Origin of the sequence: Spectribacter acetivorans (assembly GCF_031846305.1) — a bacterium.
Lineage (GTDB): Bacteria > Pseudomonadota > Gammaproteobacteria > Nevskiales > Salinisphaeraceae > Spectribacter > Spectribacter acetivorans.
In genome coordinates, this window is record NZ_JAVRHY010000007.1 from 1 (window position 1) to 114061 (window position 114061).

Sequence of the window (114061 nt, forward strand, 5' to 3'; positions counted from 1 at the left end):
GCATGACCCTTGCAGACCCCGAAACAATAGGCGGCGGCAAGCTCAAACAGATCCGGTGGAGGCTGGCCATATGCCCATTGGTTGAGCGGGCGCGCAATCGCCGCTTCCAGTAGCGTGTGATCACGGACTCCGCCCGCCAGGCCGCCGAACGCGGACACCAGCTGGTGATTGATGAATTCGACCTCGCGGGTCTCGAGCCAGATCGGCTCGTCGCTCATTTATCCGCCAGTTCCCGGTACGCGTTGCGGTAGCGACGGATCACCTCGTCGGTGCTCTGCATCGTCTGCGCGAACTTCGGATCGGCAGCCGTCACCATGACGCCGCCGGGCGTCTCGGTCAGATAAAGCGACTCGCCTTCACCAACCCGCAAGCGGTTCAGCACTTCGCGCGGCCAGATGGTGCTCAGCGAATTTCCCGTCTTGCGTAGTTTGAGTTCCATATCCTGCTCACACGGCTGACTTAATATTGCCGAATTATAACGAACGTTATTACTTTCGTTAACCCACCTTGGCCGGCAACTCGAACGCGCTGTTGCGGATCTTGTGGATCTGGTCGCGCAGGCGGGCGGCTTCCTCGAATTCGAGATTCTCGGCGGCCTTGAACATCTGCTTTTCCAGCGCCTCGATTTCCTTGGCGAGCTTGCCGGGCGACATGCGGGCGTAGCTGCCGGCCTTTTCCGCCACGCGGCCTTTCTTCTGACCGTCGTCGTACTCCTCATAGCCGTAGCGCATGACGTCGGCCACGGCCTTGCGGATGGTCTGGGGCGTGATGCCGTGTTCCTCGTTGTGCGCCACCTGCTTGGCGCGGCGCCGCCCGGTTTCCTCGATCGCCCGGCTCATCGAGCCGGTGCGCACGTCGGCGTACAGGATGGCCCGGCCGTTGACGTTGCGGGCGGCGCGGCCAATCGTCTGAATCAGCGACCGTTCGGCGCGCAGGAAGCCTTCCTTGTCAGCATCGAGGATGGCAACCAGCGAGACCTCGGGGATATCCAGCCCCTCGCGCAGCAGGTTGATGCCGACCAGCACGTCGAATTCGCCCAGGCGCAGGTCACGGATGATTTCGCTGCGTTCCACGGTATCGATATCGGAATGCAGATAGCGCACCCGCACCCCGTTTTCGTGCAGATACTCCGTGAGGTCCTCGGCCATGCGCTTGGTGAGCGTGGTGACCAGAATCCGTTCGTTACGGGCGACGATGTCGTGCACCTCGCCCAGCAGATCGTCCACCTGGTTTTCCGCCGGCCGGATTTCCACCGCCGGGTCCACCAGGCCGGTGGGCCGCACGACCTGCTCCACCGTGTTGTCGCCGTGTTCCAGCTCATAGGGGCCCGGCGTGGCCGAGACGTAGATGCGCTGCGGCGCGATGCGCTCGAACTCGTCGAAGCGCAGCGGCCGGTTGTCCAGCGCCGACGGCAGGCGGAAGCCGTATTCCACCAGGGTTTCCTTGCGGGCGCGGTCGCCCTTGTACATGCCGCCGATCTGGGGAACGGTGACATGGGATTCGTCGAGCACCAGGATGGCGTCGTCCGGCAGGTAGTCCAGCAGACAGGGCGGCGGCTCCCCCGGCGCCCTTCCGGACAGGTACCGGGAGTAGTTCTCGATGCCCGAGCAGAAGCCGATTTCCTGGATCATCTCCAGATCGAACAGGGTGCGCTGTTCGATGCGCTGGGCCTCGATCAGCTTGCCGGCCTGCTCGAACTCCTTCTTGCGGACCTTGAGCTCTTCCTTGATCTCGCCCATCGCGGAAAGCATGCGCTCGCGCGGCGTGACGTAATGCGTTTTCGGGTAGATCGTCAAACGCGGGACCTTGCGGTTGACGGTGCCGGTGAGCGGGTCGAAATACGACAGACGCTCGACCTCGTCGTCGAACAGCTCCACCCGCACAGCTTCCTCGTCCGCCTCGGCCGGGAAGATGTCGATCACCTCGCCGCGCACCCGATAGGTGCCACGCTCCAGCGCCATGTCATTGCGGGTGTACTGCAGCTCGGCCAGCCGCTTGACGATGTCGCGCTGGCCGATGCGATCGCCCTCGTCCAGGTGCAGGACCATGGAGAAGTAGGCCTTCGGATCGCCCAGGCCGTAGATGGCCGAGACCGACGCCACGATGATGGTGTCGCGCCGCTCCATCAGGGCCTTGGTGGCCGACAGGCGCATCTGCTCGATGTGGTCGTTGATCGACGAATCCTTCTCGATGAAGGTATCCGAAGAAGGCACGTAGGCTTCCGGCTGGTAGTAGTCGTAGTAGGAAACGAAGTATTCCACCGCGTTATCCGGGAAGAACTCGCGGAACTCGCCGTAGAGCTGCGCCGCCAGCGTCTTGTTGGGCGCCATCACCAGCATGGGCCGGCCGGCGCGCATGGCCACATTGGCCATGGTGTAGGTCTTGCCGGAACCGGTGACGCCCAGCAGAACCTGATGGGCCAGACCGTCGGCGAGGCCTTCCACCAGGCCGTCAATGGCGGCCGGCTGATCCCCGGCCGGTGGCCAGTCGGCCTTGAGTGCAAAATCCTGGTGCATGCGCTCATCCTGGGGCCGATCATTGGTAAAGGCAACGGCCATTGCTTATCATTCGACGGCGTTTTCCGGCCCTACTCACAAGGATTTCCCCGTGGCGACCAAGCTTTCCCAGCGCGTCCAGCGCATCAAACCCTCCCCCACCCTCGCGGTGACCGCACGCGCCGCCGCGCTGAAGGCCCAGGGGCAGGACATCATCGGACTTGGCGCCGGCGAGCCGGACTTCGACACGCCCGATCACATCAAGGATGCCGCCAAGGCAGCACTGGACCGCGGGGCCACCAAGTACGCCCCGGTTCCCGGCACGCCCGGCCTGAAGAAGGCCATCGTCGCCAAGTTCGCGCGCGACAACGAGCTGACCTACAGTACCGATCAGATTCTGGTCTCGGTCGGCGGCAAGCAGAGCTTCTACAACCTGTTCCAGGCCACCATCGACGACGGCGACGAAGTGGTTATCCCGGCGCCGTACTGGGTGTCTTACCCGGACATGGTGCAGCTTGCCGGCGGCGAACCGGTGATCGTGAAGACCGATATCGACACCGGTTTCAAGATGACGCCGGATCAGCTCGACGCGGCTATCACCGACCGCACCCGCTGCGTGGTGATCAACAGCCCGTCCAACCCCACCGGCAAGGCCTATACCCGCGCCGAACTGGCCGCACTTGGCGAGGTGCTGGCCCGACACCCGGATGTAATCGTCGCCACGGACGACATGTACGAGCACATCCTCTGGACCGAGGCGCCGTTCGTGAACATCGTCAATGCCACCCCGGCCCTGTTCGATCACGCCATCGTGATGAACGGCGTGTCCAAGGCCTATTCGATGACCGGCTGGCGTATCGGCTATGCCGGCGGCCCCACGGACCTGATCAAGGCCATGAGCAAGATCCAGTCGCAGTCCACTTCCGGGGCCACCACGGTGTCGCAGGAAGCAGCACAGGTGGCGCTCGACGGCGATCAGGGCTGCGTGGCCGACATGGTCAAGGCCTTCAAGGAACGGCACGACTTCGTGGTCGCCGCGCTCAACGACCTGCCCGGCGTGCGCTGCCTCGAGTCGGACGGCACTTTCTACAGCTTCCCGGACTTCTCCGAGGCCATCGCCCGCAACGGCGCGGATGATGATCTGGCGTTCTCCGAAATGCTGATCGAAAAGGCCGGCGTGGCGCTGGTGCCCGGGTCCGCCTTCGGTGCTCCGGGCTATCTGCGGCTGTCGTTCGCCACCAGCATGAAGAATCTGGAGAACGCGCTCAGCCGTATTCGCGACATTCTGAAATAGACCGAAGACGTCGACGGCGGGAACGCCGACCGGTGACGACGGTCTCAAGCAGTCGTCACCATGCGACCGACTTCCCGCCAATTCGCTGCCGCCCTTGCCGGCATTCTTCTGCTGGCGACGGCAACCGTTTCCACGGCCGAACAGGACACCACCGTCCGCGTGGGCGGCGGTGAAATCCGCGTGACGTTCGACGATGGGCGACTGGCCGTCGGCCGAAACGAGGTGTTGTCATGGGTCCGCGGCGCGGCGCACACCGTCAGCGCCTACTACGGCGGATTTCCGGTCTCCCGGCTGGATCTGCGCATTCGACCCATAATCGGCGACGACATCGGCGGTACCGCCTACGGCTGGCGGCGCGGCATCGACATCCGCCTGGGCGGCAACGCCAGCAGCGACGACCTTGCCGACGACTGGGTGCTGGTCCACGAGATGCTGCATATGGGGCATCCCCAGGTAGGCGACCAGCACAAGTGGTTCAAGGAAGGGCTGGCGACCTATGTCGAGCCGATCGCGCGGTCCCGGGTCGGTGACCTCGCCGCCCGCGAAGTCTGGGCGGAACTGGCGCAGCAACTGCCACAGGGCCAACCCCGCCGTGGCGATCGCGGACTGGACCACACCCCGACCTGGGGCCGCGTCTACTGGGGCGGTGCGCTCTACTTCTTCGTCGCCGACGTACGCATCCGCCAGCACACCGACGACCGTTTCGGCCTGCAGGATGCTCTGCGCGCCATTGTCGAGGCCGGCGGCACCCTGGACCGGCGCTGGTCGCTGAGCAAAACGCTCCGGATCGGCGACGAGGCCATCGGCGAATCGATTCTGACCGATCTGTACGATCGCATGGCCGACCGGCCCGTGACCGTGGACCTCGACACGCTGTGGACCCAGCTCGGAATTCAGCGCGGTCTGATTCGCACCGACCTCGACGACGACGCCCCGCTGGCCCATATCCGGCGCGCGATCACCGGTGAACCCGCCGAGAGCACCCCCGGCCATCACGCCGGTCGCGGCTTGCACGCCCCGGGGGGTTAAATTACTATGCGCGCCGTTGCCGGCCAGCCCGGCAACATGTTCCCCGGTAGCTCAGTTGGTAGAGCGGGTGACTGTTAATCACTAGGTCGGCGGTTCGAGCCCGTCCCGGGGAGCCATCCTTATTTCCCGAAGCCGTCCCCCGGCTTCGAGACACTTCCAGATATTCGCTGTTGATCGGCTCTCACCGCCGACTGCGTCGGGGTTGTTCGGTCCATCCTTGGGCCTCACCCTTCGGGCTCGCTTCGTTCGAGTCGTTCTGTTCCAGACAGAACGATGTTCGGCCCATCCTTGGGACGAATCCTGCGGACTCTCTCCCGCTCGCGCGAATTTGTTCCTGACAAATTCGTGGGCGCACCAGACCGTAGGGCGCCATTCATTGCGCCGCACGATCACGTTGCCTGAAGCCTGAACATGGCAGGCCGAATGAATTCGGCCCTACAACCGTTGAAACACCTACTCACAGGAAATGGTATGAAACCCTGTCGGCGCCATGAATGGCGCCCTACGGCGCGGCAAGAGCTTCCGGATTGAGCCCTACGTAGGGCCGCATTCATGCGGCCACCCGCAATATCGCCTGCTCGGTGTCATGGACGCGGGTCGGCTGCCGAGTCTTCCGGAGATCGCTCCTGCTGCAGCCGCCACATCGCGGCGTAACGGCCGTCGGCGCTCAGCAGTCGGGGATGCGTGCCCCGCTCCGCCACCCGGCCCTGGGCCATGACGATGATCTCGTCGGCGTCGATGACCGTGGAAAGCCGGTGCGCGATAACCAGCGTCGTACGGTCGGCGGCAACATCCCGCATGGCGTCCAGGATGGCCCGCTCGGCGTGGCTGTCCAGCGATGACGTGGCTTCGTCGAAGATCAGGATCGCCGGGTCCTTGAGCATGGTCCGGGCAATGGCAATACGCTGCTTCTCGCCCCCCGACAGCTTCAGACCCCGTTCACCCACCATGGTGTCGTAGCCCTCCGGCAGCGCGGCGATGAATGCGTCCAGGTGGGCCAGTCGCGCCACGCGTTCCACCGCGTCCCGACCCGCGTCCGGCCGACCGTAGCGGATGTTGTATTCGATGGTCTCGTTGAACAGAACCGTGTCCTGGGGCACCACGCCGATGGCCTCACGCAGGCTGGCCTGGGCGATGTCGCGGATATCCGAGCCATCGATGGCAATGGCGCCATCATCCACGTCATAGAACCGGAACAACAGGCGTGCAAGCGTCGACTTGCCGGCGCCGCTGGCGCCAACCACGGCAATCTTGCGGCCGGCGGGAATTTCGAACGACACGTTGCGCAGAATGGGCCGGTCCGGTCGATAGCCGAAGCTGACATTATCGAACCGCACCGCTGGCTGTGACACGACCAGCGGCGCCGCATGCGGGGCGTCGGCAATGCCCGGCTCCACGTCCAGCAACTGGAACATGCGGCTGATATCCGCCAGCGCCCGCTTGATTTCCCGATAGACGAAGCCGAGAAAGTTCAGCGGCAGGAACAGCTGGAGCATGTAGGCATTGATCATCACCAGATCACCAACGGTCATCGCGCCATCGACCACCTGCCGGGCGGCCAGAATCATCATGGCGGTGATCGCGGCGCCGATGATCAGCGCCTGCACCACGTTCAGCAGCCCCAGCGATAGCCGGCTGCGGCGCAGGGCCTGTTCCCAGGAGGCCAGAAAGCGGTCGTACTGGCCGGCCTCGAATCCTTCGTTGCCGAAGTACTTCACCGTCTCGTAGTTGAGCAGGCTGTCCATCGCTCGCGTATTGGCCTCGGAATCCAGGCGGTTGGATTCGCGCACATGCCGGGTGCGCCACTCGGTGAGTACGGCGGACGAGACGATGTAGAGCACCACCGACACCAGGACGATGGCGGCGAAGAACCAGTCGTAGTAGAACAGCAGAATGCCCACCACCAGCCCGATTTCCAGCAGCGTGGGCAGGATGTTGAACAGCATGAAGCGCAGCAGGAAGCTGATGCCCGCGGTACCCCGCTCGATATCCCGGGACAACCCGCCGGTACGCCGGGCCAGGTGGAAATCCAGATTCAGCCCGTGCAGATGCTCGAAGGCCCGCAGCGCCAGCCGGCGCATGGCCCGCTCGGTCACCCGTCCGAATATCAGGTCGCGAAGCTCGCCGAGCAGCACCGTGCTCAGTCGCAGCACACCGTAGACCACCAGCATGGCCAGCGGCAGGACAATGACGTCCTGCTGGCTCGCATCCAGGCTATCGACGATGCGCTTGAGCACGATTGGCAGCGTGACCGTGGCCAGCTTGGCCGCGACCAGGAACGCCAGGGCGATGGCCACACGGCCGCGAAACTCCCACAGATAGGGAACCAGCAGGCGCAACCGCCGCCATTCGCGATGGGTGGTATCCGGGGCGCTCAAGTCGGTCCCTCCGCGCGTGGGACTGCGAGAAAGCGCGAACGCTAACAGAAAGCCGACACAGGGGGCCTGATCCCCCAGCGGACGCTGCGTTTCGTGCCCGGGCAGCGATGGCAATGCCCGATTCGCGTTTGCCCGTGGAAAACATTCGCCATCGGTCGAGCGCAGGGAATCTGCGTCGACCCGTGTATCAGTTGATGAACCGGTCATGGACCGGCCTACCCCTGAAACGGAGCACGCTGATGAAATCCATCCCCACTACCCTCGCCGCTGCGGCATTGCTGGCGGCCACCGGCGCGGCCCAGGCCGGTCATGGTCACGGTTTTGGCAAGATCGACGCGGACGGCGACGGCGCTATTTCGCGTTCAGAATCCCTGCAGATGCGCATGTCGATGTTCGAGAAGCTGGACGCGGACGGCGACGGCTACGTGACGGCCGAGGAACGGCAGGCCGCGCACGAGGCCTTCAAGGCCCGCAAAGAAGTCGACCGGAAGCAGCGCGGCCGTGACAGGATGGCGGCCATGGATACTGATGGCGATGGGCGCATTTCCCAGACGGAGATGCAGAACGCCCCGACACCCTGGTTCGACAAGGCGGACGCCGATGGTGACGGCCGCCTCACCCGCGAGGAAATGAAGGCAATGCGGCACGCGCATCACGGCAAGCATCGCGGCGACAAGCCCGAGTAGGCGCCGGACCGCATCTGCATGGGAGAGCGCGAGGATGATGATCGGCTCATGGCAAGAGTGGCGAGCGGCGATGCCGATGCGTTTCGCCAACTCGTGGACCGCCATGCCGACCGCGTTCTCGCGCTCGCCCGGCGCGTGCTGAACCAGCAAGCCGACGCCGAGGACGTGACCCAGGAAGTATTCACGCGACTCTGGACCCGGGCCGACACCTACCGGCCCGGCCAGGCCCGTTTCACCACCTGGATTTACCGGATCGTGATGAATGCCAGCCTGAATACCCGCCGGGGCCTCGCCCCGCCGGCATCGCTGGACGATGAACCGGAACCCGCAACCGACACGCCCGGCCCCGATCAGGCCGCGGCAAACCGACAGACCCGCGATCGGGTCGACTCGGCCATCGGCACGCTGCCGATCTCGCAGCGGGCCGCCATCGCGCTGACGGCCAGCCGCGAATTGAGCAACCGGGAGGCTGCGGCCATCATGCAGCTATCCGTCAAGGCGCTCGAGGCGCTGCTGGTGCGAGCCCGGCGCAGCCTGCGGACACAACTGGGGGACCTGCGATGACACCCGAACGGTTTCAGACGTTGCTGGACCGGCGCGGCATCACGATCACCGTCTGGCCTTGGCACGACCGTCTGGCGGCGCGCCGGCTGCTGGCGAAATCCGCCGATGCCCGCAATCGCCTGGCCAAGGCCCAGGCGATGGACGCCGCACTCGGCGAATGGGCGAGCTGCCCCGTCGAGCCGACGCTACGCGACCGGCTGGCCGCTATCCCCGATCGTCATCCGGTATCCATCCGACCCGCGTCGGCCGGCCATGAACCGATCCGACCACTCTGGTGGGCCGGCGGCGCCCTGGCCACGGCCTCGCTGCTTACCGGGCTGGTACTGGGCTCAACGCTGTTCGCACCCGCCGAGGATGTCGTCGACATCGCGGGGCTGGCCTATGGCGATACTTACCTTACGGAGTTGTCACAATGACCCTGTCTCGTCGGGGACGCGTTGGCGTCGGCTTGCTGCTGACCGTTTCGCTGGCCCTGAATCTGATTACCGCCGGGGTGGTCGTCGGCCGCCTGGTTTCCGATGGGCCTCGGCATCACGGGCCGCATATGCTCCGCGGCGTGCCCGAATCGGCGCGGCCGGCGCTTCGGGATGCGTTCAAGGCCCATCGCGATGAAATGCGCGCGCATATCCGCGGCATCCGGGAGGCTCGCGCCCGTATTGCCGACCGCATCGCCAGCGATCCGCTCGACCAGGCCGCGCTCGAAGCCGCCTTTAACGAACTGGCCCGGCGCACCGACGCCATGCAGGCACTCACGCACCGAATCGTGATCGAGACGGCACAGAATCTGCCGCCGGACGTTCGCGAGGGCTGGCGCGCCGGATGGGGTGAGCGTGGTCGATAGCTGGCCAATGACGAGCGGTCGCTAGTCGAACCCCCGATTGTCGGTGTCGATTCGCACCACACGGCCGTTTTCCAGGATCACCTCGCGCAACAGCCGGCGGCTGCCGAAGTTGTAGATCCAGGTCTCGCGCCGGATCTGTTCGGCCACGCCGTAGCGGAACTGTCGGGAAGAACGCAGTATCACCCGGCTGTCTCGCTGTGCCGGCGAGCCACAGGCAGATAGCAGCCGGTACTTGGTCATGCCGGGGACGATCTCGGTGGGGCCGCAATCCGCATTCGCCCGATCGGCGTCGAAGCCATAGCCGTCGTTGTCGATGCCGATCACGCGGCCGTTACGAAAACGCAGGACGTACAACAGGTTGCTGCGGCCGAAGTTATAGGTCCACTGGGTGACATCGGGCGCGACCACGCCGGCTGGCAGCGAGCCCGCGGCCCAATCATCGCGAAAATCCGGTTCGCCGCAGGCATCAAGAACCTCGATCTGAAGGTCACCACGGTCGACCAAACCGCCATCGCAGCGAAGGCCCGCGGCCTGGGCGGTGCCGGCGCCGGCTATCAATAACACCACGATGGCCAGGCGATGCATCGGAATCTACTGCGGCGCCGGCAGCCGGAACCGCAGGCCAGCGTGATTGAGGATGGCGCCGTCCTCGTCGATGGATTCGACCGCCGGGCCGGCCGCGGTACGCTCACCCTGGTGATAGCGGCGTCCGTTGATGAGCACGAAGCTGCGCCCCGGAATGCTGCTGTAGAGCAGGCCGTTCAGCTCAAGATCCGGCAACCGCTGCTGCTGCGCGGCCGGCAGGGCCCGGCGCGTGGGCACGGTGTCGTCATTCCGATCCGACGACGGTGCCGAGGGTTCGACCGGTGCGGGCGCCGGTTCCGGTGTGGTCCGCGCAACGGGTTCCGTCGGAGGCTCCGGTGGCGGCGTCAGCCGCTCGACCAAGTCGGCCGTCACCGCGAGAGCCGCCGGGGGCGCCGGCATGGCGGCCGTATCGTCGGCCGCCGATGACGATGCGGAATCACGCGGATCCGCCGACCAGGCCCACCACATTGCCGCCATGCCACCCAGATTCACCGCCACCACGACCCCGATCAGCCAGAACACCCATACCGGCAGACCGTTGCGACGCGTCGCGGTTCCATCGGCGGTCTCGGTACCCAGGTCCGGTACCTCGCCCAACCGCCGTTCCCGTTCCGCCTTGCGCAGCGCATCCAGCAAATATGACATCTCAATCCCTGCCTGTGGCCACGCCCAGGCCGGGCGTATTGGGCGCCGGCTCGAGATTGTTCAGCAGGATCATCGTGCGGGCGCCGACGATACCGTCGGGCGTCACCCCCTGGCGCAACTGGAATTCGCGCACCTGCGTTTCGAGTTCCTGATCGAAGATCGGCGACGGCCGGCCGGCGCGGTTGTCGGGGTTCACGCCATCCGCGATGGCCAGTCGCCGGCGCACCCATACCACGCCCGGCCCCACCGACCCGCGGGACACGCGTCGCGTCGGCGCCTCCAGGCGCCAGAGCAACGTGAATTCGCCGGTCCAGAAGCTCAGCAGCGTCTCCCGGGACCAGGTCTGCTGGCCGTCCGCGGTGACGATGCGAACCGTGTCGTCATCCCCGACGCCGCTCAGAATGATGTCCCGAATCTGATCGCCATCACGCAGCGTCAGCAGCGCAGGCAGATTGAATTCGCGGAGTTCATCCAGCGTCGCCTGATCGCTCAGACAGCGCAGACCGTCGGCCGGAAACGCCTCGCAGGGCGGTGCCGAATCCTCGAAGATGCCCCACATGCGCCGCAACTGGGCCAGGTCCGCACCCTGGTCGGGCAACGCATCGACTTCGGCCACATCGGGCGCCGGCGGTGGCGCCGGCGTTTCGCTGTCGGACGATGACTCGGGGACGACAATCGTCACGGGCGCATCTTCCGGCGGCGTGACCACTTGAGGCGTGACGATCTCGGCGCTGGCCGCCGTTTCGGCCGGCTCCTCGGCCGAGCCGGTTTCGGGGGCATCCGACACGATATCGGTCGACTCCGTGGCGGCGGGACGATTAACGCCGAGGTAGATCCCCAGACACAGCGCGCCAATGACCAGCGCGGCCGCCCCGGCCACCCGGTACGCAGGTCGGACCTGCCAGATTCGGGACGGCTCGTCGGCAAGCGATTCACGAGCCGCGCGCTGGACCATGGCGGTGGTGACCTCGTCCCGCCCAAGGCTGTAGGCCCCCATCAGGGCCCGGTCGCAGACGGTATTGACCAGCCGCGGCACGCCCCCGGTCAACCGGTGTACGCGCCGGCAGGCCGTGGTGCCGAAAAGACCGGCATTGCCACCAGCCACCACCAGGCGGTGGCGGATATAGGCCCGGGTCTGGGCCGCATCCAGCGACGGCAGGTGGAACCGCGCGGTAATCCGCTGGGCCAGCTGACGCAGATCCGGCCGGCGCAGCAGCTCTTCCAGTTCCGGCTGGCCCACCAGGATGATGCGCAGGAGCTTGTGCTTGCTGGTTTCCAGGTTGGTCAGCAGGCGCAGTTGCTCGAGCACGTCCCGGTCGAGGTTCTGCGCCTCGTCCACGATCAGCACCGTGCGCCGGCCATCGGCGTGGGTAGCCAGCAGGTGCTCGTTGAGCGCGTCGACCAGTGCCTTCAGCGTTGTACCCGCGCGCTTCGGGCGCTTGGCGCCCAGCTCGTCACAGATCTGCGCAACGAACTCGTTAACCGTCAGTTGCGGGTTCAGACACAGGGCGACATCGAGATTGTCATGTTCCTGTTGCAACAATGCGCGGATCAGCGTGGTCTTACCCGTGCCCACTTCGCCGGTAAGCTGTACGAAGCCGCCGCTTTCCCCGGTGCCGTAAAGCAGGTGGCCCAACGCTTCCCGGTGGTGTTCGCTGAGAAACAGGAAGGTCGGATCCGGCGTCACCGCGAAGGGAAAATCCTTCAGCTGAAAGTAATGCAGATACATGCCGGAGACGTATTAAATGGTAGGGGCGATATCACGCAACATGATACGGCATGGCGGAGAGCAGCCGGCACCCGCTCGGAACAGGCCGACGACTACGTTATGATCCGCGCGGTTCCAGCCCGGCGCAATTGATGTCTGACACCCTGATCCAAATGGTCAAGGGCCGCTACGGCCAAGTCATGTGGTTGATGCGGCTGGTCCTTGCCGTGCTCATCGGTCTTGCCGCTGCGGAGTTCTTCTGGTCGGCCTGGCCGGGGCCGGACTTTACCGAACCGCGCGCGCTCAGTCGGGATTCCGGCGAAACGGCGGAGACCACATCGGTCGACGTGGGTCAGATTGCGTCCTACGAACTATTTGGCGTAAAGCCGCACGACGATAGCGTCGACCCCTCGGTTATCGACGCCCCGGAAACTCGCCTGAACTTGACGCTGACGGGCATCGTTTCCAGTGATCGAAACGGCCGATCCCGGGCGCTGATACGCTCGGACCGGGGTGATCAGAAGCCTTACTCGGTGGGTGACACCATCGCCAACGGCGTCAAACTCCACGACATCTACTACAACCGGGTGATCCTCGATCGTGGCGGCCGTTATGAGACGCTGACCCTCGAACAGGAGAAGGCCGAGGGTGTGGAACGTGTCGCCGCATCCGAAGATGTGAACGACGAGATTGCGGACTCACTGGCCGACGTGCGAAATGAGCTCCTCGAAAATCCATCCAAAATGTCCGACTATGTGCGCTTCCGGCCGCACAAGGTGGGCGGGGATTTGAAGGGATACCGAATCTACCCGGGCAGTAATCGCAGACTATTCCAGCAGGTCGGCCTCCGGCCTGGCGAGCTGGTGACGGCGGTCAACGGTACGCCGCTGACCGAAACACGAGCCGCAATGAACGTGCTCGGCAGTCTGGCCGAAGCCGATAGTTTGACCGTCACGCTTGAACGCGGTGGCGAACAGCGCACAGTGAGTGTCAGCTTTCAATGAAACACACCGTACCCAGCACTTTTCTCACGCTCCTGCTGACACTCGGCATCAGCGTCAGCGTCGTCGCCCAGCAGACGCCAGAGGGGATCGAAGCCGTCAACGGCGAATCCTTTACGCTTAATTTCAAGGAAGCCGACATCACCGCGCTGGTGGCAACGGTCAGTGAGGTCACCGGGCGCAATTTCGTGGTGGATCCCAGGGTCAAGGGGCAGATCACGGTGCTGTCGGCCGAGCCGATGACGCCCGGCGAGCTTTACGAAACGTTTCTCTCGGTGCTTGAAGTGCACGGGTTCTCTGCCATCCCGGCCGGCGAGGTGACCAAGATCGTGCCCCAGGTCAACGCCAAGCAGGATGGTGGCTTCGGCGGTGATACGGCCACTCGGGAGGACATCATCACCCGGGTGATTCAGGTAGACAACGTGCCGGCCGACCAACTGGTGCCCATCCTGCGGCCGCTGGTGCCGCAGTACGGACATCTGGCCGCTTACCCCGCGTCCAATATCCTGATCATTTCCGACCGCCAGACCAACGCTGATCGTCTGGTTCGCCTGGTCGGCCAAATCGACCGCGAGGGCAACCGGGACATCGAGCGGGTGCAGCTGGAAAACGCGACCGCCACCGAAGTAGTGCAGGTCATCACGCAGCTCAAGGGAGAAGCCAGCAAAGAGGCACCCAGCGCCGAAGACTTCAGCGTGGTAGCCGATGAACGCACTAACAGCGTGATCATCGCCGGCGACCCGTCCAGCCGGCTGCGGGTACGAGCAATCATTGCCGACCTTGATACGCCGGTGGATCAGGACGGCGGCACCCAGGTGATCTATCTGGATTACGCGGATGCCGAAACCCTGGCCCCGATCCTCCAGACATTCGCCGAAAACCAGTCACAGCAAGGCAATCGCAGCGGCAACAGTAACAACGCCAGCCAGTCGGCCAGCATCAATGTCATCGCCGAGCCCGGCGCCAACGCCATCGTGGTCAACGCCCCCGCCGACGCGATGCGGGAAATCCGCACGGTGATCGATCAGCTCGACATCCGCCGCGGCCAGGTGCTGGTGGAGGCAATCATCGCCGAAGTCAGCATAGATCGCTCGCGCCAGCTCGGCGTCGATACCGCCGTATTCGACGACAACACCGCAGTCGCCGGCAGCATTCTGGATAACAGCACGCTGGAAGCCATTCCGGCTCTGGCGGGCAACGGCACGCCGCTGGGCCTGATCCAGCAGGGGCTGAATTTCGGCATCGGCGACCTGAACTCGGACGGCACCAGCTTCGCCGTGTTGCTCAAGGCCCTGTCGGGCGACTCCAATACCAACGTACTGTCCACCCCGTCGCTGCTGACGCGCGACAACGAGGAGGCCGAAATCCAGGTCGGCCAGGAAGTCCCGTTCATTACTGGTAACTTCACCAATACCGGCACAGGCGGAGGCGGCACAGGCGGTAACCTCAACCCGTTCCAGACAGTGGAACGCCGCGACGTGGGTCTGACGCTGACGCTGACGCCGCAGATCAACGCGGGCAATACGATCCAGTTGACCCTGGCCCAGGAGATTTCCAGCATCGCCCAGGGCACGTCGGGCGCGGTGGACCTGATCACCAATCAGCGCACGCTCAACACCTCGGTCGAGGTGGAGAACGGCCAGATTCTGGTGCTGGGCGGCTTGATCGACGACAACCTGACCGAATCCGAGCAGAAAGTTCCGATCCTCGGGGACATCCCGCTGCTCGGGGCGCTGTTCCGCTCGCGCGAGGTGGAACGCAGCAAGCGCAACCTGCTGAATTTCATCCGCCCGACGATCCTGCGCGGGGACGGCGCGGCCGGCTACTACACGCGCAAGAAGTACAACTACATGCGCAACCTCCAACAGGAACAGCAAAAGACCGGTATTCCGCTGATGCCGGACGATGCGAGGCCGGAATTGCCACCGATCGAGCGCTACGAGGATATCCCGGTATTCCCGGGCGACGGTGGCGCCGAGGACGCGGAAAGCAGCGTGCCCCAGACAGACAACGATATCCGCTAGACCATGAGCGAACCCGTGCCCCACCTGCCGTTTGCCTTCGCCAAGCGCTACGGCCTGATGTTCGGCCGCGATACCGAGGAGGGTCTGGAACTCAACTGCATCAACGATGCCGACCCGGTCGCCATCGCCGAAGCCCGGCGCGTCGCCGGCCGGCCGCTGCATCTGCTACCGGTGGCGCGGGATCAGTTCGATTCCCTGCTGCAGGCCAGCTACGAGGGCAACGCCAACGAGTCCATGCAGATCGTCGAGGGGCTGGAAGACGATGAAATGGACCTGTCCACGGCGGCCAAGGCGTTGTCCGAACCGCAGGACCTGCTGGAATCGGCCGACGACGCGCCGATCATCCGGCTGATCAACGCCCTGCTGACCGAGGCGATCAAGGAAAACGCCTCGGATATCCACATCGAGCCATTCGAATCACGCCTGACTGTCCGGTTCCGCGTGGACGGGGTGCTGCGCGAGGTGCTGCATCCGCCGCGTCAGCTGGCCCCGGTACTGATTTCGCGCGTTAAGGTGATGGCGCGGCTGGATATCGCCGAAAAGCGCCTACCCCAAGACGGCCGCATTTCCGTGCGCATCGCCGGCCGGCCGGTGGACATTCGCGTATCCACCATTCCTTCCGGCAACGGCGAGCGCGTAGTGATGCGCCTGCTCGACAAGCAGGCCGGGCGGCTGGACCTGCCACAGCTCGGCATGCCCGAGGATACCCTGGCGGACATGGATGCTCTGGTGCATAAGCCCCACGGCATCATTCTGGTCACCGGCCCGACCGGCTCGGGCAAGACCACGACCCTGTACGCGTCGATCACGCGGATCAACGACCGCACACGGAACATCATGACGGTCGAGGATCCGATCGAGTACTACCTCGACGGCATCGGCCAGACCCAGGTCAATACCAAGGTGGAGATGAGCTTCGCCCGCGGCCTGCGCGCCATCCTGAGACAGGACCCGGACGTGGTGATGATCGGCGAGATCCGCGACCTGGAAACCGCCGAGATCGCGGTGCAGTCTTCACTAACCGGCCATCTGGTGCTGTCGACCCTGCATACCAACACCGCGGTTGGCGCCATTGCCCGTCTGCGCGACATGGGGGTTGAGCCCTTCCTGCTGGCCTCCAGCGTGATCGGGATCATGGCTCAGCGCCTGGTCCGGGTGCTCTGCCCGGACTGCCGGGTGCCGTATACCCCCGACCATGCCGAGTGCAATCTGCTGGGCGTGGATCCGGCGGACCCGCCGCAGATCTACCATCCCGGCGGCTGCGATCATTGCAACAACAGCGGCTTTCGCGGACGTACCGGCATCTACGAGCTGGTCATGGTCGGCAACGAGATGCGCACCCTGATCCACGACGAAGCCGCCGAGCATGTACTGGAGAAGGAAGCCCGCAAGCACACCGACAGCATGCGTGCCGACGGCCGGCGTAACGTGCTCAAGGGCGTCACCACCCTCGAAGAAGTCCTCCGGGTGACCCGTGAAGAATAGCCGCGCGATGCCCCGGCATCCCGGCCCGCGGACGACCTGACCATGGCAGCCTTCGAATACACGGCCCTGGACGCACGCGGCCGGGAGAAACGCGGGGTGCTGGAAGGCGATGCCCCGCGGGCGATTCGCGCCCAGCTCCGACAACAGGGCATGACGCCGCTGGACGTGCGTGAGGTTGCCGACCGCGCAGGCAAGCGCCGGCTGTTCCAGTTCGAACGCGGCATGCGGGTTACCGAACTGTCGCTGTTCACCCGGCAATTGGCCACCCTCGCCCATGCCGGCATGCCGATGGAGGAAGCGCTCAAGGCGGTGGCCGAGCAGACCGACAACGCCCGGTCGCAGCGCATCATCATCGGGGTGCGCTCCCAGGTGGTGGAGGGGCAGACCCTGGCGGCCGCGCTGGAGAAATTTCCCGGCAGTTTCGACGAGCTGTTCCGGGCCACCGTGGCCGCGGGCGAGCAGTCCGGCCGTCTGGACGAAGTGCTGGAGGGTCTGGCCGACTACGTGGAAGACCAGCAGGCCATGCGCCAGAAGATCATGGGCGCCCTGCTCTACCCGGCGTTCCTCAGCGTGGTGGCCATCGGCATCGTGATCGCCCTGCTGGCTACCGTGGTACCCGATCTCGTGCAGGTGTTCGAAAGTATCGACGCCGATCTGCCCGCGCTCACGCAGATTCTCATCGCGATGAGTGACTTCGTTCGCGCCTGGGGCTGGCTCATGGGGCTTGGCGCGGGTGCCCTGGCAGTCGCGTTCCTCTGGGCGATGCGCCGACACGGCTTCAAGCGACGATTCCATGCCCAGGTGCTGCGGCTGCCCCTGATCGGCCGCTTCGCCCGTGGCGTCAACACCGCGCGGTTCACCCGCACCCTGTCGATTCTCACCCGCAGCGGCGTGACGGCACTGGATGCCATGACCATCGGCGCCGAAGTGGTCAGCAACATTCCCATGCGCGAGGCCATCAACCGCGCCGCGCGCAAGATTCGCGAGGGCGAGGCCATTCACCGGGCCCTGGGGGCGGAGCGATTCTTTCCGCCCATCACCCTGCACATGATCGCCAATGGCGAGCTATCGGGCGAACTCGAGACCATGCTCGCCCGGGCAGCCGATCATCAGGAGCGCGAGGTGGAAACGCTGCGCCAGGGTGTCATGGGCATTCTGGGGCCGATGGTGATCCTGCTCATGGGCGGACTGGTGCTGATGATCGTGCTGGCGATCCTGCTACCGGTATTCGACCTCAACCAGCTGGTGCAATAGACCGGAACACGCCCGCGCGGGCATGGTCCGTAGGGATGAATCAAGGCAAAACGCGCCGGCCTCCGGCGCCATTCGGAGTCAATGATGCGCAGACAACTTCCCGCCCGCATGGGCCGACAACAGGGTTTCACCCTGATCGAGATCATGGTCGTCGTGGTCATCCTGGGCATTCTCGCGGCAATCGCGGTACCCCGGATCATGGACCGACCGGACGTCGCCCGGGTCACCAAGGCCAAGCAGGACATCCGCGTGATCGAAAGCGCCCTGCAGCTCTATCGGCTGGACAACTTCCAGTACCCCTCTACCGAGCAGGGGCTGGAAGCGCTGGTCGAAAAGCCGACGTCGCAGCCCGAACCTCGCAACTGGAAGTCCGGCGGTTATCTCGACCGCGTGCCCACCGACCCCTGGGGCAATCCCTACCAGTTCCGTAATCCCGGGGAACACGGCGAAATCGATGTGTTTACCCTGGGCCGGGACGGCCGCCCCGGCGGCGAGGATATGGACAGCGACATCGGCAACTGGAACACCGACGAGGCCTGATCGGCACCGGACGCTAGCCCGTCGATGATGCGCCAACGCGGTTTCACCCTGCTGGAAATACTGGTGGTGATGTTCATCATCAGCATCATCGTGGGCTTCGCCGTGCTGTCGATCGACGGCCGCGGCGGCGAGGACCGCCTCCAGCGCGAAGCCGAACGCATGGACGCGCTGCTGTCACTGGCCGCCGATGAGGCCATCCTGTTCGGCGGCCAGATGGGCGTGGACTTCACCCCGGACGGCTACCGCTTCCTGCGTCTCCAGCAGGAAGGCTGGGTGCCACTGGCCGGGGGACAGACGCCGCTGCGTCCGCGCGAGCTGCCCGAGGGCATGCGCCTGCGGCTACTCGAAGCCGAGAGCAACAAGGATCGCTTCGACCCGCTGGCGCCCGGCGGCGCGGAGGACAATCCGGCCGACGAAGACGACGAGGATACCGAGGAACGTCGGCGGCCCGATCTGTTGTTGCTGTCCAGCGGCGAAGTGAGCCCGTTCCAGTTCGAACTGTCGTCGGAAAACGTCGCGGCCCGCTACCTGTTCGAAGGCAAGATCACCGGCGAAATAGAGATGCGGCGGGAAACGCCGGCCGGCACATGAGGCGACGCCAGACCGGTTTCACCCTGGTGGAAGTGCTGGTGGCCACTGCGGTGCTGGGGCTGGCACTGACGGTTTTCATCACCGGCGGCACCCAGTACGCCGGCCATGCCCACTACATCCAGGAAAAGACCCTGGCGCAATGGGTGGCCCGCAATCGCATGGTGGAATACGACACCGATCCCCAATGGCCCGATACCGGCCGCGACGACGGTACGGTGGAGATGGGCGGCCGCGAGTGGGAATGGCAATCGGAAGTCGAGGAAACCCAGGATCCGGTGGTGCGCCGGGTGGACATTCAGGTGTTTCCCATCGATGCCGACACCGGCGATGCCGCGGATTCGCCGCTGACCACCCTCAGCGGTTTTCTCACCCAGCCCGCCGGCGGCACCGGCACCACGACCACCACCCAGTGATGCGCCGGACCCACGGTTTCACCCTGGTCGAACTGCTGGTCGCGCTGGCGGTGTTCGGCATCATGGCGGCCATGGCCTACGGCGGTCTGACCAGCGTGATCGACACCCGCGAGGGCATCGACCGGTCGCTGGCACGCACCCAGGCCCTGCAGACCACCCTGTTCCGCATGCAGAACGATCTGGAACAGACGGTCAGCCGGCCGATACGCGATGCCTACGGCGACCCCCAGCCCGCGATGGTCGGGTCGGCCGACACCGGCATCCTGTTCACCCGCACCGGTTGGTACAACCCGTTGCAGGTGCCGCGTAGCAATATGCAGCGGGTCGGCTACCGCATCGACGAGGACGATAACCTCGTCCGCGTGCACTGGATGGTGCTGGATCAGGCCCAGGACAGTGCCCCGGTCGAGCAGACCATGCTCGAAAACGTGGATACCATCGAATGGCGCTATCTCGACGCCAGCCGTGAATGGGTGGACCGCTGGCCGCCGCAGAGCGCCGGTGGCAGCCTCGGAACCGGGCAGGATCCCGATGCCCCGCTGCCAATCGCGGTGGAGCTGCGGCTGGATACCGATCACTGGCAGGACATCCGTTTCCTGTTCCAGATCCCCGGCGCGGAATCATGAACCGGCAACGCGGCGTGGCTCTGCTGACCGCCCTGATGGTCGTGGCTCTGGTGGCCATGCTCGGCGCCGGCATGCTCACCCGCATGAACATCGCCATGCACCGGGGCGGCAACCTGTGGCTGGATCAGCAGGCCCTCTGGTACGCCGTCGGGGTGGAGAGCTGGGTGGGCGAGATCCTGCGCCGCGACCGCGAGAACAACCAGATTGATACGCTGGAAGAACCCTGGGCCCAGCCGGTGGACTATCTGCCGATCGAGGGCGGCGCCATCTCCGGTCAGGTGATCGACTTACAGGGGCGCCTCAACATCAACAACCTGGCCGGCGGACAGGCCCAGCAGGCACTCGATCAGTTCATCCGCCTGATCCAGCTGGTGGGCGAGACCGATGCCGTCACCGCCCGCGCCGTGGCCCAGAGCACCCGCGACTGGATCGACGCCGACATCCAGCCGACGCTGCCCGACGGGGCCGAGGACGACTACTATCTCGGCCTGTCGCCCGCCTATAGAACTGCTAATCGGCCGATGACCGACGTGTCCGAATTGCGCAGCGTTCGCGGGATGAACGCCGAGCTGTTCCAGCGTCTGGCGCCTTACATAACCGCCCTGCCCACCGCCACTGCGGTTAACGTCAATACCGCGCCGGCGCCGGTACTCGCCTCCATCGCCGAGGGCCTTGATCTGGCCATGGCCACCGACCTGGTCGAGCAGCGCGAGGAAGCAGCCTGGGAGAGTGTGGAGGCCTTCCTGCAGAACGAAACCCTGGCCGGGCGCGAGATCAGTGCCGAGAACCTGAGCGTGGCCAGCAGCTATTTCATGGCCAGCGGCCGGGTATCGGTGGACCGGGTCAGCGTCTCCTTCGCCAGCGTGTTGCAGCGCGGCGACCGCGGCGGCACTCGGGTCATCCGGCATCAACGCAATGCCCTGTAACGGCGAACGCAGGCAGACGGCTGCGACCGGCCATCCGCCCGTGCGTCAACGGCCGCCGGACGGTCGGTTTCGGGTAGAATTCCGCCCGTGAGTGAATCCCAGGCCATTCTCGTAGACGCGCACGGTCAGCTGTACGCGGCGCAGGGCGACGGGCTGGTGCCGGCCGAGCCCGCCGACCTGCCGGCGGACGTCAGCCTGATCCTGGTCGTACCCGGTGAGGACGTGCTGCTCTCGTCCGTGGATATCCCGCCGGTCCGTCAGGCCACCCGCCGCCGGCAGGCGGTACGCTTTGCGCTGGAGGATCGATTGGCCCAGCCGATCGACGAACTCCACATTGCGATCGGTCCACGCACCCCGGGCGGCGAATTCCCCGCCGCCATCGCTGCCCATGACCGCATGGAAGCCTGGCTGGGCGCGATCGGCGAGCGGGCGCCACAGGTGGTGGCCATCGTGCCCGACTACCTGTGCCTGTCACTGCCGCATGACGGCGAAGCCGCGCTTTATCTGGGCGACGACCGCGCGCTAGTCCGGATCGGCCCGTTCCGGGGGTTCGCCTGCGAGCTGTCGCTGGCCCCGGCCCTGCTGCGGCGCGGCGATGAAGACATTCCCCTGCATGTCGCCACCGACGGCAGCGAGGCCGCCGACCAGGTCATCGCCCGGCTGCGCGATCGCGGATTCACCGTGGAGCCAGCGGCGACCACTGCTCCCGCGGCCGGTGCCACCGGCCTTCTGCATGCCGCCTCGATCCGTCCACCGATCAACCTGTTACAGGATATTTACGCGCCTCGCTCGGCCCGCGACGAGTGGCTGCGTCCCCTGCGGCCGGGGCTGATCATGCTGGGCCTTTGGGTCATGTTGCTGCTGGCAGGCCAGGCCCTGGAATACCGCGAGCTTGCCCGTGAGCAGGAGCAGATGCGGGCCTTCGCCGAGACCCAGTTCCGCGCCGCATTCCCGGACGTGGACAACCTCAACAATCTTCGCCTGCAGGCCGAAAACGAGATCCGCCAGCTACGGGCGCGCGAGGGCACCGCCGGGCTGTTTCCGTTGCTGCAGGCCGCGGCCGACGCGATCGGGCCGACCTCCGCCCTGACCATCGACTCGTTCCAGTTCCGCAACGGCGAACTGTTCCTGAGCCTGCGCGGCGATGACGTGCAGAGCGTGGAAGCCCTGCGCAGCGGCTTTGCCGACAATCGCGTGGCGCAACTGGAAATCCAGAGCGCCGACGCCGGCAGCGACGGCGTCCAGATACGGGCGCGGGTCAGCCCGGCGGCATCATGAAGCAGTGGCTGGACAGTCTGGCCCCGCGCGAACGCCTGCTGGTTGTGGGTGCCGGGCTGGTGGTGCTCGGCGCGGTATTTTTCCTGGCTGTCTGGGAACCGCTCTACCAGGGATCGGCGGAACTGGAAAACGAAATCCAGCAGGACCGCGAGCTGGCCGGCTGGGTGGCGGGCCTGAAGGACGAGGCCGAGCGACTGCGCCAGCAGGCCAGCCGGCAGTCCATCCAGGGCCGGGACGATTCCCTGCTATCCGTGATCGATCAGACCAGCCGCGCCAGCGATCTGGGCAACAGCATTCAGCGCATTCAGCCGGAAGGCGACGACCAGGCCGCGGTGACCGTTACCAACGCGGACTTCAACAGCGTGCTTCAGTGGCTGCGCGAGTTACAGCAACGCTACGGCGTGACCGTCGCTGCGCTCACGGTCAGCCGCGCGGATGAGGGCAACGGCATCGAAGCCCGCATGACCCTGCAGCGACCCGACGCATGAACTGGAAACACGTGATTCTGGCCGGGGTGCTTGCCCTGGTGGTCGGCCTCATCTGGCGCCTGCCCGCGCCCGTGGCGGCGGGCTGGGTCCAGTCCGCGGTGCCGGGACTGACGTTGTCCGGCACCAGCGGGACGGCGCTGTCCGGTAACGCGGCGCATGTGCTCTACGAGGATATCGCGCTCGAGGACGTATCCTGGCAGTTGCAGCCGTTGCGGTTGCTGCTCGGGCAGATGGCCGTCCAGCTGTCCACCGCCACCGATGTGGGCCGTATCGAGGCCTCGCTGCGCCGCGGGTTCGGCGGCGGTCTCAGCGCCGGCCCGGTCGACGGTCAGGCGTCCCTGGCCTGGCTGGCCCGCCGCGCGGGCTACACCTTCGTGCCGCTCAGCGGCAGCCTGATCCTGTCGGTGGACAACGCCGAAATCGACAACGCCGGCGTGGCGCAGACCCTGTCCGGCCGCGTCCAGGCCCGCGGCCTGCAATGGGACCTGCTCAAGCCGCCGGCGCCGATCGGCAACTTCGTCGGTGTGGTGTCGGGCGAGGCAGGCGACCTGCAGCTGACCGTCGAGGAAGCCGATGGCCCGGTGGATGTCGAGGGTGAGGCCACCCTGGCCGCCAACGGTGTCTACCGGCTGGACCTGCGGCTGCGCGCCCGGGCCGGCGCCGATGACCGGCTGAAAAAGCTCATCGACCAGCTCGGCCGCCCGGATGATCAGGGCTGGTATCCGATCGTGGAGCGCGGTCGCTTGTAAGCTGTAGCCAGATTCCCCGGTCTGGATGGTCATGAAACTGGCTTGGCGGCGGCGGCATGTGGATGGCGGCCGCAAATATCCTCTTACTCGATACCAGCAATACTTGCGTGGTCCGCTGTTTATGGCGGCCCTCCTGGTACTGTCCGGCTGCGGCCAGGGCGAGCCAACGGCAGGCAAGCTGCTGATTGCCGGTTCCTCGACCGTGGCGCCGCTGGTAGCCGAAATCGCCGCCCGTTTCGAGGCCGAGCACCCGGGCACCGAGATCGACGTACAGGCCGGGGGGTCGTCTCGCGGCATCGCCGACGTGCGCCGGGGCCTGATCGATATCGGCGCCGCCTCCCGCGCGCTGGGTCCCGGCGAGGCCGGGTTGACCGAACATGCGATCGCCCGTGACGGCATCGCCCTGATCGTGCATCGATCCAACCCCGTCACCACACTGGAGGCGGCGCAGGTACGCGCGATCTACACCGGTCGTACCGATGACTGGGGGACGCTGGGTCTGCCCGCCGGTCCCATCACCGTGGTCAACAAGGCCGATGGCCGCGCCACCCTCACCCTGTTCCTGGCCCATTTCGATCTGGACGCGCCGGACGTGGTCCCGGATGTCGTCGTGGGCCACAACATGCAGGGCATCCAGTCGGTGGCCGGCAATCCCGGGGCCATCGGCTATGTGTCGATCGGTGCCGGGGAGCAGGAGGCCGCGCGCGGCCAGCCGATCCGGTTGCTGCCGATGAACGGCATCAGCGCCGACAGCGACTCGCTTCGCGACGGGCGCTATCCGTTGTCCCGGCCACTCAACCTGATTACCCCCGGCGAGCCCACCGGTCTCGCCCGGCGGTTCATCGACTACGCCCAGTCACCGGCGGTCCATGACCTGGTCCGGCAGCTGCATTTCGTGCCGGCCGAACGCCCATGAACGCGGACCGGATACTGGCCATGGGCCTGCGTGCCGGCGCCGCGCTGGCGGGGCTGCTGATGGCCCTGATCTTCGTGTTCATGCTCAAGGAATCCGCCCTCAGCCTGCGGGAGATCGGTGTCTGGCGATTCGCCAGCGACGCCGGCTGGCATCCGACCGCGGACGCCGGTGCGGGCCGCTTCAATCTGCTGCCGATGCTGATCGGCACCCTGCTGACCACGGTCGGTGCCATTGTCATCGCCGCCCCGCTGGGCCTGCTTTCCGCTCTGTTCTGCCGTTTCTACGCCCCGCCGGTTCTCGGCTCGCTCTACCGCCGTCTGATCGAGCTTCTGGCCGGGGTTCCTTCGGTGATCTACGGCTTCTGGGGCCTGGTGGTCCTGGTGCCCCTGATCGGGGCCTGGCAACCACCGGGGGCGAGTCTGCTGGCGGGCATGCTGATTCTCGCGGTAATGATCCTGCCCACGGTTGCCCTGTTCGCCGATGCGGCGCTGGGTGCGGTGCCCGCCGATCACCTGCGGGCCGCCGCCGCGCTGGGCCTGACCCGGGGCGCCATCATTACCGGGGTACTTCTGCCCGCAGCCCGGCCGGGCATCGGCACCGGCCTGCTGCTGGCGGTTGGCCGGGCAGCCGGCGAAACCATGGCCGTGCTGATGGTCTGCGGCAACGTGGTCCAGATTCCGGCACAGCTGACCGAGCCGGTCCGAACGCTGACGGCGAACATCGCCCTGGAAATGGCCTATGCGCTGGGCGACCACCGCGGGGCGCTGTACGTCACCGGGCTGTTGCTGTTGCTACTGGTGACATTACTGGTGGGCGCGTCGGCGCGTCTGCAACGGGCTCATGGCTGAGGCGGCTATCCGAATCGGCCGGACCGCCGGCGCCGCGGGGCGCGACCGCTGGCTGGCCTGCGGTGCCTGGATCAGCGCGACGATGGTCGCAGCGGTCTTCGTCTGGCTGCTGAGCGACCTGCTTCGCCAGGGGCTGGGCGAGCTGTCGTGGTCGTTTCTCAGCGGCCCGGTGCTCGATGCCGGCCGCGACGGCGGCATCGGTCCGGTCATCGTTTCCAGCCTGCTGATTCTGGGCGTGTGCCTGGCGGCGGTGATTCCGCTGGGGCTGGCCGCGGCGATCTGGCTGGCGGAGTACACCCGCCGGGAGGACCACGCTGGCGCCACGGTCCGTCGCAGTCTGGACGTGCTGGCCGGCGTGCCCTCGATCGTCTTCGGCCTGTTCGGCAACGCCTTTTTTTGCGTCTTTCTGGGCATGGGCTACTCGATTGCCGCCGGCGGCCTGACCTTGGCCTGCATGGTGCTGCCGTTGTTCATCCGCGCCACCGAACAGGGGTTGGCGGCGGTGCCGGACAGTTATCGCGCGGCCGGTGCCGCCGCCGGCCTGCGGCGCCACACCCTGCTGCGGGTCATACTGCTGCCGGCAGCGATGCCGGGCATGGTGGTCGGACTGGTGCTGGGCATCGGGCGGGCGCTGGCGGAAACCGCGGCCCTGCTGTTCACCAGCGGCTACGTCACCCGCCTGCCGGATTCACTCGGCGACTCCGGCCGCGCGCTGTCGATTCACATCTATGATCTGTCCATGAACGTTTCCGGCGGCCTGGATCAGGCCTTCGGCACCGCCCTGGTGCTGATCGGCCTGCTGTTGGTCATCAACCTGGCCGCGGGTCTGGCGGGCCGTCGCATGCAGCAACGCGCCCTGGCCGTGCAATGAACCGCACCGCCGCCATCGACACCGCCCGGGAATGGTCGACGCGGGACGCCACCGGCAACCCGGCCGCCGCCATCATCGAAACCCGACAACTGGGCGTTCGCTACGGCACGCAGACGGCGCTGACCGGTGTCGACATGCAGCTGCGCCGGGGGCGAATCACCGCCGTCATCGGGCCCTCGGGCTGTGGCAAGAGTTCCTTCCTGACCTGCCTGAACCGCCTTACCGACCTGATTCCCGGCTGTCGGGTGGATGGCGAAATCCGTCTCGACGGCGAATCCATCAGCGGCGATGCGGTGGATCTGGTGGCCCTGCGCCGCCAGGTCGGCATGATCTTCCAGAAGCCGAACCCATTCCCGCTATCCATCGCCCGGAATCTGGATCTGCCGCTGAAGGAACTGGGCCTGCGCAAAACCGCAGATCGCCGCGACCGGGCGGTCTGGGCGCTGGAGCAGGCGGGGCTGTGGTCGGAGGTGGCCGATCGACTGGACGCCCCCGCGCTGAGTCTGTCCGGCGGCCAGCAGCAGCGCCTGTGCATCGCGCGAGCCATTGCCCTGGCGCCAGCGGTGCTACTGATGGATGAACCCTGCAGCGCACTCGACCCCATTGCCAGCGAACGCATCGAGGCCCTGATTCAGGAACTGAGCGGCCGCTACACAGTAGTGGTAGTCACCCACAACCTGGCCCAGGCCCGGCGCATCGCCGACGACACCGCCCTGTTCTGGCTGCAGGACGGGGCCGGCCGACTGATCGAGATGGGTGCCACGGCGCAGATGTTCGAGCAGCCCCGTCACGAGTTGACGCAGGCCTACGTCAACGGGCGGTGTTGCTAGGCGCTGACCGAGAACCGCGACTCCGGCAGATCGGACTGGTAGAGGTAGTCGCGGGCCAGAGGCACGCTGTCGTTGGCATCCGCCATCTGGCACTGGAACACCACCAGTTCGCCCCAGGTAAACAGCGCCTCGCAGGCCTGCAGATAGAATTCCCAGGTGCGGCAGAACGGTTCGCCCAGCCGCTCGCGGAATTCGTCGCGAACCGCCTGGAACCGCTGGTGCCAGGCCCGCAGCGTCAGCGCGTAGTGACGCCGCCAGACCTCGAGATCGGACAGCACCAACCCGCTTCGCTCCAGCGGCCCGGCGACTTCGGACAGCGCCGGAATGTAACCGCCCGGAAAGACATGCCGGGAAATCCAGCTGTCACTGTCCACCGGCGGTCCGGAGCGCCCGATGGTGTGCAGCAGCACCCGGCCGCTGTCGGCGAGCATGCCGGCGACCGCATCGAAGAACACCGGATACTGCGGCCGGCCGACATGCTCGAACATGCCCACGCTGACAATGGCGTCGTAGCAACCACGATGCTCACGATAGTCGCGCAGGAAGAACTGCACCCGCTGTGTCAGGTCGCGCTCCGCCACCCGCCGGCATGACTCCCGATACTGATCATCGGACAGCGTCAGGCCATCGACGTGAACGTGACGGGTTTCGGCCAGGTGGCAGGCCAGGCCACCCCAGCCGCTACCGATATCCAGCACCCGGTCACCCGGCCGGAGACACAGCTTGCGGGCAATATGCTCGCACTTGGCCTGCTGGGCCGCTTCCAGCGTCATGCCCGGGCGCGGGAAGTAGGCGCAGGAGTAGTGCAGTTCGGGGTCGAGAAACCGCCGAAACAGGTCGGCATCCAGGTCGTAGTGTGCCTGCACATTGCGCCGTGCCCGGCGTCGCCCATTGCGTTCGATCATTAGTCGATGCAGACGCCGCAACAGGCGCGTGCCCGGCCCTTCGCTGCCGACGGATCCACCCGGCGCGTTGAGGAAGTAAAGCTGGAAAAGCGGCAGCAGACCCTGCCCTTCCGGCCACCAGTCGCCGTCGACATAGGCGTCGCCGAGGGCGAAGTCGGGGTTGCGTAAAACCCGGGTCAGAACCCCGCGATTACGCATGGTGATGTTGGCCTCGGGCTGACCTTCGCCCAGGCGGATGGTTTGGCCCGACTGCTGCAGATGAATACGCAGGCAGCCCCGCTGAATCAGACTTTGCAACCAGTCCAGACGCATGACGTCGTTTCCGTGCCGCTTCTGATACCTATCCTGACAATCGAAAATACCATGCGTTGCCAGCGACCGCCACCAGTGGGCTTTGCGTAGAATGGGGTCGCACCAACCGGGAGACACACCAGCATGATCGGCCGTCAATCCATCGCTTTATGGCTGGTCGCCGCCGTCGGCTTCGGCCTGATCGGCTACGGCGGCTATCTCTGGATCAGTCACGAACCGCTGGATCAGGGCGGCGTTGATCTGGCCGTGGAATTCGCCTACCAGGCGGACCTGGCCCGCATGCAGAATCAGATCGAGGATTTCGCGGCCAGCGATCAGTGGGAGGAAACCCGCCGTGCCGCCCTGCGGGAAGAGGTGCTCAACTCCGTGAACGAACCCCGGGCACGCGGCCAGTCGTTCATGATCGCCGGTGTCGGCGCGCTGATCTTCAGTCTGGGGCGGCTGTTTCTGGTGCCGCTGGCCCGGCGTCCGGATTCGGGCTGAACGCCCGCCAGCCACCCAGCATGGGGTAGTAAAGTCCCAGCCGGATCGGCCGGTCCTCGACCGCGGCAAACAGCCGGGCATAGTCCTCGAGCTGCCGCCGGTAACGCTGCTGTTCACGGTCGAGAAAGGCTTCGGTGTCGCCGCCCTCGTGAGCGCCGGTCTTGTAGTCGACGATCCAGCGCACGCCGTCGGCGACAAAACAGCGATCGATCACCGCGTGCACGAGGCGCTCGTCGACAAACCCCGACAACGCGTACTCGCAACGGGCCTGATCATGATCGCTCAGTACCCAGCGGCCGCACTCGTCGGTCAGCGTGGCCGCCAGCGCGGCATGCACCCGCTCGGCGAGCTTGCCGACCCGGTCGCGGGCGATGCCGGTTTCCGCCAGCGCCGCCGCCATGGCCGGGCGCTCCGAATCCAGGCGCGAGCGATCCCAGTTGCCGAGCCCGGTCTGTGCGATCCGCTGCAGCCAGCGATGGACGATGGTGCCCACATGACGGGCCTCCTGGCCGGCCCAGTCGAAGGCGACCACCCCGCCGGCGGCGGCCCGATCCGGCACCGGCACCGCCCCCACGGTCAGTCCGGCCGGCGGGTCCGGCACCTGCCAGTCCGCCACCAGCCGGCGCGGCGGTGGCACCGCTCGTTCCCGGTCCGTTGCCACGGCGCCGGGTTCCACAATCGCGGCAACCCGATCCGCCAGGGCCGGCCACAGCCGGGCGAGCAGGCTGCCGCTGGCGGGCTTGCCGGCCTCGCCGTTGACATGGCCCAGCAGATGCAGCCGCTGGCGGGCGCGGGTGGCCGCCACGTAAAGCAGCCGGGTTTCCTCCAGACGGGCCTTTTCCTTGTCCAGGCCCCGCAGAAAATCGGCGATCGGGTCCCGGCGCTGATCCACCCCGGCGATCGGGGCCAGCAGCAGCTCGCTACGCCCCTCACCGTCCAGCGGATCCCCTGGCAGTTCGGTCCAGGCCAGCAATGCCGGATCATCCTGACCGGTGCGGCGACCCAGACCCGGCACCAGCACCAGATCGAACTCCAGGCCCTTGGCCTTGTGCAGCGTCATCACCTGCAGGTTGGGATCGGCTGCCGGGTCCGGCGGTGCGAACAGGCGATCCACGCGGTCGGCCAGCCGGGCGAAATCGGCAATGTCGCCACCTTCGTCGAGGTCGTCGAGCAGATCGAAATAGGCCCCGGCCGCGTCCAGCGCCGCATGATCGGCGGCGGCGGCCGGTCCGCCCAGCGCCAGCCAGGTACCTTCCACCCAGCGCCGCAGGCCGCGCCGGCCCCGCTCGGCCAGCGCATCGGTCAGCACCGCGGCGACCCGATCCGCGCGCATTTGGCTGGCCGGCGGCAGGGTCGCGCGGGCATCGGCATCCAGCAGGCGGGCGGGCACGCTGGCGTCGTCATCGCCCGGCGTCAGCGTGAGCAGATCGGTCAGGGACAGCCCGCACCACGGCGCCCGCAGGACGGACAACCAGCTGAGCCGATCCGCCGGATGCAACAGCGCCCGCGTAAGCGCCTGCAGATCCCGGACCACCGGCCGGTCGGCCAGCGCATCGAGCTCCACCGCCTGGGCGCGCAGGCCCGCCGCCGCCAGGCGCGGCATCAGTCGCGCCACATGCGTGCGCCCACGCACCAGCACCGCAATGCGCAAGGCCGAATCCGCCAGCCGGGCGGCGCGGATGATCTCGGTCATACGCCCGGCCTCGGCATCCGGATCCCGCGCATCGAATACATGCAGCTGTACTGCGTCGTCCAGTAGCGCCGGCTGCTGCGGCTCGGCCGGGGCATAGGCTACCGCCCCGGCCGCGGCATTCTCCTCGTCCGGACCCGGCATCAGGTCGGGAAACACCCGGTTGACCCAGTCGATCACCCCCGCCTGCGATCGGAAATTGGCGGTCAGGCGGCAGAAACCCAGGGACACCCCCCCCAGCCCCTGCGCGGCGGCCTGCAGGAACAACCCGACTTCCGCCTGCCGGAAACGGTAGATCGACTGCATCGGGTCGCCCACCAGGAACAGGGTGCGCCCGTCATCCGGCTCCCAGCCGGCGACCAATTGTTCCAGCAGGCGGAACTGGGTCAGCGAAGTGTCCTGGAATTCGTCCACCAGCAGGTGCCGGATGCGATGATCCAGCGCCAGCGCCAGATCAGTGGGTGCCTCGGGACTACCCAGCGCCCGCTGGGCGCGCAGGGTCATTTCGATGAAATCGACCTCACCGCGTTCGCCGAATACCAGTTGCAGATGCCCGGCCGCCAGCTTCAGCAGCGTCAGCAATGCCTCGATCAGCGACCACTGCGCGTCGGTATAACCCGCCGGCGGCAGGGCGGGCACCGCGGCCAGGGCGTCGCCCAGGCCGGGAACCGCGGTGAGTTCCTCGATCAGGGCCGTCATCCGGGCCTTCATGTCCTTGGCCAGACCCGGGTCCGCCGCGTCCTTGGGCGCGACGAAGCCAGTGTTGCGATCCACACGTTTTCGCCAGACGCCATCCTTGGTCATCAGCAGGCCGCACAGTCCCTGCCACAGCAGCAGGCCCTCCGGATCGGCTTCGGGCAATCCACGCAGGCCGCGCAAGGCCGCCACCGGGTGGTCGCCCTGCCCGCCCGCATCCAGGTTGGTCGCGGCATAGCGGGCCAGTATCGCCAGTTCGGCCACGCAGGCGCCGGGTACCCGATCGACCACGCGGTCGAGTCCCAGGCAGAGTTGCCGCCGCAGCCCCGCCTCCAGCTGCGGCCGGGTCAGGCGCAGGTCGGTCTCGTCGGCCACCAGCCGCAGCCACTGATCGCGGCGACCGAGCATCGCCGCCAACAGGCCTTCCACCCGGTCCAGATCGTTGCCCAGATGGGTCAACAGCCGGGCCACCGCGTGCCGCCATTCGTGGCCGCGTTCAAGCTCGCCCAGCAACCGGCGGGCCGCCTCGTGATAAAGCTCTATCGGGGCGTCGGTAATGCCCGGCTGCGCGCCAAAGGCGGACAACATCGGCATCTGGCGGGTGATGCCCGCGCACAGGGCGTCCAGGGTTTGAATCCGCAACCGCCCGGGATACGCGGCCAGATCCCAGCCGCGTTCATCACTGTGCCGGGCGGCGGCACGGGCCAGGGCCTGCGTCCGGCGATCGTGCTCGGCGGCGGGTTCCGGACCGTCGGCCGACTCCATGGCCCCGATCAGGCGCTGGCGCATTTCTCCAGCGGCCTTGCGGGTGAAGGTCAGCGCCACCACCTCCTCGGGCTCCTCGACCGTGGTCAGCAGCGCGAGAAACCGCTGAATCAGCAGCGCCGTCTTGCCCGACCCGGCTGGGGCCTGAACGATCAGGCTGCGGGTTGGATCAATGGCGCGGGCGCGTTCCGCGGCATCGGCCGTCATGCGCCCGCCTCGGCCGATTCCATGTCATCTTCACCGGTGCCCGCTTCGTGAATCCGGCAAAGCGTGGCGAGATCACAGGTACGGCAGGTGGCGCTACCGTTTTTCGGGTCCACCGCCGCGTCGCCCTCGCGGAATGCCGTGGCCAGGCGGGTCAGCACGACCTGCCAGTCGTGGAGCTGCTCCGCCCAGTCCTCGGCCGATCGGCGCTGGGCACCCGCCGGCCCTTCATCACCGCAGACCATCCCGCAAAAGCCCGGATCGTCCGCCCGGACGCGTGCGGCGAGAACGCCGGTGACCGGGGTATCCGCCACCAGGGCATAGACCGGCAACTGCGGCTGATCGGGACGGTCGCCATCCAGGAACGCATTGCCGGCGATGCGCCCGGTCTTGTAATCGATGACCAGATGGCTGCCATCGGCCAGCCGGTCGACCCGGTCCAGACGCAAGCTGATCGACAGGCCGGCCAGTTCGATGGTGCGGGGCTGTTCGCGCGCCGCCACCGTGAACGGCGGCCGTTGCTGTTCCTGCGCCAGCCAGGTTCGCAGCAGACGCTGCAGGGTATCGGCCTCCACCGCCTTGAGCCGATCGGTGTAGGTGCGCGGCCGGCGCCGGGCCAGCCGTTCCACCGCATCAGCCACGACATCAGCGATCAGCCCTTCCAGTGCCACGCTGTCGCGCGACAGCAGCGTGCGCTGATCCCCCAGCTGACGCCATAACCGTTCCAGTGCCTGGTGAACCAGCTGCCCGCGGTCGCGGGCGTCCGGCCCGGTGCGCGGCTCCTCCAGGGCCCGGGCGCCGAGACGATAGCGCGCCACCGCCTGGAATGGGCAGGCGGACTGCGAGGCCAGCATCCCGGTGCCGCCGTCGGCCGGTCCGGCCGGAAATTCCGGCAGCCGGTCATCGCGGAATGATTCGGTTGCCTGGCAGGCATGCACGAGATCCCGAAAGTCCAGCAGACCCGAGTCATGCGCCGGCGGTTCACGAACGGGCCAGTGCCGGATTAGCGGGCTGGGCCCGATGGCGCGATCCTCGCGCCGCGCCGGATGACTGGCCACCAGATGCGTGGCCGAATCCTGCAGGCGGGCCAGTTGCCGGCGGGCATAATCCAGTTCCCGCGCCGGGGTGGCGTGGGGCATGTCCGCCTGGCGCTGGCGGTGCAGCGGCAACCAAGGATTGGGCCGCGCGGGGGCCGGCCAGCGCTCGTCATCGACCCCCACGACCCAGAGATAATCGAACGTCTGACCGGCGGCTTCCAGTGGGCCCAGCACCTGGATTGGCCGGTCCGGCTGACGCGGCTGGAACGGCAGTTCCGCCGCCATCCGCTGCAGCCGGGCCAGGGCTGGTTTCACCGCGATCGGTTCCGCCACCGGGTCCAGCGATGCAAAGCGGTCCAGCAGCCCGCCCCAGGCCTCGGTGATCTGGAATTCCTCGCTGGTCCGCGGCCGTTCCCCCGGCCAGCCGGCGGCGGTCAGGCATTGCGAGAACCGGGCCGCCCAGGCGCCGGGGTGCTGACTTCCCGCCGATTCCCGATGATGCACGAACAATCGTTGCAGCAGATTCACGAAGTGCGGGGCCACCGCCTGATCGGTGGCGTCGGTCTGGGCCCGCGCCATGCCCAGCAGGTCCGACAGCCAGATTTCCCGTTCCCCGCGCCGGCGCAGGCGCGCGTCGAGCCGGGCCCGGGCGTCCGCCTCGGCCAGGCCGCCTTCCAGATAGGGTGAGCGCAGCAGCGTGCCGAGTTCGTTGCAGTCGATCACGCCGGCCATCAGCCGCAGGATATTGAACGCCCCGCGCACCAGCGGATACCCCGCCAGCGGCGGCCCCAGCGAGACGTTGAAGGCGCGTTCGCGGCGCGGCTGGCCCGGCAGTACCCGGCCGGGATGGAGGATATCGGCGAATACCCGCATGACCCGGCGTCGCTGGGACGCCAGATCTCCGACCACCACGCCGATGCGGGCCGCCGGATGCGCCTGCAGACAGTCCCGCGCCCAGGCGGCGGCGTGCGCCAGTTCTCCCGCTTCGTCGGCAAACGCCAGCCTCTCGACGGACTGGTTTCGCCCGGCCGGTTCATGCCGGCTGACCGTCACACCGGCGCGGGTCATGGCGTTGAGCAGGCGCTGCTGCTGCGGAGTGAGTTCGTCGAAACCGGCCAGAATCACGGTGATCGGCAGCACCAGCTGGTCGCGCTGGATGCGTTCCGCCAGCGCAGTCGGCAGCCGGGCCTCGTCCAGCCAGCCATGCCGACCGCACTGCTGTTCGAAACGCCGCGCCCAGCGGCCGAAGGCCCGCGCATCGTCGCCGACCGGCTCGTCGGGCGCCGGAAACTCGATCTCCCAGTCGCGGGCCAGCTGCCAGGCGTCGGCCACCTGGGCCGCCGTGCTGCCGATGCCGAGCAGGCCCTCACCGATGCCGGATTCCCGGATCACCCGTTCCCAGACCAGCCGCGTCTGGGTGGCATCCAGCAGGATCCGCGGAGACCGCTCGGCGTGGCTGCCCTGCCACAGCGAGATCAGCCAGGCACTCCAGGGCAGGATGGTCGGCGTGGCCCAGGCACCCTGGCCCGCTGCCTGCTGGTGGCGGGCGTGATCATCCTGCAGCGCCCGGGCCAGGCGCCGGTTGCCGGTCACCAGCACCGCGCCGTTGTCCAGGGCTTCGAGCAGTTTCTGATCCATCGCGGGTCCGTCTGGTAACGGCTCGAGTCTATCAGCCGGGCGGTCGCCGGCCGATGCGTTATCCTCCCGAGTTCAGCCGTTTTGCCCAACCGCCGTCATGTCTCGCTCCCAGCTTCGGTTCTCCTTGTCGTGCGTGTCGATCCGGCGGAATCGCCCGGCATCCCGAGTCGGACGATTGACCGCCAACCCGCCGCATGCCTGAAAGACAGGCCAGCGTGTTGCCCCGGCAACCGGGCCTGTTGGCCTGGCTGTTTCTGCTGCCCCCGGATCAGCGGCGTCCCTGGCCATGGCGACTGGACGCGCTGGCGCGACGCGGCGGCGACTCGCTACTCCGTCGTCTGGATATCGAACCCGCGGCATCGCCCGGCCGCATTGTCTGGCGCCTGTTCCTGCGGTCCCCGGAACAGGCCGCCAGCAGCAGCGTCGCCCGGGCCGGCCGTCGCGTCGGGCAAGGTGTGACCAGTATCCTCGGTCGATTACCGGGTCTGCGCGAGCGACAAACAAAACGGGATGCCAGCGGCCTGGACGGCCTTCTGGCGGACATCACCTTGCGTCACGCCTGGCTGCGCTGGCTGATGATCGGTATCGCGCTGGTCCTGGCAATTGTTGTTGCCAGCACCCCGATGAACTGGCAACAGCAGATGTGGTTCGGCGGCGGCCTGTTCGCCATCGCCCTGCTGTTGCGCAACCGCGCCGGGCGGGCAGCGACACTCGTTCTGATCTCGTTTTCGGTGATCGCCTCGCTGCGCTACTTCTGGTGGCGGGTTAATTATTCGCTGGACCTGGGATCGCCGGTCGAGATATTCCTCGGCCTCGGGCTGTTCGGGGCGGAATGCTATGCCCTGCTGATTCTGCTGCTCGGTTATCTGCAATCCGCCTGGCCGCTGCGCCGGCAACCCCTGGCGCTGCCCGACAATCCGGACGAGTGGCCGACGGTGGACGTGTTCATCCCCACCTACAACGAGTCGCTCGACATCGTGCGGCCCACGGTTTTCGCAGCCCAGAATCTGGACTGGCCGGCCGACAAGCTGCGTATCTACCTGCTGGACGACGGGCGCCGCGAGGCCTTCCGCGAGTTCGCCGAAGCCACCGGCATTACCTACATGACCCGGTCCGACAATCACCACGCCAAGGCCGGCAACCTGAATCGGGCCCTGGCCCGCAGCGATGGCGAATTCGTGGCCATCTTCGACTGCGACCACATGCCCGTGCGCAGTTTTCTGCAAACCAATATGGGCTGGATGCTGGCGGACTCCAAGTGCGCGCTGGTGCAGACGCCGCATCATTTCTTCTCGCCAGACCCGCTTGAACGAAATCTCGGCACTTTCAGGCGCGTACCCAATGAAGGCCGCCTGTTCTACGGCCTGATCCAGGACGGCAACGATCTCTGGAACGCCACCTTCTTCTGCGGCTCCTGCGCCATCCTGCGGCGCGGCCCACTGGAGGAGGTGGGCGGCATCGCCGTGGAAACGGTCACCGAGGACGCCCACACCGCGCTGAAACTCCACCGGCGTGGCTACAACAGTATTTACGTCAATGTTGTACAGGCCGCGGGCCTGGCAACGGAGAGCCTGGCCGGACACATCGGGCAGCGAATTCGCTGGGCCCGCGGCATGGCGCAGATATTCTCCGGTGACAACCCGTTCCGCGGCCCCGGGCTGACGATGTTCCAGCGGCTCTGCTACAGCAACTCGATGCTGCATTTCCTTCATGGAATCCCGCGGCTGGTATTCCTGACCGCCCCGCTTGCCTACCTGTATTTCGGCTTGCACGTGTTCAATGCCGAAGCGGTGGTGATCGCCGCGTTCGCCCTGCCGCATCTGGCCCAGGCGATGCTGGCCAACTCGCAGATGCAGGGGCGTTTCCGCCATTCCTACTGGGCCGAGGTGTATGAATCCCTGCTGGCCTGGTACATCACGCTGCCCACCACGCTGGCCCTGATCAATCCGCGCCTGGGCAAGTTCAATGTCACCGCCAAGGGCGGTCAGGTCAGTGAGAGTTATTTCGACTGGCGTATTTCCGTCCCCTTCATCGCGCTGATGCTGCTGGGGCTGGGCGGTTTCTCTCTGGGCATCCTTTGGCTGTTCATCGGGCCGCCCGAGGAAACCGCAACCGTCCTGCTCAATCTGGCCTGGACCAGCTATAACCTGATCATCCTGGGGGCCGCGCTCGGGGTGGCACGAGAACACCGCCAGCTTCGGCGCACCCATCGGGTGGACTGGCAGGAGCCGGTGCAGCTGCAATTCCCCGACGGCAGGACCGTGGACTGTGAATCGCTGGATTTCTCGCTCGGGGGCATGCACCTGGCCCTGCAGCAACCGCTGGAGGTCGAGCGCGGCGCCGTCGTTGCGGTCGCCCTTCCCCGGGGCGGACCCGACGCGGTGTTTCCGGCTCGGGTGGTGGTCCTGCGCGACGACCATATGCGGGTCGCGTTCGAGGCCCTGTCCCTCGCTCAGCAGCGCATGCTCGTGGGCTGTACCTTCAGCCGACCGGATGCCTGGGAGGGCTGGGACGATACCGCCGTGGTCGACCGGCCATTATCCAGCCTCCGGGACATTTTCTATTTTGGTTTAAGAGGTTACGGACTGATGTTCGCGCGCCTTTTCGGCATTCGTCGGCGTGTCCGTCTGGCGCGCCGCCAGTACGTCTCGCGGACGGTCTGACATGGGCTGGTGGGCGTTCTATTTCCTGACCAAGCTGGCGGCGTTCGCCAGTGGCAGCATCGGCTTCCACTGGCGTCTGAATCTCGCGCTGGCCCTGTTCGTACTGCTGCCGCTGCAGGGCGCGCGGCGCTGGGTTCAGCAGATAATCGCGGTGGCAGCCGGCATCGCCCTGCTCTACCACGATGCGCATCTACCGCCGGTCTCACGGGTATTCGGTCAGCTGGGCGTCCTGGCCGATTTCGATCTGACCTACATGCTGGAACTGGCGGGCCGTTTCATCGGCCCGCTGGATATCATGCTGATCGCCGTACTGGCGCTGGGTTACTGGCTGCTATCGGCCAAACTGCGGATGTCCAGCTTCGCGCTGCTGGGTATTCTGCTGGTACCGACCATACCGATGGTCACCACGCTGCTGCAGCCGACGACCGCGCCGACAATGGCGCAGGCAGGCAGTTCGGCCGGAGAAATCGCCGGCACCGTCAACCAATCGCCGGAAGCCCAGCTCGAAGCCTTCTATCAGGCGGAGTCGCAGCGGCGCGCGACCCTGAATCCGGCCACCAGGCAGGCCCAGCCCTTCGACGTGGTGTTCCTGCACATCTGTTCGATGGCCTGGGACGATCTGGATCTCTACGGCATGGCCAACCATCCGCTGCTGCAACGTCGGGACATCGGATTCGAGGCGTTCAATACCGCAGCCACCTACAGCGGTCCCGCCTCGCTACGGCTGATGCGGGCGACCTGCGGGCAGCCGCCCCACGACGCGCTCTACAGTCCGGCTGATGACGGCTGCCTGCTGTTCGAGCAGCTGGAGGCGAACGGCTTCCGGCCCCAGCTGATGACCAACTGGGGGGATTCGGCCGCCGCTCACGACTTCATCCCCAACCTGCGCAAGCTGGGCGGGCTGGATGCACCCCAGCGCCCCTTCGGCGATGCGCCGGTAACGATGCGCACCTACGACGGGGAGGCGCTCTACTCCGACGACGCCCTGCTCGATGCCTGGCGGGCGGATCGACGACAGAATCCCGACCAGGCGGTGGCGCTGTACTACGACACCACCAGCCTCCACGACGGCAACCGGCTGGTGGAGCAGCCGCGGGCGTCGAGCATCGCCACCTATCCCGACCGCATGCGACGCCTGCTGGATGATCTCAATGCCTTCATCGACGCCCTGGCAACCGCGGATCGGCGCACGGTGGTGATCATGGTGCCCGAGCACGGCGGGGCCATGCGGGGTGACGCACTGCAAATCCGCGGCCTGCGGGAATTGCCCACCCCTGCCACGACGCTGGCGCCAGTGGGCATCTATTTACTGGGCGGCGATGCACCACCGCGGGAACCCGTCCGGGTTACGTCTCCCACCAGCTATTTCGCCCTCGGAACACTGCTCGAACGCTTCCTGGCGGAAGACCCCTTCGCCGATGACGCACCGCCGCTGTCGCGCTACACCGAGAACCTACCGGCCACCCGGCCGGTCTCGGTGAACGAGGGGGTGGTGATCATGCGCGCCGGCGACCATTACTGGCGGCGCGACGTCAATGGCAACTGGAGCGTTCTGGAAACCGGACTCGGTCGCGCCGCCGAACTGTTGAATCAGCCCGCGGTACCACTGTCACCAACCGCGACGGTTACCAGTCCCGATACGGACCGATCCGTTGCGGCGGCACCCTGAGCGACCGGGTCCCGCTACCCAGGTTGTGGCGCAGATAGATGGTAAAGAAATCGGGCTCGTAGAAATCCGCCCGGTTGATGGCGTAGCGCGCGCCGATCGCCATCCGGTTGGTTAGCGCGTATTCCGCTGACACATCGAGCTGCACACTGGTGCCGCTGCCCGAGCCGCCGGCGTAAACCGGGGTTTGCCCGGCCGCCCGAGCCGCGGCCTGTAGATCCGGGCGGTCCGGGTAGTAGTCGGCATCGTCCTCGCGTGACCGGGTGTAAGCGGCGCCAACCTGCACGCTGTAGCTCCAGCGATTGATACCTCCTTGCAGAAATACCGGCAGCGAGAACGTGGTGAAGGCCTGTGGGCTGTAATAGCCGCCCTGCCCGAAGGTGTAGAAGCGCTGGTTGAGATCATAGGCCCAGTGGCTGGCATAGGCCCCCAGCGACAGACTCAGCCCCGGCCGGCGGTAGACTTCCCGGCTGGCGCGAGCCTGGGCGATTACACCCTGGTTGTCGGGGATGTTCTCGCCGGTTATCCGGTGCGGATACAGTGACAGGGCGTAACTGTAGGTCGCCTCATAGCGTGCCAACCCTAGTTGCAGGCCATCGGCCCGGGCTGCCCCCCAGAACTGTCCGCTGACCGGGTCGGTATCCCCCGCGTACGACAGGAACGTACTGGTCACCGCCCGTCGGCTCACGCCCGCCTGCCACTGATGCCGGCCCACCTGGCCGGTGTAGCGAATCCCGCCAACCAGAAACGGCTCCGGAAACCCCAGCGGGGTCGTGCCCAGATCCAGCCGCCAGTGATCGCCCTCGTAACCCAGGCCAACGCCCAGTCCGGTTTCCTCGGCGTCCGGCTGAGGGAAGAACGGGTCGCGGCCGCCGGCCGGCAGGGTGGCAAACTGGCCGAAGTCCACGGCATCGCCGGCGGTCAGACGACCCACCCCCATCCGGGTCGCGTCCAGCTTCAGCACCAACTGATCATCCCAGTTGACCGGATGACGCCATTCGAGCATGCCGGTGGCCAGCCGGCGGTCGGAAATGCCGGCAACACCCGGCACCGTGGCCAGATCGAATCCGCCCGCCAGCAGCGCCTGTCGACGGTCACGAACCGCCTGGGCCCGGGAAGCCAGCTCCGGTTGCTCAGTCGGCGGCGCCTGCGCCTCGGCCTGTTCCAACAGAGCCAGTGCATCGGCCGGCCGATCCTCGGCCAGCGCCTGATCAGCCGCCGCTGCGGTGACCCGATGATCGGACGGCAGCCGATCCCGCAACGTCGCGAGGAAGGGATTGGGCGCGGGATCGGCCGGCGCGGCACGCCAGGCCGCCGCAACCGCCAGTTGCTCGTCGAGGGTGCTGGCCGACGACCAGGCCCGGTCGAGCTGATCACGCGCCGCCGCTGGCCGGTCCGCCTGATACAACGCTTCTGCGTAAGCAATGCGATCGGTCAGCGCCGCCGCCGGCCGGTCGACGATCAGGGCGTACTGTTCGGCCGCCCTGCCGGGTTGCGAAAGCGCCATCCGGATGTCGCCCAGCAGCCGGCGCGGCGGAGCCGGATCCGCAGCCTGTTCGGCCGCGGCCTCGAGACGTTCGATCACCGACTGCAGGGCCTGCTCGTCGCCACCGCGCGCCAGCCGCCAGTCCGCCTCGGCGCGATTGAAAGCCAGACGCGTGTCCGGGGCGAGGCCCGACCGGCCCACCCAGTCATCCAGCAACAGCCGGAATGCCATGTCGCGACCGGCGGCGGCGTAAACCCGCAGCGCGGCCAGCGCGATCGCGGGGTCCTCCGGCTGACCGCCCCGCCACTGCTGGAATGCCGCCAGGGCCGACCCGGCCTGCCCGGCCCGGATTCGGGCCAGCGTCAGCCGCGCCCGGCGCCCGGGGTCGTCCCCGGCATGCGTCTCGCATTCGCTCAGCAAGGACGGTTCGTCCCCGGCCGCCGTCAGGCAACGCTCGAAGCGCATGCGGGCGGCCAGGGCGCGCATGCCGTCGCTGCGCTCGAGTTCCGGCACCGATTCCACCTGGCTGAGCGCCGCACCCCGTTCACCGAGGGATTCCAGAATCAGACCGGCAGCAAAGCGCATCTCGGCGCGATCCGGCTGTCGTTCGACGCCTTCCCGCATGAGTTTTCCCGCCGCATCCGGCTCACCCAGCGAGATCAGCGTGCGTGCCAGATCATGGCGCAGCCACGCATTGTCGGGGTTCTCGGCCAGGGCAGCGGCGAGCAGTGGCCGGCCCACAGCCGGGCCGAGCAGATCGACCGCCCTCTGGGCCACGGTCGCGCGCGTCGCGGGTGTAGCTGCCGCCAGAAACGCCTCACGAAGCTGCGCCTCGGCGGCATCACGGTCGCCCGCCTCAGCCAGCAGGGGTGCCAGCGCAAGCCGATCCTCCGGCGTGGGTTGGCAGCAGGCAATAAGGACCTGGTACTCGTTCCGGGCCTGCGCACGATTGCCCAGTGCAAGATGCAGCGCCCCCAGCCAGCGATGGCGGGACGCGGCGGGAAACTCGTCACCGGCGTCGTCCAGCCGCGACGTCAGTCTGGCGAGACGATCGGTCTGACCGTCGCTGTCGAACGCCGATAGCGACAGACGTACTCGCCAGTCCATGAACTCGGTCGCGGACAGCGCACCCGCGCCTTCCCGGGCCGGTACCCGTCGTATCACCACCAGCGCCTCGTCGTGGCGGCCGGCACGGGCCAGTGCTCTGGCCCAGACCCTATCCAGGGTCGGTCCGGTGTCGTGGGCATCGCGCCATCGCGCCATTCTCTCCAGCCCGGCTGCCGCCAAATCCTGCGCAAACCAGGTGTCCACCAGTCGCTGCCAGCGTTCCGGATCGCGCTCGGCGCGGGTCGCACAATTGAGCAGTGCCTTGCCCGTCTGCTCGAGGCAAACGGTGAACGCCAGCCGGCCGCGCAACTCACGCACGTTGTCGCTGCGGCTGTCCGGCGGAATGGCCTCAAGCTGGGCCAGCGCTGCCGCCGGTTGCGCCAGGGCGTTGTAGATCAGCGCCGCCATGTAACGCATTTCCGGTGCGCCGGGCTGGCGCGTGACCCCGGACTCGACCACCGCGCGCGCCTCAGCCGGCCGATCGGTGGCGATCAGCACCCGTGCCAGGTCGTATCGCAGCCAGGGATCATCGGGGAAGCGGCTCACCGCCGGCCTCAGCAAGTCCTCCGCCTGCCGGTAGGATCCTGCCTCCATCAACATGCCCGCCCGGGCTCGTGCGTCCGACCTGGCCAGACGCGCCGCCATTCGGCGGAACTCGCCATTGTCCGGATCGACGGTCAGATACTCAGCAACCAGCCGGCGAATATCCGGCGCATCCGAAACCTGCCGCAGCGCGGTGCGCCAGTACCGCAGGACGCGCGACCGATTATCGGCGTCACCCGACCGCGAACGCAGCCGGCGGATCGCCTGGCGGGCGGTTGCCCGTCGCTCGGCCAGATGACCGGAAAAGGCGAGCTGGATGGCGTGGTCGTCGGGGAAGGACTCGGCCAGACGCCGGTAATCCTGGTGCAACGCCGACCAGTCGTCGCCCGCGCGCTCGCGCAGCTGCAGGTACTCCAGTCCCAGGGGACCCGCGGGGATATCATTGTCGAACAGATCCCGGAACGCTTCAGCGGCCTCGGCGAAACGTTCTTCCTCGGCCAGCCGGCGGACCGCTGCCATGGCCAGACGGTCATCGGTGGCCACCCGGCACTGACCGGCCAGAGCACTGGTGTGCGGGTCCTGCGGTAGCCGCTCGAGCATGTCCCGGACCACGGCGGTGCAGCGGCCCGGCTCGCCCGTGCGGATACCCAGCATGCCCAGGCGATACCACGCCCGGGCATCCCCCGGGCGCGTTTGCAGGTACTTTTCCAGCGCCTGACGGGCGAGATCGGCGCGGGCGTTCTCCCGCCAGTATTCAGCGCTTTCCAGCAGCGTCCGCTGCCCGGGACCGTCCGGCGCCGGTGCCTGCCGGGCCGCTGCGGGCAGCGTCAGCATGCTCACCAGAACCCACAGCACGAGACTCCGGCTCATCAGGCCCCGCATGCCGGCTCCCAGCGGACCTGCAAACGACCGTCTCGGTCAAAACGCAGCCAGCGATCCTGCCAACCCTGGCCGAACAGGCCGAGCACACGCTGATAGTAAGAGTCATCGGGGATGGGCTGGGCCTCCAGCCGAAGACGCTGCTGCTCGACCAGTTCGTCGCGGCCCAGCGCGCTCAGATAGGGCAGCACCGCGGCGGAAAAGCCCGGCGGCCCGACCGCCCGGACCACATCCCCGTCCGCGACCTTCTCGGGCGGCTGACCATTGGCGGCCGCCGCTCGCGCCATGCCGGGCAGGGCCTCGAGCAGATCGTTTCGCAGGGGATCCGCGCGATCCATCATGCCGGCCCAGAGGTAGACGCGGATGGCATCGTAATCGCCGTGAGTCCCGTGTTCGGGATCGGGGCCGAAACCGGTTTCGGCGCCGTAGGCGGTCCAGTCCGGAGCGAAGTCACCGACCGCCGAGCGGGTAATCACCGCTCGCGCGCTGGCAATCACCGGCGTCCAGTCGGGATTTACCGCGGCCAGGCGGCGCAGCAATGGCACTGGCAGATAGCTGGGGTTGAGCCGCCAACGGTCCGGCCCCGGCTGGAAACCGGCCGGGGCCGGCAACAGCGTCGGTCCCAGATCCGGCAGATCCGCAACCGCCTCGCGGCGGACGCGGTCGGCAAGCAGCCGCCCGAGCGCGGCGTAGCGCGGCGCCTGCCATAATCGGCCGGCCTCGATCAGGGCATAGGCCATCCAGGTATCAGCATCGCTGGCGGCATTGGCGTCGATCACGCCCCACTCTCCCTGGTCATTGCGCCCCCACAGCCAGGCCGGCAGGCGGGCGGTGAGATCGCCGTCGGCGAGATTGGCTTCGGTCCAGGCAAGAATCCGGTCGAAAGCCGCCCGATCGTTGGCCGCCAGCGCGAACAAAAGCGCGTAGGCCTGCCCTTCGGAGACGGTCCGGGAATCCGGGCTACCGCGGTCGATGACCCGGCCATCCTCGCTCAGGAAGACGGTGCGAAAATCCTGCCATTGCACCCAGTCCGGACAGGACGGCGCCGCCGGTTCGCCGGAGCATCCGGTCCCCAGGAAGGCAAGCAGCGTCAGCCCGGCTATGCCCGTGCTGCGCCAGAGCCATTGCGCCATCTCGCGGCCTCGATGCCGGCGTCAGTGACGGGTTCGGGCGGCGGCTACGCCCCGGAGCAGCCAGAACGCCAGCACGGCGAGAATCAGTCCGGCCACGACGGCCAGCACCGTCAGCAGTAACGGGTGGCCGGCAAAGTAGAGCCAGACCCGTTGCCACCAGGTCAGATTGCCGATGGCATAGGTATGGCCGGTATTCACGCTGCGGACCTGCTCGTTGGTGACCACCGTCACGCCGTGGCGCACCCGATCGATACGCGCCGGATCGGCCAGGACCGACACCGCCTGTTGCAGCCCGGCCGCGGAATTGCCCGCCACCGCCACCACCGACGACCCGGGCGCAAACGGCGACTCGAAACCGACCAGCATCCCGAGATCGCCCCGGGCGCGGATGGTGGTCGTCAGACCCGATGTCGACTCGGCGGCGCGGCGCAGCGTGCGTCGCGCCGATTCGACCAGAAGCGGCGGTCCGCTGTCGTCGGCATCGCCGGTCGATTGCCGCAGCCAATCCGGCTCGGCACCCACCAGCAAGAGGTCGTCGTTCGATTCACCAAGATCCGATTGCCGGACCACCTCGACCCGGGTGCCGGTCAACCCGCTCAGCCGTCCCAGGCGGCCGAGCGTGAACAGCAATGCCTCGATATCGGTTGCCGCATAGCTGTCCGGCAGCACCGCGGTGGTGCGGGAGAGGTCCGCGTAACGCGTGAATGGATAGCCCGCGTTGGCGAATAGCGCCAGATCCGGCATCGGCGCATGGCGGGGAAAGCCGGTGAGGTCGATGGTGGAATCCGGATCGATGGCGGCGTAGACATTGGCGCTCGGCGCGCTCTGGCAGGCACCGGCCTGCTGGAAATCGTGGGAAAAATGAAACTGCAGGCGATTGTCCGTGCCAAGCTGAAAGGCCGGCAGCCGCAGTTCATCGCGGGCCTGCGAACGATCACGGTCCAGCAGCGGCAACTGGATGCGTGATGCCTGGCTGTCGGACGTATCCGGTTGCAGCGCCAGCGAGCGGACAAAGCGATTATTCACCAGCACCGCCAGCCGGGAGCCATCCGGCGCCGACGGCCGGGTATAGCGGTAGCGCAGATCCATGTCCACGCCCTCGAAGAAACCGGTGTAGAGATCCGGCGGGATACGGGCGTTGATGGTTATCGGTAGCGGCCGATGACCTTTCACCTGGAGCGATTCGGCACTGTCCGCCAGGTCTCCCAGACGCACCGGCCGATCGGTATCCATCCAGGCCGGCACATCGTTCAAGGCACGCGGCGGGGGCGGCTGTACCGACTCCACCGTGGCGCGATCTCCGGTCATGAGAATCTGCCCCTCGATCAGACCGAGTGCCGCCGTGCGCACCTGATCCACAGTCGCACCCTGCACCAGCAGTCGCTTGATGCGGGGATTGTCGGGAGATGACAGCACCGACACCGTCGGCTGTTCCACCGGTGCTGCATCCAGGCCTGCCGGCAGAGTCTCGTTGGTCGCCAGTACCAGAGCGTGCCGGTCCGGCATGCCCCTCACCGACACCGGGAACCGGGCACCGCGATACGACGCCTGCATGCCGAACCAGCCGGCGAGCATGCCGGCCGCCTCGAGCATGGCCGGCGACGGCGAGCCGCCGAATACCACCGGCAACAGCAGTTCCCGGTTATCGCGCGGGTCAAAGAAAGGCACCGGTAGTGCGGACAGACCCGTACGGATGTCGAGAAGCTCGGTATCCAGCGTCAGGCGGCTTTCCGGACTGATTTCGACCCACAGGCTGGAATGGGCCGGATTTTCGCACTGCTCGGCGTAATGCCCGATGAACTCCAGTTGCAGCTGGTTGTAGTCGGCGAACAGCCGCGGGTCGACAGCCAGCGATGATTCGATGCGCGCGCCGCTCCGGGTTTCATCCACGACGATGGTGTCCACGAAGCGACCGTTGAGCCGGACGTTGACGTGGGACAGCTGAGGCAACAGGGCCGGAGAAAGCGCCATCGACAGATCGAGCGCTGCCGCGGTCACTGCTTCCTCGCGGGGAATCCCGAAGTCGAGCGTGGCGTCGTTATCCAACCCGCTTAGGCGGATCGCCTCACCGGCGCGGAGCTGCTCGAAACCGATGGTCCGCGTGTCCTGCGCCTGGGCCACCCCCCCGGCGAAAAACAAAAGGACCCCAAGCAAGCCCGTCGCAACCGACTTCTGCACGTCTGTACCCCGATGAATAGCACGTCTTCCCGAAACGAAATTACCACACCCCCACCGGCACGCCGCCGACGCGCTATGCTGGGTGCGATGCCGCGCAATGCCACACGCCACCCCGAGCCGGTCGACCTGCATACCCATTCAACCGCCTCCGACGGCACGCTGACGCCCGCGGCGTTGGTGCGGGCTGCGCATGCCGGCGGCGTCCGCACTCTGGCGCTAACCGATCACGACACTGTCGCCGGGCTGGGCGAGGCGAACGCCACCGCCGCCGAGCTGGGCATGCAGTTGGTACCCGGCGTCGAAATTTCCGTCACCTGGGAAAAGCGCACGCTGCATATCGTCGGGCTCGGCTTCGACACCTCGCATCCGAGCTTGCGGGAACAGCTTGCGGATCTGCAGCAACGGCGTGCTGAGCGGACAGACGCCATTCTGGAACGCCTTGAACGAATCGGCGTGGCGCAAGCGCGGGAACGCATAGAGGCACTGTCGGCCGGCGGCCAGATCACGCGGGCGCATGTCGCGCGACTGCTGATCGAAGAAGGACGCTGCCGCACCGTCAAGCAATGCTTCAAGCGGTTTCTCAAACCAGGCAAGCCGGTCCACGTCGGCGTGACCTGGGCGGAGCTCGAAGCGACTGTAGCCACCATCCACGCGGCGGATGGCGTGGCGGTTCTGGCCCATCCCCTGGCCTACGACATGACCGGCGCCTGGCAACGGCGCATGCTCGACGCCTTCCAGAGTGCCGGCGGCCGGGCGATGGAAGTGGTCTGCGGCAACAGCACCCCCAACGGCATTATCCGGATGGCCGATGCGGCCGCTGACCGAGGACTGCTCGGATCGGTGGGCTCCGACTTCCACAGCCCGGACCAGCGCTGGCTGCGTCTGGGTCGACCGTTGCCCCTGCCCACCACGGTAACGCCGGTCTGGGACGATCCGACACTGGCTCGCTGGTTCCGCCGCTCGCCCGGCACACCAGAAAAATCGGAGCCGGACGCCGGTTGAATCCGTCATTCCCACGGAGATTACCCGGCCCAACAGGCGCAGCAATCCCATGGACGAATATGGGGGAGCTGGTTGGATTAAGCGACCTCGTCAGGAACGAATCCGGACGGCCGCAGGCCGGCCCGAAGGGCCAAGCCCATGGACGGGCTTGGCAGCCTGCGACGACCAGGCCAAACGACCACCAGAGCCGGTGAGATATTGGTGGGGCTAGCAGGATTCGAACCTGCGACCTGCCGCTTAGGAGGCGGCTGCTCTATCCGACTGAGCTATAGCCCCGCATGCCACGCAATATCGTAGCAGCACCAAATTCGCCCGTTTGGCGGGTACCCCTCAAGCCGGATTGGTAATGGCCGATACCCTCCCCGAAACCCGGGTACACGGGTCATCAATCACTGCCAGCGTGGCCGATCAACATGCATTTCCGCTTGAACGCTTTTCCCCTGAATCTTCTCCTTGCCGCCGCCTATTTCGGCACCGGCCGCGTCAGTATTCTGCTGGCACCCGACCCCAGCTACGCCACCGGCATATGGCCGGCTGCCGGACTGGCTTTCGTGGCAGTTCTGTGCGGCGGATTTCGATATCTGCCCGGCGTCTTCCTCGGCGCATCGATCCTGAACTTCATGTTACTCAGCGACATTTCGCACGCGCTGTCTCCGGGCGGAACAGTGGTGATGGCGATGGTGATTGGCATCGGCGCGGCCTTTCAGGCTGCTGTCGGCGCCGGGCTGGTCCGTCATTTCGTCGGGTATCCCACCAAACTCGATCGGCTTGAGGCAATCCTGAAATTCCTAATTCTGGCCGGGCCGGTCGCCTGCGCTGTCAGCGCCAGCATTGCCACGGCCGCCCTCTACGGCGGCGGAATCTTTGCACTCGAGCCGGTCGCCGTACACTGGCTGACCTGGTGGCTCGGTGATGTGACCGGGGTGATCCTGTTCGGGCTGTTGGGCTTGAGCCTGGTCGGACGGCCCCGGCGCGTGTGGCGACCCCGGTTGCTCTCGGTGGCCGTACCGATGCTGCTGGCAAGTCTGCCGGTGGTGGTGGCGCAGGTGACCAGCAGCTTCCTGTTATCGCGACAACAACACGCGGAGTTCGACTTTGCGGCCAGAACCGTCCAGCACGAACTGCAGCACGTAGTGGCACTGCACAACCGCACACTCTCATCTCTGGCTGCGCTGTTCGAGGGGTCGGAGCGAGTGCGACCCGGCGAGTTCAACCGGGTCGCGGCCAGCCGCTTGCAGGAGGCCCCTGCGGTTGACTGGCTGGGCCGGATGCCGACCGCGGGGGGCTCCCTGCACGAGTCGCTTCGCAGGGCATCGAGTCAGAGCGTGATGGCCTCGGAACGCAAACGACTTTTCGATCTGGCGCGTGACGATGGCGTCCGGGCGGCCCTTCGTCAACGCGATCCGTTCCGCACCAGTTTCAACCACGCCGGCGAAGCGTTCCACATGGCCGGGCCGCACGCGTCTGACCTGCTGCTTTCCAGTGGACAGGCGATCGAGAATGACGACAGCTGGCTGATCCGGACAAGGGATACGCCGGAGAGCATGATCATGGCGCTGGTGAACCTTCCACGACTTGCCGCGACCATCGTGCCGGATGGATTCGAGGGCCCGCTGGATGTCCGCCTGAGCAACGACGGTACCGGCGAAGCCAGCCGCGTGATCGGCCATAACGGTGTCACCGCGCAGCTGCCGTTCCACTGGACGGATGAGATTGAACTGAACGGACGCGCATTCCGGCTGGACGTACGCGGACTTCCTGGCGACTACCGCCAGACCTGGCTGATACATGCGCTGGTCACCGCGGGCGCGGGCGTGGTTTTCTGCCTGTTGCTGACGCTGCTGCTGCTGACCCAGAGCAGTCATCGCTTTCGCGCGGACGAGTCATTCCAGCGCGCCGCGGGTTGCAGGGCCGTGCGCAGGCCGGGCTAACAACCACCGGCCGCGTCCCGCACAGCGGCGGGTTATCCAAGCCGAACGCGTCCCACGCGTTTCAGGCCGGGGCGACCCTGTCGGGCAGGTCATCGGCCATGGCGGCCAGGGTCGAACCGCAGGTCATGTCGGTCTGCAGCGGCGTCACCGAAATAGCGTTGTCCGCCGTGACTGCCAGATCGGTACCCGGCTGATCCGGCGCCGGGCCGTAATCCAGGCAGATCCACCAGTAGGGCACATCGCGGCCGTCGATGCGTCGCTCCGGCACGAACGAGGCTGCGGCCCGCTGACCCTGCCGCGCCGCGCGCGGACCGGTGACCGATTCCGGGGCGCAATCGGGGAAATTGACGTTGTAGTACACCCCCGCCGGCCAGTCCCGGGCCAGCAGGGTTTCCAACATCGGCACCGTGAAACGCTCGGCGGTCTCCCAGGGCACGTCTTGGCCGAAGGTGAATATCTGGCTCAGGGCCACGGCGGGGATGCCGCAGAGGGTGGCTTCCAGCGCGGCGGAGGTGGTGCCGGAGTAGGTCACATCGTCACCCAGGTTGGCCCCGCGATTGATGCCGGACACCACCAGGGTGGGCGGCTCATCCTTCATGAAGTGCCGCCGCGCGAGAATCACGCAGTCGGTCGGTGTGCCCTGGATGGCGATGCGCCGGGGCGCCACCTCGCTGGCGCGGATCGGCACCGTGACCGAAATGGCGTGCGCCGAACCGGAGCGTTCGCTGTCCGGCGCGATCACCCATAGTTCGCCACACACGGGTTCAAGCAGCCGGGTCAGCAGCTGCATGCCGGGCGCATTGATGCCGTCATCATTGACCAGCAGCACCCGTTCCTGGGCAAGTCGGGACACGGCGCTTCCTCATGCCGGGTCGGCGGTCGACCGCCTTGCGGTAGTCCCGCCGATCGTTGATCGGGTTGCGTAGGGTTACACAATATTGTACTACAATCGATGACAACGCTGATCGGTGGCCAGTGGCACGACAACCTGCCCTTACGAGACCGCCGACAGACAACACCATAATCGGGCAACCGGCCAGATGGAGGAGACCATGGCACGTTTACCCCTCGACGCCGACAAGTTCGGCGACCAGACGCCCTCGGCCGTAGCCGATGCGTTTCATGGCGCAATTCACGAGCTGATCCGAGATCGGCTCGACACCAACGACGGCGACTGGTCGACCCTGATCACCGGCGACGTGGCCTCGACGTTCAGTGCCGAGGATTTGCGCGCGGTCGAGCAGCAATTGCTGGAGACCGGCCATCGGTTCGACTGGTCGGCAGCGATCTCGCCGCAGGAACGCCCCGACGCCTACCAGCCGGCCGCCGGCGTGAGCGATGACGACCTCAAGAGCTTCTGCTTCCAGCATCCCGACGCCCCCACCGGCGAACCCGACGCCGACGGCCGCGAACAGCGCGGTTGCGGTGACAACGTGGTCAAGTACGGCGACAACCTCACCGGCACGGCCCGCTACGTGCGCGCCAGCGCCCGGGTGCTGCAGTGGCTCACCGACGGCGTGCCGGACAACACCATCGCGGTGATTGACGATTCCGGCGGCACCCTTACCGCGCCGATCCTGGAACAGTTCAAGGGCGTGATCTGCGCCGGCGGCACGGTGCGTTCGCACCTGGGCATCCTGACCCGCGAGTACGGCATCCCCTGCCTGATGAACGCCCGGGTGGACGGGATCATGGAGGGCGACACGGTGGAAATCGAGGTCACCGCCAAAGCCAAGACGGCCGACGATTATCAGTCCGGCCGTGAAGTCACCGCCCGCGTCTGGCGTCGCAACAAGTAAGGGAGCGCCGCATGTCCCGCATGAAACTCGATTACCCGCAACTGCTGGAGACCAACAATCTCCTGCAGATCAATGGCGACGAAACCTACTGGCTGTGCGTGACCCGCACGGTGCAGGAATCCAAGCTGTTTCCGGTGCCGGCCTACATGCTGCTGTCGTACGCCATGGCCTTCTACCGCTACCCCTCACTGCTGGCCAAGATCGAGCGCCACATGAAGGCGGAAGAAATCGGCGACCGCATGCGCAACATGGGCATTCGCTGCCAGGCGGTGGCCATGTGGGGCCTGCCCTGCTTCTACCTGCTGGGCCGGGAGTGGATGATCAACATGGGCGTAATCCGGCCCCAGGATGCTGCCGAGGACGTGGCCTATGTGCTGGATTTCTGGAAGCGGTTCCAGCTGTCCTGGCGCCGCAACCACGGGCACCTGACCGCCGCCCAGGCCGGCCACCGGGCGCAGATCCTGCCCGAGCGTCAGCTCCAGGTATTCCATGCCGACCTCTACGACTGCGCCGAGGGCGACGAGCTGCACGAAGCCGCCCACACCTTCGTGGCCTCGGCCTCCCAGTACGCGTTCCTGATCGCCTGCGAGTCGCGCATCAGCCTGCACAACCACGGCCCCTACAACCTGGGCGAGAAGGACGGCAAGAAGCGCGAACTCCTGGTGCGCGATTTTATGGACCTGGCCGAATGCGACCTGCCCTGGCTGGACGGCGTAGCCGCCGACGTACCCTACAACAATCTCACCGTGACCATGGCGGTGCAGGATTGCCACTTCAACATTCTGGACGACTGGGGCAGCTTCGAGTCGGAGCCGGAATTCCGGTCGCACCACCTTTGCGGCGTGGGTCTGTACACCTCCGATTCGCTCACCGACGGCTATGTGCCGGTGGGCATGGGCAGCGCCGAGGAACTGACCGCCACCTTCCGTGAGCTCAATGATCGCGTGAAGGAAGCCACCGCCAATCTCTGGAAGCGCTTTGCCGGCTATTCCCGCGACCAGATGCTGGATGCCGGGGCAATGACCTACTACGGCATCATCAAGGACCTCGCCCACGTCGCCGGCTGTTATGACCCGGACGACTGGATGAAGGTGGACGAGCGCGCGGAACGATTCCGCCCGCTACTCAACGACGAATACAGCCGGGACATGCTCGGCACCATCTGCGTGGGTGCCGGGCCGAGCCATCAGTTCAGCGAATACACGATGATGCAGCACTCGGACCTGCCGCAGAAAATCTATTCGCCGATTTCCTGTCAGCAGATCCTGCGCGACGGGGATTACGTGCCCAGCGTCGGCGACATCTCGGCCGGCGTGACCTATCTGGATCCGAAGCAGGACCGCTATCAAACCAGCGCCGGGGTCATCGGCTACGAGGAATACAACCGCCGAGCCCGCGAGAATACGCCGCCGACCTGCACCGAGGAGTTCCGCTTCATGGACGAGACCTGGGTGAAATACAACCACGACTCGGAAGCGGTGGAGCGACTCTACAAGCTGCAACAGAACGGCTCGCGCAACCTCCAGGACAAGGGCGCCGGACTCAGGCGGGATGATGTCGAGAAACTGCGCAAGCCTTAAGAAAGGCAGTAACCGCAGATTACGCAGATTTTCGCAGACTCTCTCAAGAAGGATTTATCCACAGATGCACCCCGATAAAGGCAGATTGATTAAGAAACCTCTCTTCGGATCATCGTCGTTGTTCCGGTTCTGGCCGCGGAAGATTTTCCATTCTTTCTATTCATAAATCTGCGCAATCTGCGAAATCTGCGGTTCCTTCTTCTTTTTAGCGAATTACTTTCTCTTGAGTGCATCCTGAAATGACACCAACCGCCAACGCCATGCAGATCGGCAGCCTGATCCGCCGCGCCGCGCAGCAGTTCGGGGATGCGACCTGCCTGACCGAGGGCGAACGTCGCATCAGCTTCGCCGAATTCGACGCCGCCACCGACCGCCTGGGCAACGCGCTGCTGGCGCTAGGCCTGGTCCCCGGCGAACGCGTCGGCGTGCTCATGCCCAACAGCATCGACTGTCTGATCGCCTATTACGCGCTGGCCAAATCCGGACTGGTCCGGGTGGGCCTGAACACGCGGGAGACGCTCGACGATCACCGTTACAAACTCGGCGAAAGCGGAAGCCGCGGTGTCATCCATGCCGGCATCGACGGGCTGGACATTGAAATCGATATCGGCCCGGATCGGCTGACCCGGCTGATTGCCGAGGGCGACGCGACGCCCTGCGCGGTCGATCGCCCCCTCGACGCGCCCTATCGCCTGGGCTTTACCGGCGGCACTACCGGCAAGCCCAAGGGCGTAACGCTGACCACGGGCGGCGAGCTGTGGGAGATATCGTCGTTTCTGTCCGACCTGATGCCGGACATGCGCGAAGGCGACACCTTCCTGCACGCCGCGCCCATCGCCCACGCCTCCGGGGCGTTCTTCCTGCCGGCCATCGTGCGCGGGGTGCACTCGCTGATCATGCCGAAGTTCGATGCCCAGGAATTCGTCGAACTGGGGCACGCCAGCGGCGCCACCCTGACGTTCCTGGTACCGACCATGCTGGCGATGATTCTGGAGGCCCCCGGGGTCGACGGCGCGGATCTCCGCTTTCGCCGCATCGCCTACGGCGCCTCGCCGATCGCCCCGCGGCTGCTGGAACGCGGCGAGACCCGCTTCGGCCGGGTTTTCGCCCAGGTCTACGGGCAGGCCGAATCACCCATGGTCATCAGCTGCCTGAAACCGGAGGATCACGACCGCATCGGCTCCTGCGGCCGGCCGTTCCCCTGCGCCGACGTGGCGGTTTTCGACGACGACGACAATCCCCTGCCCCCCGGCGAGGTCGGTGAAATCGTCACCCGCGGACCCCAGACCATGGCCTATTACTGGAATCGGCCCGAAGCCACCGACAAGGCGTTTCGCAATGGGTGGCTGCACACCGGCGACGTCGGCTCCATGGACGAGGATGGCTTCTTCTACATCCTCGACCGCAAGAACGACATGCTCATTTCCGGCGGCTTCAACGTCTATCCGCGCGAGGTGGAGGATGTGCTGCTGGCCTTCGAGGGCGTGGTGGAGGCCGCGGTCGTGGGCCTGCCGGACGAGAAATGGGGCGACCGGGTACACGCCGTGGTCGCCGGTCGGCCGGACCTGGACACCGATGCCCTGCTCGCCCACGCGAAGGAACATCTGGCCAACTTCAAGCGGCCCCGGGGAATCGACGTCTGGCCAGAGCTGCCCAAGAGCGGCGCCAACAAGATCCTGCGCCGCGAAGTGCGCGAACGCATGATCGCCGAAAGAGAGGAATAGAACCCCATGCAAGCCAAGCATCTGGTGCTGCACGGCATCGCCATCAAGAAGCACGCCACCGTGGACGAGGTGGCCGGCATCACCGGCCTGGACCGGGACGCCGTGCAGCAGATTGTCGACGACGCCGTCGCCGCCGGCCGAGTCCAGCAGGCCGGCGACAAGGTGATGCTGGCGCCGGCCGCCCAGATGGCGCTGACCGGCGAATACCGCAAGGCCTTCAGTGGCCTGCGTGAGGATGACGGCTTCCTGGCTGCGTATCAGGATTTCGAGAAGATCAATGTCGACCTGAAACAGGTCATCACCGAATGGCAGACCATGACGGTGGGCGGCGAGCAGGTCCCCAATGATCATTCCGATTCCGAGTATGACGACGCGGTCATCGATAAGCTCGGGGACGTGCACGAGCGGGTGGAAGGTGTGCTCGACCGCCTGGCCGCGAAGCTGCCGCGTCTGTCCATCTACAAGAACAAGCTGCTGACCGCGCTCGAGAAGGCCGAGGACGGCGACACCGCCTGGGTCAGCGACGCCCGCACCGAGAGCTACCACACCGTGTGGTTCGAGCTGCACGAGGACCTGCTCCGCATCACCGGCAACAAGCGTTCGGAATGAACGAGCCCCGCTGGACAGTCATTCTGGACGGCAGCGCCCCGCCGCCGCGCGAACGCATCGGCGGCAAGGCCTGGTCCATCGCCCGCATGCGCTCGCTGGATCTCCCGGTGCCGCCGGCATTCGTGGTGACCACCGAGGCCTGCGCCGCCTATCAGGCCGAAGGCGACCTGCCACCCGGCCTGACGGACGAGCTGGCCGCGGGCGTGGCCTGGCTGGAAGAATGCACCGACCGAACCTTCGGATCCGGGCCCTCGCCCCTGCTGATCTCGGTACGTTCCGGCGCGGCGATTTCCATGCCCGGGATGATGGACACCATCCTCAACCTCGGGATCAATGAAACCACCATGGCCGCGCTGGCGACCGAAGCCGGCGACGAGCGTTTCGCCCGCGACACCTACCGGCGGTTTCACGAACTCTACGCGGGCATCGTGCTCAAGCTGCCCGACCCGGATCTCGATCCCGACAGCGAACCGGCCGCGTGGCGCGCCTCGATCGAGCAATCCGCGCCGCAGGGCGTACCGCAGGATGTGCGCGAGCAGCTTGCCGCAGCCGTGCGCGCGGTGTTCGATTCCTGGCAATCACGCCGGGCCAAACGCTATCGCAAGCACCACGACATTCCGGACGATCTGGGAACGGCGGTCACGGTTCAGGCCATGGTGTTCGGCAATCTCGATGACACCAGCGGCACCGGCGTGCTGTTCACCCGCGACCCGTTAACCGGGGAGCGCAAGCCCTATGGCGAGTATCTCGCTCGGGCCCAGGGCGAGGATGTGGTTTCCGGACGATTCACCCCGCAGCGCATCGAAGAACTGGCGACAGCGTTGCCTGCGATCCATGACCAGCTAATGCAGGCCGGCGACACGCTGGAGGCCGAGAACGGCGACATTCAGGACATCGAATTCACGGTGCAGCACGGCACGCTCTACCTGCTGCAATCGCGGACCGCCAAGCGGGCGCCGGCCGCGGCCGTGCGTGCCGCGGTGGAAATGGCGGTCGAGGGTCGCATCAACCGTCAGCAGGTCCTCGAGCGGGTCACGGCGTCCCAGGCCCGCAGCCTGCTCAAACCGCATCTGGCCGAGGGCGTGGCCGATCGCGCAGAAACGCTTGCCACCGGCCAGGGCGCCTCGCCAGGCGTTGGCGTGGGCATCGTGGTGACCGATTCCGACGAGGCCGAACGGCGACACGCAGCCGGCGAAGCGGTGGTTCTGGCCCGCGCCACCACCAGCCCCGACGATGTTCACGGCATGCTGTCGGCCACCGCGGTAGTGACCGAACAGGGCGGCTCCACCTCGCACGCGGCGGTGGTCGGGCGTTCACTGGGACTGCCCTGCGTCGTCGGCTGCGGCGACGCCAGCGTCACCACCCTGGCCGGCCGAACGGTTACCGTGGACGGCGCGGCGGGGGCAATCTACGCCGGGGCGCTGGACGTGGTGATTCCCGACGAACGGGCCGACAAGCGCCTGGCACAGTTGCTGACCTGGGCGGCCGAGGCCAGCCCGCTGGCCGTCTACCGCCCCGAGGATGCGCCGGCGGACACCAACATCCTGGACCTTGACCGGATCGAAGGCGGCGAGGATCCCGAACGCCTGGCCGAGCTGCTGGCCGGCCATACCGCGGCCCGCGGCGGCGCCATCGCCAGCGACGAGGGCGTGGCCGCGGCACTGATCGCCGGCCTGACATTCATCGTCGCCGACCCCACCCTGCCCCCGTTGCTGGCGGCAATCGCTGCCGGCAACGGGCCGAATGAAAGCCGGCCGACACCGGAAAGCCAGTCCCAGGGCCGGCGGTAGCCGGCCGTCCGAGATACAGCCCATGAGCGCGATTCAATGACCGAGCAAGACAAACCGGCGGGCCTGACCGCCGACGACATCAATCACCTGCTGGAACAGTTCGAAGCCTCCGACTGGCGCGAACTGGACCTGCGCGTGGGCGATACCCACCTGTTCGTCAGCAAGGACGGCCAGGCCCGCGGCATCGGCCGGGGGCCGTCCGCAGCGCCGGCTCCGCCATCCACTGCCGCGGCGTCTGTGCCCGAGCCGGCGACTGCCGCGCCGTCCGCGCCGGCGCCACAGACTGCCGCCGGCGCGCCCGATCACTGGGTCGCCGTCAAGGCACCGAATCTGGGTACCTTCTACCGGTCACCAAAACCCGGCGCGCCGCCCTATGTGGAAGAAGGTCAGACCGTGGAGGCGGATACCGAGGTCTGCCTGATCGAGGTGATGAAACTGTTCACCCCGGTAACCGGCGGCGTGGCCGGTACCGTACGCCGCATTTGTGTGAGCGACGGGGAGATGGTCGAGCACGACCAGCCACTGCTCTACATCGAGCCCGCGTAGGCGGACCGAGCACCGAGTCATGCCCATTCGTCGCCTGTTCGTTGCCAACCGCGGAGAAATCGCCCTGCGCGTGGTCCGCGCTGCGCAGAGCCTGAACATCGAAACCGTGCTGGGTGTATCCGCCGCCGACCGCGACGGCCTGGGCGCCGAGACGGCCGACCGGGTCGTGGTACTCGGCCCGGCACCGGCCGGAAAGTCCTATCTCGACACCCGGCTGGTGGTGCACGCGGCCAAGGCCACCGGTTGCGACGCCGTTCACCCCGGCTATGGCTTCCTGTCGGAACGCGCCGAGTTCGCGAAGCTGTGCGAGGACGAGGGGCTGATATTTGTCGGTCCGCGGCCCGAAACCATCGATCAGGTCGGCGACAAGCTGCGTGCCCGCGAACTGGCGCAGCGCAACGGCGTGCCGCTGGTGCCGGGCAGCCCGCTGCTGACCGATGCCAACGACGCAGCAGACGCTGCGGACGAACTGGGTTACCCCGTGGTCATGAAGGCCTCGGCCGGCGGCGGCGGCAAGGGCATGTTCGTGGCTCGCAGCCGCGACGAGATCGCGGCCTCGTTCGAGCGCGCGTCCAACGAGGCGCAGGCGGCGTTCGGCGACGGCTCGCTCTACCTGGAACGCTATATCGAGACCGCCCGCCACGTGGAGGTCCAGATTCTCGGCGACGGCGAAGGCGGCGTCTGGCACTTCGGCGAGCGCGACTGCTCGGTGCAGCGGCGCTATCAAAAGGTGGTGGAGGAAGCGCCCTGCGCCGCCATGCCCGAGGACGTGCGCACGAAGCTGCACGCCGCCGCGGTGGATCTGGCTGCGGGCGTGCACTACCGCAATGCCGGGACGGTGGAGTTCCTGTACGACGTCGACCGCCAGGATTTCCACTTCATCGAGGTCAACGCCCGCATCCAGGTGGAGCATCCGGTCACCGAGATGGCCACCGGCCGCGACCTGGTCGCCTGCCAGCTACGGCTGGCCGGTGGCGAGGACCTCGGCTTGTCGCAGGATGATATCCGCATCGACGGTCACGCCATCGAAGTCCGCATCAACGCCGAGGACCCGAACCACGATTTCCGGCCTTCGCCGGGCCGGATCACCGCCTGGCGGCCGCCGACTGACGAACATGTCCGGCTGGACTCGCACTGCACCGCGAGCAGCCTGATTCCGCCGTTCTACGACAGCATGATCGGCAAGCTGATCGTGCACGGTGCCGATCGCGGCCAGGCGGTCGAACGCCTGCAGCAGGCACTAAACGACTTCGAGATCGAAGGCATCGCCACCAACCTGCCGCTGCAGCGCTTCATCGCCGCGCACCCGGATTTCGCCGCCAACCGCATCGACACCCGCTGGCTGGAACAGACCGGCCTGCTGGCGTTCGCCCAAGACAAGGATTCCTGAAAGCCATGGCCCATATCGACTTTCTCGACTGCACCTTCCGCGACGGCCAGCAGAGCCTGTGGGGCATGCGCATGCAGGCCGGCATGGCGCTGCCGATCAGCCCCATCCAGGACCAGGCCGGCTTCCGCGTGATCGACCTGACCGGCTCGTCGATGTTCGAGGTGCTGATCAAGTATTGCCGGGAAAATCCCTGGGAGGGGCTGGACCTGCTGGTTGATTCCATGCCGAACACGCCCATCCGCGGCGGCATGCGCGCCAACGCCTCCGTGACCTTCGGGGTCACACCGGACGCGCTGATGGACGCCTGGATGCGCCAGTTGAACGTGCACGGCTGCCGCTCGTTCTGGATCTACGACGTGCTGTTCAACATCGACAAGATGCACCGGCTGGCGGGGGTGGCCAAGGAATTCGGCTCGGAAGTCGCCGGCTCGATCATGTTCACCATGAGCCCGGTGCACACCGACGAATACTATGCCGACAAGGCCGACAAGCTATCAGCCTGCGACGACATCGACACCATCCTGCTCTACGACACCGCCGGTGTGCTCGAACGCGGCCGCATGGAAACCCTGATCCCGGCAATCAAAGCCAACGCCCGCGGCAAGCCCATCGAGTTCCACTCCAACAACATCCTGGGCATGTCGGCGCGGGCCTACATCGACGCCATCGATCTGGGCGTGGACATCATCCACACCGCCTCCAAGCCGCTGGCCAATGGCGCCTCGGTGCCGTCCACCGAGATCATGGTCAAGAACGTCGAACAGCTGGGTCATACCCACAACATCGACAAGTCGAAACTGGCCCCGGTGGCCGAGCACATGGAGGCCGTGGGCAAGGCGGCCGGTTTCCCGGTCAACCAGTACTACGAATACGACCTGCTGGCCGCCCAGCACCAGATCCCCGGCGGCATGCTCGGCACGCTCAAGGCGCAGCTGGTGCAGCACGGCCTGTCCGACCGCTTCGAGGATGTGCTGGAGGAAACCGCGATCGTGCGCCGCGAACTGGGTTATCCCGGCATGGCCACGCCGTTCTCGCAATTGGTGGGCACCCAGGCGGTACTGAACCTGGTTACCGGCAAACGCTACAGCACCGTGCCCGACGAGGTGATCCAGTACGCCGCCGGTTTCTACGGCGACCCCGTCGCGCCAATCGACGCGGACATAAAGGACCGCATTCTGAACGCGCCACGAGCGCGGGCGGTGCTGGCCAACCCGCCTGAACAGCCCTCCATCGACGAACTGCGCCAGCGCTATGGCACCAGCAATGACGACGAGCTGATTCTGCGTGCCCTGGTGCCCCAGGCGGACCTCGAACGCATGTGGGCAGCCGGCCCGGTCAGGCGCGACTTTCCGCTGCTGTCCTCACCGGAACTGGCCCAGGCACAGCACCTGATGAAGACGGCCCGCTCGCCGCTGGTGCAGATCCAGTCCGCGGCCATGGATCTGACGCTGCGGCGGTGAATCCGATGTCGACCGGCATGGTGTCCAACCCGCTACCTTCTCCCCTGACCCCTCTCCCGCACGCGGGAGAGGGGAATCGGCCCTTTCAGCGATAGACGGTCTTTCGGTGACCAACCGCCAGCACCAGTACCGTGATGCGTGAATCCTCGATCCGACAGATCAGTCGATACGAGCCGAGCCGATACCGCCAAAGCCCCTGCATCCCGTGGCGCAGTGGCTTGCCAAAACGGCGCGGATCCTCCGCGGTAGCGATGTGTTCGCGTAAAAACGCCAACAAATCACGCTGGACCGGCGGATCGAGTTTCCGGAGCTCACGCCTGGCCCGATCATCGAACTCAACGCTCCAGGTCAACCCCGCGCTCCAGATCATCCAGACTCCAGCGCAGCGCATCGGACGCGTTCAGGCGCTCCTCGGCCAGATAGGTATCCTCGAGATCTTCGATATGTTCGAGAATTGCTTCACGCGCGTAGTAGGTCTTGGTGCGACCGGTCTTCTCGGCCAGACGGACCAGTCGTTCTTCAATGTCCTTGGGCAGACGAATGGCAAGCATGCTATGTCACCGGCAACGGTTTGCTATACACGTATAGTGTACGCCAATCCCCGGGTCGCACCATGACCCGCCGCGCCGTCATCATCGATCTGGTCCGCACCCCCTTCGGTCGCGCGCGCCCGGACGGCGCGCTGGCACCGATGCACCCGGTGGACCTCTACGCGCACGTCCTGGCCGCGCTGGTGGCGCGAAACGGCATCGATCCCTCGCTGATCGAGGACGTGATCACCGGCTGTGTACTGCAAGTGGGCGAACAGGCGGCCAACATCGGACGCCAGGCGGTGCTGGCGGCCGGCTTGCCGGAATCGGTGCCGGCCGTATCGCTGGATCGCAAATGCGGTTCCGCCCAGCAGGCCGTCGACTTTGCCGCCCAGGGGGTGATCGCCGGTGCGCATGACCTAGTCATTGCCGGCGGTGTGGAGATGATGAGCCGGGTGCCGATGAAGGCCAATCGTCTGGACCGGGACAATCTGGGCCCGCGTTTCGCGGCGCGTTATCCCGACGGCCTGGTCGGCCAGGGCATCTCCGCCGAGCTGATCGCGGCACACTGGAACCTGTCGCGCGACGACCTGGATGCGTACGCCCTGCGCTCGCACCAGCGGGCGGCGGCCGCTGAAGACAATAACTCGACGTCGCGCGATATCGCACCGGTCGATGTGGCCGGCAACACGGTTGACCGGGACGAGGGGCTGCGCCGCAACAGCACGCTGGAAAAGCTCGGCGGTCTGCCGCCGGCGTTCGAGTCCGAACGCATGCAGGCCCGCTTTCCCGGCATCAACTGGTCGGTAACCGCCGGCAACAGCAGCCAGGTGACCGACGGTGCCGGCGCGGTGCTGATTGCCGAGGAGAGCACGGCGTTGCGGCTGGGCCTGACCCCGCGCGCGGCGGTGACGCATTTCGCGGTCGTGGGCGACGACCCGCTGATGATGCTGACCGGCCCGATTCCGGCCACTCACAAACTGCTGGCACGGGCCGGCCTAGCACCGGACGCGATCGACGCCTTCGAAGTCAACGAGGCCTTCGCCTCCGTGGTGCTGGCCTGGCAGAAGGAACTGGGCGTCGACCCCGAGCGCGTCAACGTACACGGGGGCGCCATTGCCCTGGGACACCCGGTTGGTGCGTCGGGCATTCGCCTGCTGGGGAATCTGCTACGGGTACTGGAAGAGACGAACGGCCGCTACGGCCTGCAGACCATGTGCGAATCCGGCGGCATGGCCAACGCCACCCTGATCGAACGCCTCTGAATCACGCCATCAGATTGGCGCCGCCGTTGACGTAGACCACCTGGCCCTGGATATAGGCCGCCGCATCGGAGGCCAGCCAGTGAATGAGGCTGGTGTAATCATCATCGGTCACGCCGCGCCCGCTGGGGTTGCTCGCTGCGGCGTGTTCCACCAGCTCCCGCGCCTGCTCGCCGAACAGGGTGGTCACCGCCTGGGTTTCGACGATGCCGGGCGCCACCGCATTGATCCGAATGCCGCGCGGAGCAAGTTCCACCGCCAGGTACCGCATCAGGCTCTCGGCCAGCGCCTTGGCCACCCCGATGGCGGCATAGTTCGGGATCACCACCCGGCCGCCGCGGCTGGTCAGATAGATCACGCTCGAGCCGCGACGCATGTGCGGCAGTGCCGCCTGCACGAGATACATGAGGCTCATGCCATTGACCTGCACGGCGGCGTTGAAGGCATCGGGGTCGGCCTCCAGCACCGGGCCCGGCAGCGGGCGTACCGCACAGTGAACCAATTGATCGAGTGGCTCGCCGGTGCTGGTTACGGCAGCAAGCAGCGCCGCACAGCCAGCCGGTGTGCCAACGTCAGCAGCAATCGCCCTGGCAACCGCGCCCTGCGATTCCAGCATGGCCACCGCCGACTCGGCAGCAGCCCGGTCCTGACGGTAGTTGACGACTATCTGGCAGCCCGGCACCGCGAACGAGCGCGCCACCGCCAGCCCGATACCGCGAGTCCCGCCGGTAACGAGGACACTCATCCCGGCGTCCTGTCAGCGTTCGGCGGCCGCATAGGCTTCATCCGGCAGGGCGATCAGGCTGACGCGACGACGCCTGAGATGCAGGCGGGTGGCCCGTTCGGCCCGTTTGGCATCGCCGGCCAGCACGGCATCGGCGATGGCGCAGAGTTCCTCGTACTGGTTCTCGTGCTGCTTGCGGGTGATGTAGCCCTGAAACTGCAGCCGCAGCAGGCTGATCTGCAACTGCGGCATGATGCGGCTGAGCTCGCGGTTGTCGCCGATCGAGATCAGCAAATCATAGAAGGCACGCCGCTCCGCCAGGAATGCCATTGTCTCGCCGGTGTTTTCGTACTGACTGATCCGTTCGCGGGCCTGTTCCACCTGTTCCCGGCATCCCGGCTCGTCAATGCGACGAGCCGCCAGCTTGGCCGCCAGCCCGGTGAGCGATTCCAGGACGATCAGCGTGTCCCGCACCTCCGTGCGTGTCTGAGCGCGGATGAACGCGCCCCGGTGCCGGGTGATGGTGAGCACGCCCTCGCCGGCCAGGCGCTTGAACGCCTCCCGCACCGGGCCGCGGCTGACGCCGAGTTCGCGGGTCAGGTCGGCTTCGACCAGCCGCTGGCCCGGAACATACCGGCCATTCTCGATGCCACGGGTAATCGCGGTCATCACGCGGGCCGGCGAACTCTGTTGATCCGCCGGGTTCACGCAGTCCCCTAGATTCTTGCCAGCGTGCCGCCGTCGATCACCAGCGTAGTGCCGTTGACGTAACTGGCTTCATCCGTGGCCAGGAACAGGCAGCCCTGGGCGATTTCCTCGGGCTGGCCGGGGCGGTGCATGGGACACAGCCGGTCCGCCACCGCCTCATCGTCGAACAGGCTGACGTGGCTGGCGATCATCGGGGTGTCGATGAACCCGGGCGCCACGCAGTTGGTGCGAATGCCGTCGGCGGTGTAAGTCGCGCACATCGAGCGCGTGAGGTTGATGATGGCGCCCTTGGCCGCCGTGTAGGCATGGGCATCCGGGTTGCCGACGAAACCCAGCACCGATGCGATATTCACGACTGCGCCGCTGCCCTGCTTCTGCATCGCCTGGATCGCCAGCCGCGATACCAGATAGACCGAATCCAGATCGATGGCCATCACTTCGCGCCACTTGTCCGGCGGCGTATCTGTCACCGACCCCATCGAGCCCTCGGACTCATTGGCCCAGGAATATCCCACGCCCGCGGCATTCACAAGCACATCGATGCGCCCGTACTCGGCCAGCGTCGCGTCGATGAGTTTCTGCGCCCCGGCTTCGGACGACAGATCCGCCGCCACCACCATGCCCGTGCCGCCATCGCCGGTCACCAGCGCGAGTGTGTCGTCGAGATTCTTCTGGGTCCGCGAGCAGCCCACCACGGTGGCGCCCTGCGCGGCGAAAATCTGCATGCAGGCGCGGCCGATGCCCGTGCCGGCGCCCGTGATCACCGCAATCTTGTTCTGAAGTCTGCTCATGCCTCCTCCTGCACCATGTCGGATTTCTATCAGCTTGTGAAACCGAGTCTAACGCGAACGATCAGACAATGTTGTCCTATAATTTTGCAGCGACATCAAGGTGGACGGGCACGGAAACAGACCAGGGATTAGCGCGAGATCGGCCCCAGCGGATCGCTATCGGCGAACGTCTCATCGTCGACGGGCACATGCAGCGCCCGGCGCGGGGAAATGCTTTCGATGCTGTCGTAACGATCGTAGAGGAAGGGTTCCAGCTTCTTGCCGATAGCCGCGGCCGACAGGCCCTCGGCCGGGTCCAGCCGCACGACCGGGACGCCGGCTGCCTGACAGGCCTCCTTCAGAAACGCATCGCCGCGCCGGGCATCATTGCCCGTGTCGACCACCACCTGTGGCTCGCCGTTGCCGGCATGGCAGATCACGAACTCGAACCGCCGCATCGCCAGCCGTCCGAACGCCTGCTGCCACTGGCGGCGGGGCAAGCCCTTGCGCGGCAGCACCACCGACGCCGCCTGCACCCGGGCGAACACCTGTCCGCGCGAGCCCACCGCCTCGACCAGCTGACGGTAGAAGGTCCGGTCGTTTTCGCCCAACAGGGCGCCGGCGCGCTCGTAACCCGGCGCGGACCCGGGTCGGCCGGACCGGTGTCGCCAGAGCCGCACCAGCAGCCAGAGCGGAAGCAGAAGTACAAGTGAGGCGGCCAGCAATCGCAGCGGAAGCGATGCCGACCAGAAATCCATGAAAATTGCGTCCATGCCTGCCGTATTGCGAGAGAAACTGCCCGTCGGGGTCGGGACACTTACTTTAGCGCCATGCCCGGCCGGGAACCAACGGCAGGTGCGACATTCTGCCGCATGGTCAGTTCCGCCGGGGCCGCTTAGGCTTCGCGGCCACTACTGTCAGCCCTTCGAGAGATACCTGTCATGGCCCGTATTACCGCGCTGATCCTGATGCTGTTCGCGGCCCCTGTTTCCGCCCATGACGGCTTCGCGTTCGCCGGACCCGATGGGCACGCCCCGATTGGCGTGCATGGTGATCACGCCCACGAGACCGGGGAATGGATGTTCTCGTATCGCTACATGCGCATGCACATGGACGGCAATCGGCTCGGTCGCGATGACATCAGCCCGGCCGAGATCACCGACCCGGCCGGTCAAGGGTTCACCGTCGCGCCACTGGAGATGACCACCGAGATGCACATGCTGGGCGCCATGTTCGCCGTCAGCGACCGCTTCACCCTGATGGCGATGCTGCCCTACGTCGAGAAGGAAATGGACCATCGGGTGCGCAACGGCACGCGCTTCACCACCGAGTCGAGCGGCATCGGCGATGCCTCCATCGGCGGCATCCTGCGGCTGCATGACACCCCCCGCCACAGCCTGTTGCTCAATCTGGGGCTCAGCCTGCCCACCGGCTCCATCGATGAACGCGACGACACCCCCCGCTGCCGAATGATGGGCAACTGCCCCGCGCAGCTTCCGTACCCCATGCAACTGGGCAGCGGCACGTTCGACCCGCGCATCGGGCTGACCTGGCGCGGTGATACCGGCGTCTGGAGCTGGGGTACCCAGGCCCTGGCCACGTTCCGTCTGGGGCGCAACGACAACGATTACTCCCAGGGCGAGCTGTTCGAGGCCAGCGGGTGGCTGGCCCGGCCGGTCAGCGAGAACATCAGCCTGTCTGCCCGCCTGGCGGCCCGTGACTGGAACAATTATGACGGGCAGGACCGCGAGCTGGCGGTGGCCAACACCGGTTTCATCCCCACCGCCGAGAGCGATCGGCGCGGCGGCACCCGTGCGGATATCGGGCTGGGAATGAACTGGCAGGCCGGCGGCGGGCTGGCGGGCCACCGTCTGGCAGTCGAGCTACTTTATCCTGTGTACCAGCGGCTGGACGGGCCGCAACTGGAAAGCGACGGCATGCTGGTGGTGGGCTGGCAGTACGCGCCCTGAATACCCCGACCGCCAGACGGCATGGCATGATCGGCCGCCATGTGCGGACGCTATGCCTCCTTCATGAATGCCGCTGGCCGGCAATACCGGCAAACCGAGATCACCGATCCGACCGCTGATTGGCGCAACTCTTGAGCGCCCCGAATACCGCCAGCGATGTGACAAGTGCACCGGCATTTTCCGCATCGGTACGCGCGTTCTGCGCCTTCGTGGCCCGCCGCGGGGATCTCGACCACCGTTTCACGCCCTCGCCCACCGCGGCCCAGGGCATGGCCGGTCACGCCGCCGTGGCCAGACGCCGGCCCGGCGATTACCGCACCGAGGTGCCGATTACCGGCGTGATCAACGGCCTCCGCCTGACCGGGCGGATCGACGGGGTCGCGGCCAGCCCGCTGGCAATCGAGGAAATCAAGACCTTCCGCGGCCGTTACGATCGGATACCGGAGAACCATCGGGCTCTGCACCGGGCCCAGCTGGAGACCTATGGCGCCCTGTACTGCCGGGAACACCGGCTGGCCCGGATCGAACTGCGACTCGTGTATTACGACGTGGATCACCGACAGGAACATGCCGAGCCCTGGTTGGCCGACGCTGACGCGCTCGAGGCCGCACTGATCGAACAGGCGGACTGCTACCTGAAATGGGCCGATGCCCAGGCCGATCACGTCCGGCGTCGCAATGCCGCCCTGCGGGACCTGACCTTTCCCCATGCCCAGCCCACGGTCGGGCAGGCGCGGCTGATGACCGCCGTGGATATCGCCATCCGCGAGCAAACCGATCTGCTGGCCCAGGCACCGACCGGCGTGGGCAAGACGCTGGGCACGCTCTATCCCGCGCTGGTCGCACTCGGCAACGGGCAGCTGGACCGGCTGTTCTATCTGACCGCCAAGACCTCGGCGCAGCAGGAGGCGGTCAAGGCGCTGGACAGCGTGGCGGCGGATGAGCGGCCGTTGCCGCTGCGGCGGCTGGTGCTCACCGCCCGCGATCGCGCCTGCGAGCATCCGGACAAGGCCTGTCACGGCCAGTCCTGTCCGCTGGCCCGGGGTTTCTTCGACCGCCTGCCCGCCGCCCGGCAGGCCGCTGCGGAACATCATGAGCTCACCCCGCTGCGCCTGAAGACCATCGCCGCAGCGCACCGGATATGCCCCTACTATCTGGGCCAGGAGATGGCGCACTGGTCGGATGTGGTGATCGGTGATTATCACTACTACTTCGACCAGAGCGCCCTGCTGCACGCGCTGACCCGCGAGTACCGCTGGCGGGTGGCCGTACTGGTCGACGAAGCCCATAACCTGATCGACCGCGCCCGGGCCATGTACTCGGCCAGCCTCGACCAGGCCGACCTACGCGCGGCTGCCGCCGACCTGCCCGCCGCCGTACGGCCCGCATTACAGGCGCTGGACGGGGCGCTGTCGACGCTCGAGCCCGGCGTGGAAGACGACGCCAACGCTGACACCCGGGCCCTGCCGACCCAGGTCTACCAGACCCTGACCAGCACCGCCGCCGCCATCACCGCCTATCTCGCCCACGACCCGGACGGGGCGGACCAGGCGCTGCTGGATATCTGCTTCGCCGTGCTGGCCGTGCTGCGACTCACGGAAGCCTTCGGCCCGCATTCGTTCTGCGATATCACTCGCGCCGAACGGCAACAGGGTCTGTTCCGGGAAAACCTCACCCGGGTGACCATCGAGAATGTGGTGCCGGGCCCGCATCTGGCGCCGCGACTGCACAGCGCCGTCAGCGTGATCGCCTTTTCCGCCACGCTGTCACCGGTCTCGTTCTACCAGCGGATGCTCGGTTTCGAAGCCGATGTCCCCGTATGCGACGCGCCCAGCGCATTCCGGCGCGAGCAGTTGCAGATGCGGCATGTGACCGACATCCCGACTGCCCCGGCTATGCGCCATGCATCCGCCGCCCCCATCGCGGCCCTGATCGGCCGGGCCGTACGCCGCCGGCCGGGCAACTATCTGGTGTTCTTCAGCAGCTTCGCGTATCTGCGTACGGTGGCGGATGCGTTCGAACGGGACTGCCCCGATGTTGCCTGCCGCCGACAGACACCGGCGATGTCGGACCGGGACCGCAAGCGGTTGCTGGCGGCATTCGAACCATCCGCGCGGCAGGTTGTGTTTGCCGTGCTCGGCGGCGTGTTCAGCGAGGGCATCGACCTGCCCGGCGACCGCCTGGTGGGGGCGTTCATTGTCACGCTGGGACTGCCGGCATTCGACGATCGCAACCAACGCATGGCCCGACGCATCGAGACCCTGATGGGCGCCGGCGAGGGATACCGATTCACCTATTTATATCCGGGGCTGCGCAAGGTGGTGCAGGCCGCCGGTCGGGTGATCCGCTCGACCCGGGACGAGGGCGGCGTCTGGCTGATCGACCCGCGGTGGCGAAACCCGGATATCCAGCGCCTGTTGCCGCCGCATCTACGGGCGAGCGATCCGTGATCCGGACGGCGCAAACGACAAGGGCCCGCGTGCGCAGGCCCTTGTCGAAAACGAAACGTGGTGGAGCCGGCCGGAATCGAACCGGCGACCTCAGCAGTGCGATTGCTGCGCTCTCCCAACTGAGCTACGGCCCCAACGGCGGCGTATTCTAGCACCGATGCAAATCGCGGGTTCAACAATTCCTGCCCCGGCACCGGGAAACGGCCATGGCTGAGATTCTCATCTTCGCCCGGGCACCGATACCCGGTGCCTGCAAGTCGCGGCTGTCCCGCGGCATCGGCACGGTGCGTGCCGCCCGGGTGTACCGGGCCATGCTCATCCAAACGGTCGAAACGGCCGTGGGTACCGGCGCGGCGGGTGTTCATCTCGTGTGTGCCCCCGACACTCGTCATCCCCTGTTTCTCCAGCTCCGGCGCCGATTCGGCTGCTGCCTGCACCGCCAGCCACGGGGGGATCTGGGGCAGCGAATGCACCGCGCCCTTACCGGGCAGCTTCGCCGAGGCGCCGGGCCCGTTCTGCTGGTTGGCAGCGACTGCCCGAGCCTGAACGTGGCTGATCTGGACGATGCCCTGGCGGCACTGAACGCCGGCCACGATGCCGTACTCGGTCCCACCGAAGACGGCGGCTACGCGCTGGTGGGCCTGCGCTCACCCGCCGCGCGCCTGTTCCGCGGCGTCACCTGGAGCACACCGCGCGTGATCGGCCAGACGCGGCACCGCCTGCGTCGGCTGGGCTGGCGCTGGCAGGAGACGCGGCCGCTGGCCGACGTCGACCATTCGCGAGACTGGTACCGGGCTCGCCGTGCCGGCTGGTTAGACCACCCGGACTAGGCCACTCACGTGGCCGGCCGAATGCGATAGAGTCGCGCGGATACGTCCGTCTCACCAGGGATATCTCATGGAGCTTCTTGCCGACCCGAACGTCTGGATCGCTTTCCTGACGCTGGCCGCGCTGGAGATCGTTCTGGGCATCGACAACATCGTGTTCATCTCGATCCTGGCCGGCCGGCTGCCCGTAGAGCAGCGTCAGAAGGCCCGCATGATCGGCCTGTCACTGGCTCTGGGCATGCGGGTGGTACTGCTTCTGTCGATCGCCTGGATCATGGGGCTGACCGAGCCGCTATTCGCCCTGGGCGGGTTCGAAATGTCCTGGCGCGACGTCATCCTGATCGTGGGTGGCCTGTTCCTGCTCGGCAAGAGCACGCTGGAAATCCACCACAGCCTGGAAGAAGGCGGCGAATCGGACAGCGGGTCCGCCAAGGCCACGGCCACCATGGGGGCGGTGATCGCCCAGATCGCGGTGCTGGACATGGTGTTTTCGCTGGACTCGGTGATTACTGCCGTCGGTCTGGCCGAGCATGTGCCGGTAATGATCGCGGCAATCGTGGTGTCCATCGTCGTGATGATGGTGGCGGCGGGTCCGGTCGGCCGCTTTGTCGACGATCACCCCACGGTTAAGATGCTGGCGTTGTCGTTCCTAATCCTGATCGGCGTGACGCTGATTGCCGAGGGGTTGTCGTTCCACATTCCCAAGGGCTACATCTACTTCGCGATGGGCTTTTCGCTAGGGGTGGAAATGCTCAATCTGCGCTTACGCGCCAGCCGCAAGCGGGCGCCGGTGAAGCTGCACAATCGCTATCGCGAGGGCGAGCCGGAGTAGGCGTGGCTCGGATCAGCCGCCCGAGGCGCGTTCGTCGCGTCGACGCTGCGCCTGCCGCACATGCGGCGCGATACTGCTGTCCAGCCACCGGGTGAGGTCCCGCCACATCGCGCGGGCCTGATCCGCCGCCGGCATGCGGGTAGCGTGGGTAAGCTCCACCGTCACCACGGGGATATCCAGATACCGGGCGCCGTAATTGCCGAGTGATCCCGGAAACACCCCGAGACGATTCAGCTCGAGCGGACCCAGGCGCGGGGGCGGCGCCGGTTCGCCGTCGTAATCCAGAACCCCGTAGGGCGCATGGAGGGTGACGATGACATCCGGCCTGTAGTGCTCGATCTCGTCGACCAGCCACCGGGTTTCCGGCTCGCTGGCCGCCGCATCGCCGGGGAAACGCCGTTCACTCCGCCCGGTATCACGCCAGTAATCGCGGCTGGCGGTTTCCCACCCCGGCGTGGGCAGGTTCCGGTTCAGATCCACGCCGTTGGCGTTCACTCGTCGCGCCGGCCGGGCAAACAGGCCATCCGGATTCATCGCCGGGATGATGCGCCAGTGGTAGGCACTGCCGGCTGCCTCCAGCCAGGACAGCCACTGGAATACCAGACTCACGGAGGTGAGTTCGTCCCCATGGGTGCCGCCGATCAGCAGCACCCGGCCCCGCGGCGTCTGCTCACTGGCCGGTACCGGCCGAACGGTAATCGGCCGCCCGTGCACGGATTCATGGCCGGTCAGCTCGAAACCGCTGGCGCAATCGGCTTTCGACACGCTGTGCAGGCGATCGGCCAGTGCCGTGCACCAGTCATCGAGCGCCGCAGCGGCATCGGCGGTTACGCTTTCGGGGTCGGGATAGGCCTCGGCGAACGCCAGTTCGCTTCCTTCATGCGGCAGCGTGACGGGCGGTGTTTCGGGAACGGACACGTCCGGCGCCTGGCGCTCGAATGCCGCATCGCGACTGCAAGCCGACAGGGCCAGCAGTATGGCGCACAGAAGCGCCGCAGCACGATGGCCGCCGTTACGCCTCAGGCTCGACATCCGGAAGCGCGTCACGCAACACCTCGAAAGCCTCGTTGACATGGTCGACCATGTGAATCAGTTCGCGGTCGTCCCGGCTGATCAGGCCCATCTCGACGAATACGTCGAAATCGATCAGACGCCGCCAGAATTCGCTGCCATAGAGAATCACCGGCATGCGGCGCTGCTTGCCGGTCTGGATTAGTGTCAGCACCTCGAACAACTCGTCCATGGTGCCGAAGCCGCCGGGGAAGATGACCAGCGCATGCGCCACGTTCATGAACCAGAACTTGCGCATGAAGAAGTAGTGGAACTCGAAATTCAGCGGCTCGCTGAGATACGGGTTGGCCGACTGCTCGTGCGGCAGCGAGATATTCAGCCCCATCGACAGCGATCGATCGACATCGGCCGCGCCGCGGTTGGCTGCCTCCATGATGCCCGGCCCGCCACCGGTGCAGATGAAATAGCGCTGACCCGGATCGTGCGTATCGATGGTCCAGCGGGCCAGCCGGGCGGCCAGCAGCCGGGCCTGATCGTAGTAATCCACGCTCTCGTTCACCGGATCGTGACGGCCGGGCTTCAGCCGCGCCGAGCCGAAGAAGATCAGTGCGCGATTCACCTGCTGGGCCTGCAGCCGATCCTTCGGCTCCAGGTACTCCGCCAGGATCCGCAACGGCCGGGCCTCCGGCCCCATCATGAACTCGGGGTTCTTGTACGACTTGGTCATCGATTACCTCGGTCGCGATCGTTTTTCGTGTCCGGCACCGCTTGAAAGCCCGGGCCGCGCCCGCAAGTTATCCACAACTGTAAACGGCGCCCGGCGCCGGTACCGAATTGCGAGGACGCACCACATGCGAATGGACAAACTCACGAGCAAATTCCAGCAGGCGCTGATGGAAGCGCAAAGCCTGGCCGTCGGCCGCGATCATACGCAGATCGAGCCCGCCCATCTGATGCTCGCGCTGCTCGATCAGCAGGGCGGCAGCGTACATCAATTGCTGGACAACGCCGGCGTGGATGTGCGCGGACTGCGCGCCGGCCTGCAGCAGGCACTGGAAAGCCTGCCCACGCTGCAGCAGGCCACCGGCAACGTCGGCGTGAGCAGCGAGCTCAACCGCCTGCTGAACCTGACCGACAAGGCCGCCCAGCAGCGCGGCGACGCCTATATTTCCAGCGAGCTGTTCGCGCTGGCGGCGGTCGACGACAAGGGCGCCATCGGCAAGCTCCTGCGCAATTCCGGGGCCAGCAAGAACAACCTGAGCACCGCCATCGATAAGGTCCGCGGCGGTGAGGCCGTCAACGACCCGAACGCCGAGGAACAGCGCGGCGCCCTGGACAAGTACACCATCGACCTGACCGAGCGGGCCGAACAGGGCAAGCTGGACCCGGTGATCGGTCGTGACGAGGAAATCCGTCGCGTGATTCAGGTGTTGTCCCGCCGCACCAAGAACAACCCGGCCCTGGTGGGCGACCCCGGCGTGGGCAAGACCGCCATCGTGGAAGGGCTTGCCCAGCGCATCATCAATCGCGAGGTGCCCGAGGGGCTGAAGGACAAGCGAGTCCTGTCGCTGGACCTGGGCGCGATGCTGGCCGGCGCCAAGTACCGCGGCGACTTCGAGGAGCGACTCAAGGGCGTGCTCACCGACCTGTCGAAACAGGAAGGCCGGATCATCCTGTTCATCGACGAAATCCACACGCTGGTCGGCGCCGGCAAAGCCGAGGGCGCGATGGACGCCGGCAACATGCTCAAGCCGGCCCTGGCCCGCGGCGAGTTGCACTGCATCGGCGCCACCACGCTGAACGAATATCGCCAAAACATCGAAAAGGACGCCGCCCTGGAGCGACGCTTCCAGAAGGTGCTGGTCGATGAGCCGGATATGGAGGACACGGTCGCCATCCTGCGCGGCCTCAAGGAGCGCTACGAGGTCCACCACGGGGTGGACATCACCGACGGCGCCATCATCGCCGCGGCGAGGCTGTCCCAGCGCTACATCACCGACCGCAAGCTGCCGGACAAGGCGATCGACCTGATCGACGAAGCCGCCAGCCGTATCCGCATCGAGATCGACTCCAAGCCGGAGGAACTGGACGTGCTCGATCGGCGCCTGATTCAGCTCAAGATGGAGCGGGAGGCGCTCAAGAAGGAATCCGACGAGGCCTCGAAGAAGCGGCTGGAGAAACTCGAATCCGACATCGAGCAGGCCGAACGGGAATATGCCGACCTGGAGGAAATCTGGACCGCCGAGAAGGCAACGCTCACCGGCGCCGCCAGCCTCAAGGAAGAGCTCGACCGCGCCCGCCACGAAAAGGATGCCGCCCGCCGGGCCGGCGATCTGAACCGCGCGGCGGAGTTCGAGTACGGCCGCATCCCGGAACTGGAGAAGAAACTCGCCGAAGCCCAGGCCGCGGAGGCCGATTCATCCGGCAACCGCCTGCTGCGCAACAGCGTCACCGAGGAGGAAATCGCCGAGATCGTGTCCAAATGGACCGGCGTGCCGGTTGCGCGAATGCTCGAAGCCGAGCGCGACAAGCTCCTGCGCATGGAAGAGGCGCTGCACGAACGGGTGATTGGCCAGGACGAGGCGGTCACGGCCGTGTCCGACGCGATTCGCCGGGCCCGCTCCGGGCTGTCCGACCCCAACCGGCCGATCGGCTCGTTCCTGTTTCTCGGCCCCACTGGCGTGGGCAAGACCGAGCTGTGCAAGGCCTTGGCGACCTTCCTGTTCGACACCGAAGAGGCCATGGTCCGCATCGACATGTCCGAGTTCATGGAACGCCATTCTGTGGCACGGCTGATCGGCGCCCCGCCCGGCTACGTCGGCTACGAGGAAGGCGGCTACCTGACCGAAGCCGTCCGCCGCAAGCCCTACGCTGTGATCCTGCTGGACGAAGTCGAAAAGGCCCATTCGGAGGTCTTCAACATCCTGCTCCAGGTGCTGGACGACGGCCGCCTGACCGACGGCCACGGTCGCACGGTGGACTTTCGCAATGCCGTGATCGTGATGACCTCCAATCTGGGCAGCCAGCTGATCCAGGAACTGGCGGGCGAGGACGAGTACGACGCAATGAAGGAGTCGGTGATGGAAGTCGTCGGCTCGCACTTTCGCCCCGAGTTCATCAATCGCATCGACGAGACAGTGGTCTTCCACCCGCTGGGGCGCGAGCAGATCCGCTCCATCGCCCGCATCCAGATGCAGCACCTGGAAGCCCGACTCGCCGAGCGCGACCTCCGCATCGACATCAGCGATGCCGCGCTGGACAAGCTGGCCGAGGCCGGTTTCGACCCCGTCTACGGTGCCCGGCCCCTCAAGCGGGCGATCCAGACGCAGATCGAGAACCCGCTGGCCAAGCGTATTCTGGCCGGGGAATTCAGCGCCGGTATGTGCATTCAGGTAAACAGCGGAGAGGACGGCAGCCTGGTGTTCCGGGAAGCCGCCTAGCCGGGCGACGAATTCCTGCGGACCGGGGCGGCCTGCGGTTTGACAGGTCGCCCACCCTCTGGCTTGCTTAGGCGTTAAACTCGCCTTACAACCAATACGCTAGGGGTATTCGCCATGCGCCGGGGAACATCACGCGCCTTCCTTCGCCCGTTCATCTCGAACGCTGTTTTCGCGAGCTTGATCGGGGCGGCTGTGTTCGCTGCCACAGCCAACGCGGCCACCTTCACGGTAACCACCACCGCCGACAACGAGGTCGACGATGGTGAGTGCACGCTGCGTGAGGCCGTTGCGCTCGCCAATGGCATTCCGGGGGGCGAGGACGCTTGCGTTACCAACGGTTCCATGGGTGATGCCGACGGGGACATCATCAACTTCGATGATGTGGATCTCGCAGGCGAGGGGCAGATCGTTGTCCTGACGGAAGGTAGCTTGCGTATCGAGGATGACGTCACGATTGACGGATTCGTGGAAGCGCCGCAGTCCGGCGGATTACTCGGCGCTCTGGTGGACGGCCTCGGTTCTCTACTTGGTCTTCTCGGCGATAGCGCCGATGACTCGATTGACGAGAACCGCATGGCCATCAGCGGCGGCGAAAGTGCTCGCGTGTTTTTCGTCGACACCGACACGAGCGCGGCCGGCAATAGCGGCAGCGTGACGTTCCAAAACCTGATCGTGGCCAACGGCCTCGCCGCCGCAGGTGATCCCCAGAACGGCAACGGTGGCGGCATTCACAACACCACTGGTACGGGTGCATCGTCGAACAGCCTGACACTGATCAACACACTCGTGGCCGGCAACGAATCCACCGCGGACGCGCCCGGCGAAGGCGGCGGCGGCATCTTCAACAGCGGCAACCTGGTCCTCGAGGACTCGAATATTCTCGGCAACAGCGTGACCGGCCTCGCCGGTAACGGTGGCGGCATTCTCAACGCCGGCAACCTGAACGTCACTGATGGCAATATCAGCGGCAATACGGCGTTTCGCGCCGGCGGCGGCGTTGAGCAACTGGACGGGAGCGCCACCTTCAGCGGAACCGCATTCGCGCAGAATAATGCCGGCGGCAATGCACCAAACCCCGGCAATGGCGGCGCCGTGCACGTGACTGCCGGTGATACCGAATTCACCAATATTACAGCGACCGGGAACATCGCCGCCCGAGAAGGCGGCGCGCTGTGGAACAACGCCGGCCAGACCATGACGGTCACCAACGGCACCTACACCAACAACATCGCCTCGGGACCCGCGGCAGACGACGGTGGCGGCGCGCTGTTCAACAACGGCGGCGTCCTGAATGTGGATCAGGCCGACTTCAGCAACAACCAGGCCGATGGCGAGTCCGGCAGTGGCGGCGCCATCTTCAATGGCCGGACCGAAACCAGTGCCGGGCAGCTGACCATCAACGGCGGTAATTACAACGGCAATGCGGCGGTTCGCGCCGGCGGCGGCATCGAAGACGCCTCCGGCAATACGGAGAATCTGCGGATTTCCGGCATCACGGCCGACGGCAACCGCACCGGCACTGTTGGCAATACACCGGCCAATCCCGGCAATGGCGGTTTCCTGCACGTGAGTGACAGCACCGGCGTCACCACGATTGAAGTCTTCGGCGGCACTTATCGCAACAACACCGCGGCCCGGGAAGGCGGCGCGCTGTGGAACGGCGCCGGAACGATGATCGTCGAGGACGCGGTCATCCAGACCAACACCGCCAGCGGTGATGCAGCCGATGATGGCGGCGGCGGCATCTTCAACAACGGCGGCACATTGACCATCCGGGATAACACCACGATCGACGACAACCGCGCCGATGGCGACCTCGGCAGCGGCGGCGGCATTTTCAACGCGGTCGACGGCACAGTGGACATCACCAGCAGCAGCATTACCGGAAATCGCGCCAATCGCGCCGGTGGCGGCATCGAGGACGCATCCGGCGTCACGGCGAACGCCGTGACGCTGACCGACGTCACGCTGAGCGGTAACAACGGCGGCGACAACCCGGGCAACGGTGGTGGTCTGCACGTGACCGGCAACGGCAACATCGTGGTGATGAACAGCACCATCCGGAACAACACCGCGGCCGAAGGCGGCGGCCTCTGGAACAACGCTGGCGAAATGTCCGTCACTGACTCGATTATCGAGAACAACACCGCCAACGGCGACGCCGCCGATCAGGGCGGTGGCGGCGTATTCAATCAGGCTGGCACGCTCATCATCACCAGCAGCGCCCTGAACGGGAATGATGCCACCGGTACGTCCGGTAGTGGCGGCGCGGCCTTCAACGACGGCGATGCCGATGACGGTGTAACAGCCACGCTGACGATCGACCGTAGTTCGATCTTCGCCAACACCTCACAGCGCGCGGGCGGCGGTATCGAAAACAACGCCGGCAGCGTGGAGATCACCCGGACCGTCATCGGCGGCCTGGATGAAACCCGCGGCAACATCACCGGCAACACCCCCGGCAACGGCGGCGCCCTGCACACCACGGGTGCCGGCGACGTAACCGTGGATGACAGCGCCATCGTGTTCAACACGGCCTCCGAGGGCGGCGGGCTGTGGAACTCGGGCGCCGGCACCCTGACGGTGGCCAACTCGACCGTTTCCAACAACATGGCCACGGCCAGCAGCACGATAGCCGGCGGCCTGCGCGGCGGCGGCGGCGTTTTCAATGACGGCGGCACCACCACGCTTATCAATGTGACCGTCACCCAGAATGAGTCGGTGACTAATGGTGGTGGCATCGCCAGCGTGGACGGCGCCTTCATCACGGCCAACAACACCATTATCGATAACAACAGGATCGATAACGCCGGCACCAACGACGGGCCTGATGCGTTCGGCGACGTAACAGCGGATAGCAGTTTCATCGGCAATACGTCCGGCGCCAATGTCACCGGGGATGTTCTGACCGGTGACGCACAGCTCGATGAGTTGACCGTGTCCGGCAATACCCTGATTCACGTTGCCCCCTTCGGCAGCCCGGCCGTCGACGCCGGCAACGACACCATTTGCGACGCGGCGCCAATCGACAATCGGGATCAGCGCGGCGTGGTCCGCGATTTCGATGGCGACGGTAATGGCATTGAGGGTTGTGATATCGGCGCAGTGGAGTTCACGCGAAATCCGGTTCTGACCCTCACCGGAAATGGTCCGGCCGAAGTACCGGCGATATCAGGCGACGAGAACGTGACGGCCCTGGCCTTCACGCTGACTAATAATACGGTCGAATCAGTGGATGTCGACGGCTTCAATGGCACCGTGACGGGCGATGTGAGCACCAACATCGCGGATGCCGAGGTCTATCTCGACAACAATGGCAACGGCAACCTGGATGCCGGTGAAGCCAGCGCCATGCCGATCGGGAATGTCCAGATCAACGCGTCCGGGCAATTCTTCGTCACGCTGAATCCGGAACGTACTTTGATGGCGGACGGCGGCGACGAGAGCTATATCATCGTGATCGATATCGCCGCGGACACCAGTACCGCCATGACGTCAAGCAGTTCCATGCTGTTCGCCGGTGGCGGTCTGTTCCTGGCTCTCGCATCGCTTGGCGGTCTGCGGCGCCGAATCGCCTGGCCCCTCGCTGCTCTGGCCCTGGCGGTAGGACTTAGTGCCTGTGGCGGCAGCGGCGGCGGTGGCGGCGGTGGTGGCGATGACGGCGGCGGCATGATGCCCCCGACCGGCAATCTCCAGTTCACCCTGATGCAGGTCACTGCAACCGGGCAAACCGGCAATGCGGTAGCCGACAATCTGCCGCTGGAAGGCCCAGCCGTTACCATTTCCAGCGAATAACTGAAGAAGGCCGAAGGCCGGCCACCTCCTTACGAGGCGGCCGGCCGTCTCTTTCTCGGATTCAGGCCCGTGTTCAGCGACCGCGGAGAAGGCCCTGAGCACGGGCAACCGCGATACCGGCCGTGTTCTGCCGTGACTCGCGAGACTCGCCGAAAATCTCCGCCAGCGTCTGCTCGATGTCCATCACCCTGCCCCGAACCCGCTCCGGTGAATAACCTCCGGGCGCCAATTCATCCCCCACGTTGATCACGCCGCCGGCGTTGATCACGAAATCCGGGGCATAGACGATGCCGCGTGCTGCCAGACGATCGGCGTCGGCCTCGGTCGCCAGCTGGTTATTGGCGCCACCGGCCACGGCGCGGCAACGCAGCGTCGGGATGGTGGCCTCATTCAACACCCCGCCAATCGCGCAGGGCGCCAGCACATCGACTTCCGCGGCTAGTATCTGATCGGCATTCACGATCTCGGCGCCCAGTTCGCGGGCCTCGGCAACGCCGTCGGTATCAGTATCCGCTGCGATCACGCGAGCGCCCGCGTCGATCAGGTGCCCGATAAGACCCAGCCCCACCTTGCCGCAGCCCTGTACCGCAACGGACAGACCACGCATGCCGTCGCCCAGTCCCGCGGCGCGGACCGTGGCGCGCATGCCCACGAACACACCCAGGGCGGTATGCGGCGAGGGATCACCCGATCCGCCAGCTTCGCGCGACCGGCCCACGGCGAACTCGGTCACCTCGTTGAGCACCGCGATGTCGGCTTCCGCCATGCCCATGTCCTCGGTGGCGACATACCGACCGGCCAGCCCTTCCACGATACGGCCCATGGCGAGGAACGCGGCGCGGCGATCGGCGGGCAGTGGCCCCAGTATCACGGCCTTCGCGCCACCGAACGCCAGACCGGCGCAGGCATTCTTGTAACTCATCGCCTGCGATAGCCGCAGCACGTCGTCGACGGCATCGGCTTCGCTGTCGTACTCGCGGATGCGGATCCCGCCGAGTCCCGGCCCACGTGTGGTGTCGTGAATGGCGATGATCGTGCGCAACCCGGTGTCACGGTCGCGAGTGAACAGCAATTGTTCATGGTCGGATGCCTGGATACGCTCGAGTATTGCCACCGTTTGCCCTCTCGGATCGGAAATGCGGTGATTGTGGCCATGGCCGGCAACCGGTGTCGACTGGAACCGTCGGCCGCGGGGCTTGTCTTGACGTAGACTAGGGCCTGACATACCGAGGTACGGGCTCGCGGGATCATGTCGGCCTGCTCAAGGAGTACCACCATGCCCATTCATCGTTCACTGGCCCTCATCGCCTTGCTGCTCTGGGCCGTTTCCGGGACCGCCGAGGAATCATCGTCCGACCAGCCTGTCGCCGATGAGCAGGCCCCCGTGATACCGGCCGACGCCGGCAACGCGGAAGACGGCCCGGATCCCGGCCCCGACCGCGCCGAGGGGCGTTCGCCGAGCGAATCGGCCGCCGCAACCGACAAGCCCATGGGCGATACGCAAGACGACGACGGCCCGCGTCAGGTCCGACTGGAACTGAACAAGCTCTCCGCCCTGGATGACGCTTGCCGCGCCTACGTCGTGGCGCGTAATCAGACCGAGGCGGATTTCGACCAGCTACGCGCGGACGTGGTGATGTTCGATGCCGACGGCATCGTCAACAAGCGCCTGGCGGTGGACCTGGCGCCACTGCCCGCCGGCAAGACCAGCCTCAAGGTATTCGACATCGGCGGCCTGGCCTGTGACGACATCGGCCAGATGCTGCTCAACCAGATCCTGGATTGCCGCGATGCCGACGGCGACCGCGAAAACTGCCTGGCCGATATTTCAGTCCGGGCCCGTGGCCCGGTACCATTCATCAAGTAGCGTGACGTACACGGCGGAAGCCGGCAGCGCGCACCCGCGGCAATCGCTTTTCCGCTTGGAGGGGGCATGAACGATTTTCTGAGCCGGGCCGAGGCCTGGGCTGGTGGCGTACTCGAGATGATTGCGCTGGGCGGTCCGGTGGTGGCCCTGCTTATCGCCATGTCGATCCTCGCGCTGACCATCGTGCTGCTCAAGCTCTGGCAGTTCTCGGCCATGCGCGTCGGCGACCGCCGCACCGCGACAAGCGCCCTCAAGGTGTACCGGGCCGGCAGCGCCGGGGACGCGGCCGCCATCGCCGGCAAATCGCGTAACCCGGTGGCGCAGGTGCTGGCCCGCGCCATCCGCGGCAAGCACCGCGTAGACCTGGCCGATGAGCTGGTTCGTGAGGAAGTGCTGCGCTATGGCGCGGATCAACTGGAAACCCTGCGCAGCCATTTCCGCCCGCTCGAGGTGATCGCCTCGCTGGCGCCGCTGCTGGGCCTTTTCGGCACCGTGCTCGGCATGATCGAGGCGTTCCGGGATCTGGAAGCGGCGGGCAGCCAGGTCAACCCGGCGATCCTGTCCGGGGGCATCTGGCAGGCGCTGCTGACCACCGCGGCCGGCCTCGCGGTGGCCATGCCGGTGATCGTGGCCCTGAACTGGCTGGAGCGGGTGGTGGACCGGCTGGCCCACGACATGGACAACGTCGTCACCCAGGTTTTCACCATGGATCTGTCACGGGCCCCCGCCGTGCACGGCCATGAGCTCGACCCCGAACGCGTTGAAGTCCGCCCGCTTGGCGAATAGTCCGGCGCGCCGCCGGCCGCTGGTAGGGCTGACACCACTGATCGACGTGGTGTTCATCCTGCTGCTGTTCTTCATGCTGGCATCGAGCTTTCTCGACCTGCATTCGATTGCACTGGACGCTCCCAGCCGCGGCGGGGGGCAACCCACCATGGAGGGCGCGCTGCTGGTGGAAGTCCGCACCGACGGCATCCGGCTTGGCGGTCAGTACGTCACGCCGCAGGGCCTGGCGCGGCGGGTCAGCGCGAGACTGGAAGACAACCCGGACCGCCGCGTGCTGGTGCGGCCGGCCGAGGGCGTTTCACTGCAGGACGCGGTCGCCGTGCTCGACCGACTCACCGCCGCGGGCGCGCGCAATCTGTCCATGCTCGGGGGCGACGGACCGCGATGAAATTTCCCCGCTCCCGCCGACCACGTAACGAGGACGAGCGGATTCTGCCGCTGACCAATATCGTGTTCCTGCTGCTGATCTTCTTCATGCTGGCCGGGCGCCTGGCCACTCCCGACCCGCTGCCGATCGAGCCGCCGGAATCCGAAAGCGAGGACCCGGCGCGCGCCGAAGGCGTGCTGGTCCAGATGATGACCGACGATCGGGTGGCCATCGACGGCGATGTCGTACCGCTGGCGGAACTCGCCGAACGGGTCGGCCGGCAGCGAACCGGCGACGATGCCCCCCGGGTCCGCCTCAAGGCAGACGGGGCCGTTGCGGCCACGCGCGTGGTGGCGGTGATGCAGCAACTGCACGACGCCGGCGTCGATGAGTTGCGTCTGTTGACCACCAGCGCCTCGCCATGACGGCGCTGCCGCTGCGCCGGCACTGGCTGGGCGCCGGCCTGCTGGCCGCCCTGCTCCATGCCGGCATCGCCGCACTGATCATGCTACTGGTGCCGAACTCGCCCAGCGCCCTGGTCCCATCCGAACAGGGCGTGAAGATCAACCTGGAATCGATGGGCGACGCGATGAGCAGCGCGGCCGCCCCGGCACCGGAGCCGGTAGAGGCGGTCGAGCCCGACGTGCCGGCACCCGACGTGGCGGAGGCCCCGACCCGCGACAATCCCGTGCCCGAGGCCAGTGATCAGGATGTGCTCGCGGCATCCGCGGCGGACCAGCCAAGTGCGGAGACGGCCGACCCCACCGTCCCGTCGGAAACAGTCGAAGCGCTCACGATCACGCCGGATGCCACCCCCGAGCCGGAGACCCGCGAACCGACCCGTGGCGGCGGCGACCCCACCGAGGCCTACATCGACACCGTGCGGGGCTGGCTGTCAGACAACAAGCAGTATCCGGAACAGGCGCAGCAGCGCGGCGACGAGGGCGTCGTACGCATCTATTTCGTGGTGGATCGCGAGGGCAACATCCTCGAATACCGCATCCTGGAAAGCTCCGGCATCGCCTTGCTCGACCGTGAGGTCGAGGCGCTCATCGACCGGGCTCAGCCCCTGCCGGCCATGCCCGATGACCTGCGCCGGAACCGCATCGAGCTCGAGGTCGACATCGAATTCAGTCTGAACTGACGGCTGTCGCCGCGGCGCTACCAGACCACCAGTTCGACCCGGCGGTTGCGGGAACGGCCATCCGCGTCGCTGTTGCTGGCCGCCGGCGAGGTGAAACCCACGCCCCAGGGCTTGAGACGGCCGCGGGTCACATCCTGATCGCCGACCAGCGCTTCCACCACGGCCTCCGCCCGCCGTCGCGACAGATCGATGTTGTACTCTAATTCGCCGCGGGTATCGGTATGCCCGACCACCAGCAGACGCAGATCGGGGCGCTGGCGCATCAGCTTGCCGATCTCGGTGAGCGTGGGGTCCGAGGCATCCCGCAACCGAGCACTGTCGGTATCGAAATAAATGCCGTAGAGCGCCACCCGGCCCTGCTCGTCCAACCGCCGACCCATTTCCTCGGCATCCACCGTGATGGCGGAGAGTTCTCGAGGACTGGCGTCAATCACGTCAACCAGGGTGAATACACCCTCACCGGCCGCCGAGGCGCTGCTCTGGACCGCCACGAAACGGTCGCCGCCGGGCCGATCATCGCGAGCCGCCAGGTAGCCCACCGCGCCGGTATCGAGAATGAAGCGCTCGGCGTCATGCCGGCCGCCGGGGCTGGCCTGCAGGAACGCGGGACCGCCACAGGCCTCGTCGGCGCAGCGGAACACGATCTCGAATCCGGCCTCGCGCAGGTCCCCGGCCATGGCATCGAGCACGGCCTCGGGTGACTGATCAGCCGGCGAGCGGTAGACGCGCCGGGACAACGGGCCGTCGACGGTCCGGGTCGCCGCGAGATTGGCGTCAATGCCGCCCGGATCCTCTGCCGGCGCGATGATCAGATCGTAGGTGGCCTGCGGCCGTGACTCGTCGCTGACCGTCTCGGCGGCCCCGGGCGCGGGCACGTCGGCGGACTGGGCCCACGCGGTACCGCACATGCCGAGCAGGAGCCCGAGTCCGGTCACAAGCGGCGGCGTCGGAAACAAGCGCATCAAGTCTCTCTTCATCTGGGCAGGATTGCCGCCTGCATTATCGCAGCGGCCGGGCGAACAGCGTAGCCGGGAACGCCGGGCGTCGCATCCCGGTGGGCATCGGCAACCGGCACGCAATCTCTCACGGCCCCGCCGCCACCACCACATGGTCAGCCAGATCCCGGGCGCAGATCTGGCGAATGATGCCGGCCAGCTGCTGATACCAGTGCCGCTGGGCCGAGCGCGGCCGCCAGGCCAGCACGATATCCCGGCTTGGCGTGTCGAATGCGGCCTCCAGGCGGATCACGTCATGGCGCGGGCCGATCTCCGAACGGATATAGAGCGACGGCAGGAACGACACGCCCAGGCCGGTGCCGATCATCTGGCGCAGGGTGTCCAGGCTGGTGCCCTCGAAGTCGCGCATCAGGCGGAAACCGTAATCGCGGGCGACGCCCTGCACCTGCAGGAACGAGCGGTGGCGCTCCTCGATCACCAGGAAATTCTGATCCACGCAATCGGTCGGCCGGACCTGCGGGAGGTCCGCCAGCGGATGATCCGGCGCGGACACCAGATGCATTTGCTCGCTGAACAGCGGCGTCGACGCCATGTCGCGATCCTCCAGCGGCGCCGAGGCCAGAATCAGGTCGTACTGGCCGTCCGCCAGGCCGGCCTCGAGTTCCCGCGGGCCATCCTCCTTGACGAAAATGCGCAGTGCCGGAAAGCGCCGATGCAGTTCCGGGATCACGTCGGGCAGCAGATACGGCCCCAGGGTGGGCAACACACCAAGCCGATGCGTGGCCGAGGGTGAATCCGCCGCCTCGCGCGCGAAATTGACGATTTCCCGACTTTCCCGCAGCAGCCTATCCACGTGCGGCAACAGGGAACGCCCGAGGGCGGTGACCAGGGCACCCGAACGCGAGCGCTCGATCAGCGAAATGCCCAGCGTTGCCTCGAGCGCGGCCAGCTGGGCCGTGAGGGTGGGCTGACTCACGCCGAGGCGCAGCGCCGCACGCCGAACACCGCCGTGTTCCGCCACCGCGGCAAAGCAACGCAACTGCTTGATGGTGGGCTCGGCCAAGCGGCTTCCTCATGTGATCGTATTCTACGATCATAATTTATCAGAACTTATGACTTACGCGATTGCCAGATGTTGCCTAGCCTGCCGCACTAATTGTCTTTCCGCACAAAGGTTTCGACATGGACAAGATTCTCGACGGCATCGAACGCTTCCAAGGGGAGCGTTTCGCCGATTACCGCGAACTGTTCGCGGAACTGGCCGGCGGCCAGTCACCGGCAACACTGTTCATCACCTGCGCGGATTCCCGCGTCGATCCCAGTCTGATCACCGGCGCCGACCCCGGCGACCTGTTCGTCTGCCGCAATGCCGGCAACATCGTGCCGCCCTATGGCGGGGGCGCCGAGGGCACGGCGGCGTCGGTGGAGTATGCCGTCGGCGCCCTGAACGTGCGTGACGTCATCGTCTGCGGCCATTCCGGCTGTGGCGCCATGACCGGAGCACTGGCGCCGGAGAATCTTTCCGGGTTCCCGCAGGTCGGCCAGTGGCTGACCCACTGTCACGCCGCGGTGACGACGGTGCGCCATAACCATCCCGAGCTCGACGGCGCGGATCAGCTCGACCGGGTAATCGAACAGAACACGCTGGTCCAGCTGCAGCATCTTCGCACCCATCCAGCGGTGGCGGCACGACTGGCGGCCGACGGTATCCGGCTGCATGCCTGGGTCTATGACATCGGCAGCGGGCAAATCCGCGCCCACAACCCGGACCGCGACGCCTTCGAGCCGCTGGACCGGGCATACGCCAGCCTGCGCGAGAACGCGGGCTGATTCCGCAATACGGAGACGATTCGATGGCCTTTCTGGATACGAGCAATCTCAAGGGCGACCTGTTCGGCGGCGTGACCGCCGGTATCGTGGCCCTGCCGCTGGCGCTGGCCTTCGGCGAGGCCTCCGGCGCCGGCCCCATCGCCGGGCTCTGGGGCGCCATCCTGGTCGGTTTCTTCGCGTCGCTGTTCGGCGGTACCGGCCCGCAGGTGACCGGCCCGACCGGGCCCATGGTGGTAGTGTTCGCGGGCGTCTACGCAAGCTTGGCCGATAATCCGGCGCTGGTGTTTACCAGTGTGGTCATGGCAGGCGGCCTGCTGGTACTGATGGGAATCCTGGGGCTGGGGCGCTACATCCGGCTGGTTCCCTACCCGGTTGTGTCAGGGTTCATGAGCGGCATCGGCTGCATCATCATCGCCCTGCAGCTGGCAAGACTGTTCGGCCACGAACCCGCGGACACCGGCACCATCCCGGCGCTGGCCGCCGTGCCCGGTGCGATCATGGCGCCCAATATCTGGGCCCTGCTGCTGGGGCTGGCCACGCTGGTCATCGTGTTCACCTGGCCGGGCAAGCTCGGCAGGTTCCTGCCGGGACCGCTGGCGGCACTGATCATCTGCTCGGTCGCCGGACTGGCGCTGCCCGGCATACCGGTCCTCGGCGATATTCCCACCGGCCTGCCCGATTTCGTGATGCCGACCTTCAGTCAGGATTCGCTGTTCGTGGTGTTCGAGGCGGCGATCATCCTGGCGGTGCTGTGCGGTATCGACAGTCTGCTGACCTCGCTGGTGGCCGACAACATGACCCGCGAGCGACACGACTCCAACAAGGAGCTGATCGGCCAGGGCATCGGCAACACGGTGGCCGGTTTCTTCGGCGCCATCCCGGGTGCCGGGGCCACCATGCGCACAGTGGTCAACATCCGCACCGGCGGCAAGACCCGGATTTCCGGCATGACGCACGCGCTGTTGCTGCTGGCGATCGTGCTGGTACTGAGCCCGCTGGCATCGCAGATTCCGCATGCCGTGCTGGCCGGCATTCTGGTCAAGGTGGGTTACGACATCATCGACTGGCGCTATCTGATGCACGCGCATCGCGGCCCGCGCTGGGATCTGGTGCTGATGGCCCTGGTGCTTGGCCTGACCGTGTTCGTCGACCTGATCACGGCGGTGGCGGTCGGCGTGGTGCTGGCGGCCCTGGCCTTCGTGAAGGAAATCGCGGACCTGCAGCTGGCCTCGCTGCAGTCGGACACCGACGACGTGGATGACGCTGAAACCGCGGAACTGCTCCGGTCCGCCGGCGGCCGGGTCACGCTGTTCGACTTTTCCGGCCCACTGAGTTTCGGCGCCGCCGCGGACCTGGGTCATCACGTGCGCGAGCGTTCCTCGGGCGAAACGAGCGTGGTGATCATGGACTTCTCGCATGTGCCGCATCTGGATGTTTCCGCGGCCAAGGCAGTGGAGACGATTGCCGAGGACGCCAACGATTACGGCCGCTCGCTGTTCATCACCGGCGCCAACCAGGAAGTCCAGGATGTGCTGGCAGCACTCGACGTCACCCAGCTGGTGCCGGCCGACCACTGGTTCACGGACCGGGTGGCGGCGCTGCGTGCCGCGATCGCGGAACTCGACGATCCGCCGACCGGAGCCGTCCCGCAGCCGGGATAAGTATCGGCCCGGCCGGAAACGAAAAAGCCCGCATGGCATGTGCCATGCGGGCTTCTTCATGCCGCCGATAATCCGTCAGGCGATCAGTTCATGCGTTCGATCACGGTCGCAATCCCCTGCCCCATGCCGATGCACATCGTGGCCAGACCCAGATTGGCATCCTTGTCCTGAAGAATGTGCGCCAGCGCGCCCGTGATGCGGGCGCCGGACGTGCCCAGCGGATGCCCCAGGGCGATCGCGCCGCCGCGGATGTTGATCACGTCCTGACGATCCTCGAGCTGCATCTCTCGCAGCACCGCCAGGCTCTGGGCGGCAAAGGCTTCGTTGAGCTCGAAGTAGTCCATGTCGGCCAGCGACACGCCGGCCCGTTCCAGCGCCTTCTTGCTGGCCGGGACGGGACCGCGGCCCATGATCGAGGGGTCGCAACCGGCCACTGCCATGCCGCGGATGCGGGCCATCGGGGTCAGGCCCAGGGCTTTCGCCTTGTCAGCGGACATCACCAGGACCGCCGCCGCCCCGTCGGAAATGGCCGAGGCATTGCCCGCGGTTACCGACCCTTTCGGATTGAACGCGGGCCGCAGGGCCGCCAGGGATTCCACGTTGGCGTCGGCCCGCACCACTTCGTCGGCGTCGCATTGCTGGGCGAAACCGTTGGCATCATGACCGGCCATCGGCACGATCTCGTCGGCAAAGCTGCCGTCCTGGTTGGCCTGATGCGCCCGCTGATGTGACTGCACCGCGAACGCATCCTGCGCTTCACGCGTGACGTTGTGCATGGTGCCGAGCATCTCGGCGGTCAGGCCCATCATGCCGGCGGCCTTGGCGGTATGGCGGGCCAGCTGCGGGTTGAAATCGATGCCGTGGGTCATCGGCACATGGCCCATGTGCTCGACCCCGCCGCAGATATACACGCCATCATGACCGCTCTGGATGGCCCCGGCGGCGGTATGGATGGCCTGCATCGAGGAACCGCACAGCCGGTTGACCGTCTGCCCCGGTACCTCGTGCGGCAGGCCGGCCAGCAGCGCGGCGTTGCGGGCGATATTGAAACCCTGTTCCAGGGTCTGCTGCACGCAACCCCAGATCACGTCCTCGACGGCATCCGGCTCGACCGCTTCGTTGCGGGCCAGCAGTGCCTTGATCAGATCAGCCGACAGCGTTTCGGCCCGCACGTTGCGGAACATGCCGCCCTTGGAACGGCCCATGGCGCTGCGAACCGCGTCGACAATGACTACATCCTGCATAGGGTTCTCCTGTTTCGGCTAGTTGCCGAATTGAGCAAGACACCAACCGCGAAGTTCGCAAAAGACGCAAAGGTAAAGCGAGTTCCGCTTTTTCGATCAAAACCCTTTGCGAACATTGCGCCCTTTGCGGTTTGCGTTACTTACGAATAATACTGCTCACCGTTGGCCGCCATCTCGCGCATCCGCGCGGTCGGCTCGTAGAGCTTGCCGAGTTCGGCATGGGCATCCGCACGCTCGACGACGTGGGCCAGGCCCAGGCGATCGGCGTACTTCAATGCCCCGCCCCGGAACGGCGGGAAGCCGACGCCCAGCACCAGTCCCATATCCAGTTCATTGGGGGTGGCGACGATACCTTCCTCGAGACAGCGGGCCGCCTCGATGATCATCGGAATCATCATGCGTTCGACGATCTCGTCGTCGCCGGCCTCGCGGCTTCCGTCCGGCTGCACCTTCGCCACCAGTTCGTAGGCGGCCTCGTCCACCGTCTTCTTCGGCTTGCCCTTCTTGTCCTGCTCGTACTTGTAGTAACCGGAGCCGGTCTTCTGACCGTAGCGGCCTGCTTCCACCATCACGTCCAGGGAGGACTGCGACTGCGCCTTCATCCGGTCCGGGTAACCCGCGGCCAGAACTTCCTCGACATGCTGCGAGGTATCCATGCCCACCACGTCGGACAGGTAGGCAGGGCCCATGGGCCAGCCGAATGTCTCCATCACCTTGTCGATGCGGGCAAAGTCCACGCCACCGGACACCAGCGCCTGAAATCCGAAGAAGTACGGGAACAGGATGCGGTTGACCAGAAAACCGGGGCAGTTGTTGACCACGATCGGGGTCTTGCCCAGCTTGGCGGCATACGCCACCACGGTGGCGACGGCTTCGTCGGAACTCTTGTCACCCTTGACCACTTCCACCAGCGGCATCGCATGCACCGGGTTGAAGAAGTGCATGCCGAGGAAGTTGGCGGGCCGCTTGAGCCCGGCCGCCAGATCGTCGATCGAGATCGACGACGTGTTGGAGGCAATCACGGCGTTCTCGCCGACCGCCTCCTCGGTTTCTGCAAGCACCGACTTCTTGATCTTCGGATTCTCGGTGACCGCCTCGATCACCACGTCCACGTTGCCGAATTCGGCGTAGGACAGCGTCGGCCGGATACGACCCATGCCGGCGGCCATCTTGGCGGTGTCCATCTTGCCGCGGGAGACGCGCTTGTCGAAGTGCTTGGCCGCCTCGTCGAGACCCTGCTGCAGCGCATTCTCGGCGATATCCTTCATGGTGATCGGCACGCCCTTGAGAGCCGACTGATAGGCGATGCCGCCGCCCATGATGCCGGCGCCAAGAACGGCCGCCTGATTGACATCCCGGGCGATCTTGCCGTGCCCCTTGTTCTTGCGCTTGATCAGCTGGTCGTTGAGGAACAGCCCGATCAAGGCGTCCGCTTCCGGCGTGCGGGCCACCGCGAGGAAACCCTTGCCCTCTTCGGCGAGCGCGTCGTCGCGGGTCATGCCGGCCGCCGCCTGGATGCGCTTGACCGCTTCCACCGGGGCCGGGTACTGGCCCTTGGACTGCTGGGCGACATAACCCTTGGCGGTCTCGAACGACATCATCGCCTCGACCTGGTTCAGACCCAGCGCCGCCTTCTTCTGAGCGTTGCGGGCCTGCCAGTCGAAGTCGCCGGCAATCGCCTTGGCCAGCAGATCGCGGGCAGCGGCCTCGACCTGATCATCCGCGACGACCGCGTCCACCGCGCCCAGCTTCAGGGCGGCATCGGCACGGTTCTGACTACCGGTACAGATCCATTCCACCGCGTTGTCGGCACCCACCAGCCGCGGGAAGCGCACGGTACCGCCGAACCCCGGAATGATGCCGAGCTTCACCTCGGGAAAGCCGATCTGCGCGGACTGGGCCATCACGCGGTAGTCGGTGGCCAGACACATCTCGAAACCGCCGCCGAGCGCCAGCCCGTTGATGGCGGTCACCGTGGGTACGCCAAGGTCCTCGATCGCGTTGAAGACGTCGTTCGATGCCTTCATGCCGGCCAGGAATTCGTCGTCCGGCTGCTTGAACATCTCGCCGAACTCGGTGATGTCGGCGCCGACGATGAACACCGGCTTGCCACTGGTCACCACCACGCCCTGCAGGCCATCGGCCTGCTTCAGCGCCGCGGCGGCCTCGCCCAGCTCGCGCACGGTGGCCGCATCGAACTTGTTGACGGATTCGTCGGCGGCGTCGAACCGCAAATCGGCGATACCGTCGGCCAGCGTGACCGACAGCTTCGATCCCTCATAAACCATGATTGCGTCTCCCGCGAGTCTGTATGGATAACCGGGCGCCAACGCGCCGGGCGGGCCCGCTTGTCACGGACCTCATCGTCGTGCTTTTTCGCGCACCATACTCTAGCGTATTGCGGCAGCGCACACAATCAGGCCGTCGGCGTCTCACCGTCGGCCTCATCGGCATTCCCATGCGGGCCGGTGCGCCTGATTGAACATTTGTCCGATCGCATCTGCCAGCAGCACCGGCGGGCAGCCGCACCCGGTCCGGCCGACGGCCGACCAACCTGTCCATGTCCGGTAATCATGCTGCCCGACCCAGCTTTTCCAGCCGACACGGGCCCCGTCGACGGGGTCGGAACTGCTCCGGCGGAGATCGTTCAAGGCTTGATTTAACCGGCTTTTGACAGCGTCCGGGGGCCGGCCTACACTCAAATCGCACTTACCACGCCGGGAGACAGGGCTGATGGCAAAAAAAGAGAGTCGCGCGACGCAGCTTCGCAAGGAAGTCGACAAGCTGCGCAAGAGTTACACGAAGGCGATGACGTCGACCAACAAGGCGGTTTTCGACGGCATCGAGCGCCTGGCCGAGCACGAGCTCAATGCCATCAAGAAGCACTACGAGGAAGCGCTCAAGAACATCAAGTCGCTGCGCAAGGGCGGCGACCCGCGTGACATCGCGACATCCCAGCTTCGGCTGATGCAGGACACCATCGACCGCATCATGGCCAACGCCCGCGAAAGCCTGCAGATTCTCGACAAGACGCGCCAGCAGATCAACGAGGAAATCCGCAAGAGCCTCAACGACACGGGCCAGGCGGCAACCGGCGCCAAGAAGACCGCCACCGGTAAGTCGACTGCAACGAAGTCTTCCGGGACCCGCTCGACGACCCGGCGCAGCACCGCCAAGACGGCGACGAAGTCGACCGCCCGCAAGTCCGGCACCACGGCCCGCTCCACCGCCAAGCGCAGCACCGCGGCAAGCAAGACCGACGGCACTGCCCGCAAGAGCACGTCGACGACCAAGCGGTCCACCACCGCCAGAAAGCCCGCGGCCCGCAAGACCACAACCGCGCGCAAGTCGACGACCGCCCGCAAGACCAGCCCGGCGAGCAAGAGCGGAAGCGGCGGTTCGGGTACCAAGTCGACCAGCTGACACCACCAAACGGCTTGTTCTCACTGACGGGCCGCCTTGCGAGGCGGCCCGTTTCGTTCCCGACCGACGACCGCACCAACGCCCTTGCTCGATCTCGACCATGGTTCCCAGCTGCTCCGGCTCATTGGTGAGCCCACCCGTCTGCGGCTGCTGCTGATCCTGGAGGCGGAACCGCTCACGGTGGCCGAGCTCACCGCGGTCACCGGCCTGTCGCAAAGCCGCGTTTCCACCCATCTCGGTCGTCTGCGCCGGGGTGGGCTGGTCAAGGAATACGGCCAGCGCACGCGGGCATTGCTGACGGTGGATCCCGCGTCCTTCGACGACCGGGCCCGGCAGCTCTGGCAGGTGCTGGCCGAGAACATCGACGATGCCCGACTGCACCAGGACCGGGAGCAGGCCCGGGAGATCGCCCGCCGCCGCCAGGTCCGCCCCTCCTGGGCCGAGTCCGCGGCCGGCAGCATGGAACGCCAGTACTCCCCCGGCCGCACCTGGGAAGCCACCACGCGGGCCCTGATTGGGCTGCTCACGCTGGGCGACGTGCTGGACGTGGCCTCGGGCGACGGCGTGCTGGCGGAACTGCTCGGCAATCAGGCCCGCTCGGTAACCTGCTTCGACTACAGCCGCACGGTGCTCGCCGCGGCCCGGCGGCGGCTGGCGCAGCGCGCGAACATCCGCTTCGAACTGGGCGACATGCACGACCTGTCCATGGCCGACGCGTCGTACGATCAGGTCTTCGTGATGCATGCGCTGACCTTTACCGACCAGCCCGGACGGGTGATCGCCGAGGCCGCACGGGTACTCCGGCCGGGCGGCGATCTGGTGCTGGCCACCCTGGCCGAACACGAACATGGTGCCACGGTGGCCGCCTACGACCACGTCAATCTCGGCTTTTCCCGCGCCGCGCTGCTGGACTGGACCGCCGAGGCGGGGCTGGATGTTCGCTACTGCGACCTGAGTTCCCGCGAGGCGCGGCCACCCTATTTCGAGGTGCTCACACTGATTGCCACCAAGCCAGCATGATCGGTGTATCCGCCCGGACCAAGTGGATCGCCGGTCTGGTCTGGCTACTGGCGCTGGCCGCGGGGCTGGGCTGGGGCTGGTCGCGGGGCCTGTCCACGCCGGAAATCCTGGTCGCCGTGCATCAGGTGATATCCACCCATCCTCTGGCGCCGCTGGTGTTCGTCGTGATCTACACGCTGCGGGCATTCACGTTCTTTCCGGCCATGTTCCTGACCATCGCGGCGGGCAGTCTGTTCGGCTTCTGGGTGGGGCTGCTGGCCACGTTGTTCGGAGAGAATTTCTCGGCTCATACCGCCTACGGCATCGCGAGTTTCTTCGGCACCGGCAGTGCCGATGACGACAAGGCCGGACAACGCCTGGCACCCCTGCGGCGGGCCCTTCGGGTTCACGCCTTTCCCACCGTTCTGACCCTGCGGGCCAGTTATCTGCCGTTCGATCTGGTGAACTTCGGCTGCGGTCTGCTGCGGGTGCCCTGGCCGGGCTTCGCGCTGGGGACGCTAATCGGCCTGCTGCCGCCGATGATCACGTTCGTGAGCTTCGGCGCGTCGGTGGAATTCGAGGCCTTCACGGCCAATCTGGATGACTTCCGGCCGGCCAGCCTGTTCAATAAAACGCAATTGCTGGTGTCCGTCGCGCTGCTGGCCGCCAGTGCCGTCATCGTCTGGTTTGCCAGGGCGCATCAGCGGCATCTGACTCGACACTGACGCCGCGTTGACGCGCCCCGGCCTGCTGGCTACAGTCGCGGGCTTGCGATGCATCCGGGGGAGCGGCGTCAAGCCGGCATCATGCAGCGATACAGTGTCAGTCTCGGCGCGGTTCTGGTGGCTCTCTGGCTGCTGCTGTCCGGGCATTATTCCGCCCTGCTGCTGGGCTTCGGCGCCGCCAGCTGCCTGTTGGTGCTATGGCTCGCCCGCCGGATGGGCGCAGTGGACGCGGAAACCCAGCCGCTCTACCTGATGCGTCATCTGCCCGGCTACTGGCTGTGGCTGATGGCGCAGATTGCGCGTTCGAATATCGACGTCATCCGGCGGGTGCTGCGTGGCCACAACGCCATCTCCCCCACCATGGAGACGGTACAGGTATCCGGCCGCACCGAGCTGGCACAGACCATCCTGGCCAACTCGATCACCCTCACGCCGGGCACGGTCTCGGTGGACGCGCGGCGCAACACGATCACCGTGCATGCCATCTCGGCCGAGGGCGCGGCCGATCTCAACGGCGGCGAGATGGATCAGCGGGTACGTGGCCTGGAGACCCGCGAGCCGGGGTACCACCGCTGATGTTCGCTGCCGCCATGGCCGGGGTCGCGGTCACCATGCTGTTGCTGCTGATCCGGGCGTTGCTGGGCCCCACCGTGTACGACCGCATCCTGGCGGTGAACGTATTCGGTACCAAGACCGTGCTGCTGATCGCGGTGCTCGGCTTCCTGGACGGTCGCCCCGAATTCCTGGACGTGGCCCTGGTGTATGCGCTGATCAACTTCATCGGCACGGTGGCGGTGCTCAAGTTCATGCAGTACGGGGATCTGGGCTGGGGCGAGTCCGATCATCCCGACGGGGACGTGTGATGGCGCTGCTGCTGGACATCGCCAGCTGGCTGCTCCTGCTGAGCGGCGCGCTGGTCGCGGTGATCGGCGGTGTCGGCATGCTGCGGCTGCCGGATGTCTATACCCGGATGCACGCGGCCTCGGTCACCGACACCGGCGGCATGATCCTGATCCTCAGCGGGCTGCTGCTACAGGCGCCGCACTGGCTGGTCGCGGTCAAGCTGCTGCTGGTAGCGCTGTTCCTGCTGCTGACCAGCCCCACCGCCGCCAACGCCCTGGCCAATGCGGCGATCCAGGACGGCATCAAGCCGATGCTGGGAGGGCAGCGGCGTGGATGATCTGATGATCGAAGCCCTCACCCTGGTTCTGCTCACCCTGCTGGCGGTGACCGGTCTGGCGATCGCCCGCCTGCGAAACCTGTTCGCGGCGGCCATGCTCACCGGACTGTTCAGCCTGCTGTCGGCCAGTGTGTTCATGGCGCTGGATGCCGTGGACGTGGCATTTACCGAGGCGTCCGTGGGCGCCGGCATTACCACCGTGCTGATGCTCGGGGCTCTTGCCCTGACCCGTGGTCGCGAGAAAACCGTCACCAAGATGCGCACGGCCCAGGCGCTGCTGGTGACCGGCGTCACCGGCGCGGCGCTGGTCTACGCCACCCTGGATATGCCGCATTTCGGCCAGCCCGACACGCCGGTACACACACATCCAGTGCGCGCGCACTACCTGGAAGCCAGCGAAAAGGAAATCCACATCCCGAACGCGGTGACGTCGGTGCTGGCCAGCTATCGCGGCTATGACACCCTCGGCGAAGTCACGGTGATCTTCACCGCCGGAATCGGCGTGTTCGTATTGCTGGGCACCGCCCGGAGGCGCCGGCGATGACCGAGCACACCATCCTGCGCGTGGTCGCCAAGCTGACCATTCCCTTCATCCTGCTGTTCGCACTTTACGTGCAGTTCCACGGGGAATACGGCCCCGGCGGCGGTTTTCAGGCCGGCGTGATCTTCGCGGCTGGCATCATTCTCTACACGCTGATTTTCGGGCTCGACGAGGCCCGCCGCGTGATTCCGCCCTGGGCGGTACGCGCGCTGATCTCGGGCGGGGTGCTGATCTACGCCGGCACCGGCGTGGCCTGCATGCTGCTGGGCGGGGACTTTCTCGACTATAACGTGCTCGCCCACAAACCGGCGCATGGCCAGCATCTCGGCATCATCCTGGTGGAGCTGGGGGTGGGTGTCACCGTCACCGGCGGCATGATCGGCATCTTCTTCGTGTTTGCCGGACGTGGCCGGCGCCGGGAGGGGACGGTCGAATGAGCACCTTCCTCGGGCTCTACAACTACTGGATCGTGGTCCTGCTGATGATGATCGGGTTCTATATCGTCATCGGTCACGACAACCTGATGAAGAAGCTCATCGGTCTGAACCTGTTCCAGACCTCGGTATTCATCATGTACATCAGCGCCGGCGCCATTGACGGCGCTACCGCGCCTATTTTGGGGAATGTCGACGCCCCCTACGCCCACCCGCTGCCGCACGTGCTCATCCTCACCGCCATCGTGGTGGGGGTAGCCACCACCGCGCTGGGAGTGGCGCTGGTGGTGCGCATTCACGAAGCCTACGACAGTCTCGACGAGAGCGAGATTATTGCCGCCTGCGATACCGGTGACGAGCCGGCTGGCGAGCACCGCGACAACGCATGATCGCGCACTTCTTTGCCCAGCTGCCGGCCCTGCCGGTGATTCTGCCGCTGCTGGCGGCCCCGCTGTGCGTGCTGCTGCGGCACGCCACCCTGGCCTGGCTGACCTACTGCACCGTGAGCCTGGCGGTATTCGGCATCAGCCTGCTGCTGCTGGTCCAGGTGCATGTGGGAATCCCGATCTCCTACGCCATGGGCGGCTGGGCGCCGCCGGTGGGGATCGAGCTGCGTGTCGACACGCTCAACGCCTTCGTTCTGGTGCTGGTATCGGGCATTGCCGCCGTGCTCGGGCCATACACCCGGGCCAGCGTAGCCGCGGAACTGCCAGCGGAGCGGGCCTATCTGTTCTATGCGCTGATGCTGCTGACCCTGTGTGGTCTGCTCGGCATCACCATAACCGGGGATGCGTTCAATCTGTTCGTGTTCCTGGAAATCTCGTCGCTGTCGTCCTATGCGCTGATCGCGCTGGGCACCAAACGCCGCGCCCTTCTGGCCGCCTTCCAGTATCTGGTGATGGGCACCATCGGGGGAACCTTCCTGCTGATCGGCATCGGTCTGCTCTACATCATGACCGGCACGCTCAACATGGCCGATCTGGCCGAGCGGCTGCCAGCCGTGGCCGACACCCGCACGGTGGAGGCGGGGCTGGCCTTCATCGTGGTAGGGGCCAGTATCAAGCTGGCGCTGTTTCCGCTGCATGCCTGGCTGCCGGACGGCTACGCCTACGCGCCGTCGGCGGTCAGCGCGTTCCTGGCGGCGACCGCGACCAAGGTAGCGGCCTACGTGCTGATCCGCTTCATCTATACCGTATTCGGTGCTACCTACGCCTTCGGGCAGCTCCCGCTGGGCGAGATTCTCGCGCTGCTGGCGGTGGCGGCGATGCTGTACGGATCACTGGCGGCCATTTTCGCCAGCGACGTCAAGCGGCTGCTGGCCTGGTCGAGCGTGGCCCAGATCGGCTACATCGTGCTGGGCGTCGCGCTGGCCACGCCCGCGGGGCTGACCGCCGCCATCCTGCACATGCTCAACCACGGCGTCATCAAGGGGGCGCTGTTCTGCGCCGCCGGCGCCCTGTTCTGGCGCCTGCACCGCAGTGATCTTGCCTCGCTGGCCGGGGCAGCCCGCGCCATGCCATGGACCTCGGCGGCATTCCTGGCCGCCGGCCTAAGCCTGATCGGGGTGCCCGCCACGGCCGGTTTCATCAGCAAGTGGTACCTGCTGGCTGCCCTGTTCGAGGCCCAGCAGGGCTGGCTGGCCGCGGCGGTGCTGATCAGTTCGCTGATGGCGGTGATCTACATCGGCCGGGTGGCCGAGCTGCTGTACCTGCGTCCGGCCCCGGACAATGTGCCCGCGCCGACCGAGGCGCCCACCGCCATGCTGGCCGCCACCTGGACGCTGGTACTCGTGAACATCGGACTCGGGCTGTACAGCACACCGGTGGTCGACGTGGTCCGGTCGGCGGCGGCCAGCCTGACTGGGGGCGGCGCGTGACAATTGCCCTGCCCTGGCTGATGGCGCTACCCGCCGCCGGCGCGCTCGGCGTGATGGCCCTCGGCCGCTGGCCCAATCTGCGCGATGGTCTGAGCGTGGTGACCGCCCTCCTGCTGTTCGCGGCGGCATGCAGCTGGCTGGGACCGGTCCTCGACGGGGCACGCCCCGCCGTCACGCTGATCCCGATCCTGCCGGGTCTGTCATTGAGCCTGGCGCTGGAACCGCTGGGGCTGCTGTTCGCGCTGGTGGCCTCGGGGCTGTGGATCGTCACCGCGATCTATGCCATCGGCTACATGCGCGGCAACGACGAGCACAACCAGACCCGCTTCTTCGCCTGCTTCGCCCTGGCGCTGGCGGCGGCCATGGGCATCGCGCTGGCAGGCAACCTGCTGACGCTGTTCCTGTTCTACGAGATGCTCACGCTGTCCACCTACCCGCTGGTGGCGCACAAGGGCAACGACGACGCCCGGGCCGGCGGGCGGACCTATCTCGGGGTGCTGCTGACCACCTCCATCGGTCTGCTGCTGCCGGCCATCATCCTCACCTGGGTGGTGGCCGGCACGCTGGATTTCACTCCCGGCGGCATCCTGCAGGGGCATATCGCGCCGGCCGCCGCCGCGGGCCTGTTCGCGCTCTACCTGTTCGGCACCGGCAAGGCGGCGCTAATGCCGTTCCACCGCTGGCTGCCGGCGGCGATGGTGGCGCCCACCCCGGTGTCCGCCCTGCTGCACGCCGTTGCCGTGGTCAAGGCCGGGGTGTTCGCGGTACTCAAGATCACGGTCTACGTATTCGGCATCGACTTCGCCGCCGCCGGCGACTTCACCACCCCGATGATGTGGGTCGCCGCCTTCACCATCCTGGCCGCGTCGGTGGTGGCGCTGACCCGCGACAATCTCAAGGCCCGGCTGGCCTACTCCACCATCGGCCAGCTGGCCTACATCGTGCTCGGCGCGACCCTGGCCAACGGCATGGCCATCGCCGGCGGCGCCACCCATATCGTGATGCACGCCTTCGGCAAGATCACGCTGTTCTTCTGCGCCGGGGCGATCTACACCGCGGTGCACCGCACGCGGGTCAGTGAGCTGGACGGGCTCGGCCGGGTGATGCCCTTCACGATGGGGGCGTTCCTGGTGGCCTCGCTGTCGATCATCGGCCTGCCGCCGCTGGGCGGGGCCTGGAGCAAGTGGGCGCTGATGGTCGGGGCCGCCGATGCCGGGCAGCTGCTGATGATCGCCGTGCTGGCAATCAGCTCGCTGCTGAATATCGTCTATCTGCTGGACATCCCGGCCCGGGCCTTCTTCCGCCCTGGAACGGACCTGCCCGCCGGCCGTCAGGAGGCGCCGCTGGCCTGCGTGGTGCCGTTGTGCGTCACCGCCGCCGGCAGTGTGGTGCTGTTCTTCGTCGGCGGCCACATCCTGCAACTGCTGGCACCGGTGACCGGATCATGAGCGAAAAGCCGACAAGCACCGGCTGGCTGGAACGGGCCAGCACCGTCAACGGCATCGTCTACACGTTGTGGGCCCTGTGCGCGCTGCTGATCACGGCCGAGTTCGTCTACCACAAGCATCCCTACTTCGGCTTCGACGGCTGGTTCGGGTTCTACGCGCTGGCCGGCTTCGGCGCCTACTGCGTGATCGTGTTCTCGGCCAAGGGTCTGCGCCGCCTGATCGCGCGCGACGAGGCCTACTACGGCGAGGACGACGATGGTTGAGTGGCTGGTCAACCCCGCGCTGGTGGTGATGGCCGGCGGTCTGCTGGCCGTGGTGGCACCGCGTGCCTGGCTGGGGGCGCTGGCCGTGACCCTACCGGCGCTCGGGCTGATGCTGCTCTGGCAGCTGCCGACCGGCACCTACGCGCCGGTGACGCTGTTCGGGCTGGACCTGGTCACCATCCGCATCGACGGCCTGAGCCGCATCTGGGCCACCATCTTTCACATCGCCGGGGGGCTGGCCGGGCTTTACGCCTGGCACGTGCGGGATCGGCTGCAGCATGCCGCGGCCCTGGTCTATGCCGGCGCCGGCATCGGGGCGGTGCTGGCCGCCGATCTGGTCTCGCTGTTCATCTACTGGGAACTGACCGCCATCGCCTCGGTGTTCCTGATCTGGGCCCGGGGCACGGCCCGGTCCTATCGCGTGGGCATGCGCTATCTGGTGATCCAGATCATTTCGGGTCTGTTGCTGATGGCTGGCGCCATCATCCATTACCGCGCCACGGGCTCGCTGGCGTTCGATCATCTGGGGCTGGACACCCCCGGCGGCTGGCTGATCTTCCTGGCCTTCGGCATCAAATGCGCCTTCCCGCTGCTGCACAACTGGCTGCAGGATGCCTATCCCGAAGCCACGGTCACCGGCACGGTGGTGCTGTCGGTGTTCACCACCAAGCTGGCCGTCTATGCCCTGGCGCGGGGGTTTGCCGGCGAGGAAATCCTGATCACCATCGGGGCCATCATGACCGCGTTCCCGATCTTCTTCGCCGTGATCGAGAACGATCTGCGCCGGGTGCTGGCCTACAGCCTCAACAACCAGCTGGGGTTCATGGTGGTGGGCATCGGCATCGGCACCGAGATGGCGCTCAACGGCGCGGCCGCGCACGCCTTCGCCCATATCCTTTACAAGGCGCTGCTGTTCATGTCGATGGGCGCGGTGCTCTACCGCGTTGGCACGATCAAGGCCAGCGAGCTGGGCGGGCTGTACAAGTCGATGCCGCTGACTGCGGTGTTCTGCATCATCGGGGCGATGTCGATTTCCGCGTTCCCACTGTTTTCCGGCTTCGTGACCAAGTCGATGATCCTGACCGCCGCGGCGGTGGAGCATCACTGGATCGCCTGGCTGGTGCTGCTGTTCGCCTCGGCCGGCGTGCTCGATCATTCCGGGATCAAGGTGCCGTTCTTCTCGTTTTTCCACCACGACGTGGGCCACCGGGTAGCCGAGGCGCCCTGGAACATGCTGGCGGCGATGGGAATCACGGCATTCCTGTGCATCGCCATCGGCGTCTACCCGGCACCGCTTTACGCGATTCTGCCCTTCGCGGTGGATTACGCCCCCTATACCGCCGCCCATGTGATCACCCAGTTGCAACTGTTGCTGTTCGCGGCGCTGGCGTTCACCACGCTGTTCCGCAACGGCTGGTACCCGCCGGAAATTCCGGCCCTGAATCTGGATACCGACTGGGTCTACCGGCGGCTCGCGCCGATGTTGCTGGCGCGCATCCGATCCGCGACCGGCGATTCGCTGGACAGGCTGGGCGGCCTGGCGACGGGCGCCGGCCGCCGCGGACTGGCGTTGACCCGCCGCGTCTACCAGCCGGACGGCGTATTCGCCAGGCCCTGGGGTACCGGCATCATGACGCTGTGGGTGGCGGCCCTGCTGGCGGCCTACCTGCTGTTCTACTTCGGCTAGGGGCTGCTGAAAAAACCCGTTTTTCGGCAGGTCCCGCGCGGCACAAGGACGTACCGCCAAAATCATGCGCTGGAAGCGCTTGATTTTGGGAGCAAGCGCAAACCGCGTTTACGTGCAGCGACGCTGAAACAAGGCCAGGATGGTCTTTTTCAGCAACGCCCTAGAGCCCGTCAACAAAAAACCGGACGACCCGCAATCGGGCCGACCGGATTCAGCGGCGATAAGCGGCGGGCCGACTCAGAGCATGCGGCGGCGGGTTTCCACCAGACGCATGATCATGGGCGTCAGGATCAGCTGCATGGCCAGATCCATTTTCCCGCCCGGAATCACAATGGAGTTGGGCCGCGACATCCAGCTGCCGTGCAGCATGCTCTGCAGGTAGTTGAAGTCGATGCCGCGCGGGTTGCGGAAACGGATCACCACCATCGATTCATCCGGCGTGGGAATCCAGCGGGCGATGAACGGGTTGGACGTATCCACCGTGGGCACGCGCTGGAAGTTGATGTCGGTTTCCGAGAACTGCGGACAGATGTAGCGAATGTAATCGGGCATGCGCCGCAGGATGGTGTCGGTAATTGCCTCGGTGGTGTGGCCGCGGGCCTCGCGGTCGCGATGCAGCTTCTGCGTCCATTCCAGGTTGATCACCGGGACCACGCCGATCTTGAGGTCCGCATGCCGGGCCACGTCGACCCCTTCGGTGACCACCGCGCCATGCAGGCCCTCGTAGAACAGCAGATCGGCGTTGTCGGGGAAGTCCTCCCACTCGGTGAAGGTGCCCCGCGGCGCGGCATACATCTCCTCTTCCTCGGCATTGTGGATGTAATGCCGGGTGCGCCCGGTGCCGTTCTCGGAGAACTGCCGGAACACCGTCTCCAGGTCCTCCAGCAGATTGGCCTCGGGGCTAAAATGACTGAAGTGATCGTTACCCGCCGCTTCGGCATCGGTCGTGGCCTGCTTCATGTCGGCGCGGTTGTAGCGATGGAAGGCATCCCCCTCGATGAAGGCGGCATTGACCTTCTCGCGCCGGAAGATGTTCTCGAAGGTCTGCTTGACCGAACTCGTGCCCGAGCCGGATGAACCGGTGATGGAAATGATCGGATGCAGGGCTGACATGAGGCCTCCTCCTGATTAGGGCTAGGCTCGCAGAAGCCCGCGGTGCGAGAACAACGGCGACCGGGTGAAATCGTGGCTGGGGTCGGTGTGATAGCGCGCCACCCGCTCGACCTTGTCGGCGGACCCGAACACCAGCGGCGTGCGCTGATGCAGATTGCGCGGCTTGATATCCAGAATCCGGTTGACGGTGTCGGTGGCCGCGCCGGCGGCTTCCTCGAACACCAGCGCCATCGGATTGGCTTCATACAGCAGCCGCAGCCGCCCTTGCTGATAACCCCGACGCTGATCGCCCGGATACAGGAAGATGCCGCCGCGCACGAGGATCCGGTAGGCATCGGCCACCATCGAGGCAATCCAGCGCATGTTGAAGTTGGCGCCCAGCGGGCCGTCCTCGCCGGCCAGGCAGTCGTCGATGTAGGTGCGCACGCACTCGTCCCAGTGGCGATAGTTGGAGGCATTGATGGCGTATTCGGTACGCGCGGGGTGAATCCGCACGTCCTGCTGCGCCAGCCGGAACTCGCCGCGGGCCGGGTCCAGAGTGAAGATATGGGTACCCCGGCGCACGGTCATCACCAGCGATACCTGGGGCCCGTAGATGATGAAACCGGCACCCAGCTGCTCGCGGCCGGGCACCAGGAACGAGGCCTCGCCCGGCTCCCCCCGGCGTGACGGCAGGATGGAGAAGATGGTGCCGATGGACACGTTGGTGTCGATATTGGACGACCCGTCGAGCGGGTCCATGGCCACGGCCAGCGGCGCGTCGGCATCCAGCGTGACCGTGCTGTCCGATTCCTCGGAAGCCACCAGCGCCACCGGCGCCCGGCGCAGGGCCTCGGTGAAGGCATCGTGGGCGATCACGTCCAGCGCCTTCTGCTCATCGCCGTCGGCATTGCGTTCGCCGTGGGCGTCGCTCATCCGGCCGGCGAGCGTGCCCAGCTGAATGGTGGCGGCAATCTCGCGCGATGCCTCGGCCATGACCGTCACCACCTGGTCGACGGCAGGGTCATCGGCCCCGTGGGCAGCCAGAAAGGCCTGCAGGGTCATCGGTTCCGGCATGCCGGACCTCCTCTGTCGGGACCGTTCATGGTGCAGTCCTCGTGATCGAACCCGCAAACCCTAGCGAGCGGTTTTTGTTAAATCCAGTTTAATCTATTTGACAGTTCGCCAAATTTTATTTGTTATAGCGTCATGCGCGGCCTGACCCTCAAGCAATTCAGCGGCATCGAGGCCATCGCCCGGCACGGCCGCATCACCGGGGCCGCCGGGGAACTCCATGTCACCCCGGCCGCGCTCACCGCCCGGTTGCGTCAGCTCGAGGATACGCTCGGCCTGGTGCTGTTCGACCGCACCCGTCAGGGCCTGAAACTCACCGAGGCCGGCCAGACGGTGCTTCAGGCCGCCGAACAGGTGCGCGCCACCCTCACCGAGTGCACCGATCGGCTGGCCAGCCTGCGGGGTGTGGCCAGCGGCCGGGTTCGCATTGCGGTGGTATCCACCGCCAAGTACTTCGCGCCCTACGCTATCGCGGCATTCGGACGCCGGCATCCCGGACTCGACATGCAGCTGCACGTGGGCAACCGCGAGGAAACCATTGCCCGGCTGGCCGACTATTCGGCCGACATCGCGGTCATGGGACGGCCGGCACGGGATTTCCCGGTGGAACATCTGATCATCGGCGACCATCCGCTGGTACTGGTCGCCGCACCCGGCCATACCCTGGCCCATCGCCGGGATCTGCCAATCGATCAGCTAAGCGGCGAAACCTTTCTGGTGCGCGAGCCGGGCTCGGGCACGCGTACGGTGTTCGAAGCCCTGGCACGACGGATGTCCCGGCAGCCGACCATCGCGATGGAGATTGCCAGCAACGAAACCATCAAGCAGGCGGTAATGGCCGGGCTGGGCATCGCGCTGCTGTCGGCCCACGCGGTGGGCGCCGAGATCGCCGACGGCCGGCTGGTGATCCTGCCGGTCGAGGATCTGCCGATCCGCCGTCAGTGGTATGCCGTGCGGCGCGCCGACCGCCATGCCACCCCGGCGATGGCCGCATTCTGGACATTTCTCGCCGAACAGCGGGACGCGCTTCTACCGCAGATGGCGGTCTAGCCCCCGGCCGGGGCGGATCAGCCCGCCAGCAGTTTTTCGACCGCGGGCTCCATCTTGGTCAGGCCGTGCGACCGGCCCAGGGCGAGGGCTGCGTCCGGCGCCTGGCCCTTGAGCCAGCCCGCGCGCAGGGCGAACAATGCCCCGACCCGATTGCCGCTGGCGCAATGAACCAGCGCCGGTTCATCACCCACGTGGTCCATGATCTCGTCGAACCGGCGCACATTGGATTCGTTGAGATCCTCCGGGCTGGCAATCGGTAGATGGTGATAGGTCAGCCCGATGGCGGCCACTGCCTCGGCCTCGTTGAAATCCGGGGTTTCCGCGTCGGGCCGCAGGTTCACAACGTGACGCACGCCGGCGTCGCGAGCCTCGGCCAGAGCCGTTTCATCCACCATGCCGCCGCAGTAGCAGTTATCGGCAGGCTGTACCAGGTTGGGTATGCGATCGTTCAAAGACATGCGTTTTTAGTCACTCCCTCATGCGGGTTCAGGGTTCAGGCGCGCTCCAGCGACTGCCAGAGACAGCGATCACCGCTGGCCTCGGACAGTCGCCGGAGATACTCGTCATGCGCCGTTCGTTCCTCGTCGGAGGCCGCCACCACCCGCGGCCGATTTTGCGCCGCGGCAAGTATGGCCGCCACATCGGCGTGATGCTGGTGGCTCTGCTCGGCGTTCTCAACCGCGAAACTGATCGCGGTCTGGCCACCACTCATGAACAGGTATACGTCGGCCAGCAGCTCCGCGTCCAGCAGCGCGCCGTGGCGCTCGCGGGCGGAGTCATCCACCCCGTAGCGCTTGCACAGGGCGTCCAGACTGTTGCGCTGGCCGGGGTGCAGGCGGCGGGCCTCCACCAGCGTATCCAGCACGCTTACCTGCGACTGCAGACCGGGAAATTCCGGCTGCAGCCGGCGGAATTCGGCGTCCAGGAATCCGAGATCGAACGGCGCGTTGTGGATCACCAGTTCCGCGTCGCCGAGATAGGCCTGGAGCTCGTCGGCGATCGCCGCGAAACGGGGCTTGTCGGCGAGAAATTCGTTGGTGATGCCGTGCACCTCGATGGCGCCTCGCTCGACCGTGCGTTCCGGATTGACGTAGAGATGCAGGTTGTTACCGGTAGGACGGCGGTGCAGCAACTCGACGCAGCCGATCTCGATGATTCGATGATCGCTCGGCTCCAGGCCGGTGGTTTCGGTATCCAGGACGATCTGACGCATGCGGCTCAGTAACGGAACTCTCGGGACCAGAGGATGTGCAACCGGACGCGCGTTGGCAAGCGGTCAGGCATGCCGGTCGCCGTCTCAGCCGTCCGGCAATTCGTCGATGCCGCGGTTGGCCAGGGCATCCGCCGCCTCGTTGCCGGGATCCCCGGCGTGGCCCTTGACCCAGTGCCAGGCCACCTCATGCTTCTGATTGAGCGCGTCCAGCTGCTGCCACAGGTCGGCATTCTTCACCGGCTTGCGGCCCGCAGTACGCCAGCCGTTCTTCTGCCAGCGCGGCAGCCAGTCGGTTATTCCCTGACGCACGTAGTTCGAATCGGTATAGAGCTGGACACGGCAGGGCTGACGTAGCGACTCCAGCGCCCGGATCGCGGCCAGCAGTTCCATCCGGTTATTGGTGGTGTGCGCTTCCCCGCCACAGAGTTCCCGCCGATGATCGCCATACACCAGCAGCGCCCCCCAGCCGCCCGGACCGGGGTTGCCGCGGCAGGCGCCGTCGGTATGAACCACGATCTCCTTCATGCCGCATCCCGGCGCGAATGACCGCTACGGGCGGTGGGTTCCGGCATACCGCGCCCGACCAGCGCGGGCCGCCGGACGCGCCAGCGGTTGGGAATCGGTCGAATGGGAACCACGCGCTTGCGCGCGGTCACCAGATACGCCGGCGCCAGTCCCGAAATCAGCCAGTAGGCCGCCGTTGATGGCAGCGACACGCCCGAGCGCGGGAGCCAGGGACAGCCGGGGCCGAACCGTCGCATTTCGGTGACTTCGAAATCGAGCAGCTGCAGCCAGTCCCGGACCCGTCCCAGGGCGATCAGCCGGTCCGCAGCCGGATAGCCGCTGCCACGCCGGCGTAACCGCTGCCCCAGCGCCCAGGGGCCATAGGGGTTGAAGCCCAGCAGCACCACCTGGCCGCGATCGGACAGCACCCGGTTGACCTCGCGCAGCAGGCGATGCGGATCGGGCATGAGTTCCAGGCTGTGGGGCATCACCACCGCGTCGAGGCTACCGCTGGCCAGCGGTAGCGTTCGGCCGTCAAAGCGAATATCCACCGGTGTATCCGGCTGACTGTCCGCAACCCAGCGGCACAACATCGGGCAGGTCGCCAGCGTATCGTCGGGAACGCCCCAGCGACCGATCTGCAGGATGCGATAACCCGGCACCCGATGCAGGCAGGCCTGCAGCCGTTCGGTCTCGAGCGCAATAAGGTTCCGGGACCGGTCACCCTCGAGCCAGGATCGAATGCCTGCCGGCGTCGCGTGTCGCAATTGATTTTACCTCGGCCGGTTGGCAACATCCCGGGCATGCCACACGTGTTCGCAATCCCGGCCCTCGCCGACAATTATATATGGGCCATCGCCGACGATGACAGCCGCCGCGCGGTAATCGTCGATCCCGGCGAGGCCGAACCGGCGGCCGCCTGGCTTGCCGAGCATGGCCAAACCCTGGCTGCCATCGTGATCACGCATCATCACCCGGATCATACGGCCGGCGTATCGGCACTGCTCGATGACATCAGCGTGCCGGTCTACGGCCCCGAGGAAGCCACCCGTGCCTGCCCGATCACCCATCAGGTTGCCGACGGTGACCACGTCACAATCGACGAACTGGGCATCACGCTTGATGTGCTGTCGGTACCGGGCCACACACTTGGCCACATCGTGTACACCGGCCACGGCTGGCTGTTCAGCGGCGACGCGCTGTTCCGCGGCGGCTGCGGCCGCCTGTTCGAGGGCGATGCCGGCATGATGCGGCCCGGGCTGGCACGCCTGCGGGATTTATCCGGCGATACCCGGGTATTCGGCGGTCACGAGTACACCGTCAAGAACCTGAGTTTCGCAGCGATGGTGGAGCCGGACAACGCGGCGGTAACCGGCGCGCTCGAGCAGGCGCGTGCCGACCGGGCGCAGAATCGGCCGACCCTGCCCTCCACGCTGGCCGATGAACGGGCAATCAATCCCTTCATGCGCTGGGATCAACCGGATGTGATCGCGGCAGCTCAGGCACGTGACCCGTCGGCCACCGGGCCGGATGCGGTGTTCGCCGCGATTCGTGCCTGGAAGGACAGCGCCTGACGGTGCCGTCTTCCCGAACAAATTGATGACAATCTCCGAACCCACCCGGGTGCGACTCGCGGCACTCGGGCTGATGCTGCTGTCGCTGGCACTCGCCGGATGCGCATCCCGCCCGCCACCGCCGCCGTCGGTCGCCACGGTGGCGCCGGAACCCATGGGACCACCCGCCCCGGCAATCCGGCCGGTTGTGTACAACGACATTTGGGCGCGTATCCGCCAAGGCATGTCCCTGGCCGGGCATGAGCAGCGACCCGAAGTCCGCGCGTGGACTCAGTTCTACGCCGCCCGCACGCGACACATCGAGGAGGCCGCGCAACGCGCCAGCCCCTTCATCTGGCATATCGCCGAGGCGGTCGAGCAGCACGACATGCCGCTGGAAATCGCGCTGCTGCCAATCGTAGAAAGCGGATTCGACCCGCGTGCCGACTCGCATTCCAGCGCCGCCGGCCTCTGGCAGTTCATGCCCCTCACCGCCAGCCGTTTCGGCCTGGAGCGCAACTGGTGGTACGACGGCCGCCGCGACGTGCTGTCGGCCACCAGCGCCGCGCTCGACTACCTCGGGTTCCTGCATCGCCGGTTCGATGACTGGCTGCTGGCCCTGGCCGCCTACAACGCCGGTGAAGGCCGGGTCGGCCGCGCCCTGGCCCGGGCCGAGGCAGCCGGACAGCCGCGGGACTTCTGGCACCTAGACCTGCCGGCAGAAACCGATGATTACGTCCCCAAGCTGCTTGCGTTGCGGCGCCTGCTGCAGACGCCGGCCGCGTTCGATCTGGCACTACCGACGATTCCCGACCGACCCCTGACCGAGGCGGTTCAGCTCGACGCGCAGATCGATTTTGCCGTGGCCGCCGACATGATCGACATGCCGGCGCAGACACTGGCTGACATCAACCCGGGCTTTCGTCGCTGGGCAACCCACCCGGACGGGCCCCACCGGCTGCTGGTGCCCACCGAGCGATCCTGGCAGTTCCGCACCGCACTGGCCCGCACCGACCCGGCACGCCTGGTAACCCAGCGTCGCCACCGGGTGCAGGCCGGAGAAGTGCTGGGCGGCATCGCCACTCGCTATGGCACCACCGTCGCGTTGATCCGCGACGCGAACAATCTTCAAGGCTCGCTCATCCGGCCCGGCGACGATCTGCGCATCCCGACACGGGCGCAACCCCGGCGGGAACAGGCGGAATCCGTCACCTATCAGGTCCGCGGTGGTGACAGCCTCTGGCAGATCGCCCGTGACCACGGGATGCGCGTCGACGATTTGCGGCGTCTCAACGGCCTGTCGGCCGACGCCTTACTGCGGCCCGGCCAGACCCTGAAAATGCGGGACTCGCGTACCGCCGCGGTACCTGACTGGTCGCTGGCGCGCGCCCATGCCGTGGCCGCCACTAGCGGCTCTGCGCCAGGCGCCGCAGGCGCGCCGGAAACGCCAGCAGCGAGGCCGAACGTCCCGGTGATTTACTATGATGTGCAGCAAGGCGATTCGCTGTGGTCGATCGCGCGCAGTTTCGAGGTCACCATCGACGCGCTGCGGCGCTGGAATCGTCTGGATAGCAACCGGCTGCAGCCGGGCCAGCGCCTGCGCATACACGCAGCCGCCGCGATCTAGATCACCACCGGCCGCAGCGCCGGCTCACGCAGGAAGGAATTATGGGATTTCTCGACGGCAAGAAGGCATTCATCACCGGGGTGGCCAGCAACCGCTCCATCGCCTGGGGCATTGCGCGCGCCATGCATCGTGAAGGCGCGACCCTGGGTTTTTCCTATCAGGGCGAGAAACTCGGCCCCCGCGTGGAGAAACTGGCCGCCGAGCTGGACAGCGATTTCGTGGTGCCACTGGATGTATCTAGTGACGACGATATCGACAACACCGTGGCCGCCATCGAGCAGCGCTGGGGCCAGCTCGACATTCTGGTGCACGCCATCGGTTTTGCACCGCGCGAGGCCCTGTCCGGCAGCTATCTGGACAGCGTCACCCGCGAGGCGTCATCAATCGCCCACGACATCAGCGCCTACAGCTTCGCGGCCCTGGCCCGGGCTGCCCGCCCGCTGCTCAGCGACCAGGCCGCGCTGCTGACCCTGACCTATCTGGGCGCCGAACGTGCGGTACCCGGGTACAACGTGATGGGCCCGGCCAAGGCCAGCCTCGAGGCCAACATGCGCTTCATCGCCGCCGACCTGGGCCATCGCGGCATCCGCGCCAACGCCATTTCCGCCGGCCCGATCAAGACCCTGGCGGCCGCCGGCATCAGCGGTTTCCGCACCATGCTGGGCCACGCGGCCGGCAACAGTCCGCTGGGGCGCAACGTCACCACCGAGGAAGTCGGCAACACCGCGGCGTTTCTGTGTTCCGACCTGGCGTCGGGGATAACCGGGGAAGTAGTCTACGTCGACGCCGGCTATCACATCATGGGCATGAATCCGGCGCACGAAGACGCCGAATGATACCCCCGGCCAGGCTACTGGTTGCCTAGAAGAACAGCGCGTAGACCCAGGGCAGCAACAGGGCCGTCGCCAGCCCGTTGAGGCCGATCGCCAGACCGGCGAAGGCCGCTGCCGCCGCCGATTCCTGTACCGCCCTTGCTGTACCGATGCCGTGAGCGGCCGCCCCCAGGGCCAGACCCCGGGCATGGGGGTCGCGCACGCGGATCAGATCCAGCAACGGCGGCCCGATCATCGCCCCCAGAATGCCGGTCACGATCACCAGCACGGCAGTCAGCGATACCAGGCCCCCGCCATATTCGGCCAGACTCATGGCAATCGGCGTGGTCACGGACTTGGGGGCCAGCGAGGCCAGCACTGCCGGCGTGGCGCCCGCGGCCCAGCCCACCATCAGCGCGCTGGCGATGGCCGTGGCCGACCCGCAGCTCAACGCCATGGCGATGGCCCCGATCGACTGCCGCACCGCCCGCCACTGGCGATAGATGGGCACGGCCAGCGCGACGGTTGCCGGCCCCAGCAGGAAATGCACGAACTGGGCGCCCTCGAAATAGGTCCGGTAATCGGTATCGCTGAGCTTGAGCAAACCGCCAAGCAGCAGCACCGCAATCAGCACCGGATTGCACCAGGTCCGGCGGCCGCTGCGCTGGTACAGCCACAGCCCCGCCTGATAGGCCAGCAGCGTGAACAACAGCGCGCTGAGCGGACGCGCGGCGAGGTAAACCCAGAGGGATTGCAGATCCATGGCGTCAGTCACGCTTGCGCATCAGGCGCTGCATGACCCAGCCGGTGACCAGCACGGTGGCCACGGTACTCACCAGTAGTGCGGCGGCAATGGGCGGCCATTGCGCCCGCAGCAGCGCGAGGTGAGCCACTACCCCGACGCCGGCCGGCACGAACAGCAGTGCCAGATGATCCAGCAACCCGTCGGCAACCCGGGCCAGATCCGGTGGCTCCTCGCCTCGCCACAACAGAAACGCCAGCAGCAGGATCATGCCGATCACCGGCCCGGGCACCGGCAGCCCCGACGCGGTGGCAGCCAGCTCGCCCAGCCACTGACAGAGCAGCAGCATCGTGATCCAGTACAGCATCGTGCTGCTCAGTCCGAGTTGCGCCGCCCGAAGTATCCGATGCCCAGCACCAGGCTGGCCGCCAGCAGGACCACCATGACCGCGAACAGCGGCCAGGGCCCGAAATGGTAGATCGCGGGCAAGGCCAGCCCGGTGATCAGGCCACCGCCGAAGAAGGGTTCGAATACCAGTTGCTTGTAACCGAAGGCCTCGTAGGCTGGTGAACGCCCGTCGGGATCGGCGATCTTCATCAGGATCAGCCCGGTGGCGGTCACGCCCATGGACTGCCCCAGGTCGCCGATGCCCCGTTCGAACCAGTAACGCGGGATCATGCGCGGCGCCACCCAGAGGAACATGCCGACGTTCCAGGCCAGCCCCACCCCGGCCAGCAGCAGGAACGGCCCCAGATTGGCGGCAATCACGCTCAGCGAGAGACTGGCAATGGCCGCGGCAATCAGCACATCCAGCGCCAGCCCCTGTAGCCTCAGGGTAGTGCCGCGATCCAGCAGGTCACCATAACCGGCGCGATTGAGCCCGATCTGGACCAGTACGCCCCCGATCATCGCCAGCGGGAACAGCGGCACCGCGCCAAGCAGTGCCACGCCGTCCGGGCCGCCCCAGGTGATGGCCTCGATCCAGCGCAGAAGTGACAGCAGCCCGTAGCCGATCAGGATAGCCAGGCCGGCCAGACCGGCGTGCAGGGTCAGGGGTTCGATGGATTCCGGGCGCACTGTCATTTCGCCGGCGTACCGCGGCCGCTCGTGCGCGTCGACCAGCCCGCGGCGTTGCGCCAGCGGCATGGCCGCGACCGAGGCATCGTGTACCTCGGTGTGACCGCGCCGGATGCCCCAGTTCACCAGGATAATGCCCAGCGCCATGCCCCCGACCACGCCCACCGTGGCCATGCCGACCGCGAGATCCGCGCCGTCGCTGAATCCCAGTTCCGCAAACACCGGCTGCAGGCCGGCCGCGGTGCCATGACCGCCTTCGAAGCCGATCTCGATCAGGGCGCCCGCCATCACCGGCAGACCGAATACCGGCACCAGCACGGCGACCGCCAGCAGAATCCCCAGTACGTACTGCCCGGAGGCCAGACTCAGCCCGAAGGCCAGCTGCGGGCCGGCCAGATGCCACACCCGTCGCCAGCGCGGCAGCGGCACGCCGAGCAGGAGCGTGGCAAACACCACATTGATCATCAGTCCCGGGAGGCTCGACCAGACTCCCAGCACGTCGGCCGGAATCAGGCCGTCGGCAAGGGTGTGATCACCACCGAAAATCACGCCCGCGATCCCGCCGAGAATATCCGGGCCGAGCGCCAGGCCGATCGCGCCGCCGAGGATGGAGGCCGGCAGAAACAGGTTCTGGCCGGCCCGCCAGTGCAGGCGCACCAGCTTGCCGGCCAGCAGCAGCAGTGCCAGGCCGATCAGTGCGGTACCGACCTGCCCGGAGGTCATCAGTTCAGGCGGTTTTCGTAGATTTCCACGTCGTAGTCCGCCCGGATCGCTCGGCGCATCACGGCATACTCGAGACCGGCCAGGCGCCCTTCGATGCGGCTGACCAGCGTTCCGCGGGTGGACTCGTCGAGGTTGTCCGGCACGCGGACGCCACTGACCAACACTACCGCTTGACTTCCGTTGGCGAGTGAAACCAGCTGGCGAGAGACCTCGCCGTCAGCCGGTTGCGGCAAGCTGAAGGCCGCTTCCCGGATCGCGCCGCTGACGGAACTCCCGCCATCGCGCGCGATCCAGCCGGGCGTCACCAGGTCCCCGGGGGACTGTTCGGCCAGATCCTCCAGACTGCTGTCACCGCTTTCCAGCTGATCCAGCACCTCCTGTGCGCGTTCCGCCGTCAGCCTGGCCGCGGCCTCGTCACGGATTCGTTCGCGAATCTGGTCGCGTACTTCGGCCAGCGGCAGCCGTGCTGCCGGCTCGTTCTCGGCAACCCGCACCACCACCAGACGGTCGCCGGACAGCGAAATGGGCGTACTGTTCAGACCGTCCTTGAGTACCGCATCGGAGAAGGCGGCCTCTACCACCGCCTCGTTGCCGCCCAGCCCGGTTCCGCCGTCCGGCGTCACCCAGCCAGTCGTCTGGATCTCCAGATCCAGTTCTTTGGCAATGGTATCCAGCGACTGCGGGGCCTCGAACGCCAGTGCGTCCAGCTCCTCGCTCAACTGCTTGAAACGTTCCTGACGCTCCTGCGAGCGGTAGAGCGACAACAGTTCGTCTTGAACCTCGGCGTCGTCGAACGGCTTGACCTCGGCCGGGTCAACCTCTTCCAGCTTGATCAGATGCCAGCCGAACTCGGTCTTGACCGGATTGGAGATCGATCCGGGTTCGAGGTCGAACAGTGCCTTCTCGAACGGGGCCACCATCGAGCCGCGGGTCACCCAGTCGAGGCTGCCCCCGTCCTCGGCCGTGCCCTGATCATCCGAATGCTCACTGGCGAGATCCGCGAAATCGACGTCGCCCTGTTCCAGCTGGTCGGCCAGTGCCTGGATTTCGGCACGCGCGGCTTCGGCATCGGTGTCGCCATCCTCGCGAATCAGGATGTGCCGTGCCTTGCGACGCTCCGGCGATTTGAAGCGGGCTTCCTTCTCCTGCTCATAGAGCGTGCGCAGGAACTCGTCGTCCGGGGCCTCGGCCACCTCGAGCTCGCTGCGATCCAGCGACACGTAGGCCAGTTTCACCCGCTGATCGCGCATGAAGGCATCCGGGTGATCACGGTAGTAGGCCTCGACCTCACCCTCCCCGATGCTGACCTCGTCGCGAAACGCGTCCGGTGAGAACGACAGATAGGACAGCTCGCGCTCCTGATTGCTCAGCCGGTGGGCCTGCTGCACCAGCGGATCGGTCACGAAACCGGTGGCCAGTACCGCCTCGCGCAACTGGCTGGACTGCAGATCGTTACGCAGCCCGGCCTCGAACGCGGCCGCGCTGATGCCGGCCTGCGACAGCAGCGCGCGATAACGGTCCGGGGAGAAATTGCCATCCACCTGAAAGCGCTCATCCCCGCGC

General features: G+C 66.4%; 103 protein-coding genes and 3 tRNA genes (1 of these 106 cut by a window edge). 67 read left to right on the forward strand and 39 right to left on the reverse strand.

Translation table 11 applies throughout. The annotated features are described in order from the left end of the window. The 3 genes from RM531_RS09190 to uvrB form a co-directional block, all read right to left on the reverse strand. Window positions 1-218, reverse strand: a 218-nt coding sequence (locus RM531_RS09190) for a type II toxin-antitoxin system death-on-curing family toxin (protein WP_311658819.1), incomplete at its 3' end; no start/stop codon positions are given. Beyond that, complete coding sequence (locus tag RM531_RS09195; protein WP_311653725.1) at window positions 215-439, reverse strand: AbrB/MazE/SpoVT family DNA-binding domain-containing protein; 225 nt, start codon at window positions 437-439, stop codon at window positions 215-217. The genes RM531_RS09195 and RM531_RS09190, both read right to left, overlap by 4 nt. A 58-nt stretch (window positions 440-497) precedes the next feature. After that, window positions 498-2516: an excinuclease ABC subunit UvrB gene (gene uvrB, locus RM531_RS09200; protein ID WP_311658820.1), complete on the reverse strand. Its 2019-nt coding sequence runs from the start codon at window positions 2514-2516 to the stop codon at window positions 498-500. A gap of 91 nt (window positions 2517-2607) precedes the next feature. Between uvrB and RM531_RS09205 the strand changes: the two genes are divergently transcribed. The 3 genes from RM531_RS09205 (at window position 2608) to RM531_RS09215 (ending at window position 4934) form a co-directional block, all read left to right on the forward strand. Next, window positions 2608-3789: a pyridoxal phosphate-dependent aminotransferase gene (locus tag RM531_RS09205; RefSeq protein ID WP_311658821.1), complete on the forward strand. Its 1182-nt coding sequence runs from the start codon at window positions 2608-2610 to the stop codon at window positions 3787-3789. Window positions 3790-3849: 60 nt separating this feature from the next. After that, a complete protein-coding gene (locus RM531_RS09210) occupies window positions 3850-4818 on the forward strand; it encodes a gluzincin family metallopeptidase (RefSeq protein WP_311658822.1) in 969 nt (322 codons plus the stop codon). 40 nt (window positions 4819-4858) lie between these two features. Beyond that, a tRNA-Asn gene (locus tag RM531_RS09215) sits at window positions 4859-4934 on the forward strand. Between the two features lie 468 nt (window positions 4935-5402). Here RM531_RS09215 and RM531_RS09220 read toward each other — a convergent pair. Continuing rightward, on the reverse strand, window positions 5403-7196 hold the full coding sequence (locus tag RM531_RS09220; RefSeq protein ID WP_311658823.1) for an ABCB family ABC transporter ATP-binding protein/permease: 1794 nt from the start codon (window positions 7194-7196) through the stop codon (window positions 5403-5405). Between the two features lie 239 nt (window positions 7197-7435). On the opposite strand from RM531_RS09220, the gene RM531_RS09225 reads away from it, so the two are divergent. Genes RM531_RS09225 through RM531_RS09240 form a run of 4 tightly spaced genes read left to right on the forward strand, consistent with a single transcriptional unit; the run spans window position 7436 to window position 9287 of the window. Further along, window positions 7436-7882, forward strand: a complete 447-nt coding sequence (locus RM531_RS09225; RefSeq protein WP_311658824.1) for an EF-hand domain-containing protein — start codon at window positions 7436-7438, stop codon at window positions 7880-7882. Between the two features lie 48 nt (window positions 7883-7930). Further along, window positions 7931-8446 carry a sigma-70 family RNA polymerase sigma factor gene (locus RM531_RS09230; RefSeq protein ID WP_311658825.1) on the forward strand — a complete coding sequence of 172 codons (516 nt, stop codon included), beginning with the start codon at window positions 7931-7933 and terminating at the stop codon, window positions 8444-8446. After that, window positions 8443-8862: a hypothetical protein gene (locus RM531_RS09235; protein WP_311658826.1), complete on the forward strand. Its 420-nt coding sequence runs from the start codon at window positions 8443-8445 to the stop codon at window positions 8860-8862. The genes RM531_RS09230 and RM531_RS09235 overlap by 4 nt, the downstream gene beginning before the upstream one ends. Then, on the forward strand, window positions 8859-9287 hold the full coding sequence (locus tag RM531_RS09240; RefSeq protein WP_311658827.1) for a periplasmic heavy metal sensor: 429 nt from the start codon (window positions 8859-8861) through the stop codon (window positions 9285-9287). The genes RM531_RS09235 and RM531_RS09240 overlap by 4 nt, the downstream gene beginning before the upstream one ends. A 21-nt stretch (window positions 9288-9308) precedes the next feature. On the opposite strand, the gene RM531_RS09245 is transcribed toward RM531_RS09240, so the two are convergent. Genes RM531_RS09245 through RM531_RS09255 form a run of 3 tightly spaced genes read right to left on the reverse strand, consistent with a single transcriptional unit; the run spans window position 9309 to window position 12246 of the window. Next, window positions 9309-9872 carry a DUF2845 domain-containing protein gene (locus RM531_RS09245; protein ID WP_311658829.1) on the reverse strand — a complete coding sequence of 188 codons (564 nt, stop codon included), beginning with the start codon at window positions 9870-9872 and terminating at the stop codon, window positions 9309-9311. Between the two features lie 6 nt (window positions 9873-9878). After that, window positions 9879-10517, reverse strand: a complete 639-nt coding sequence (locus RM531_RS09250) for a general secretion pathway protein GspB (protein WP_311658830.1) — start codon at window positions 10515-10517, stop codon at window positions 9879-9881. Window position 10518: 1 nt separating this feature from the next. Then, on the reverse strand, window positions 10519-12246 hold the full coding sequence (locus RM531_RS09255) for an ExeA family protein (RefSeq protein ID WP_311658831.1): 1728 nt from the start codon (window positions 12244-12246) through the stop codon (window positions 10519-10521). Window positions 12247-12377: 131 nt separating this feature from the next. On the opposite strand from RM531_RS09255, the gene gspC reads away from it, so the two are divergent. The 16 genes from gspC to RM531_RS09335 all read left to right on the forward strand — a co-directional run bounded on the left by gspC (window position 12378) and on the right by RM531_RS09335 (window position 27065). Further along, the gene (gene gspC / locus RM531_RS09260; RefSeq protein ID WP_311658833.1) at window positions 12378-13229 is read left to right on the forward strand and encodes a type II secretion system protein GspC; all 852 of its coding nucleotides are present in this window, start codon (window positions 12378-12380) and stop codon (window positions 13227-13229) included. After that, the gene (gene gspD / locus RM531_RS09265; RefSeq protein WP_311658834.1) at window positions 13226-15250 is read left to right on the forward strand and encodes a type II secretion system secretin GspD; all 2025 of its coding nucleotides are present in this window, start codon (window positions 13226-13228) and stop codon (window positions 15248-15250) included. The genes gspC and gspD overlap by 4 nt, the downstream gene beginning before the upstream one ends. Before the next feature lie 3 nt (window positions 15251-15253). After that, window positions 15254-16735, forward strand: a complete 1482-nt coding sequence (gspE, locus tag RM531_RS09270; protein WP_311658835.1) for a type II secretion system ATPase GspE — start codon at window positions 15254-15256, stop codon at window positions 16733-16735. A gap of 42 nt (window positions 16736-16777) precedes the next feature. Further along, the gene (gene gspF / locus RM531_RS09275) at window positions 16778-17989 is read left to right on the forward strand and encodes a type II secretion system inner membrane protein GspF (RefSeq protein WP_311658836.1); all 1212 of its coding nucleotides are present in this window, start codon (window positions 16778-16780) and stop codon (window positions 17987-17989) included. A gap of 81 nt (window positions 17990-18070) precedes the next feature. Continuing rightward, a complete protein-coding gene (gene gspG / locus RM531_RS09280; RefSeq protein ID WP_432280510.1) occupies window positions 18071-18529 on the forward strand; it encodes a type II secretion system major pseudopilin GspG in 459 nt (152 codons plus the stop codon). Window positions 18530-18553: 24 nt separating this feature from the next. Next, complete coding sequence (gene gspH, locus RM531_RS09285) at window positions 18554-19120, forward strand: type II secretion system minor pseudopilin GspH (protein ID WP_311658837.1); 567 nt, start codon at window positions 18554-18556, stop codon at window positions 19118-19120. Next, window positions 19117-19533: a type II secretion system minor pseudopilin GspI gene (gspI, locus tag RM531_RS09290; protein WP_311658838.1), complete on the forward strand. Its 417-nt coding sequence runs from the start codon at window positions 19117-19119 to the stop codon at window positions 19531-19533. Before gspH ends, gspI begins: the two co-directional genes overlap by 4 nt. Beyond that, entirely contained in the window at window positions 19533-20159 is a 627-nt protein-coding gene (gspJ, locus tag RM531_RS09295; RefSeq protein ID WP_311658839.1) for a type II secretion system minor pseudopilin GspJ, read from the forward strand. Before gspI ends, gspJ begins: the two co-directional genes overlap by 1 nt. Beyond that, a complete protein-coding gene (gspK, locus tag RM531_RS09300) occupies window positions 20156-21085 on the forward strand; it encodes a type II secretion system minor pseudopilin GspK (RefSeq protein WP_311658840.1) in 930 nt (309 codons plus the stop codon). The genes gspJ and gspK overlap by 4 nt, the downstream gene beginning before the upstream one ends. Window positions 21086-21172: 87 nt before the next feature. Further along, window positions 21173-22363 carry a type II secretion system protein GspL gene (gene gspL / locus RM531_RS09305; RefSeq protein ID WP_311658841.1) on the forward strand — a complete coding sequence of 397 codons (1191 nt, stop codon included), beginning with the start codon at window positions 21173-21175 and terminating at the stop codon, window positions 22361-22363. Beyond that, window positions 22360-22851, forward strand: coding sequence for a type II secretion system protein M (locus RM531_RS09310; protein WP_311658842.1), 492 nt, complete (start codon window positions 22360-22362; stop codon window positions 22849-22851). The genes gspL and RM531_RS09310 overlap by 4 nt, the downstream gene beginning before the upstream one ends. Next, complete coding sequence (locus RM531_RS09315; RefSeq protein ID WP_311658843.1) at window positions 22848-23600, forward strand: type II secretion system protein N; 753 nt, start codon at window positions 22848-22850, stop codon at window positions 23598-23600. The genes RM531_RS09310 and RM531_RS09315 overlap by 4 nt, the downstream gene beginning before the upstream one ends. Before the next feature lie 121 nt (window positions 23601-23721). Continuing rightward, entirely contained in the window at window positions 23722-24516 is a 795-nt protein-coding gene (locus tag RM531_RS09320; protein ID WP_311658845.1) for a phosphate ABC transporter substrate-binding protein, read from the forward strand. Then, window positions 24513-25364: a phosphate ABC transporter permease subunit PstC gene (pstC, locus tag RM531_RS09325; RefSeq protein ID WP_311658847.1), complete on the forward strand. Its 852-nt coding sequence runs from the start codon at window positions 24513-24515 to the stop codon at window positions 25362-25364. The genes RM531_RS09320 and pstC overlap by 4 nt, the downstream gene beginning before the upstream one ends. Continuing rightward, complete coding sequence (gene pstA / locus RM531_RS09330; protein WP_311658848.1) at window positions 25357-26235, forward strand: phosphate ABC transporter permease PstA; 879 nt, start codon at window positions 25357-25359, stop codon at window positions 26233-26235. Before pstC ends, pstA begins: the two co-directional genes overlap by 8 nt. After that, entirely contained in the window at window positions 26232-27065 is an 834-nt protein-coding gene (locus RM531_RS09335) for a phosphate ABC transporter ATP-binding protein (protein WP_311658849.1), read from the forward strand. Before pstA ends, RM531_RS09335 begins: the two co-directional genes overlap by 4 nt. On the opposite strand, the gene RM531_RS09340 is transcribed toward RM531_RS09335, so the two are convergent. Next, window positions 27062-28282, reverse strand: coding sequence for a cyclopropane-fatty-acyl-phospholipid synthase family protein (locus RM531_RS09340; RefSeq protein WP_311658851.1), 1221 nt, complete (start codon window positions 28280-28282; stop codon window positions 27062-27064). The genes RM531_RS09335 and RM531_RS09340 overlap by 4 nt on opposite strands. A gap of 123 nt (window positions 28283-28405) precedes the next feature. On the opposite strand from RM531_RS09340, the gene RM531_RS09345 reads away from it, so the two are divergent. Beyond that, the gene (locus RM531_RS09345) at window positions 28406-28765 is read left to right on the forward strand and encodes a hypothetical protein (RefSeq protein ID WP_311658853.1); all 360 of its coding nucleotides are present in this window, start codon (window positions 28406-28408) and stop codon (window positions 28763-28765) included. Here RM531_RS09345 and RM531_RS09350 read toward each other — a convergent pair. Together RM531_RS09350 and RM531_RS09355 are read right to left on the reverse strand one after the other, a co-directional pair. Then, entirely contained in the window at window positions 28710-32123 is a 3414-nt protein-coding gene (locus RM531_RS09350) for a UvrD-helicase domain-containing protein (protein ID WP_311658854.1), read from the reverse strand. The two genes, RM531_RS09345 and RM531_RS09350, sit on opposite strands and share 56 nt — an antisense overlap. Then, a complete protein-coding gene (locus RM531_RS09355; protein WP_311658856.1) occupies window positions 32120-34795 on the reverse strand; it encodes a PD-(D/E)XK nuclease family protein in 2676 nt (891 codons plus the stop codon). The genes RM531_RS09350 and RM531_RS09355 overlap by 4 nt, the downstream gene beginning before the upstream one ends. Before the next feature lie 194 nt (window positions 34796-34989). Between RM531_RS09355 and bcsA the strand changes: the two genes are divergently transcribed. Both bcsA and bcsG read left to right on the forward strand, forming a co-directional pair. After that, on the forward strand, window positions 34990-37458 hold the full coding sequence (bcsA, locus tag RM531_RS09360; RefSeq protein ID WP_311658857.1) for a UDP-forming cellulose synthase catalytic subunit: 2469 nt from the start codon (window positions 34990-34992) through the stop codon (window positions 37456-37458). 1 nt (window position 37459) lies between these two features. Beyond that, window positions 37460-39127, forward strand: coding sequence for a cellulose biosynthesis protein BcsG (bcsG, locus tag RM531_RS09365; RefSeq protein ID WP_311658858.1), 1668 nt, complete (start codon window positions 37460-37462; stop codon window positions 39125-39127). Here the strand turns inward: bcsG and RM531_RS09370 are convergent. Genes RM531_RS09370 through bcsB form a run of 3 tightly spaced genes read right to left on the reverse strand, consistent with a single transcriptional unit; the run spans window position 39084 to window position 46411 of the window. Continuing rightward, complete coding sequence (locus RM531_RS09370) at window positions 39084-43130, reverse strand: cellulose synthase subunit BcsC-related outer membrane protein (protein ID WP_311658860.1); 4047 nt, start codon at window positions 43128-43130, stop codon at window positions 39084-39086. The two genes, bcsG and RM531_RS09370, sit on opposite strands and share 44 nt — an antisense overlap. Next, a complete protein-coding gene (gene bcsZ / locus RM531_RS09375; RefSeq protein WP_311658861.1) occupies window positions 43130-44272 on the reverse strand; it encodes a cellulose synthase complex periplasmic endoglucanase BcsZ in 1143 nt (380 codons plus the stop codon). Before bcsZ ends, RM531_RS09370 begins: the two co-directional genes overlap by 1 nt. Before the next feature lie 21 nt (window positions 44273-44293). Next, window positions 44294-46411, reverse strand: coding sequence for a cellulose biosynthesis cyclic di-GMP-binding regulatory protein BcsB (bcsB, locus tag RM531_RS09380; RefSeq protein ID WP_311658863.1), 2118 nt, complete (start codon window positions 46409-46411; stop codon window positions 44294-44296). A 114-nt stretch (window positions 46412-46525) separates the two neighbouring features. On the opposite strand from bcsB, the gene RM531_RS09385 reads away from it, so the two are divergent. After that, the gene (locus tag RM531_RS09385; RefSeq protein ID WP_311658865.1) at window positions 46526-47452 is read left to right on the forward strand and encodes a PHP domain-containing protein; all 927 of its coding nucleotides are present in this window, start codon (window positions 46526-46528) and stop codon (window positions 47450-47452) included. A gap of 199 nt (window positions 47453-47651) precedes the next feature. Here the strand turns inward: RM531_RS09385 and RM531_RS09390 are convergent. Next, window positions 47652-47728: transfer RNA gene (locus RM531_RS09390), tRNA-Arg, on the reverse strand. A 137-nt stretch (window positions 47729-47865) separates the two neighbouring features. Between RM531_RS09390 and RM531_RS09395 the strand changes: the two genes are divergently transcribed. Beyond that, window positions 47866-49383 (forward strand): MASE1 domain-containing protein, encoded by a 1518-nt coding sequence (locus RM531_RS09395; RefSeq protein WP_311658867.1) that lies wholly within the window; start codon window positions 47866-47868, stop codon window positions 49381-49383. 61 nt (window positions 49384-49444) lie between these two features. Here RM531_RS09395 and surE read toward each other — a convergent pair whose 3' ends face one another. Continuing rightward, window positions 49445-50236: a 5'/3'-nucleotidase SurE gene (gene surE, locus RM531_RS09400; protein ID WP_311658868.1), complete on the reverse strand. Its 792-nt coding sequence runs from the start codon at window positions 50234-50236 to the stop codon at window positions 49445-49447. Between the two features lie 199 nt (window positions 50237-50435). Here surE and RM531_RS09405 point away from each other — a divergent pair, with 199 nt between their 5' ends. The 8 genes from RM531_RS09405 to RM531_RS09440 all read left to right on the forward strand — a co-directional run bounded on the left by RM531_RS09405 (window position 50436) and on the right by RM531_RS09440 (window position 60281). Then, on the forward strand, window positions 50436-51182 hold the full coding sequence (locus tag RM531_RS09405) for a PEP-utilizing enzyme (RefSeq protein WP_311658869.1): 747 nt from the start codon (window positions 50436-50438) through the stop codon (window positions 51180-51182). An 11-nt stretch (window positions 51183-51193) separates the two neighbouring features. After that, window positions 51194-52762, forward strand: coding sequence for a hypothetical protein (locus RM531_RS09410; RefSeq protein WP_311658870.1), 1569 nt, complete (start codon window positions 51194-51196; stop codon window positions 52760-52762). A gap of 239 nt (window positions 52763-53001) precedes the next feature. Then, complete coding sequence (locus tag RM531_RS09415; protein ID WP_311658871.1) at window positions 53002-54486, forward strand: class I adenylate-forming enzyme family protein; 1485 nt, start codon at window positions 53002-53004, stop codon at window positions 54484-54486. A 6-nt stretch (window positions 54487-54492) separates the two neighbouring features. Continuing rightward, window positions 54493-55095, forward strand: a complete 603-nt coding sequence (locus RM531_RS09420) for a hypothetical protein (RefSeq protein WP_311658872.1) — start codon at window positions 54493-54495, stop codon at window positions 55093-55095. After that, complete coding sequence (locus RM531_RS09425; RefSeq protein WP_311658873.1) at window positions 55092-56885, forward strand: pyruvate, phosphate dikinase; 1794 nt, start codon at window positions 55092-55094, stop codon at window positions 56883-56885. Before RM531_RS09420 ends, RM531_RS09425 begins: the two co-directional genes overlap by 4 nt. A gap of 36 nt (window positions 56886-56921) precedes the next feature. Beyond that, the gene (gene accB / locus RM531_RS09430; RefSeq protein ID WP_311658874.1) at window positions 56922-57431 is read left to right on the forward strand and encodes an acetyl-CoA carboxylase biotin carboxyl carrier protein; all 510 of its coding nucleotides are present in this window, start codon (window positions 56922-56924) and stop codon (window positions 57429-57431) included. A 19-nt stretch (window positions 57432-57450) separates the two neighbouring features. Then, complete coding sequence (locus RM531_RS09435) at window positions 57451-58821, forward strand: acetyl-CoA carboxylase biotin carboxylase subunit (RefSeq protein WP_311658875.1); 1371 nt, start codon at window positions 57451-57453, stop codon at window positions 58819-58821. A 5-nt stretch (window positions 58822-58826) separates the two neighbouring features. Continuing rightward, window positions 58827-60281: a hypothetical protein gene (locus tag RM531_RS09440; RefSeq protein WP_311658876.1), complete on the forward strand. Its 1455-nt coding sequence runs from the start codon at window positions 58827-58829 to the stop codon at window positions 60279-60281. 85 nt (window positions 60282-60366) lie between these two features. Here RM531_RS09440 and RM531_RS09445 read toward each other — a convergent pair whose 3' ends face one another. After that, window positions 60367-60651 carry a type II toxin-antitoxin system RelE family toxin gene (locus RM531_RS09445; RefSeq protein ID WP_311658877.1) on the reverse strand — a complete coding sequence of 95 codons (285 nt, stop codon included), beginning with the start codon at window positions 60649-60651 and terminating at the stop codon, window positions 60367-60369. Continuing rightward, window positions 60617-60832 (reverse strand): type II toxin-antitoxin system RelB family antitoxin, encoded by a 216-nt coding sequence (gene relB, locus RM531_RS09450; protein WP_311658878.1) that lies wholly within the window; start codon window positions 60830-60832, stop codon window positions 60617-60619. The genes RM531_RS09445 and relB overlap by 35 nt, the downstream gene beginning before the upstream one ends. Before the next feature lie 62 nt (window positions 60833-60894). Between relB and RM531_RS09455 the strand changes: the two genes are divergently transcribed. After that, complete coding sequence (locus tag RM531_RS09455; RefSeq protein WP_311658879.1) at window positions 60895-62076, forward strand: thiolase family protein; 1182 nt, start codon at window positions 60895-60897, stop codon at window positions 62074-62076. 1 nt (window position 62077) lies between these two features. Here RM531_RS09455 and RM531_RS09460 read toward each other — a convergent pair whose 3' ends face one another. The 4 genes from RM531_RS09460 to RM531_RS09475 all read right to left on the reverse strand — a co-directional run bounded on the left by RM531_RS09460 (window position 62078) and on the right by RM531_RS09475 (window position 65048). Beyond that, on the reverse strand, window positions 62078-62818 hold the full coding sequence (locus tag RM531_RS09460; protein ID WP_311658880.1) for an SDR family NAD(P)-dependent oxidoreductase: 741 nt from the start codon (window positions 62816-62818) through the stop codon (window positions 62078-62080). A gap of 12 nt (window positions 62819-62830) precedes the next feature. After that, window positions 62831-63466 (reverse strand): GntR family transcriptional regulator, encoded by a 636-nt coding sequence (locus tag RM531_RS09465; RefSeq protein ID WP_311658882.1) that lies wholly within the window; start codon window positions 63464-63466, stop codon window positions 62831-62833. A 47-nt stretch (window positions 63467-63513) separates the two neighbouring features. Continuing rightward, window positions 63514-64296 (reverse strand): SDR family NAD(P)-dependent oxidoreductase, encoded by a 783-nt coding sequence (locus RM531_RS09470; RefSeq protein WP_311658883.1) that lies wholly within the window; start codon window positions 64294-64296, stop codon window positions 63514-63516. 128 nt (window positions 64297-64424) lie between these two features. Beyond that, window positions 64425-65048, reverse strand: coding sequence for a DUF2726 domain-containing protein (locus tag RM531_RS09475; protein ID WP_311658884.1), 624 nt, complete (start codon window positions 65046-65048; stop codon window positions 64425-64427). Between the two features lie 168 nt (window positions 65049-65216). Here RM531_RS09475 and RM531_RS09480 point away from each other — a divergent pair, with 168 nt between their 5' ends. After that, window positions 65217-66245: a transporter gene (locus RM531_RS09480; protein WP_311658885.1), complete on the forward strand. Its 1029-nt coding sequence runs from the start codon at window positions 65217-65219 to the stop codon at window positions 66243-66245. Between the two features lie 131 nt (window positions 66246-66376). Then, entirely contained in the window at window positions 66377-68695 is a 2319-nt protein-coding gene (locus tag RM531_RS09485) for an ATP-dependent DNA helicase (RefSeq protein WP_311658886.1), read from the forward strand. Between the two features lie 58 nt (window positions 68696-68753). On the opposite strand, the gene RM531_RS09490 is transcribed toward RM531_RS09485, so the two are convergent. Continuing rightward, window positions 68754-68829 (reverse strand) — tRNA-Ala (locus RM531_RS09490). Window positions 68830-68901: 72 nt separating this feature from the next. Between RM531_RS09490 and RM531_RS09495 the strand changes: the two genes are divergently transcribed. Together RM531_RS09495 and RM531_RS09500 are read left to right on the forward strand one after the other, a co-directional pair. Next, entirely contained in the window at window positions 68902-69525 is a 624-nt protein-coding gene (locus tag RM531_RS09495; protein ID WP_311658887.1) for a TIGR04282 family arsenosugar biosynthesis glycosyltransferase, read from the forward strand. A gap of 67 nt (window positions 69526-69592) precedes the next feature. Next, window positions 69593-70354, forward strand: coding sequence for a TerC family protein (locus RM531_RS09500; RefSeq protein ID WP_311658888.1), 762 nt, complete (start codon window positions 69593-69595; stop codon window positions 70352-70354). A gap of 12 nt (window positions 70355-70366) precedes the next feature. Here RM531_RS09500 and RM531_RS09505 read toward each other — a convergent pair whose 3' ends face one another. Further along, on the reverse strand, window positions 70367-71386 hold the full coding sequence (locus tag RM531_RS09505; RefSeq protein ID WP_311658889.1) for a M14 family zinc carboxypeptidase: 1020 nt from the start codon (window positions 71384-71386) through the stop codon (window positions 70367-70369). Then, window positions 71367-72092 (reverse strand): LOG family protein, encoded by a 726-nt coding sequence (locus tag RM531_RS09510; protein ID WP_311658890.1) that lies wholly within the window; start codon window positions 72090-72092, stop codon window positions 71367-71369. Before RM531_RS09510 ends, RM531_RS09505 begins: the two co-directional genes overlap by 20 nt. Before the next feature lie 130 nt (window positions 72093-72222). Here RM531_RS09510 and clpB point away from each other — a divergent pair, with 130 nt between their 5' ends. Both clpB and RM531_RS09520 read left to right on the forward strand, forming a co-directional pair. Beyond that, a complete protein-coding gene (clpB, locus tag RM531_RS09515; RefSeq protein ID WP_349255427.1) occupies window positions 72223-74805 on the forward strand; it encodes an ATP-dependent chaperone ClpB in 2583 nt (860 codons plus the stop codon). Window positions 74806-74997: 192 nt separating this feature from the next. Then, entirely contained in the window at window positions 74998-78600 is a 3603-nt protein-coding gene (locus RM531_RS09520; RefSeq protein WP_311658892.1) for a beta strand repeat-containing protein, read from the forward strand. A 73-nt stretch (window positions 78601-78673) separates the two neighbouring features. On the opposite strand, the gene RM531_RS09525 is transcribed toward RM531_RS09520, so the two are convergent. Then, a complete protein-coding gene (locus RM531_RS09525) occupies window positions 78674-79714 on the reverse strand; it encodes a Glu/Leu/Phe/Val family dehydrogenase (protein WP_311658893.1) in 1041 nt (346 codons plus the stop codon). Between the two features lie 162 nt (window positions 79715-79876). On the opposite strand from RM531_RS09525, the gene RM531_RS09530 reads away from it, so the two are divergent. The 5 genes from RM531_RS09530 (at window position 79877) to RM531_RS09550 (ending at window position 82764) form a co-directional block, all read left to right on the forward strand. Beyond that, entirely contained in the window at window positions 79877-80467 is a 591-nt protein-coding gene (locus RM531_RS09530; RefSeq protein WP_311658894.1) for a hypothetical protein, read from the forward strand. A 66-nt stretch (window positions 80468-80533) separates the two neighbouring features. After that, entirely contained in the window at window positions 80534-81253 is a 720-nt protein-coding gene (locus RM531_RS09535; protein ID WP_311658895.1) for a MotA/TolQ/ExbB proton channel family protein, read from the forward strand. Further along, window positions 81207-81641, forward strand: a complete 435-nt coding sequence (locus RM531_RS09540; RefSeq protein ID WP_349255425.1) for an ExbD/TolR family protein — start codon at window positions 81207-81209, stop codon at window positions 81639-81641. Before RM531_RS09535 ends, RM531_RS09540 begins: the two co-directional genes overlap by 47 nt. Then, the gene (locus RM531_RS09545) at window positions 81638-82045 is read left to right on the forward strand and encodes an ExbD/TolR family protein (protein WP_311658898.1); all 408 of its coding nucleotides are present in this window, start codon (window positions 81638-81640) and stop codon (window positions 82043-82045) included. The genes RM531_RS09540 and RM531_RS09545 overlap by 4 nt, the downstream gene beginning before the upstream one ends. Then, window positions 82042-82764: an energy transducer TonB gene (locus RM531_RS09550; RefSeq protein WP_311658899.1), complete on the forward strand. Its 723-nt coding sequence runs from the start codon at window positions 82042-82044 to the stop codon at window positions 82762-82764. The genes RM531_RS09545 and RM531_RS09550 overlap by 4 nt, the downstream gene beginning before the upstream one ends. Before the next feature lie 17 nt (window positions 82765-82781). Here RM531_RS09550 and RM531_RS09555 read toward each other — a convergent pair whose 3' ends face one another. Further along, window positions 82782-83726 (reverse strand): OmpA family protein, encoded by a 945-nt coding sequence (locus RM531_RS09555; RefSeq protein ID WP_311658900.1) that lies wholly within the window; start codon window positions 83724-83726, stop codon window positions 82782-82784. Window positions 83727-83847: 121 nt separating this feature from the next. Next, complete coding sequence (locus RM531_RS09560) at window positions 83848-84783, reverse strand: hydrogen peroxide-inducible genes activator (RefSeq protein WP_311658901.1); 936 nt, start codon at window positions 84781-84783, stop codon at window positions 83848-83850. A gap of 119 nt (window positions 84784-84902) precedes the next feature. Here RM531_RS09560 and RM531_RS09565 point away from each other — a divergent pair, with 119 nt between their 5' ends. After that, a complete protein-coding gene (locus RM531_RS09565) occupies window positions 84903-85550 on the forward strand; it encodes a carbonic anhydrase (protein ID WP_311658902.1) in 648 nt (215 codons plus the stop codon). A 23-nt stretch (window positions 85551-85573) separates the two neighbouring features. Beyond that, window positions 85574-87211, forward strand: coding sequence for a SulP family inorganic anion transporter (locus tag RM531_RS09570; RefSeq protein WP_311658903.1), 1638 nt, complete (start codon window positions 85574-85576; stop codon window positions 87209-87211). Window positions 87212-87294: 83 nt separating this feature from the next. Here the strand turns inward: RM531_RS09570 and fadA are convergent, their stop codons facing one another. Next, the gene (gene fadA / locus RM531_RS09575; RefSeq protein WP_311658904.1) at window positions 87295-88455 is read right to left on the reverse strand and encodes an acetyl-CoA C-acyltransferase FadA; all 1161 of its coding nucleotides are present in this window, start codon (window positions 88453-88455) and stop codon (window positions 87295-87297) included. A gap of 140 nt (window positions 88456-88595) precedes the next feature. Further along, on the reverse strand, window positions 88596-90743 hold the full coding sequence (fadB, locus tag RM531_RS09580; protein WP_311658905.1) for a fatty acid oxidation complex subunit alpha FadB: 2148 nt from the start codon (window positions 90741-90743) through the stop codon (window positions 88596-88598). Between the two features lie 445 nt (window positions 90744-91188). Here fadB and RM531_RS09585 point away from each other — a divergent pair, with 445 nt between their 5' ends. The 13 genes from RM531_RS09585 to RM531_RS09645 all read left to right on the forward strand — a co-directional run bounded on the left by RM531_RS09585 (window position 91189) and on the right by RM531_RS09645 (window position 101031). Further along, window positions 91189-91878: a phasin family protein gene (locus tag RM531_RS09585; RefSeq protein ID WP_311658906.1), complete on the forward strand. Its 690-nt coding sequence runs from the start codon at window positions 91189-91191 to the stop codon at window positions 91876-91878. A gap of 84 nt (window positions 91879-91962) precedes the next feature. Beyond that, window positions 91963-92898, forward strand: coding sequence for an ArsR/SmtB family transcription factor (locus RM531_RS09590; protein ID WP_311658907.1), 936 nt, complete (start codon window positions 91963-91965; stop codon window positions 92896-92898). After that, window positions 92895-93602 (forward strand): TVP38/TMEM64 family protein, encoded by a 708-nt coding sequence (locus tag RM531_RS09595; protein ID WP_311658908.1) that lies wholly within the window; start codon window positions 92895-92897, stop codon window positions 93600-93602. Before RM531_RS09590 ends, RM531_RS09595 begins: the two co-directional genes overlap by 4 nt. An 81-nt stretch (window positions 93603-93683) precedes the next feature. After that, complete coding sequence (locus RM531_RS09600) at window positions 93684-94178, forward strand: Na+/H+ antiporter subunit E (protein WP_311658909.1); 495 nt, start codon at window positions 93684-93686, stop codon at window positions 94176-94178. Continuing rightward, the gene (locus RM531_RS09605; RefSeq protein WP_311653045.1) at window positions 94178-94465 is read left to right on the forward strand and encodes an MrpF/PhaF family protein; all 288 of its coding nucleotides are present in this window, start codon (window positions 94178-94180) and stop codon (window positions 94463-94465) included. Before RM531_RS09600 ends, RM531_RS09605 begins: the two co-directional genes overlap by 1 nt. Continuing rightward, the gene (gene mnhG, locus RM531_RS09610) at window positions 94465-94782 is read left to right on the forward strand and encodes a monovalent cation/H(+) antiporter subunit G (protein ID WP_311658910.1); all 318 of its coding nucleotides are present in this window, start codon (window positions 94465-94467) and stop codon (window positions 94780-94782) included. Before RM531_RS09605 ends, mnhG begins: the two co-directional genes overlap by 1 nt. Then, the gene (locus RM531_RS09615; protein WP_311658911.1) at window positions 94775-95326 is read left to right on the forward strand and encodes a DUF4040 domain-containing protein; all 552 of its coding nucleotides are present in this window, start codon (window positions 94775-94777) and stop codon (window positions 95324-95326) included. The genes mnhG and RM531_RS09615 overlap by 8 nt, the downstream gene beginning before the upstream one ends. Beyond that, window positions 95323-95760 (forward strand): Na(+)/H(+) antiporter subunit B, encoded by a 438-nt coding sequence (locus RM531_RS09620; RefSeq protein ID WP_311653040.1) that lies wholly within the window; start codon window positions 95323-95325, stop codon window positions 95758-95760. Before RM531_RS09615 ends, RM531_RS09620 begins: the two co-directional genes overlap by 4 nt. Next, window positions 95757-96146, forward strand: coding sequence for a cation:proton antiporter subunit C (locus tag RM531_RS09625; RefSeq protein ID WP_311658913.1), 390 nt, complete (start codon window positions 95757-95759; stop codon window positions 96144-96146). Before RM531_RS09620 ends, RM531_RS09625 begins: the two co-directional genes overlap by 4 nt. Beyond that, complete coding sequence (locus RM531_RS09630; RefSeq protein WP_311658915.1) at window positions 96143-97633, forward strand: monovalent cation/H+ antiporter subunit D family protein; 1491 nt, start codon at window positions 96143-96145, stop codon at window positions 97631-97633. The genes RM531_RS09625 and RM531_RS09630 overlap by 4 nt, the downstream gene beginning before the upstream one ends. Window positions 97634-97653: 20 nt before the next feature. Continuing rightward, window positions 97654-99081, forward strand: a complete 1428-nt coding sequence (locus tag RM531_RS09635) for a proton-conducting transporter transmembrane domain-containing protein (protein WP_349255428.1) — start codon at window positions 97654-97656, stop codon at window positions 99079-99081. Continuing rightward, complete coding sequence (locus tag RM531_RS09640; RefSeq protein ID WP_311658918.1) at window positions 99078-99344, forward strand: hypothetical protein; 267 nt, start codon at window positions 99078-99080, stop codon at window positions 99342-99344. Before RM531_RS09635 ends, RM531_RS09640 begins: the two co-directional genes overlap by 4 nt. Further along, window positions 99337-101031 (forward strand): Na(+)/H(+) antiporter subunit D, encoded by a 1695-nt coding sequence (locus RM531_RS09645; RefSeq protein WP_311658920.1) that lies wholly within the window; start codon window positions 99337-99339, stop codon window positions 101029-101031. Before RM531_RS09640 ends, RM531_RS09645 begins: the two co-directional genes overlap by 8 nt. A gap of 237 nt (window positions 101032-101268) precedes the next feature. Here RM531_RS09645 and RM531_RS09650 read toward each other — a convergent pair whose 3' ends face one another. Both RM531_RS09650 and RM531_RS09655 read right to left on the reverse strand, forming a co-directional pair. After that, the gene (locus RM531_RS09650; protein ID WP_311658922.1) at window positions 101269-102144 is read right to left on the reverse strand and encodes a phosphoribulokinase; all 876 of its coding nucleotides are present in this window, start codon (window positions 102142-102144) and stop codon (window positions 101269-101271) included. Between the two features lie 21 nt (window positions 102145-102165). After that, window positions 102166-103200, reverse strand: coding sequence for a class 1 fructose-bisphosphatase (locus RM531_RS09655; protein WP_311658923.1), 1035 nt, complete (start codon window positions 103198-103200; stop codon window positions 102166-102168). A gap of 132 nt (window positions 103201-103332) precedes the next feature. Between RM531_RS09655 and RM531_RS09660 the strand changes: the two genes are divergently transcribed. Further along, on the forward strand, window positions 103333-104247 hold the full coding sequence (locus RM531_RS09660; protein WP_311658925.1) for a LysR family transcriptional regulator: 915 nt from the start codon (window positions 103333-103335) through the stop codon (window positions 104245-104247). Between the two features lie 17 nt (window positions 104248-104264). Here RM531_RS09660 and RM531_RS09665 read toward each other — a convergent pair whose 3' ends face one another. The 4 genes from RM531_RS09665 to RM531_RS09680 all read right to left on the reverse strand — a co-directional run bounded on the left by RM531_RS09665 (window position 104265) and on the right by RM531_RS09680 (window position 106731). Further along, on the reverse strand, window positions 104265-104705 hold the full coding sequence (locus RM531_RS09665) for a protein tyrosine phosphatase family protein (RefSeq protein ID WP_311658926.1): 441 nt from the start codon (window positions 104703-104705) through the stop codon (window positions 104265-104267). 35 nt (window positions 104706-104740) lie between these two features. Next, entirely contained in the window at window positions 104741-105460 is a 720-nt protein-coding gene (gene dnaQ / locus RM531_RS09670; RefSeq protein WP_311658928.1) for a DNA polymerase III subunit epsilon, read from the reverse strand. A gap of 84 nt (window positions 105461-105544) precedes the next feature. After that, entirely contained in the window at window positions 105545-105985 is a 441-nt protein-coding gene (gene rnhA / locus RM531_RS09675; protein ID WP_311658930.1) for a ribonuclease HI, read from the reverse strand. Beyond that, the gene (locus RM531_RS09680) at window positions 105982-106731 is read right to left on the reverse strand and encodes a class I SAM-dependent methyltransferase (protein WP_311658932.1); all 750 of its coding nucleotides are present in this window, start codon (window positions 106729-106731) and stop codon (window positions 105982-105984) included. The genes rnhA and RM531_RS09680 overlap by 4 nt, the downstream gene beginning before the upstream one ends. A gap of 36 nt (window positions 106732-106767) precedes the next feature. Between RM531_RS09680 and gloB the strand changes: the two genes are divergently transcribed. The 3 genes from gloB to RM531_RS09695 are packed head-to-tail and all read left to right on the forward strand — an operon-like array spanning window position 106768 to window position 109980. Then, window positions 106768-107538: a hydroxyacylglutathione hydrolase gene (gene gloB, locus RM531_RS09685; protein ID WP_349255426.1), complete on the forward strand. Its 771-nt coding sequence runs from the start codon at window positions 106768-106770 to the stop codon at window positions 107536-107538. A gap of 25 nt (window positions 107539-107563) precedes the next feature. Then, a complete protein-coding gene (locus tag RM531_RS09690; protein ID WP_311658936.1) occupies window positions 107564-109144 on the forward strand; it encodes a LysM peptidoglycan-binding domain-containing protein in 1581 nt (526 codons plus the stop codon). A 41-nt stretch (window positions 109145-109185) separates the two neighbouring features. Further along, a complete protein-coding gene (locus RM531_RS09695; protein WP_311658938.1) occupies window positions 109186-109980 on the forward strand; it encodes an enoyl-ACP reductase FabI in 795 nt (264 codons plus the stop codon). A 25-nt stretch (window positions 109981-110005) separates the two neighbouring features. Here the strand turns inward: RM531_RS09695 and RM531_RS09700 are convergent, their stop codons facing one another. The 4 genes in view from RM531_RS09700 to RM531_RS09715 are tightly spaced (at most 8 nt apart) and all read right to left on the reverse strand, a layout consistent with a single transcriptional unit that may run on beyond the window. Then, window positions 110006-110719 (reverse strand): LrgB family protein, encoded by a 714-nt coding sequence (locus RM531_RS09700; protein WP_311658940.1) that lies wholly within the window; start codon window positions 110717-110719, stop codon window positions 110006-110008. A 4-nt stretch (window positions 110720-110723) separates the two neighbouring features. Next, entirely contained in the window at window positions 110724-111065 is a 342-nt protein-coding gene (locus tag RM531_RS09705) for a CidA/LrgA family protein (protein WP_311658942.1), read from the reverse strand. An 8-nt stretch (window positions 111066-111073) separates the two neighbouring features. Next, on the reverse strand, window positions 111074-112498 hold the full coding sequence (locus tag RM531_RS09710; RefSeq protein ID WP_311658944.1) for a sodium/glutamate symporter: 1425 nt from the start codon (window positions 112496-112498) through the stop codon (window positions 111074-111076). After that, on the reverse strand, window positions 112498-114061 hold the 3' portion of the coding sequence (locus RM531_RS09715; protein ID WP_311658946.1) for a SurA N-terminal domain-containing protein. Its footprint extends 353 nt past the window's final position; only the last 1564 of its 1917 coding nucleotides appear in the window; its start codon lies beyond the right edge, outside the window — the gene reads right to left on this strand; the stop codon is at window positions 112498-112500. Before RM531_RS09715 ends, RM531_RS09710 begins: the two co-directional genes overlap by 1 nt.

What these genes read in the sequence shown, in the direction of transcription:
- RM531_RS09195 (WP_311653725.1), bottom strand. Translation starts at nt 439, where the DNA reads ATGGAACTCAAACTACGCAAGACGGGAAATTCGCTGAGCACCATCTGG.
- uvrB (WP_311658820.1), bottom strand. Translation starts at nt 2,516, where the DNA reads ATGCACCAGGATTTTGCACTCAAGGCCGACTGGCCACCGGCCGGGGAT.
- RM531_RS09210 (WP_311658822.1), top strand. Translation starts at nt 3,850, where the DNA reads ATGCGACCGACTTCCCGCCAATTCGCTGCCGCCCTTGCCGGCATTCTT.
- RM531_RS09225 (WP_311658824.1), top strand. Translation starts at nt 7,436, where the DNA reads ATGAAATCCATCCCCACTACCCTCGCCGCTGCGGCATTGCTGGCGGCC.
- RM531_RS09230 (WP_311658825.1), top strand. Translation starts at nt 7,931, where the DNA reads ATGGCAAGAGTGGCGAGCGGCGATGCCGATGCGTTTCGCCAACTCGTG.
- RM531_RS09235 (WP_311658826.1), top strand. Translation starts at nt 8,443, where the DNA reads ATGACACCCGAACGGTTTCAGACGTTGCTGGACCGGCGCGGCATCACG.
- RM531_RS09240 (WP_311658827.1), top strand. Translation starts at nt 8,859, where the DNA reads ATGACCCTGTCTCGTCGGGGACGCGTTGGCGTCGGCTTGCTGCTGACC.
- RM531_RS09245 (WP_311658829.1), bottom strand. Translation starts at nt 9,872, where the DNA reads ATGCATCGCCTGGCCATCGTGGTGTTATTGATAGCCGGCGCCGGCACC.
- RM531_RS09250 (WP_311658830.1), bottom strand. Translation starts at nt 10,517, where the DNA reads ATGTCATATTTGCTGGATGCGCTGCGCAAGGCGGAACGGGAACGGCGG.
- RM531_RS09255 (WP_311658831.1), bottom strand. Translation starts at nt 12,246, where the DNA reads ATGTATCTGCATTACTTTCAGCTGAAGGATTTTCCCTTCGCGGTGACG.
- gspC (WP_311658833.1), top strand. Translation starts at nt 12,378, where the DNA reads ATGTCTGACACCCTGATCCAAATGGTCAAGGGCCGCTACGGCCAAGTC.
- gspD (WP_311658834.1), top strand. Translation starts at nt 13,226, where the DNA reads ATGAAACACACCGTACCCAGCACTTTTCTCACGCTCCTGCTGACACTC.
- gspE (WP_311658835.1), top strand. Translation starts at nt 15,254, where the DNA reads ATGAGCGAACCCGTGCCCCACCTGCCGTTTGCCTTCGCCAAGCGCTAC.
- gspF (WP_311658836.1), top strand. Translation starts at nt 16,778, where the DNA reads ATGGCAGCCTTCGAATACACGGCCCTGGACGCACGCGGCCGGGAGAAA.
- gspG (WP_432280510.1), top strand. Translation starts at nt 18,071, where the DNA reads ATGATGCGCAGACAACTTCCCGCCCGCATGGGCCGACAACAGGGTTTC.
- gspH (WP_311658837.1), top strand. Translation starts at nt 18,554, where the DNA reads ATGATGCGCCAACGCGGTTTCACCCTGCTGGAAATACTGGTGGTGATG.
- gspI (WP_311658838.1), top strand. Translation starts at nt 19,117, where the DNA reads ATGAGGCGACGCCAGACCGGTTTCACCCTGGTGGAAGTGCTGGTGGCC.
- gspJ (WP_311658839.1), top strand. Translation starts at nt 19,533, where the DNA reads ATGCGCCGGACCCACGGTTTCACCCTGGTCGAACTGCTGGTCGCGCTG.
- gspK (WP_311658840.1), top strand. Translation starts at nt 20,156, where the DNA reads ATGAACCGGCAACGCGGCGTGGCTCTGCTGACCGCCCTGATGGTCGTG.
- RM531_RS09310 (WP_311658842.1), top strand. Translation starts at nt 22,360, where the DNA reads ATGAAGCAGTGGCTGGACAGTCTGGCCCCGCGCGAACGCCTGCTGGTT.
- RM531_RS09315 (WP_311658843.1), top strand. Translation starts at nt 22,848, where the DNA reads ATGAACTGGAAACACGTGATTCTGGCCGGGGTGCTTGCCCTGGTGGTC.
- RM531_RS09320 (WP_311658845.1), top strand. Translation starts at nt 23,722, where the DNA reads ATGGCGGCCCTCCTGGTACTGTCCGGCTGCGGCCAGGGCGAGCCAACG.
- pstC (WP_311658847.1), top strand. Translation starts at nt 24,513, where the DNA reads ATGAACGCGGACCGGATACTGGCCATGGGCCTGCGTGCCGGCGCCGCG.
- pstA (WP_311658848.1), top strand. Translation starts at nt 25,357, where the DNA reads ATGGCTGAGGCGGCTATCCGAATCGGCCGGACCGCCGGCGCCGCGGGG.
- RM531_RS09335 (WP_311658849.1), top strand. Translation starts at nt 26,232, where the DNA reads ATGAACCGCACCGCCGCCATCGACACCGCCCGGGAATGGTCGACGCGG.
- RM531_RS09340 (WP_311658851.1), bottom strand. Translation starts at nt 28,282, where the DNA reads ATGCGTCTGGACTGGTTGCAAAGTCTGATTCAGCGGGGCTGCCTGCGT.
- RM531_RS09345 (WP_311658853.1), top strand. Translation starts at nt 28,406, where the DNA reads ATGATCGGCCGTCAATCCATCGCTTTATGGCTGGTCGCCGCCGTCGGC.
- RM531_RS09350 (WP_311658854.1), bottom strand. Translation starts at nt 32,123, where the DNA reads ATGACGGCCGATGCCGCGGAACGCGCCCGCGCCATTGATCCAACCCGC.
- RM531_RS09355 (WP_311658856.1), bottom strand. Translation starts at nt 34,795, where the DNA reads ATGGATCAGAAACTGCTCGAAGCCCTGGACAACGGCGCGGTGCTGGTG.
- bcsA (WP_311658857.1), top strand. Translation starts at nt 34,990, where the DNA reads ATGCCTGAAAGACAGGCCAGCGTGTTGCCCCGGCAACCGGGCCTGTTG.
- bcsG (WP_311658858.1), top strand. Translation starts at nt 37,460, where the DNA reads ATGGGCTGGTGGGCGTTCTATTTCCTGACCAAGCTGGCGGCGTTCGCC.
- RM531_RS09370 (WP_311658860.1), bottom strand. Translation starts at nt 43,130, where the DNA reads ATGAGCCGGAGTCTCGTGCTGTGGGTTCTGGTGAGCATGCTGACGCTG.
- bcsZ (WP_311658861.1), bottom strand. Translation starts at nt 44,272, where the DNA reads ATGGCGCAATGGCTCTGGCGCAGCACGGGCATAGCCGGGCTGACGCTG.
- RM531_RS09385 (WP_311658865.1), top strand. Translation starts at nt 46,526, where the DNA reads ATGCTGGGTGCGATGCCGCGCAATGCCACACGCCACCCCGAGCCGGTC.
- RM531_RS09395 (WP_311658867.1), top strand. Translation starts at nt 47,866, where the DNA reads ATGCATTTCCGCTTGAACGCTTTTCCCCTGAATCTTCTCCTTGCCGCC.
- RM531_RS09405 (WP_311658869.1), top strand. Translation starts at nt 50,436, where the DNA reads ATGGCACGTTTACCCCTCGACGCCGACAAGTTCGGCGACCAGACGCCC.
- RM531_RS09410 (WP_311658870.1), top strand. Translation starts at nt 51,194, where the DNA reads ATGTCCCGCATGAAACTCGATTACCCGCAACTGCTGGAGACCAACAAT.
- RM531_RS09415 (WP_311658871.1), top strand. Translation starts at nt 53,002, where the DNA reads ATGACACCAACCGCCAACGCCATGCAGATCGGCAGCCTGATCCGCCGC.
- RM531_RS09420 (WP_311658872.1), top strand. Translation starts at nt 54,493, where the DNA reads ATGCAAGCCAAGCATCTGGTGCTGCACGGCATCGCCATCAAGAAGCAC.
- RM531_RS09425 (WP_311658873.1), top strand. Translation starts at nt 55,092, where the DNA reads ATGAACGAGCCCCGCTGGACAGTCATTCTGGACGGCAGCGCCCCGCCG.
- accB (WP_311658874.1), top strand. Translation starts at nt 56,922, where the DNA reads ATGACCGAGCAAGACAAACCGGCGGGCCTGACCGCCGACGACATCAAT.
- RM531_RS09435 (WP_311658875.1), top strand. Translation starts at nt 57,451, where the DNA reads ATGCCCATTCGTCGCCTGTTCGTTGCCAACCGCGGAGAAATCGCCCTG.
- RM531_RS09440 (WP_311658876.1), top strand. Translation starts at nt 58,827, where the DNA reads ATGGCCCATATCGACTTTCTCGACTGCACCTTCCGCGACGGCCAGCAG.
- RM531_RS09445 (WP_311658877.1), bottom strand. Translation starts at nt 60,651, where the DNA reads ATGATCTGGAGCGCGGGGTTGACCTGGAGCGTTGAGTTCGATGATCGG.
- relB (WP_311658878.1), bottom strand. Translation starts at nt 60,832, where the DNA reads ATGCTTGCCATTCGTCTGCCCAAGGACATTGAAGAACGACTGGTCCGT.
- RM531_RS09455 (WP_311658879.1), top strand. Translation starts at nt 60,895, where the DNA reads ATGACCCGCCGCGCCGTCATCATCGATCTGGTCCGCACCCCCTTCGGT.
- RM531_RS09460 (WP_311658880.1), bottom strand. Translation starts at nt 62,818, where the DNA reads ATGAGTGTCCTCGTTACCGGCGGGACTCGCGGTATCGGGCTGGCGGTG.
- RM531_RS09465 (WP_311658882.1), bottom strand. Translation starts at nt 63,466, where the DNA reads ATGACCGCGATTACCCGTGGCATCGAGAATGGCCGGTATGTTCCGGGC.
- RM531_RS09470 (WP_311658883.1), bottom strand. Translation starts at nt 64,296, where the DNA reads ATGAGCAGACTTCAGAACAAGATTGCGGTGATCACGGGCGCCGGCACG.
- RM531_RS09475 (WP_311658884.1), bottom strand. Translation starts at nt 65,048, where the DNA reads ATGGACGCAATTTTCATGGATTTCTGGTCGGCATCGCTTCCGCTGCGA.
- RM531_RS09480 (WP_311658885.1), top strand. Translation starts at nt 65,217, where the DNA reads ATGGCCCGTATTACCGCGCTGATCCTGATGCTGTTCGCGGCCCCTGTT.
- RM531_RS09495 (WP_311658887.1), top strand. Translation starts at nt 68,902, where the DNA reads ATGGCTGAGATTCTCATCTTCGCCCGGGCACCGATACCCGGTGCCTGC.
- RM531_RS09500 (WP_311658888.1), top strand. Translation starts at nt 69,593, where the DNA reads ATGGAGCTTCTTGCCGACCCGAACGTCTGGATCGCTTTCCTGACGCTG.
- RM531_RS09505 (WP_311658889.1), bottom strand. Translation starts at nt 71,386, where the DNA reads ATGTCGAGCCTGAGGCGTAACGGCGGCCATCGTGCTGCGGCGCTTCTG.
- RM531_RS09510 (WP_311658890.1), bottom strand. Translation starts at nt 72,092, where the DNA reads ATGACCAAGTCGTACAAGAACCCCGAGTTCATGATGGGGCCGGAGGCC.
- clpB (WP_349255427.1), top strand. Translation starts at nt 72,223, where the DNA reads ATGGACAAACTCACGAGCAAATTCCAGCAGGCGCTGATGGAAGCGCAA.
- RM531_RS09530 (WP_311658894.1), top strand. Translation starts at nt 79,877, where the DNA reads ATGCCCATTCATCGTTCACTGGCCCTCATCGCCTTGCTGCTCTGGGCC.
- RM531_RS09535 (WP_311658895.1), top strand. Translation starts at nt 80,534, where the DNA reads ATGAACGATTTTCTGAGCCGGGCCGAGGCCTGGGCTGGTGGCGTACTC.
- RM531_RS09540 (WP_349255425.1), top strand. Translation starts at nt 81,207, where the DNA reads ATGAGCTCGACCCCGAACGCGTTGAAGTCCGCCCGCTTGGCGAATAGT.
- RM531_RS09545 (WP_311658898.1), top strand. Translation starts at nt 81,638, where the DNA reads ATGAAATTTCCCCGCTCCCGCCGACCACGTAACGAGGACGAGCGGATT.
- RM531_RS09550 (WP_311658899.1), top strand. Translation starts at nt 82,042, where the DNA reads ATGACGGCGCTGCCGCTGCGCCGGCACTGGCTGGGCGCCGGCCTGCTG.
- RM531_RS09555 (WP_311658900.1), bottom strand. Translation starts at nt 83,726, where the DNA reads ATGCGCTTGTTTCCGACGCCGCCGCTTGTGACCGGACTCGGGCTCCTG.
- RM531_RS09565 (WP_311658902.1), top strand. Translation starts at nt 84,903, where the DNA reads ATGGACAAGATTCTCGACGGCATCGAACGCTTCCAAGGGGAGCGTTTC.
- RM531_RS09570 (WP_311658903.1), top strand. Translation starts at nt 85,574, where the DNA reads ATGGCCTTTCTGGATACGAGCAATCTCAAGGGCGACCTGTTCGGCGGC.
- fadA (WP_311658904.1), bottom strand. Translation starts at nt 88,455, where the DNA reads ATGCAGGATGTAGTCATTGTCGACGCGGTTCGCAGCGCCATGGGCCGT.
- fadB (WP_311658905.1), bottom strand. Translation starts at nt 90,743, where the DNA reads ATGGTTTATGAGGGATCGAAGCTGTCGGTCACGCTGGCCGACGGTATC.
- RM531_RS09585 (WP_311658906.1), top strand. Translation starts at nt 91,189, where the DNA reads ATGGCAAAAAAAGAGAGTCGCGCGACGCAGCTTCGCAAGGAAGTCGAC.
- RM531_RS09595 (WP_311658908.1), top strand. Translation starts at nt 92,895, where the DNA reads ATGATCGGTGTATCCGCCCGGACCAAGTGGATCGCCGGTCTGGTCTGG.
- RM531_RS09600 (WP_311658909.1), top strand. Translation starts at nt 93,684, where the DNA reads ATGCAGCGATACAGTGTCAGTCTCGGCGCGGTTCTGGTGGCTCTCTGG.
- RM531_RS09605 (WP_311653045.1), top strand. Translation starts at nt 94,178, where the DNA reads ATGTTCGCTGCCGCCATGGCCGGGGTCGCGGTCACCATGCTGTTGCTG.
- mnhG (WP_311658910.1), top strand. Translation starts at nt 94,465, where the DNA reads ATGGCGCTGCTGCTGGACATCGCCAGCTGGCTGCTCCTGCTGAGCGGC.
- RM531_RS09620 (WP_311653040.1), top strand. Translation starts at nt 95,323, where the DNA reads ATGACCGAGCACACCATCCTGCGCGTGGTCGCCAAGCTGACCATTCCC.
- RM531_RS09625 (WP_311658913.1), top strand. Translation starts at nt 95,757, where the DNA reads ATGAGCACCTTCCTCGGGCTCTACAACTACTGGATCGTGGTCCTGCTG.
- RM531_RS09630 (WP_311658915.1), top strand. Translation starts at nt 96,143, where the DNA reads ATGATCGCGCACTTCTTTGCCCAGCTGCCGGCCCTGCCGGTGATTCTG.
- RM531_RS09635 (WP_349255428.1), top strand. Translation starts at nt 97,654, where the DNA reads ATGGCGCTACCCGCCGCCGGCGCGCTCGGCGTGATGGCCCTCGGCCGC.
- RM531_RS09640 (WP_311658918.1), top strand. Translation starts at nt 99,078, where the DNA reads ATGAGCGAAAAGCCGACAAGCACCGGCTGGCTGGAACGGGCCAGCACC.
- RM531_RS09645 (WP_311658920.1), top strand. Translation starts at nt 99,337, where the DNA reads ATGGTTGAGTGGCTGGTCAACCCCGCGCTGGTGGTGATGGCCGGCGGT.
- RM531_RS09650 (WP_311658922.1), bottom strand. Translation starts at nt 102,144, where the DNA reads ATGTCAGCCCTGCATCCGATCATTTCCATCACCGGTTCATCCGGCTCG.
- RM531_RS09655 (WP_311658923.1), bottom strand. Translation starts at nt 103,200, where the DNA reads ATGCCGGAACCGATGACCCTGCAGGCCTTTCTGGCTGCCCACGGGGCC.
- RM531_RS09660 (WP_311658925.1), top strand. Translation starts at nt 103,333, where the DNA reads ATGCGCGGCCTGACCCTCAAGCAATTCAGCGGCATCGAGGCCATCGCC.
- RM531_RS09665 (WP_311658926.1), bottom strand. Translation starts at nt 104,705, where the DNA reads ATGTCTTTGAACGATCGCATACCCAACCTGGTACAGCCTGCCGATAAC.
- dnaQ (WP_311658928.1), bottom strand. Translation starts at nt 105,460, where the DNA reads ATGCGTCAGATCGTCCTGGATACCGAAACCACCGGCCTGGAGCCGAGC.
- rnhA (WP_311658930.1), bottom strand. Translation starts at nt 105,985, where the DNA reads ATGAAGGAGATCGTGGTTCATACCGACGGCGCCTGCCGCGGCAACCCC.
- gloB (WP_349255426.1), top strand. Translation starts at nt 106,768, where the DNA reads ATGCCACACGTGTTCGCAATCCCGGCCCTCGCCGACAATTATATATGG.
- RM531_RS09690 (WP_311658936.1), top strand. Translation starts at nt 107,564, where the DNA reads ATGACAATCTCCGAACCCACCCGGGTGCGACTCGCGGCACTCGGGCTG.
- RM531_RS09695 (WP_311658938.1), top strand. Translation starts at nt 109,186, where the DNA reads ATGGGATTTCTCGACGGCAAGAAGGCATTCATCACCGGGGTGGCCAGC.
- RM531_RS09700 (WP_311658940.1), bottom strand. Translation starts at nt 110,719, where the DNA reads ATGGATCTGCAATCCCTCTGGGTTTACCTCGCCGCGCGTCCGCTCAGC.
- RM531_RS09705 (WP_311658942.1), bottom strand. Translation starts at nt 111,065, where the DNA reads ATGCTGTACTGGATCACGATGCTGCTGCTCTGTCAGTGGCTGGGCGAG.
- RM531_RS09710 (WP_311658944.1), bottom strand. Translation starts at nt 112,498, where the DNA reads ATGACCTCCGGGCAGGTCGGTACCGCACTGATCGGCCTGGCACTGCTG.